The sequence below is a fragment of the Streptomyces sp. XH2 genome, from assembly GCF_049725035.1.
Taxonomy (GTDB): domain Bacteria; phylum Actinomycetota; class Actinomycetes; order Streptomycetales; family Streptomycetaceae; genus Streptomyces; species Streptomyces roseoverticillatus.
This window is the reverse complement of record NZ_JBMMMZ010000014.1, coordinates 113,881-222,491: the sequence shown is the minus strand read 5'-3', so window position 1 is coordinate 222,491 and position 108,611 is coordinate 113,881. Positions and strand designations below refer to the sequence as shown.

The 108,611-nt window shown below is 71.6% G+C and carries 110 protein-coding genes, 4 tRNA genes and 1 riboswitch (2 of these 115 only partly in view); of the genes, 59 read left to right on the top strand and 55 right to left on the bottom strand.

Annotated elements, in window-relative coordinates; all coding sequences use genetic code 11:
• The 7 genes in view from ACOTKD_RS28180 to ACOTKD_RS28150 are tightly spaced (at most 9 nt apart) and all read left to right on the top strand, a layout consistent with a single transcriptional unit that may run on beyond the window.
• On the top strand, positions 1–4,020 hold the 3' portion of the coding sequence (locus tag ACOTKD_RS28180; protein ID WP_424891784.1) for a phage tail tape measure protein. 21 nt of this gene lie to the left of the window's left edge; only the last 4,020 of its 4,041 coding nucleotides appear in the window; the start codon falls outside the window, past its left edge; its stop codon occupies positions 4,018–4,020.
• Between the two features lie 9 nt (positions 4,021–4,029).
• Positions 4,030–4,536 (top strand): hypothetical protein, encoded by a 507-nt coding sequence (locus ACOTKD_RS28175; RefSeq protein WP_424891783.1) that lies wholly within the window; start codon positions 4,030–4,032, stop codon positions 4,534–4,536.
• Positions 4,537–4,538: 2 nt separating this feature from the next.
• A complete protein-coding gene (locus ACOTKD_RS28170; RefSeq protein ID WP_424891782.1) occupies positions 4,539–6,767 on the top strand; it encodes a hypothetical protein in 2,229 nt (742 codons plus the stop codon).
• A gap of 9 nt (positions 6,768–6,776) precedes the next feature.
• Positions 6,777–7,295, top strand: coding sequence for a hypothetical protein (locus ACOTKD_RS28165; RefSeq protein WP_424891781.1), 519 nt, complete (start codon positions 6,777–6,779; stop codon positions 7,293–7,295).
• Positions 7,296–7,303: 8 nt separating this feature from the next.
• On the top strand, positions 7,304–8,335 hold the full coding sequence (locus ACOTKD_RS28160) for a peptidoglycan recognition protein family protein (RefSeq protein WP_424891780.1): 1,032 nt from the start codon (positions 7,304–7,306) through the stop codon (positions 8,333–8,335).
• 5 nt (positions 8,336–8,340) lie between these two features.
• Entirely contained in the window at positions 8,341–8,571 is a 231-nt protein-coding gene (locus ACOTKD_RS28155) for a holin (RefSeq protein ID WP_424891779.1), read from the top strand.
• Complete coding sequence (locus ACOTKD_RS28150; RefSeq protein ID WP_424891778.1) at positions 8,568–8,819, top strand: hypothetical protein; 252 nt, start codon at positions 8,568–8,570, stop codon at positions 8,817–8,819. Before ACOTKD_RS28155 ends, ACOTKD_RS28150 begins: the two co-directional genes overlap by 4 nt.
• Positions 8,820–8,862: 43 nt before the next feature.
• Here ACOTKD_RS28150 and ACOTKD_RS28145 read toward each other — a convergent pair whose 3' ends face one another.
• A complete protein-coding gene (locus ACOTKD_RS28145; protein WP_424891777.1) occupies positions 8,863–9,078 on the bottom strand; it encodes a hypothetical protein in 216 nt (71 codons plus the stop codon).
• Positions 9,079–9,214: 136 nt separating this feature from the next.
• On the opposite strand from ACOTKD_RS28145, the gene ACOTKD_RS28140 reads away from it, so the two are divergent.
• The 4 genes from ACOTKD_RS28140 (at position 9,215) to ACOTKD_RS28125 (ending at position 12,566) form a co-directional block, all read left to right on the top strand.
• Positions 9,215–9,763, top strand: coding sequence for a hypothetical protein (locus ACOTKD_RS28140; protein ID WP_424891776.1), 549 nt, complete (start codon positions 9,215–9,217; stop codon positions 9,761–9,763).
• A gap of 83 nt (positions 9,764–9,846) precedes the next feature.
• The gene (locus ACOTKD_RS28135) at positions 9,847–11,076 is read left to right on the top strand and encodes a helix-turn-helix domain-containing protein (RefSeq protein WP_424891775.1); all 1,230 of its coding nucleotides are present in this window, start codon (positions 9,847–9,849) and stop codon (positions 11,074–11,076) included.
• Between the two features lie 118 nt (positions 11,077–11,194).
• A complete protein-coding gene (locus ACOTKD_RS28130) occupies positions 11,195–11,599 on the top strand; it encodes a hypothetical protein (RefSeq protein ID WP_424891774.1) in 405 nt (134 codons plus the stop codon).
• A 160-nt stretch (positions 11,600–11,759) separates the two neighbouring features.
• Entirely contained in the window at positions 11,760–12,566 is an 807-nt protein-coding gene (locus ACOTKD_RS28125) for a hypothetical protein (protein ID WP_424891773.1), read from the top strand.
• 467 nt (positions 12,567–13,033) lie between these two features.
• Here the strand turns inward: ACOTKD_RS28125 and ACOTKD_RS28120 are convergent, their stop codons facing one another.
• Positions 13,034–14,353, bottom strand: coding sequence for a tetratricopeptide repeat protein (locus tag ACOTKD_RS28120; protein ID WP_424891772.1), 1,320 nt, complete (start codon positions 14,351–14,353; stop codon positions 13,034–13,036).
• 221 nt (positions 14,354–14,574) lie between these two features.
• Between ACOTKD_RS28120 and ACOTKD_RS28115 the strand changes: the two genes are divergently transcribed.
• Together ACOTKD_RS28115 and ACOTKD_RS28110 are read left to right on the top strand one after the other, a co-directional pair.
• Complete coding sequence (locus ACOTKD_RS28115; protein WP_424891771.1) at positions 14,575–15,021, top strand: hypothetical protein; 447 nt, start codon at positions 14,575–14,577, stop codon at positions 15,019–15,021.
• Between the two features lie 30 nt (positions 15,022–15,051).
• Entirely contained in the window at positions 15,052–15,921 is an 870-nt protein-coding gene (locus tag ACOTKD_RS28110) for a spermidine synthase (protein ID WP_424891770.1), read from the top strand.
• Positions 15,922–15,931: 10 nt separating this feature from the next.
• Here ACOTKD_RS28110 and ACOTKD_RS28105 read toward each other — a convergent pair whose 3' ends face one another.
• The 5 genes from ACOTKD_RS28105 to ACOTKD_RS28085 form a co-directional block, all read right to left on the bottom strand.
• On the bottom strand, positions 15,932–17,320 hold the full coding sequence (locus tag ACOTKD_RS28105) for a GH1 family beta-glucosidase (RefSeq protein ID WP_424891769.1): 1,389 nt from the start codon (positions 17,318–17,320) through the stop codon (positions 15,932–15,934).
• A 57-nt stretch (positions 17,321–17,377) separates the two neighbouring features.
• Entirely contained in the window at positions 17,378–18,190 is an 813-nt protein-coding gene (locus ACOTKD_RS28100) for a carbohydrate ABC transporter permease (RefSeq protein WP_424891919.1), read from the bottom strand.
• A 186-nt stretch (positions 18,191–18,376) separates the two neighbouring features.
• Complete coding sequence (locus ACOTKD_RS28095) at positions 18,377–19,366, bottom strand: carbohydrate ABC transporter permease (protein ID WP_424891768.1); 990 nt, start codon at positions 19,364–19,366, stop codon at positions 18,377–18,379.
• Entirely contained in the window at positions 19,363–20,679 is a 1,317-nt protein-coding gene (locus ACOTKD_RS28090; protein ID WP_424891918.1) for an ABC transporter substrate-binding protein, read from the bottom strand. Before ACOTKD_RS28090 ends, ACOTKD_RS28095 begins: the two co-directional genes overlap by 4 nt.
• Positions 20,680–20,897: 218 nt before the next feature.
• Complete coding sequence (locus ACOTKD_RS28085; protein WP_424891767.1) at positions 20,898–21,491, bottom strand: histidine phosphatase family protein; 594 nt, start codon at positions 21,489–21,491, stop codon at positions 20,898–20,900.
• A gap of 339 nt (positions 21,492–21,830) precedes the next feature.
• On the opposite strand from ACOTKD_RS28085, the gene ACOTKD_RS28080 reads away from it, so the two are divergent.
• The 7 genes from ACOTKD_RS28080 (at position 21,831) to ACOTKD_RS28050 (ending at position 28,842) form a co-directional block, all read left to right on the top strand.
• Positions 21,831–22,820, top strand: a complete 990-nt coding sequence (locus ACOTKD_RS28080) for a phosphatase PAP2 family protein (protein WP_424891766.1) — start codon at positions 21,831–21,833, stop codon at positions 22,818–22,820.
• A complete protein-coding gene (locus tag ACOTKD_RS28075) occupies positions 22,735–23,964 on the top strand; it encodes a hypothetical protein (protein WP_424891765.1) in 1,230 nt (409 codons plus the stop codon). The genes ACOTKD_RS28080 and ACOTKD_RS28075 overlap by 86 nt, the downstream gene beginning before the upstream one ends.
• Positions 23,955–25,496, top strand: a complete 1,542-nt coding sequence (locus ACOTKD_RS28070) for a hypothetical protein (RefSeq protein ID WP_424891764.1) — start codon at positions 23,955–23,957, stop codon at positions 25,494–25,496. The genes ACOTKD_RS28075 and ACOTKD_RS28070 overlap by 10 nt, the downstream gene beginning before the upstream one ends.
• 56 nt (positions 25,497–25,552) lie before the next feature.
• A complete protein-coding gene (locus tag ACOTKD_RS28065; protein WP_424891917.1) occupies positions 25,553–26,908 on the top strand; it encodes an AAA domain-containing protein in 1,356 nt (451 codons plus the stop codon).
• Between the two features lie 478 nt (positions 26,909–27,386).
• Positions 27,387–27,755: a hypothetical protein gene (locus ACOTKD_RS28060; RefSeq protein WP_424891763.1), complete on the top strand. Its 369-nt coding sequence runs from the start codon at positions 27,387–27,389 to the stop codon at positions 27,753–27,755.
• A gap of 188 nt (positions 27,756–27,943) precedes the next feature.
• Complete coding sequence (locus ACOTKD_RS28055; RefSeq protein ID WP_424891762.1) at positions 27,944–28,606, top strand: bifunctional DNA primase/polymerase; 663 nt, start codon at positions 27,944–27,946, stop codon at positions 28,604–28,606.
• Between the two features lie 162 nt (positions 28,607–28,768).
• Positions 28,769–28,842, top strand: a tRNA-Lys gene (locus tag ACOTKD_RS28050).
• Between the two features lie 95 nt (positions 28,843–28,937).
• On the opposite strand, the gene ACOTKD_RS28045 is transcribed toward ACOTKD_RS28050, so the two are convergent.
• Positions 28,938–30,161 carry a M6 family metalloprotease domain-containing protein gene (locus ACOTKD_RS28045; protein ID WP_424891916.1) on the bottom strand — a complete coding sequence of 408 codons (1,224 nt, stop codon included), beginning with the start codon at positions 30,159–30,161 and terminating at the stop codon, positions 28,938–28,940.
• 407 nt (positions 30,162–30,568) lie between these two features.
• Here ACOTKD_RS28045 and ACOTKD_RS28040 point away from each other — a divergent pair, with 407 nt between their 5' ends.
• The gene (locus ACOTKD_RS28040) at positions 30,569–32,326 is read left to right on the top strand and encodes a putative bifunctional diguanylate cyclase/phosphodiesterase (RefSeq protein WP_424891761.1); all 1,758 of its coding nucleotides are present in this window, start codon (positions 30,569–30,571) and stop codon (positions 32,324–32,326) included.
• Positions 32,327–32,458: 132 nt separating this feature from the next.
• Here the strand turns inward: ACOTKD_RS28040 and ACOTKD_RS28035 are convergent, their stop codons facing one another.
• Positions 32,459–33,550: an LLM class flavin-dependent oxidoreductase gene (locus ACOTKD_RS28035; RefSeq protein WP_424891760.1), complete on the bottom strand. Its 1,092-nt coding sequence runs from the start codon at positions 33,548–33,550 to the stop codon at positions 32,459–32,461.
• A 227-nt stretch (positions 33,551–33,777) separates the two neighbouring features.
• On the opposite strand from ACOTKD_RS28035, the gene ACOTKD_RS28030 reads away from it, so the two are divergent.
• The 6 genes from ACOTKD_RS28030 to ACOTKD_RS28005 all read left to right on the top strand — a co-directional run bounded on the left by ACOTKD_RS28030 (position 33,778) and on the right by ACOTKD_RS28005 (position 37,569).
• Positions 33,778–34,536: an IclR family transcriptional regulator gene (locus ACOTKD_RS28030; protein WP_424891759.1), complete on the top strand. Its 759-nt coding sequence runs from the start codon at positions 33,778–33,780 to the stop codon at positions 34,534–34,536.
• A gap of 85 nt (positions 34,537–34,621) precedes the next feature.
• Positions 34,622–34,695, top strand: a tRNA-Lys gene (locus ACOTKD_RS28025).
• A gap of 138 nt (positions 34,696–34,833) precedes the next feature.
• Positions 34,834–35,292, top strand: coding sequence for a hypothetical protein (locus tag ACOTKD_RS28020; RefSeq protein WP_424891758.1), 459 nt, complete (start codon positions 34,834–34,836; stop codon positions 35,290–35,292).
• A 134-nt stretch (positions 35,293–35,426) separates the two neighbouring features.
• The gene (locus tag ACOTKD_RS28015; RefSeq protein ID WP_424891757.1) at positions 35,427–35,819 is read left to right on the top strand and encodes a hypothetical protein; all 393 of its coding nucleotides are present in this window, start codon (positions 35,427–35,429) and stop codon (positions 35,817–35,819) included.
• Between the two features lie 76 nt (positions 35,820–35,895).
• Positions 35,896–36,723 carry a DsbA family protein gene (locus tag ACOTKD_RS28010; RefSeq protein WP_424891756.1) on the top strand — a complete coding sequence of 276 codons (828 nt, stop codon included), beginning with the start codon at positions 35,896–35,898 and terminating at the stop codon, positions 36,721–36,723.
• Between the two features lie 9 nt (positions 36,724–36,732).
• A complete protein-coding gene (locus ACOTKD_RS28005) occupies positions 36,733–37,569 on the top strand; it encodes a cytochrome c biogenesis CcdA family protein (protein WP_424891755.1) in 837 nt (278 codons plus the stop codon).
• A gap of 440 nt (positions 37,570–38,009) precedes the next feature.
• Here the strand turns inward: ACOTKD_RS28005 and ACOTKD_RS28000 are convergent, their stop codons facing one another.
• Positions 38,010–38,600 (bottom strand): lytic polysaccharide monooxygenase auxiliary activity family 9 protein, encoded by a 591-nt coding sequence (locus ACOTKD_RS28000; protein ID WP_424891754.1) that lies wholly within the window; start codon positions 38,598–38,600, stop codon positions 38,010–38,012.
• A 296-nt stretch (positions 38,601–38,896) separates the two neighbouring features.
• Positions 38,897–39,406, bottom strand: coding sequence for a C40 family peptidase (locus tag ACOTKD_RS27995; protein ID WP_424891753.1), 510 nt, complete (start codon positions 39,404–39,406; stop codon positions 38,897–38,899).
• Between the two features lie 166 nt (positions 39,407–39,572).
• On the opposite strand from ACOTKD_RS27995, the gene ACOTKD_RS27990 reads away from it, so the two are divergent.
• The 3 genes from ACOTKD_RS27990 (at position 39,573) to ACOTKD_RS27980 (ending at position 43,742) form a co-directional block, all read left to right on the top strand.
• A tRNA-Lys gene (locus ACOTKD_RS27990) sits at positions 39,573–39,646 on the top strand.
• A 305-nt stretch (positions 39,647–39,951) separates the two neighbouring features.
• Positions 39,952–41,790, top strand: coding sequence for a glycosyltransferase family 2 protein (locus ACOTKD_RS27985; RefSeq protein WP_424891752.1), 1,839 nt, complete (start codon positions 39,952–39,954; stop codon positions 41,788–41,790).
• The gene (locus ACOTKD_RS27980; protein ID WP_424891751.1) at positions 41,787–43,742 is read left to right on the top strand and encodes a galactose oxidase-like domain-containing protein; all 1,956 of its coding nucleotides are present in this window, start codon (positions 41,787–41,789) and stop codon (positions 43,740–43,742) included. Before ACOTKD_RS27985 ends, ACOTKD_RS27980 begins: the two co-directional genes overlap by 4 nt.
• Before the next feature lie 47 nt (positions 43,743–43,789).
• Here ACOTKD_RS27980 and ACOTKD_RS27975 read toward each other — a convergent pair whose 3' ends face one another.
• The 5 genes from ACOTKD_RS27975 to ACOTKD_RS27955 all read right to left on the bottom strand — a co-directional run bounded on the left by ACOTKD_RS27975 (position 43,790) and on the right by ACOTKD_RS27955 (position 48,306).
• Positions 43,790–44,839, bottom strand: coding sequence for a glycoside hydrolase family 6 protein (locus tag ACOTKD_RS27975; protein ID WP_424891750.1), 1,050 nt, complete (start codon positions 44,837–44,839; stop codon positions 43,790–43,792).
• A gap of 151 nt (positions 44,840–44,990) precedes the next feature.
• Positions 44,991–45,740 (bottom strand): class F sortase, encoded by a 750-nt coding sequence (locus ACOTKD_RS27970; RefSeq protein ID WP_424891749.1) that lies wholly within the window; start codon positions 45,738–45,740, stop codon positions 44,991–44,993.
• A gap of 19 nt (positions 45,741–45,759) precedes the next feature.
• Entirely contained in the window at positions 45,760–46,413 is a 654-nt protein-coding gene (locus ACOTKD_RS27965; protein WP_424891748.1) for a hypothetical protein, read from the bottom strand.
• Between the two features lie 186 nt (positions 46,414–46,599).
• Positions 46,600–47,379: an HAD-IIA family hydrolase gene (locus ACOTKD_RS27960; protein WP_424891747.1), complete on the bottom strand. Its 780-nt coding sequence runs from the start codon at positions 47,377–47,379 to the stop codon at positions 46,600–46,602.
• 129 nt (positions 47,380–47,508) lie between these two features.
• Positions 47,509–48,306: a hypothetical protein gene (locus ACOTKD_RS27955; RefSeq protein WP_424891746.1), complete on the bottom strand. Its 798-nt coding sequence runs from the start codon at positions 48,304–48,306 to the stop codon at positions 47,509–47,511.
• A 203-nt stretch (positions 48,307–48,509) separates the two neighbouring features.
• On the opposite strand from ACOTKD_RS27955, the gene ACOTKD_RS27950 reads away from it, so the two are divergent.
• A complete protein-coding gene (locus ACOTKD_RS27950; RefSeq protein ID WP_424891745.1) occupies positions 48,510–48,722 on the top strand; it encodes a DUF5988 family protein in 213 nt (70 codons plus the stop codon).
• Between the two features lie 2 nt (positions 48,723–48,724).
• Positions 48,725–49,165, top strand: a complete 441-nt coding sequence (locus ACOTKD_RS27945) for a hypothetical protein (protein WP_424891744.1) — start codon at positions 48,725–48,727, stop codon at positions 49,163–49,165.
• Here the strand turns inward: ACOTKD_RS27945 and ACOTKD_RS27940 are convergent.
• Positions 49,131–50,264 (bottom strand): ROK family protein, encoded by a 1,134-nt coding sequence (locus tag ACOTKD_RS27940; RefSeq protein WP_424891743.1) that lies wholly within the window; start codon positions 50,262–50,264, stop codon positions 49,131–49,133. The genes ACOTKD_RS27945 and ACOTKD_RS27940 overlap by 35 nt on opposite strands.
• Positions 50,265–50,350: 86 nt before the next feature.
• Here ACOTKD_RS27940 and ACOTKD_RS27935 point away from each other — a divergent pair, with 86 nt between their 5' ends.
• From ACOTKD_RS27935 to ACOTKD_RS27925, 3 genes are all read left to right on the top strand, one after another.
• Entirely contained in the window at positions 50,351–51,469 is a 1,119-nt protein-coding gene (locus tag ACOTKD_RS27935) for a Gfo/Idh/MocA family oxidoreductase (protein ID WP_424891915.1), read from the top strand.
• Entirely contained in the window at positions 51,466–51,930 is a 465-nt protein-coding gene (locus tag ACOTKD_RS27930; protein ID WP_424891742.1) for a heme-degrading domain-containing protein, read from the top strand. Before ACOTKD_RS27935 ends, ACOTKD_RS27930 begins: the two co-directional genes overlap by 4 nt.
• A gap of 93 nt (positions 51,931–52,023) precedes the next feature.
• Positions 52,024–52,638, top strand: a complete 615-nt coding sequence (locus ACOTKD_RS27925) for a hypothetical protein (protein WP_424891741.1) — start codon at positions 52,024–52,026, stop codon at positions 52,636–52,638.
• Between the two features lie 104 nt (positions 52,639–52,742).
• Here ACOTKD_RS27925 and ACOTKD_RS27920 read toward each other — a convergent pair whose 3' ends face one another.
• From ACOTKD_RS27920 to ACOTKD_RS27910, 3 genes are all read right to left on the bottom strand, one after another.
• Positions 52,743–53,906, bottom strand: a complete 1,164-nt coding sequence (locus ACOTKD_RS27920; protein WP_424891740.1) for an AAA family ATPase — start codon at positions 53,904–53,906, stop codon at positions 52,743–52,745.
• Between the two features lie 144 nt (positions 53,907–54,050).
• Entirely contained in the window at positions 54,051–55,562 is a 1,512-nt protein-coding gene (locus tag ACOTKD_RS27915) for a serine hydrolase domain-containing protein (protein ID WP_424891739.1), read from the bottom strand.
• A 136-nt stretch (positions 55,563–55,698) separates the two neighbouring features.
• The gene (locus ACOTKD_RS27910) at positions 55,699–56,427 is read right to left on the bottom strand and encodes a hypothetical protein (protein ID WP_424891914.1); all 729 of its coding nucleotides are present in this window, start codon (positions 56,425–56,427) and stop codon (positions 55,699–55,701) included.
• 105 nt (positions 56,428–56,532) lie between these two features.
• Here ACOTKD_RS27910 and ACOTKD_RS27905 point away from each other — a divergent pair, with 105 nt between their 5' ends.
• The gene (locus tag ACOTKD_RS27905; protein ID WP_424891738.1) at positions 56,533–57,168 is read left to right on the top strand and encodes a TetR/AcrR family transcriptional regulator; all 636 of its coding nucleotides are present in this window, start codon (positions 56,533–56,535) and stop codon (positions 57,166–57,168) included.
• Here the strand turns inward: ACOTKD_RS27905 and ACOTKD_RS27900 are convergent, their stop codons facing one another.
• The 3 genes from ACOTKD_RS27900 to ACOTKD_RS27890 form a co-directional block, all read right to left on the bottom strand.
• Positions 57,169–57,600 carry a hypothetical protein gene (locus ACOTKD_RS27900; protein ID WP_424891737.1) on the bottom strand — a complete coding sequence of 144 codons (432 nt, stop codon included), beginning with the start codon at positions 57,598–57,600 and terminating at the stop codon, positions 57,169–57,171.
• Between the two features lie 137 nt (positions 57,601–57,737).
• Positions 57,738–57,896 (bottom strand): hypothetical protein, encoded by a 159-nt coding sequence (locus tag ACOTKD_RS27895; protein ID WP_424891736.1) that lies wholly within the window; start codon positions 57,894–57,896, stop codon positions 57,738–57,740.
• Between the two features lie 47 nt (positions 57,897–57,943).
• On the bottom strand, positions 57,944–58,768 hold the full coding sequence (locus ACOTKD_RS27890) for a hypothetical protein (RefSeq protein WP_424891735.1): 825 nt from the start codon (positions 58,766–58,768) through the stop codon (positions 57,944–57,946).
• Between the two features lie 206 nt (positions 58,769–58,974).
• Here ACOTKD_RS27890 and ACOTKD_RS27885 point away from each other — a divergent pair, with 206 nt between their 5' ends.
• On the top strand, positions 58,975–59,286 hold the full coding sequence (locus ACOTKD_RS27885; protein WP_424891734.1) for a hypothetical protein: 312 nt from the start codon (positions 58,975–58,977) through the stop codon (positions 59,284–59,286).
• A gap of 324 nt (positions 59,287–59,610) precedes the next feature.
• Here the strand turns inward: ACOTKD_RS27885 and ACOTKD_RS27880 are convergent, their stop codons facing one another.
• Entirely contained in the window at positions 59,611–59,847 is a 237-nt protein-coding gene (locus tag ACOTKD_RS27880) for a DUF6255 family natural product biosynthesis protein (RefSeq protein ID WP_424891733.1), read from the bottom strand.
• Positions 59,844–60,071 carry a hypothetical protein gene (locus ACOTKD_RS27875; RefSeq protein WP_424891732.1) on the bottom strand — a complete coding sequence of 76 codons (228 nt, stop codon included), beginning with the start codon at positions 60,069–60,071 and terminating at the stop codon, positions 59,844–59,846. Before ACOTKD_RS27875 ends, ACOTKD_RS27880 begins: the two co-directional genes overlap by 4 nt.
• Before the next feature lie 246 nt (positions 60,072–60,317).
• Between ACOTKD_RS27875 and ACOTKD_RS27870 the strand changes: the two genes are divergently transcribed.
• Both ACOTKD_RS27870 and ACOTKD_RS27865 read left to right on the top strand, forming a co-directional pair.
• The gene (locus ACOTKD_RS27870; protein WP_424891731.1) at positions 60,318–61,181 is read left to right on the top strand and encodes a helix-turn-helix domain-containing protein; all 864 of its coding nucleotides are present in this window, start codon (positions 60,318–60,320) and stop codon (positions 61,179–61,181) included.
• Positions 61,162–61,410: a DUF397 domain-containing protein gene (locus ACOTKD_RS27865; protein WP_424891730.1), complete on the top strand. Its 249-nt coding sequence runs from the start codon at positions 61,162–61,164 to the stop codon at positions 61,408–61,410. The genes ACOTKD_RS27870 and ACOTKD_RS27865 overlap by 20 nt, the downstream gene beginning before the upstream one ends.
• Here ACOTKD_RS27865 and ACOTKD_RS27860 read toward each other — a convergent pair.
• The 5 genes from ACOTKD_RS27860 to ACOTKD_RS27840 form a co-directional block, all read right to left on the bottom strand.
• A complete protein-coding gene (locus ACOTKD_RS27860) occupies positions 61,395–61,658 on the bottom strand; it encodes a hypothetical protein (RefSeq protein ID WP_424891729.1) in 264 nt (87 codons plus the stop codon). The two genes, ACOTKD_RS27865 and ACOTKD_RS27860, sit on opposite strands and share 16 nt — an antisense overlap.
• A gap of 68 nt (positions 61,659–61,726) precedes the next feature.
• The gene (locus ACOTKD_RS27855) at positions 61,727–62,584 is read right to left on the bottom strand and encodes a fumarylacetoacetate hydrolase family protein (protein WP_424891728.1); all 858 of its coding nucleotides are present in this window, start codon (positions 62,582–62,584) and stop codon (positions 61,727–61,729) included.
• A 111-nt stretch (positions 62,585–62,695) separates the two neighbouring features.
• Positions 62,696–63,847: an amidase domain-containing protein gene (locus tag ACOTKD_RS27850; protein WP_424891727.1), complete on the bottom strand. Its 1,152-nt coding sequence runs from the start codon at positions 63,845–63,847 to the stop codon at positions 62,696–62,698.
• Positions 63,848–64,095: 248 nt separating this feature from the next.
• A complete protein-coding gene (locus tag ACOTKD_RS27845) occupies positions 64,096–65,586 on the bottom strand; it encodes a sodium:solute symporter family protein (protein WP_424891913.1) in 1,491 nt (496 codons plus the stop codon).
• Positions 65,587–65,627: 41 nt separating this feature from the next.
• On the bottom strand, positions 65,628–65,825 hold the full coding sequence (locus tag ACOTKD_RS27840) for a DUF3311 domain-containing protein (RefSeq protein WP_424891726.1): 198 nt from the start codon (positions 65,823–65,825) through the stop codon (positions 65,628–65,630).
• A gap of 156 nt (positions 65,826–65,981) precedes the next feature.
• Here ACOTKD_RS27840 and ACOTKD_RS27835 point away from each other — a divergent pair, with 156 nt between their 5' ends.
• Complete coding sequence (locus ACOTKD_RS27835; RefSeq protein WP_424891725.1) at positions 65,982–66,554, top strand: hypothetical protein; 573 nt, start codon at positions 65,982–65,984, stop codon at positions 66,552–66,554.
• A 20-nt stretch (positions 66,555–66,574) separates the two neighbouring features.
• Here the strand turns inward: ACOTKD_RS27835 and ACOTKD_RS27830 are convergent, their stop codons facing one another.
• Entirely contained in the window at positions 66,575–67,294 is a 720-nt protein-coding gene (locus ACOTKD_RS27830; protein ID WP_424891724.1) for an SDR family oxidoreductase, read from the bottom strand.
• Between the two features lie 155 nt (positions 67,295–67,449).
• Between ACOTKD_RS27830 and ACOTKD_RS27825 the strand changes: the two genes are divergently transcribed.
• Entirely contained in the window at positions 67,450–68,313 is an 864-nt protein-coding gene (locus tag ACOTKD_RS27825; RefSeq protein WP_424891723.1) for a LysR family transcriptional regulator, read from the top strand.
• 94 nt (positions 68,314–68,407) lie between these two features.
• On the opposite strand, the gene ACOTKD_RS27820 is transcribed toward ACOTKD_RS27825, so the two are convergent.
• The gene (locus tag ACOTKD_RS27820; protein ID WP_424891722.1) at positions 68,408–69,688 is read right to left on the bottom strand and encodes a DUF445 domain-containing protein; all 1,281 of its coding nucleotides are present in this window, start codon (positions 69,686–69,688) and stop codon (positions 68,408–68,410) included.
• A gap of 378 nt (positions 69,689–70,066) precedes the next feature.
• Here ACOTKD_RS27820 and ACOTKD_RS27815 point away from each other — a divergent pair, with 378 nt between their 5' ends.
• Positions 70,067–71,392, top strand: a complete 1,326-nt coding sequence (locus tag ACOTKD_RS27815; protein ID WP_424891721.1) for an SGNH/GDSL hydrolase family protein — start codon at positions 70,067–70,069, stop codon at positions 71,390–71,392.
• 332 nt (positions 71,393–71,724) lie between these two features.
• On the opposite strand, the gene ACOTKD_RS27810 is transcribed toward ACOTKD_RS27815, so the two are convergent.
• Positions 71,725–72,396: a DUF1707 SHOCT-like domain-containing protein gene (locus tag ACOTKD_RS27810; protein WP_424891720.1), complete on the bottom strand. Its 672-nt coding sequence runs from the start codon at positions 72,394–72,396 to the stop codon at positions 71,725–71,727.
• Positions 72,397–72,771: 375 nt separating this feature from the next.
• Between ACOTKD_RS27810 and ACOTKD_RS27805 the strand changes: the two genes are divergently transcribed.
• Positions 72,772–75,138: a transglycosylase domain-containing protein gene (locus tag ACOTKD_RS27805; RefSeq protein WP_424891719.1), complete on the top strand. Its 2,367-nt coding sequence runs from the start codon at positions 72,772–72,774 to the stop codon at positions 75,136–75,138.
• Between the two features lie 135 nt (positions 75,139–75,273).
• On the opposite strand, the gene ACOTKD_RS27800 is transcribed toward ACOTKD_RS27805, so the two are convergent.
• The 3 genes from ACOTKD_RS27800 to ACOTKD_RS27790 all read right to left on the bottom strand — a co-directional run bounded on the left by ACOTKD_RS27800 (position 75,274) and on the right by ACOTKD_RS27790 (position 76,431).
• Positions 75,274–75,594, bottom strand: coding sequence for a DMT family transporter (locus ACOTKD_RS27800; protein ID WP_058044297.1), 321 nt, complete (start codon positions 75,592–75,594; stop codon positions 75,274–75,276).
• Positions 75,595–75,625: 31 nt separating this feature from the next.
• Positions 75,626–75,690, bottom strand: a riboswitch (guanidine-III (ykkC-III) riboswitch).
• Positions 75,691–75,704: 14 nt separating this feature from the next.
• Positions 75,705–76,007, bottom strand: coding sequence for a GroES family chaperonin (locus ACOTKD_RS27795; RefSeq protein WP_058046871.1), 303 nt, complete (start codon positions 76,005–76,007; stop codon positions 75,705–75,707).
• A 103-nt stretch (positions 76,008–76,110) separates the two neighbouring features.
• Complete coding sequence (locus tag ACOTKD_RS27790) at positions 76,111–76,431, bottom strand: DUF3618 domain-containing protein (protein ID WP_424891718.1); 321 nt, start codon at positions 76,429–76,431, stop codon at positions 76,111–76,113.
• A gap of 141 nt (positions 76,432–76,572) precedes the next feature.
• On the opposite strand from ACOTKD_RS27790, the gene bcp reads away from it, so the two are divergent.
• Positions 76,573–77,040 (top strand): thioredoxin-dependent thiol peroxidase, encoded by a 468-nt coding sequence (gene bcp / locus ACOTKD_RS27785; protein WP_424891717.1) that lies wholly within the window; start codon positions 76,573–76,575, stop codon positions 77,038–77,040.
• A 112-nt stretch (positions 77,041–77,152) separates the two neighbouring features.
• Here the strand turns inward: bcp and ACOTKD_RS27780 are convergent, their stop codons facing one another.
• A complete protein-coding gene (locus tag ACOTKD_RS27780) occupies positions 77,153–78,400 on the bottom strand; it encodes a sensor histidine kinase (protein ID WP_424891716.1) in 1,248 nt (415 codons plus the stop codon).
• Positions 78,400–78,933, bottom strand: coding sequence for a hypothetical protein (locus tag ACOTKD_RS27775; RefSeq protein ID WP_424891715.1), 534 nt, complete (start codon positions 78,931–78,933; stop codon positions 78,400–78,402). Before ACOTKD_RS27775 ends, ACOTKD_RS27780 begins: the two co-directional genes overlap by 1 nt.
• Before the next feature lie 248 nt (positions 78,934–79,181).
• On the opposite strand from ACOTKD_RS27775, the gene ACOTKD_RS27770 reads away from it, so the two are divergent.
• The 4 genes from ACOTKD_RS27770 (at position 79,182) to ACOTKD_RS27755 (ending at position 82,133) form a co-directional block, all read left to right on the top strand.
• Entirely contained in the window at positions 79,182–80,699 is a 1,518-nt protein-coding gene (locus ACOTKD_RS27770) for an MFS transporter (protein ID WP_424891714.1), read from the top strand.
• 165 nt (positions 80,700–80,864) lie between these two features.
• Positions 80,865–81,011 (top strand): hypothetical protein, encoded by a 147-nt coding sequence (locus tag ACOTKD_RS27765; protein WP_424891713.1) that lies wholly within the window; start codon positions 80,865–80,867, stop codon positions 81,009–81,011.
• A complete protein-coding gene (locus tag ACOTKD_RS27760) occupies positions 81,004–81,999 on the top strand; it encodes an HNH endonuclease signature motif containing protein (RefSeq protein WP_424891712.1) in 996 nt (331 codons plus the stop codon). Before ACOTKD_RS27765 ends, ACOTKD_RS27760 begins: the two co-directional genes overlap by 8 nt.
• A gap of 50 nt (positions 82,000–82,049) precedes the next feature.
• Positions 82,050–82,133, top strand: a tRNA-Leu gene (locus ACOTKD_RS27755).
• 45 nt (positions 82,134–82,178) lie between these two features.
• On the opposite strand, the gene rdgB is transcribed toward ACOTKD_RS27755, so the two are convergent.
• The 4 genes from rdgB to ACOTKD_RS27735 form a co-directional block, all read right to left on the bottom strand.
• Positions 82,179–82,781 (bottom strand): RdgB/HAM1 family non-canonical purine NTP pyrophosphatase, encoded by a 603-nt coding sequence (gene rdgB / locus ACOTKD_RS27750; RefSeq protein ID WP_424891711.1) that lies wholly within the window; start codon positions 82,779–82,781, stop codon positions 82,179–82,181.
• A gap of 27 nt (positions 82,782–82,808) precedes the next feature.
• Complete coding sequence (locus tag ACOTKD_RS27745; RefSeq protein ID WP_424891710.1) at positions 82,809–83,198, bottom strand: hypothetical protein; 390 nt, start codon at positions 83,196–83,198, stop codon at positions 82,809–82,811.
• 96 nt (positions 83,199–83,294) lie between these two features.
• A complete protein-coding gene (rph, locus tag ACOTKD_RS27740; RefSeq protein WP_030369452.1) occupies positions 83,295–84,026 on the bottom strand; it encodes a ribonuclease PH in 732 nt (243 codons plus the stop codon).
• A gap of 120 nt (positions 84,027–84,146) precedes the next feature.
• A complete protein-coding gene (locus ACOTKD_RS27735) occupies positions 84,147–84,380 on the bottom strand; it encodes a glucose PTS transporter subunit EIIB (RefSeq protein ID WP_106679865.1) in 234 nt (77 codons plus the stop codon).
• A 205-nt stretch (positions 84,381–84,585) separates the two neighbouring features.
• On the opposite strand from ACOTKD_RS27735, the gene ACOTKD_RS27730 reads away from it, so the two are divergent.
• A complete protein-coding gene (locus ACOTKD_RS27730; RefSeq protein ID WP_424891709.1) occupies positions 84,586–85,911 on the top strand; it encodes a PTS transporter subunit EIIC in 1,326 nt (441 codons plus the stop codon).
• Positions 85,912–86,301: 390 nt separating this feature from the next.
• The gene (locus ACOTKD_RS27725; protein WP_424891912.1) at positions 86,302–87,513 is read left to right on the top strand and encodes a PTS transporter subunit EIIC; all 1,212 of its coding nucleotides are present in this window, start codon (positions 86,302–86,304) and stop codon (positions 87,511–87,513) included.
• A 96-nt stretch (positions 87,514–87,609) separates the two neighbouring features.
• Here ACOTKD_RS27725 and ACOTKD_RS27720 read toward each other — a convergent pair whose 3' ends face one another.
• The 7 genes from ACOTKD_RS27720 to clpS all read right to left on the bottom strand — a co-directional run bounded on the left by ACOTKD_RS27720 (position 87,610) and on the right by clpS (position 93,197).
• Positions 87,610–88,362 carry an MBL fold metallo-hydrolase gene (locus ACOTKD_RS27720; protein WP_424891708.1) on the bottom strand — a complete coding sequence of 251 codons (753 nt, stop codon included), beginning with the start codon at positions 88,360–88,362 and terminating at the stop codon, positions 87,610–87,612.
• Between the two features lie 216 nt (positions 88,363–88,578).
• Positions 88,579–89,529, bottom strand: a complete 951-nt coding sequence (locus tag ACOTKD_RS27715) for a PLP-dependent cysteine synthase family protein (protein WP_424891707.1) — start codon at positions 89,527–89,529, stop codon at positions 88,579–88,581.
• A 15-nt stretch (positions 89,530–89,544) separates the two neighbouring features.
• Positions 89,545–89,826 (bottom strand): MoaD/ThiS family protein, encoded by a 282-nt coding sequence (locus ACOTKD_RS27710; RefSeq protein WP_424891706.1) that lies wholly within the window; start codon positions 89,824–89,826, stop codon positions 89,545–89,547.
• A 120-nt stretch (positions 89,827–89,946) separates the two neighbouring features.
• Positions 89,947–90,369 (bottom strand): Mov34/MPN/PAD-1 family protein, encoded by a 423-nt coding sequence (locus ACOTKD_RS27705; protein WP_424891705.1) that lies wholly within the window; start codon positions 90,367–90,369, stop codon positions 89,947–89,949.
• A 106-nt stretch (positions 90,370–90,475) separates the two neighbouring features.
• Complete coding sequence (locus tag ACOTKD_RS27700; RefSeq protein WP_424891704.1) at positions 90,476–91,966, bottom strand: amino acid permease; 1,491 nt, start codon at positions 91,964–91,966, stop codon at positions 90,476–90,478.
• A 317-nt stretch (positions 91,967–92,283) separates the two neighbouring features.
• Positions 92,284–92,886 (bottom strand): DUF2017 domain-containing protein, encoded by a 603-nt coding sequence (locus ACOTKD_RS27695; protein ID WP_424891703.1) that lies wholly within the window; start codon positions 92,884–92,886, stop codon positions 92,284–92,286.
• On the bottom strand, positions 92,886–93,197 hold the full coding sequence (gene clpS / locus ACOTKD_RS27690; protein ID WP_235485935.1) for an ATP-dependent Clp protease adapter ClpS: 312 nt from the start codon (positions 93,195–93,197) through the stop codon (positions 92,886–92,888). Before clpS ends, ACOTKD_RS27695 begins: the two co-directional genes overlap by 1 nt.
• A gap of 144 nt (positions 93,198–93,341) precedes the next feature.
• Between clpS and ACOTKD_RS27685 the strand changes: the two genes are divergently transcribed.
• Together ACOTKD_RS27685 and ACOTKD_RS27680 are read left to right on the top strand one after the other, a co-directional pair.
• The gene (locus ACOTKD_RS27685) at positions 93,342–94,670 is read left to right on the top strand and encodes a nicotinate phosphoribosyltransferase (protein WP_424891702.1); all 1,329 of its coding nucleotides are present in this window, start codon (positions 93,342–93,344) and stop codon (positions 94,668–94,670) included.
• 148 nt (positions 94,671–94,818) lie between these two features.
• Positions 94,819–95,412 carry an isochorismatase family protein gene (locus ACOTKD_RS27680; protein ID WP_424891701.1) on the top strand — a complete coding sequence of 198 codons (594 nt, stop codon included), beginning with the start codon at positions 94,819–94,821 and terminating at the stop codon, positions 95,410–95,412.
• A 195-nt stretch (positions 95,413–95,607) separates the two neighbouring features.
• Here ACOTKD_RS27680 and ACOTKD_RS27675 read toward each other — a convergent pair whose 3' ends face one another.
• Both ACOTKD_RS27675 and ACOTKD_RS27670 read right to left on the bottom strand, forming a co-directional pair.
• On the bottom strand, positions 95,608–95,931 hold the full coding sequence (locus tag ACOTKD_RS27675) for a hypothetical protein (RefSeq protein ID WP_424891700.1): 324 nt from the start codon (positions 95,929–95,931) through the stop codon (positions 95,608–95,610).
• A gap of 135 nt (positions 95,932–96,066) precedes the next feature.
• Positions 96,067–98,478, bottom strand: coding sequence for an immune inhibitor A domain-containing protein (locus ACOTKD_RS27670; RefSeq protein WP_424891699.1), 2,412 nt, complete (start codon positions 98,476–98,478; stop codon positions 96,067–96,069).
• A gap of 338 nt (positions 98,479–98,816) precedes the next feature.
• Between ACOTKD_RS27670 and ACOTKD_RS27665 the strand changes: the two genes are divergently transcribed.
• On the top strand, positions 98,817–99,071 hold the full coding sequence (locus tag ACOTKD_RS27665; RefSeq protein ID WP_424891698.1) for a hypothetical protein: 255 nt from the start codon (positions 98,817–98,819) through the stop codon (positions 99,069–99,071).
• Between the two features lie 13 nt (positions 99,072–99,084).
• Here ACOTKD_RS27665 and ACOTKD_RS27660 read toward each other — a convergent pair whose 3' ends face one another.
• Together ACOTKD_RS27660 and ACOTKD_RS27655 are read right to left on the bottom strand one after the other, a co-directional pair.
• Positions 99,085–99,780 carry an RDD family protein gene (locus ACOTKD_RS27660; RefSeq protein ID WP_424891697.1) on the bottom strand — a complete coding sequence of 232 codons (696 nt, stop codon included), beginning with the start codon at positions 99,778–99,780 and terminating at the stop codon, positions 99,085–99,087.
• Positions 99,781–99,835: 55 nt separating this feature from the next.
• A complete protein-coding gene (locus ACOTKD_RS27655) occupies positions 99,836–101,269 on the bottom strand; it encodes an RDD family protein (RefSeq protein WP_424891696.1) in 1,434 nt (477 codons plus the stop codon).
• Between the two features lie 342 nt (positions 101,270–101,611).
• Between ACOTKD_RS27655 and ACOTKD_RS27650 the strand changes: the two genes are divergently transcribed.
• Positions 101,612–102,022, top strand: a complete 411-nt coding sequence (locus ACOTKD_RS27650; protein WP_424891695.1) for an SsgA family sporulation/cell division regulator — start codon at positions 101,612–101,614, stop codon at positions 102,020–102,022.
• Positions 102,023–102,051: 29 nt separating this feature from the next.
• On the opposite strand, the gene ACOTKD_RS27645 is transcribed toward ACOTKD_RS27650, so the two are convergent.
• Both ACOTKD_RS27645 and hppD read right to left on the bottom strand, forming a co-directional pair.
• The gene (locus ACOTKD_RS27645; protein ID WP_424891694.1) at positions 102,052–103,425 is read right to left on the bottom strand and encodes an FAD-binding oxidoreductase; all 1,374 of its coding nucleotides are present in this window, start codon (positions 103,423–103,425) and stop codon (positions 102,052–102,054) included.
• A 56-nt stretch (positions 103,426–103,481) separates the two neighbouring features.
• A complete protein-coding gene (gene hppD / locus ACOTKD_RS27640) occupies positions 103,482–104,624 on the bottom strand; it encodes a 4-hydroxyphenylpyruvate dioxygenase (RefSeq protein ID WP_424891693.1) in 1,143 nt (380 codons plus the stop codon).
• A gap of 121 nt (positions 104,625–104,745) precedes the next feature.
• Between hppD and ACOTKD_RS27635 the strand changes: the two genes are divergently transcribed.
• The 5 genes in view from ACOTKD_RS27635 to ACOTKD_RS27615 are tightly spaced (at most 36 nt apart) and all read left to right on the top strand, a layout consistent with a single transcriptional unit that may run on beyond the window.
• Positions 104,746–105,225 carry an Lrp/AsnC family transcriptional regulator gene (locus ACOTKD_RS27635; protein ID WP_424891692.1) on the top strand — a complete coding sequence of 160 codons (480 nt, stop codon included), beginning with the start codon at positions 104,746–104,748 and terminating at the stop codon, positions 105,223–105,225.
• Positions 105,226–105,261: 36 nt separating this feature from the next.
• A complete protein-coding gene (locus ACOTKD_RS27630; RefSeq protein WP_424891691.1) occupies positions 105,262–105,909 on the top strand; it encodes an ABC transporter permease in 648 nt (215 codons plus the stop codon).
• Positions 105,902–107,173, top strand: coding sequence for a betaine/proline/choline family ABC transporter ATP-binding protein (locus ACOTKD_RS27625; protein ID WP_424891690.1), 1,272 nt, complete (start codon positions 105,902–105,904; stop codon positions 107,171–107,173). The genes ACOTKD_RS27630 and ACOTKD_RS27625 overlap by 8 nt, the downstream gene beginning before the upstream one ends.
• On the top strand, positions 107,170–108,129 hold the full coding sequence (locus tag ACOTKD_RS27620; protein WP_424891689.1) for an ABC transporter permease: 960 nt from the start codon (positions 107,170–107,172) through the stop codon (positions 108,127–108,129). The genes ACOTKD_RS27625 and ACOTKD_RS27620 overlap by 4 nt, the downstream gene beginning before the upstream one ends.
• A gap of 1 nt (position 108,130) precedes the next feature.
• Positions 108,131–108,611: the beginning of a glycine betaine ABC transporter substrate-binding protein gene (locus tag ACOTKD_RS27615; protein ID WP_424891688.1), read on the top strand. It continues 503 nt past the right edge of the window; the window shows 481 of its 984 coding nt (coding positions 1–481); it begins with the start codon at positions 108,131–108,133; its stop codon lies off the right edge, out of view.

Sequence of the window (108,611 nt, the reverse complement as noted above, 5' to 3'; positions counted from 1 at the left end):
ATCACGGCTAAGAACCTGACAGGTCCCGCCATGGCCGACTCCGTGAAAAGCCTCTCGGCCGTCGACAACGCGATGAAGAAGCTCCACCAGACCTCTGCCCTCGCCGTCACAGGCCTGGCCCTCATCGGCGCCGAGAGCGTCAAAATGGCCGCCACCTTTGATTCCAAGATGGCCCTCCTTAACACGCAGGCGGGGGTGGCGAAGGACAAGATCTCAGGCTTGTCCAAGGGCGTGCTCGACCTCGCGGGGAAGGTCGGCCAGGACCCCAACTCGCTGGCGGAGTCGCTGTTTCACGTCGAATCGAACTTCGAGTCGATGGGCATCAGCAGCAAAAAGGCCCTGGAAATGGTCGAAGTCGCGGCCAAGGGAGCCACCGCCGGCCACGCGAACCTCGTCGACGTCACGAACGCCCTGACCGCCGCGGTCGCCTCCAACATCCCGGGCGTGCAGAACATGGACCAGGCCATGGGCGTGCTGAACGCCACGGTCGGTGTCGGCGACATGAAGATGCAGGATCTCGCGTCCGCCTTCGGTTCCGGCATGGTCGCCACCGTCAAGGGCTTCGGCCTCAACATCGCCGACGTCGGCGCCGCCCTCGCGGTCTTCGGTGACAACAACATCCGCGGCGCGTTGGCCGGCAACCAGCTGCGCATGTCGGTCATGGCCCTGGCCAACCCGGTCAAGGGCTCCGGCGACGCTCTCACCAAGCTTGGCCTGGCTCAGGACACTCTGGCCAAGGACATGCAGCGCGGCGGCCTGAAACTCGCCCTGGAAGACCTCGTCGAGCGGATGCACAAGGCTGGCATCTCCTCCAAGGAGCAGGGCCAGATCATCACCGACGCCTTCGGCCGCAAGGCCGGTGCCGGCCTGAACGTCCTCGTCTCCCAGATGGACCGTCTCGAGTCGAAGTACCCGGCCCTGGAGAAGGGCGCGAAGGGCTTCGGGAAGTCCTGGGAGGAGACCCAGAAGACTTTCGCTTTCCAGGCCAAGCAGCTGCAGACCAGCTTCGATGCTCTGATGATCAGCATGGGCGAGAAGATCATCCCCGTCCTGCAGCGCATCATCAGCTTCCTGCTCAAGCACAGGGACGCGGTCCTCGTTGTCGCCGGCGCCATGGCTGGCCTGCTGGCCATCACCTTGGCGGTATCGGCCGCGATGAAGGGTGCGGCCATCGCCACGTGGCTCTTTCGCGATTCGCAGATCGCCGCCGAGGCCGGTCTTGCCGTCTCCCGGGCGGGCGCCGCGGCCATGGTGGTGCAGCTCCTGGCCGTCAAGGCTGCCCAGGTCACCGCAGCCGCAGCCACGGCCGTGTGGTCCGGCACTCAGGTCGCGGCCGGCGCCGCCCTGGCGGCCATCCGCAACCCTGCCGCTGCTGCCCAAGCGGTCGTGGCGGCTGTCGGCGCGCGGTTCGCGGCCTTGCAGGCGGCCTCGGTGGCCGCTGGCGGGGGGCTGGCGGGCCTGAAGGCAGCGTTCCTGTCGCTGGGCGCGGCTGCTCGGGCCGGCATCGTCGTGGCAGGTATCGCCGCGCTTGTCGTTGCTCTGACATCGTTGTCGAACATCGGCAAGAAGGCCCCGCCGGACGCGGACCGGATGGCCACGGCCATCACCAACCTGGGCCGCAGTGGTCGCGTCTCGGGTGAGGCGCTGCGGGTCTACGGCAAGGATCTCGGCGGCCTCGCCGACTCGCTGCGCACCCTGTCCCGTCCGAGCGGGCTGGATAAGACGCAGCAGTTCCTCACCAGCTTGGTCGGTATGGACTCCACGCCGATCAAGAACGCCAAGCAGAACCTTGACGCGCTCGACAAGAGCCTCGCCGGGCTGGTCAAGAGTGGTCGGCAGGACCTGGCGGCCGCGGCGTTTAAGGACATCGCGAAGGCGATGGAGAAGCAGGGGCTGAGCGGTAAAGAGCTTAAGAGCAAGCTCACCGAGTACAAGGACGCCCTCGCCAGCAGCGACGCCCAGCAAAAGCTCGCGGCGGAGTCCATGGGGCGCTTCGGCGCCGAGGCGATCACGACCCAGCAGGCCCTGGAGGCACAGAAGTCGTCGGCGGAAGGGCTGAGGCAGAGCATCCAGGCGCTCAATGACGTGAACCGCAAGGGCCTCGACGGGATGATCCAGTTCGAGCAGTCCATTGCCGATGCCGCGGCGTCCGCGAAGACGAACGCTGGCGCGCTGAGCATGAGCCACGGCGAGCTGAAGCTCACCAGCCAGAGGGCCCGGGATGCGGCGACCGCCCTGGAAAATCTTGGGGCGCGTACGGACGCGGCGACGTCGGCGGCGCTGGATCAGGGCAAGTCCTGGGACACGGTGAACGCCATCTACGCGCGCGGTCACAGTCAGCTGGTTTCCGCCGCGCGGGCGATGGGGCTGACCGAGTCGCAGGCCAAGTCCCTTGCGGACAGCCTCCTGCAAATCCCCCCGGTCAAAACCACGACAGTCAAGGGCAACGTCTCCGACGTCCAGTCGAAGCTCAACGCCGCCAAGGCGCTGCTGAAGAATCTGCCTGACAGCCGGAAAGCGAACGTGCGGGGCACGCTCGCCGACATCCAGGCCAAGTTGGACTCGGCGAAGGCGCAGCTGAAGAACGTGCCGGACAGTCGGCGGGCGGCGCTGCGGGCGCAGATCAGCCAGTTGGAATCCGCGGTGTCGCAGGCCAAGGCCGAGCTCGCCTCGGTGCACGATAAGACGGTCACGATCACCACGTACCGCAACTATGTGGAGATCCCGCAGACGCCCTGGTGGCAGTCCGGGCACTTCGCAACCGGCGGCCTCATCCGGGGCCCCGGGACGGGGACGTCGGATGATGTGCCCCTGATGGGGTCCAACGGCGAGTACGTGCTGCGTGCGGCGGCGGTGAAGAAGTACGGGACCCGTTTCCTCGACCGCCTGAACGCCGGCACTCTGCAGGCTTTCGCCAGCGGCGGCCAGATCAGTGATGAGATGAAGCAGGCCCGCTCCCAGATGGGCAGCGACCTCACGGTCTCCTACTTCGGGCAGATGGCCGGCTGGAAGCGGTCGGAGTTCGCTGCGGCCATGGACAACCCGAACTCCCTCGGGGACCTGGCGGATTCTCTCAATCACTGGCGCGGGCTGATCAACGAGTCTTTCACTGGCGCGACCGCGAAGAACCTGCAGTCCGCTCTCTCCCGCACGGGCGTGCAGCTGATCAAGCAGGAGCAGGCGCTGACCAAGGTCAACACTGCCCTGGACTCCGCCCGGGACAAGCTCACCAGCCTCAACGACAAGTTCGCCCAGGCCAAGGACCAGGTGTCGTCGGGCATCATGTCGGCCGCGAGCATCACCGGCGCCGTGCAGAGCGGCAAGCGGACCTCGCTCGGCGACATCATGAACGACCTCGTCGGCAACCGCGACAAGGCCGTCAGCCTCGACAGCGCGCTCAAGACCCTCAAGACCCGCGGGCTGAACGCAAGCTCGCTGCAGGAGATCGCGCAAGGCGGCCTCGACAGCGGGCTGAAGACGGCCGAGGCGCTCATGGGCGCCTCAAAGTCGGATCTGAAGCGCATCAACCAGTTGCGGACGCAGATCGGCTCGGCTGCTTCCTCGGCCGGCCAGACGACTGCAGATGCCCTCTACGGGGCGGAGATCAAAGCGACGCAGAAGCTCGTCAGCAGCCTGGAGAAGACCCACGACAAGCTCCGCGCGGCCATGGAGCGCGTCGCAGCCGCCATGGAGCGGACGCTGGAGAAGACGCTGGGCATCAAGGGGAAGGCGACCGGCGGTGTCATTGGGGCCGCGGGCGGCGGTCCGCGCAGCGCCTGGACGCTGGTGGGCGAGCAGGGCCCGGAGATCGCGGAGCTTCCCGCGGGAACGATGGTGCGCACGGCCGGCTACACGCGCCGGGCCCTGGCCGCGGCGTCCGGTGGCGGGGGCGGGACGGTCGTCCTGGAGATCAATTCGGGCGGGTCGCGGATGGATGACCTGCTGGTGGAGCTGCTGCGCGGGGCGATCCGTGTGCGTGGCGGCAATGTCCAGGCCGTGCTCGGCCGGGCTGGCGCGTAAGGAGCGGGGATGCACAGGTACAAGACGTGGAATGGCGCGATGCCGACGACGGCGGCGCAGGTCAAGGTGACTACGGGCACGGCGATCAAGACGATGCTTCAGCTCGCGACGCCGTCCACGCGGCAGATCCAGCTGATCAGCTGGGGGTTCTCTCTCGACGTGGCGCCGGGCGCGGCCTCGGTGGTCGAGCTTCTGCAGACGGACGTCGCCGCCACGGTCACGGCGCACGTGGCGGCCGGCGTCCAGCCGCTCGACCCCAATGCCCCGGCCAGCCTGCTGACGCTCGGGACCAGCGCGACCGGCTACACCGCCACCGCCGAGGGCACCACGACCGCGGCGAGGGTCTTCGACGTCAAAGAGATCCCCCTGGCCGCCGGCGCGACGGACCTCACGTACTTCTACCAGTGGATGCCGGACGAGCGCCCGATCGTGGCGGTGTCGAAGTTCCTGAGGGTTCGGGCGACCTTCGCGACGTCGGCTTCCAACATGGTCTGCTGGGTCTGCTGGGACGAATAGTCATGGCGGGATTGGCGGCACGGGTTGCCGCGTGGCAGCGGCGGATGGGCGGCACGCCCGGCCCGTTCGGCGGCTCGGGCGAGGCGGCGAGCGGACAGCCGGTCGTCGTCGAGCTGTTCCTCGACGGCGGCTGGGTGGACATCACCAGCCTGGTGATGACTCGCAGCGGTTCGGAGAAGATCAGCATCACCCGCGGACAAGGCGACGAGGCCGGTAGTACGGAGCGTTCCGTGTGCCGGTTCCAGCTCAACAACCGTGATGGCCGCTTCAGCCCTCGCAACCCCATGTCCCCGTACTACGGGCAGCTCGGCCGCAACACTCCGCTCCGCGTGCACGTGCCCGACCCCAGCACAGGCGGGAAGCTGTACCGATTCTGGGGCGAGATATCCAACTGGCCTACGAAATGGGATATCTCCGGCTCCGATGTCTGGGTGGAGGTCGATGCGGCCGGCATCCTGCGGCGCCTCGCCCAGGGCGCCGCGCCGACCCACTCGGTCCTCTACAACGCAATCACTGACCCCGGCTTCGGGTCGCTGCTGGCGTACTGGCCGTGCGAGGACATCAGCGATTCCATCTCGATCGCCTCCGCGCTCACCAACGGCTCCACGATGACGATCAGCGGCAATCCGACGCTCTCCTACTACAACGACTTCGGCAGCAGCGATCTCCTGCCCGACATGACCGACGCCACCTTCTCCGGCGGCGTCCAGGGATACCTGACCACGTCACCGGCCCAGTGCCGGTTCGTGCTGAGCATCCCGCCGGACGGCCTGACCACCGGCAAGGTCATCTGCGCCCTGCTGATGAAGTCCTCCGCGGTCGCCACGTGGGAGCTCGTCTACGGCACCGGCGGCACGCTGACGCTGCGGGTCCTCGACAGCGCTGGCGTCACGGTCTCCGGCGGCGTCAGCGCCTTCGGAGACGTGCGCGGCAAGCGCCTGCGGGTGAGCATCGAACTCCAGCAGAACGGGGCGGACATCTCCTGCGCCGTCCGGTACCTGGAAGTCACCTCCACCGACGCCATCAGCGCCACAGGCACCGTGACCGGCAAGACCATGGCCCGCATCACGGACATCCAGATGGCGCCCGCCCCGGTGAGCGGCGGCGTCAGTCGCGGCCTGGACTACTCCACCCTCGGCCACGTCACCCTCCAGAACGCCATCACGCCGATCACAGACCTCGGCGAGCGCCTCGACCCCTCCGGAGAGACGGCCGGCGCACGCATCCAACGGATCTGCGCCGAGGAGGGCATCCCCTTCGACGGACTCGGGAACCTGAGCGACACCGTGCGGATGGGGCCGCAGGCGAAGAAGAAGCCAGTCGAGCTGATCACCGAGGCCACCGAGGCCGACCTGGGCGTGCTGTCCGAGAACCTGGCGGTCTTCGGTCTCGGCTACCGGGCGAGGACGGACCTGTACAACCAAGATCCGGCCCTGACCCTGTCGTATGCGGCGAACCAGCTCGCGGAGAACTTCACACCGGTCGACGACGACCAGTTCACCCACAATGACGTCACGATCACGAGGCAGGACGGCGGCACGGCGCACTCCGCCCTGACCACCGGCCCGATGGGCACCGCCGACCCGCCCACGGGGATCGGCGTCTACGGCGAATCGCTCACGCTCAACGTCGAAGCGGACACCACTCTTGCCGATCAGGCCTCGTGGCGTCTGCACATGGGCACCGTGGACGAGGCGAGGTTCCCGCAGGTCAGTGTGAACCTCGCTCACTCGACCTTCACCGCGGACCCCGCCCTGAAGACGGCCGTCCTGCGGCTGCGCCAGGGCGACCGGGTCGTCGTGACGGATCCGCCTGCGTGGCTGCCGCCGGACGACATCAGCCTGATCGTCCTCGGCCTGTCGGAGACGATCGACCACTTCGAGCACCGCATCACCCTCAACTGCGCCCCCGCATCGCCGTACGAGGTGGGTGTCCTGGACAGCGTGGACCACGGGCGGCTCGACACCGCGGGTGCCGAGCTGGACGCCGCGGTCGACTCCTCGTCGACGAGCATCACCGTGGCCACAACCTCGGGCCCGGCGTGGACGACCGACAGCGCCGACATGCCCTTCGACGTCCGCGTCGGCGGTGAGGTCATGCGCGTCACCGCGGTCTCAGGGGGTTCGAGTCCCCAGACCTTCACGGTCACGCGCAGCGTGAACGGCATCGTCAAGAGCCACGCTGCCGGCACTGACCTGAGCCTTGCCAACCCCACCGTTATTGCCCTGTGAGAGGTCGTCGTGGCTGAGTCCTACCCCACCTTCCTAGCTGGTCAGAAGATCACTGCTGCCCTGCTGGCGTCCGCTCAGCCTCAGGTCGCGCGCAAGACCGCGGACACCTCACGGGCGTCCACGACAACCTTCGCCGCCGACCCGCACCTCACCTTCAGCGTCGAAGCGAATGCTGTCTACATCTGGCACGGATGGATCAAGTACTTCGCCGACCCCACCCCGGACCTGCAGGTGAACTTCACCGCTCCCACGGGAGCGCTCGGCGAATGGCATCAGGTCGCCGCCGGCAGCGGCGCTACGACCAGCAACACGACCGGCCAGTCCGTCCGGTTGGAGTCCAACGACATCGTGTCCGGCCGCAACTGGTACGGGGTATCGGACTGGGACTTGGGGGCGGTCATACACGGCACCCTGCGCGTCGCCTCGACCGCCGGGACCTTCGCCCTGCAGTGGGCCCAGGCTTCGTCCAGCGCCACCGCCACGATCCTCTACACCGACTCGTGGATCTCCATGCAGCGCATCGCCTAGGAGGCACCATGGCAACACCACTCACCGCCGACGACTTCCTCGCCGCGCTGCATGCCGAAGGCGTGCACGTCGTCGAGTACGGCTCGTGGCGCACCCACAACCGCAACGCGAAAGGCCCTTGGGGCCCGGTCAACGGGGTCGTGATCCACCACACCGTGACCTCCGGGACGGACTCTTCCGTCGAGCTCTGCTACGACGGCTATGACGAGCTCCCCGGCCCGCTGTGCCACGGCGTCATCGACAAGGCCGGCACCGTGCACCTCGTCGGGTACGGACGCACCAACCACGCCGGCGGCGGCGACCCGATCGTGCTGGAGCACGTGATCGCCGAAGACTACGACGTCCGCCCGCCCGCTCCCACCAAGGGCAACAGCGACGGGATCGACGGCAACCGGCACTTCTACGGCTTCGAGTGCATCAACCTCGGCGACGGGGTGGACCCCTGGCCGGACGCCCAGCTCGACGCGATCGAGCGCGTCTCGGCGGCCCTGTGCCGGGCGCACGGCTGGTCGGCGAAGTCCGTGATCGGACACCTCGAATGGTCCAACGACAAGCAAGATCCCCGCGGCTTCATGATGCCGGACATGCGGTCCCGGATCGCCCGACGCCTGTCCGGACAGCCCGGACAGCCCACCTCTACGCCCTCGGAGAGCACCGTGCCGTACACCCTCGGCGAGTACAGCGACGCGCAGGTCAGCCTGCGTCCGGACACCTGGACCACGATCCGGATCGGCAGGGACAGCCTCATTTCGGGGGCGCAGGCTTACGTCGCCGGCGCCTACCTCCGAGTCACCGCCCCGCCCGGGTCGGTCCTGCAGGGCCGCTTCATCCACCTCGGCCCGGACGGCTCACGGTGGACAAGCCCCATCGTCGAGCGCATCGCAACGGCCGGCTCGTCCTTCGTCGACTTCCCGCACGCCGGCTCGATCCTCCCCGGCGAGCAGTTGCGCTTTGAGGTCACGTACGGCCCGGCGACCGCCGGGGACACCGCTCCTGCCACCCTCACGTCCGCGTCCGCGCGCGGCATCTACTGGAGGTAATGACCATGACCACTGCTGCCTTCTGGGCTGCGACGTTCGAGCGCGTCGTCCGCACCTTCGCCCAGTCCCTGCTCGCCGTCCTCGGCGCCTCCGCGACTGGGGTCCTCGATGCGGACTGGGTGGGCGCCCTGTCGGCTGCCGGCCTCGCTGCGGTCCTTGCTCTGCTCACCGCGATAGCCACATCCGGCGGTCCGGAGGGCCCCGGGCTCACGGAGACTGTGAGAGGCCGCGAGTGACCATTCCCGAACCGTCGGTCGCGGTCGAGCTGGAGCGCCTGCGCGGCAGCGTGGACACCGGCTTCGCCCGCCTGGAGGGGCGCCTGGACGTACTCCTCCAGCGCACCACCGCGGCCGAGACCGACATCGCCGCGATGGAGGCCCGCATCGCGGCGCTGGAGAAAGCCCGGTGGCCGCTGCCCTCTCTGGCCGCCATTGTGGGCGTGGCGGCGCTGCTGCTGTCGCTGTACGGGACGATCGCCCGCTGAGGGGAGGCCGCGCTGTCGGCGCGGCCTCCCTTGGACTACTCGGTCACGGGGGCGCCCAGTCATCGGGCCCGCCGCCCCGCCACTCGATCAGCCGGTCGTCGTCGATGGCAAAGAGGTGCTCGTCCAGGCCGGCACGTCGGGCGAATTCGATGACGTCAGCTGGCCTGTAGGCGATGCCGAGGATCTCGCCGCCCACGCGTACCCGCCGGCCGCCGGAGGCGTCGGGCGGGGACACGATGATGCGGGGCTGACCGGCCATGCATCCACAGTGTCGGTGGACAGGGCTTATAGCACTTGCAGGTACTCCAAGCAGGCGGTTTCCCGGATCCTCTCCCTGATAGGTGCCAGTGTGGCTACCGTGCGGTCGTCAAGATCTCGCACTACGAGGTGGCCCTGTGCTCCTGTCCGACCGCCCCAGACTCGATCGCGAGGACGCGCGACGCTTCCTTGCCCTTGCCGCGGCCACCGGCGACCCGGTTGACCACGCGACCGTCATGCTGTGGCTCCTGGTCGGCATGCACCCGCTGGACGTAGAGCGACTGCAGCCAGCCGACTGGCCGGCGGAGGGCGAGCACCGTCGGCTCCGGGCGGGACCGTTGGAGAATCCACGCGTGATCACGATTGCGCCGACTGTTGCTGCGGCCCTCGATGTGCTCGCGAGCCTCGGTGGGACGGCGTCGTCCTTGGTGCCTGGGATGTCGGTGATTCGTCAGGCTGTGCTGATGCAGGAGCTCGCCGAGGGGTTCAGCTGGAGAGTGTCGGCCTTGGATCTTCGCCGTGCGGCGATCGATGAGGTGCTGGCGGACGGTACGCCTGTCGCCCACGCTGTCCGGTACTTCGGTACCAGCAAGGCCAAGGCCCGCGGCTTGCCGATGCCGCCCCCGGGGTACGACCTCGCGATCGCGCAGGTGCTGCAGAGGGCTTTCGTCTCGGCCCCGGGGTGATCGATCGGAGCAGGGATTTCATCCCTTCCGGAGGCCGCTTACGCCGTTCTACGCTGGCGGTCCGTACACCACCGAGGGGCGGCATGAGTACCACATCGCACATCGGCGAGCGCATCCGCGAATTGCGCAAGGTTCGCCAGCTCACGGTTCGGCAGCTCGCCAGCAGGGTCAAGATCTCACCAAGCCTCCTTCAGAAGTTCGAGTCCGGTGACCGGAACCCGGCCCCCGGACTGATCGCACAGCTCGCCCGTGCGCTCGGCGTCGGCCCGGACCGGCTCACGGGGCAGCCGTACATCAACGGAGCCGAGACCGAAGAGCAGGTCCAAGCCGTCATCCCGGAGCTCCGGCGCGTTCTGCTTACCTACGACAATCCCGACGACCCCATCACCGCACCACGGCCGTTGCCCGTACTCGCCGCCGAGATGACCCACGTCGCCCAGATGCGACAGGACGGCCAATACGTCCGCATGGGCCCCCTCCTCCCGGGGCTGCTGTCCGAACTCACCCATGTAGCGCTCGGCAGCACGGGGCGAGATCAGCAGCAGGCTTTCGGCTGGTTGGCTCGCGGCTACCGCGCGACCAACAGCCTCGCCCACAAGCTGGGCTACCACGACCTGAGCCTCACCGCGATCGAGCGCGTCCGGTGGGCTGCGGGTCAGTCTGGCGATCCCCTCATGCAGGTCACTGCCGCCTACCTCAAAGCCGGCGCTATGGTCCGCATGGGTACGTACTTGCCCGCCCGACGCGTGCTTGAGGGACTCCTGGAGGAGATCGATCGCCTAGCTCCCGAGCAGTGCCTCGCTGACGCCCACGTGGCACTGCAGGGGGCAGTTCTGCTCAAGCTGGCCATCCTCGAAGCGCGGGATGGCGAGCCTGATCGAGCCCGTTCTCGGCTGGACGAAGCCCGGTGGAACGCTCAGACCCTTGGGCGGGACACCGATCACTACGAGATGTCCTTCGGGCCCACCAACCTCAAGATTCACGAGGTCGCTGCCCTGATCGACTCCGGCGACACCGAGCAGGCGCTTGCCCGCTTGCGTGAGTGGGGGGCCGAGCAGGACCAGGCCGAGTGGGAGGTCCCCGACTCCCTCGCGGGTGAGCGGGCCAGTCACCACTACATCGACGTGGCCGCAGCCCGGCTTACAGAGGGAGACCGGGACGGGGCGTACCGTGATCTGTTGCGGGCCCGCGCCACGTCCCCCAGCCATGCGCGATTCCATCCGACCCTGCGCTCAACGGCCGCGACGCTAGTTCGTCTAGACCGCCAGCAGGATGACTCCATTGCGGGGCTCGCTCGCTGGGCCGGCGTGTAACGCTGTCAAGCGGTTCGCTGGAAAACCATCCCCACACTTTGTGGGCGAGGACCCCTGTTGCAAGCGGGACGATCCCTTCAACCACCCGGACTGGGTGTGTCGTTGAAGGGATCGTTCTGTGTCCATCGCTGCGACCAATGCCGCTCGTGACTGGCTCTCAGAGTCCGACCCGGACCCTGACCATGCCGACCTCTGGCTGACGAGCGCACATGTCCTTGTGCTCCCCTTGGGCTTCAAGTGGTGCGTCGTCAAAGTGCCGGCTGACCTCGGGACAGCCGCCGTCGACGGCGGCCTCCGTGGGCCGGCCATTCTGGAGCCGGGGCGCTATGTCTACTTCGCCGTCCCTAACAGCACCATCGAATCGTGGGACGTGCCGGACACAGAGTGCCTTGGCGAAGGAGTCTGGCTCGGCGTGCCGGGCCCCAAAGTAGTCGCGCCGCCTGGTCTCCATTGGCTCACGCTGCCTGACGGCACGCTCGTCGATCCTGACGCACTGAGAGCCGCGCTGAAGCCGTGCCAGTAGTCCGCCCTACCAGACCGCACCTGGCCGAGTCCTGTCGAACAGGGCAGCACGCCACATGCCCGGGGGCCACGAGCATCCGCCGGATCAGTGCCGGGCCCAAGCCACGACAAGCTGAAACGTTGCCATGCGCATGCACCTGCCATCAGACGCCGGAGGGGCGATGACGCTCTCTACCCCGTGGGGCCTCGGGGGGATGGACCGAGCGTTGATCGAATCGGATATCGATCAAGGGCTCAAGATCCTGGAGACCCACGAGGTCGACGACTCGCTGCTCGACCTGGCGACGCGCCTGCGCATGCACATCAACCGCCTCAGCCTCCTAGCCCGAGCGCACGCCTTGCGCGTGAAGCGGGGGCTTGCCAAAGGGGTCTGGGTCGGGCCGCAGAACCATGCTCGGAAGTCCCTGGAACTGCTCGCCGTGCAGATCGAGGCTGCCATGTCCGTCGAGGCAGCGGAGCAGTACGTGCACGACCTCGCGCAGAATGCTCAGGACCTCCTCGACAGCCTTCCCGGAGGCTCTGATGCTCACGCTGCAGCTGTCGAATGGCTCTCAGCGGCTCTGGCGCCCCACGGCCGGAACGAATGGCTCCGAGATCAGCCGGCCCACTGCATGACCGGGGTGCGCTTCGACGCGATCCAGATCCCCCAGGAGCTCCTGTCGGCGACGGCCAGTGCGGATGGCCGGCGTGAGGTTGAGGCGCGCTACAAGGAAGTCGGGATCGACAGCGCCGTCATCTCTGACCCCCTTCACCGCTACCACTACGTCCTCGTGCCCCCGGGATCCGCGTGTGCGTGGCATCACGCCGCCTTTCCATGTTTCGGCCCGTCTCACAGCATCGCCGTGCCGGCGCCTCATCGAGGGGAACCGCCGGGCGTGCACTGGCTGCTGAATCCACCGGACGGACCGGGCGCGCTCTGCGAGGTGGAGCGGGTCCTGGAACTCCTCGCGCACGTAAACGGCATCTGAGGGGCGCCCCCGTCTGGGGGTGGCGCCATATATGTGAAAGGCATATTCATAACCTGCTCCTCCCAAGAGCGGCCCCTGCGGTAGCCCTGCCCCCCAGGCGGCTCCGCAGGCGGCACTGCCGGGCCCTGGACCTTCCGGTCTGGGGCCCGGCCTCTTTGTTGCTGATCACGGTCAGGGGCTTGGTTACTCACATGCGGGGAACCCTGGGCGGACCTCGTGAGGCCGTGTTCCCGTGGGAACCCGCTTGGGCTGTTGGCGGCATCCAGCGACATCGAGCGACATCGAACTACATGGGAATGTCCCAGTTTTCGACATCGTCGCAGGTCACAATATGTTCAAGGATTAGGTTCGAGTCCCGTTACTCACCCTGGCGAAGGGCCCCGGTCCGCGGAAGCGGACCGGGGCCCTTGTCGTTCTCGTGCGGCTCCCGTTCCCCCGGGCGCGGGCCGGGCGTACGCCGTTCGGCGTCACTCCGCGGCGTGTCGCTCCAGGAAGGGCGCCACCGACGGCTCGCCGCCGTACCGGCCGCCGAGCAGCCGGGCCGTGGCGGCGAGCATGGACCGGATCCGCGCCGAGCGGACCTCGGCCAGCAGGTCCAGCGCGCGCTCCCCGGCGGCCGCCGCCGCGTCCGGCGCACCGGCCCGGGCCAGGTCGCCCGCGAGCTGCGCGGTGAAGAGGGCGATGTTGCGGGCGAAGTGGGAGTCCTGGAGGTCGACGGCGCGCTGCGCGTGGACGGCCGCCCGCCGCCAGTCGCCGAGCGCCGACCGGCACTGCGCCTCCAGCCCCTCCAGCTCGGCCTCGCCGAAGAAGCTCATCCACTCGGGGTCCGCGTCACCCGGGCCGCGGCCGAAGAGCGTCCGCGCCCGCAGCAGGGCGGCCTCGCAGGCGGTCCGGTCGCCGAGCCCGGCCCAGCCGCCCGCCTCCCGCAGGGCCAGCAGGGACATCAGCCGCGCCGAGGACAGCGCCCTGGCCGCGCCCTGGGCGGCCTGCGCCGCGCGCACCGCCTCCCGCGGGCGGCCCGCGTCGCGCGCGAGGAAGGCGGTGTTGCAGAAGGCGTGGGCCTCCAGGGCCGCGTCCCCTGCGACCCGGGCCGTGGCGAGCGCCTCGGCGTAGTGCGAGCGGGCGTCGGCGAAGCGGCCCGAGTCGTGGGCCAGCCAGCCCACGGAGAGCGAGAGTTCGCCCGCGCCCGACTGCAGCCGGTCGGCCACGGACTGGCGGCGGGCGCCGGCGTCGAGGAGCTCGTAGGCGAGCTGCAGCGGCCGCGTGGCGCGGCGGTAGAGGCCGTCGGCGCCGTGCCGGTCGTCCAGCAGCCGGATGCGGCGGACGGCCTGCTCGACGGCGGACGCCTCGGCCTCGCCGGCGCGGCGCGGGAGGCGCACCGCGGAGGCGGCCGGGGCGGCGGCCCCCAGGGACGCCGCGGCCACCGCGGCCGCCGTACTGCCGGTCATGAACGCGCGCCGCAACACGTCGCTCTCCTTGGGCTGGTCGGTGCAATCGGAGGGAGCGCTCCCCTGGCCGCGCGCCCCCCGCCCGCGGACCACCTCGCGCGGGACGAAGCCCATGTCCTCCGGCTCGCAGCCGGGGAACATGTGCCGGAACACCCGTTCGTAGGCGTAGTTGGGGCAGCGGATCTCCCCGGACTCGACGCGGCCGATGTAGCGCGCGTCGCACGAGACCTGCTCGCCGATCTCGCGGGCCGCCCGCCGTACGGCCGCCGCGAACTCGGCCGCCGAACGGGCGCCCCGCAGCTGCCGGAACGCCGTGTTCGGCGCGTGGGGCGACACCATGGGCGCGACCGTACCGGCAATCGGTGGCCCATTCCCCCCGTTCGGCCCCTCGTTTCGCTACAAACCGGATATCCCACCCGCGATCCGCCATGAAGTGCCATCCTTTGTGACGGCATGCGCCCGTTGCCGTTGACGCCCCTCGCGCGTTGAACCCTTCGAGCACGCTCGACGCGGAGCGTAGTGGCACGTCGGAGGAGGGGTTTCCCTTGGTGGAGGCCGGAGTGGACAGCAGCAGCTCGTGGACGACGGCCCTGCACCAGCCGCGTCAGGACCGCAGCCCTTCTCCCTGCGCATCCCGGGCGGCGGGCCTCGCCCCCGACGCCGGGCCGTGCGACCTGGTCACCGTCCCCGCCCGGCAGGGCCTGGAGGCGGTCGACATCCTCCGGCTGCGCGACGGCGTCGGCCCCGTCCTGCACGACGACGAGTGCGACACCCTCGGCTTCCTGGTGCCCCCCGGCACCGCCGACGCCTGGGACGTGCCGGGCAGCGCCTGCACCCAGACCCACGGCCGAGGGCTCCGCGCGGTCCCGGAAGGGCCGCTCCTCACCGGCGCCGGCTGGCTCGTCGCCCCGGAGGCCGCCTTCTCCTCCGCCACGGACCCGGCGGTGCTGCGCGACGCCCTGGGCGAGGCCGCGCGGACGATCGCGGCGGTCGACCGCTGCCGCTAGCCGCCCCGCCCCCTGGGCGATACTTGCCGGGTGGGCAAGGTCAAGAAGAAGCAAGGGCGCGGCCGCGCCGCCGAACCGGTCGCGGAGCAGGTCGCCGGCGGGCTCGCCGAGCTCGTGCCCGACCGTGACCGCCCCCGGGGCTTCACCCTCCTGATCGACGGCGCGCCCCAGTCCCACGTGGATCTCGACGACCCCTCGTACCTGGACTTCGCCTACCAGCGCCGGCTCGGCCACATCGCCGACCTCGTGGCGCCGCCCGGCAAGCCGGTCCAGGCGCTCCACCTCGGCGGCGGCGCCTTCACCCTCGCCCGGTACGTCGCCGCGACGCGGCCCCGCTCGACCCAGCAGATCGTGGAGATCGACGCGCCGCTCGTGCAGTTCGTACGGCGGGAGCTGCCGCTGGACGGCGGCTGGCGGATCCGGGTGCGGGGCTGCGACGCCCGGGAGGGGCTGGCCAAGGTGCCGGACGGCTGGGCCGACCTGATCATCGCCGACGTCTTCAGCGGCGCCCGCACGCCGGCGCACCTGACCAGCACCGAGTTCGCCGCCGAGGTGCGGCGGGCGCTGCGGCCGGGCGGCTTCTACGCGGCGAACCTCGCGGACGGCCCGCCGCTGGCCTACGTGAAGTCCCAGATCGCGACGGTCGGCACCGTCTTCCCCGAGCTCTGCCTGACCGCCGACCCGGCGGTGCTGCGCGGGCGCCGCTTCGGCAACGCCGTGCTGCTCGCCTCCGACCACCCCCTGCCCGTCGCCGAGCTGACCCGCAGGGCCGCGTCCGACCCGCACCAGGGGCGGGTCGAACACGGCCGGGCGCTGGCGGACTTCACGGGCGGCGCGGCGCCGGTCACGGACGCGAGCGCCCGGCCGTCGCCGGAGCCGCCGCCGTCGGTCTTCGAGTGACCCCGGGCCGCTAGTAGGGCGGCAGCTGGCCCGTCCGGGCGACCTGGGAGTACCAGCGGGCGCTGGACTTGGGGGTGCGGGTCTGGGTGGCGTAGTCGACGTGGACCGCGCCGAAGCGCTTGCTGTAGCCGTGGGCCCATTCGAAGTTGTCGAGCAGCGACCAGAGGAAGTAGCCGCGGACGTCGGCGCCGTCGGCGATGGCCCGCCGGACGGCGTCCAGGTGGGCGTGCAGGTAGGCGATGCGCTCGGGGTCGTGCACCGTCCCGTCGCCGTCGGGCTTGTCGTCGTACGCGGCACCGTTCTCGGTGATCACCAGGGGCAGGCCGGGGACCTCCTCGGCGAAGCGGACCAGCAGGTCGTACAGGCCGGTGGGGTCGACGGACCAGTCCATGGCGGTCCGCTTGCCGGGCGGGCGGTGGAAGGCGACGCCGGCGGCGCCCGGCCAGGGCGAGGGCTCCGGGGCCTCTCCGGGAAGGCCGTTGTCAGTGGCGGCTGCTACCACTGTGGGGGTGTAGTAGTTGATGCCCAGCGAGTCGAGGGGGTGCTTGATGACGCCCGGGTCGCCGTCGTGCACGAACGCCCAGTCCGTGATGCCCGCCGTGTCGGCGAGCAGGTCCTCCGGGTACGAGCCGTGCAGCATGGGCCCCGTGAAGATACGGGTGGCGAGGGCGTCGATGCGCCGCTGGGCGTCGAGGTCCGCGGGGGCGTCGGTGAAGGCCCGGACGACGCCGGGGTTGAGGGTGACCGACACCTGCCCGTGGGAGGGCAGGGCCGCGCGCAGGGCCTGGGCGCCCAGGCCGTGGGCGAGGTTGAGGTGGTGGGCGGCGCGCAGGGCGGCCAGGTCGTCGGCGCGGCCGGGGGCGTGCACGCCGGAGCCGTAGCCGAGGAAGGCGCTGCACCAGGGCTCGTTGAGGGTGGTCCACATGTCGACGCGGTCGCCGAGGGCCTCGGCGACGAGGAGGGCGTAGTCGGCGAAGCGGTGGGCGGTGCCGCGCTCGGGCCAGCCGCCCGCCGTCTCCAGCTCCTGCGGCAGGTCCCAGTGGTAGAGGGTCAGGACGGGGCAGATGCCGTGTTCGAGGAGGTCGTCGACGAGGGCGCGGTAGAAGTCCAGGCCCGGCTGGTTGGGGTGGCCGCGGCCGGCGGGCTGGACGCGCGGCCAGGAGACGGAGAAGCGGTAGGCGCCGATGCCGAGGTCCGCCATCAGGCGGACGTCGTCGCGGCGGCGGTGGTAGTGGTCGGTGGCCGTGTCGCCGGTGTCGCCGCCGAGGGTCCTGCCGGGGGTGTGGGAGAAGGTGTCCCAGATGGAGGGGGTGCGGCCGTCCGCGTGGGGTGCGCCCTCGATCTGGTAGGCGGCGGTGGCGGTGCCCCAGAGGAAGCCTGGCGGGAAGTTCACGGTCATGAGGTCTCCCGGGAGAAGGAGGGCGGGGTGGGCGGAGGGGAGGGAGCGGCGCGGGGGTCAGCCCTTGACGGCGCCCCGCATGATGCCGCCGACGATCTGTTTGCCGAAGAGGGTGAAGGCGAGCAGCAGCGGCAGAGTGCCCAGCAGCGCCCCGGCCATGATCACGGCCTGGTCGGGGACGTAGCCGCGGCCGAGGCCCGTGAGGGCCACCTGCACGGTCGGGTTCTCCTGGGTGAGGGCGATGATCGGCCAGAAGAAGTCGTTCCAGGCCTGGACGAAGGAGAGCATGGCGAGCACGGCCATCGCGGGCCGGGCGACGGGGAAGACGACGTGCCAGATGATGCGCAGGCTGCTGGCGCCGTCGACGCGGGCGGCCTCGACGAGCTCGCCCGGGAGCGCCTCCAGCAGGTACTGGCGCATGAAGAAGACGCCGAAGGCACTGACGAGGGTGGGCAGGACCACCGACTGCAGCTGGTTGGTCCACTTGAGCTCGGCGATGACCATGAACAGGGGGACGACGCTGAGCTGCGGCGGGACCATCATGGTGCCGATCGTCAGGAGCAGCAGCGCGCCGCTGAAGCGGAACTTCAGCTTGGCGAAGGCGAATCCCGCGACGGTGCAGAAGAGCACCGTGCCGAGGGCGACGGTGCCGGCGACGAGCAGGGTGTTGAGGAGGGCGAGGCCCATGTTGGCCTCGGTCCAGGCGGTGCCGGTGTTCTCGGCGAGCCGGGTGCCGAACCAGAAGGGCGGCGGGGTCTTCGCGAGGCGCATGTTGTCGCGGGAGGCGGCGACGGCCGTCCAGACGAGGGGGAAGAGCGAGCCGGCGGTGAAGAGGGCGAGCACGGCGTAGGTGAGGGGGCCGCCGTGCAGCTGGCGGCCGGCGCGGGTGCGGGCGGTGGCGGGGGTGGGCGCGGGCCCGCTCCGGCGGCGGGGGCGGAGGCGGCCGAGGCGGCGGATCCTGCGGAGGGCGGCCGTGCGGGTCCGGGGCCGCCGCTGGGGGCCGGGGCCTTCGCGTCGCGGTCGTCCGGTCGTCGTGAGCGTCACGGCAGCAGCCCCTCAGTGGCTCTTCCTCAGCCGCCGCGCGATCAGCATGTTGGCCGCGGCGATCAGCAACAGGATCAGGAACATCGTCCAGGCGACGGCGGAGGCGCGCCCGAGGTGGAAGTTGAACCAGCCCTGTTCGTAGAGGTAGAGGCCGAGGGTCTGGAACTGGTGCGAGGCGCCGCCCTTCTGGCCGCCCGCCCCGCCGAAGAGCAGGGGCTCGCCGAAGAGCTGGGTGGCGCCGATGGTGGAGACGACGATGGTGAAGAGGATCGTGGGGCGCAGGGCGGGCACCGTCACGTAGCGGAACTGCTGCCGGCGGGAGGCGCCGTCCAGGGCGGCGGACTCGTACAGCTCGTCGGGCACGGCCTGCATGGCGGCCAGGTAGATCAGGGCGTTGTAGCCCGTCCACCGCCAGATGACGATCGAGGAGACCGCGATCTGGGAGGACCAGGTGCCGTTCTGCCAGTCGACGGGGCCGATGCCGAGGGCGCCGAGGGCCCAGTTGACCATGCCGTAGTCGCGGCCGTAGAGGAGGACGAAGACGAGCGTGGCGGCGGCGACGGAGGTGGCGTACGGGGTGAGGAGAGCGACGCGCCAGAAGGTGGCGGCGCGCAGCCGGTAGTGCAGGAGGTGGGCGAGCCAGAGCGCCATCAGCAGCTGGGGGACGGTGGAGAGGACGCCGATGGTGAGGGTGTTGTGCAGGGCGTTCCAGAAGAAGGCGTCGTCCAGCAGCCGGACGTAGTTGTGCAGGCCCACCCACTCCATGTGGTCCGGTGAGGCCAGCTCCACCCGGTGCAGCGAGGCCCAGCCGGTGTAGACGAGGGGGAAGAGGCCGAAGGCGCCGAAGAAGAGGAAGAAGGGGGCGATGAAGACGTAGGGGCTGTAGCGCACGTCCCAGCGGTAGAGGCGGCGGCGCCACGGGCCCGGGGCGGCCCTGCCCCGCGTACGGGGCGGGCGGGGCACGGGCGTTCCGGCCGCGGCCGGCCGGGCCGTGGTCGTCATGCGTCCACCACGCTGTCGATCTCCCGCTGTGCCGCCTTCCAGCCGGCCTGGGGGGACTTGCCCTGCTGCTCGACCTGGGGGATGCCGACGTCGGTGAAGGCGGTGCCGATCTGCTGCTCCTTCGGGCCGATGACGAGGGTGGGGATGGCGCGGGCGGCGTCGGAGAAGATCCGGCCGGTGGGGGCGCCGCAGAAGTAGGGGTTGCGGGCGTCCCGGACGAGGGGCATGGCGTAGGAGGCGGGGGTGGAGGGGATGCTGGCCTGCCGGCCGAACAGCTTGGCCTGCTGTTCGGGTGCGGTGAGCCAGGCGGCGAGGGCGGTGGCCGCGGTGCGGTGCCGGGCGGCCTTGGGGACGGTGATGAAGGAGCCGCCCCAGTTGGCGGGGCGGGGGGCGGCGGCCACGTCCCACTTGTCCTTGCCCTCGGCGCCGGCCTTCTCCTTGATGTAGCCGAGCATCCAGGGCGGGCAGGCGACGGAGGCGAAGCGGCCGTTGGCGTAGGCCTGGTCCCAGGGCTTCTCGAACTGCTTGAGGCGGGCGGTCAGGCCGCCCCGGGCGGCCTGCATGGCCAGGTCCCAGGACTCCTTGACGGCGCGGCTGGTGCGGTAGACGGGGCGGCCGCGGTGGTCGTAGTAGCGCTCGGCGTGGGCGTGGACGGAGGCGTTGTAGATGCCGGCGGCCGAGTCGGTGAAGACGGTGCCGGCGGGGGCCCTGGCCATGTACCGCTTGCCGGTGTCGATGTACTTCTGCCAGTCGCCGGCCCAGAGGCGGCCCACGCTCTCGCGGTCGGTGGGCAGCCCGGCCTTGGCGAAGAGGTCCTTGCGGTAGCAGACGGCGATGGGGCCGATGTCCGTGCCGAGGCCGATCGTGCGGCCGTCCCGCGTGGTGGCCTGGGCCCACTTCCAGGGCAGCCAGTCGCCGCGGCGGACGCCCTCGGCGCGGGAGAGGTCGACGAAACGGTCGGCCTGGGTGGTGACGACCTCGTTGATGTTGCCCGTCTCGACGGCCTGGATGTCGGCGAGGCCGCCGCCGGCGGCGAGGTGGGTGAGGAGCTGCGGGTAGTAGGCGTCGTTCCGCTCGATCACGCTCTCTTTGATCGTGATGTCGGGGTGCAGCCGTTCGTACTCGGCGTAGAGACCGGCCTGTTTGTAGCCGAAGACGCCGAAGGTGCCGACGGTGACCGTGGTGCTGCGGCCGGCGCCGCTGCCGCCGTCCGCGCCCGTGCGGGCGTCCTCGGCGCAGGCGGCGAAGAGGACCGCGGCGAGCGTGGCGGCGATCCCCAGGGCCGCCTCGCGGCGCCGTGAGGCACGGCTCACGGCGCCGGGGTGTGCCTGCGGGGGCCCGTTTCCGTCGCGCTGCCAGGTGCCATCGCTCACGCCCTTTCCTTTGGGGCGCGGCGTCGCGGATCCGAGCCGCGCCGCGCCCAGTCCCGGCATCCGATCATTCCCTCGGACGAGGCGATCATCGCCCCGGCCGCTCCCTCCTCACCCGTAGGAGGGAGCTCGCACGGGGGCGCCCGGGCGGGGCGGGGGCGTCAGGCGAGGTGGCCGGTGTCGTTCCAGCGTTCGAGCGCCGGGGCACCGTAGGCCCAGCCGAGGATGGACAGCGAGGTGGGGTCGAGGCGGATGCGGGAGCCGAAGAAGATGTCCTCTCCCAGCCAGCGGGCCGCGATGGTGCGCAGGATGTGGCCGTGGGCGAAGACCAGCACGTCGCGGTCGGCGGAGCGGGCCCACTCGACCACCTCGTCGGCGCGGGCGCTGACCTCGGCGGTGCTCTCGCCCTCGGGGACGCCGTCGCGCCAGATCAGCCAGCCGGGGCGCTGCGCCTTGATCTCGGCGGGGGTCATGCCCTCGTAGGCGCCGTAGTCCCACTCCATGAGGGCGTCCCAGGTGGTGGCCCGGTCGCCGAAGCCGGCCAGGTCACAGGTCTCGTGGGCGCGCAGGAGGGGGCTGGTGCGGACCTCGGTGCCAGGGAGACCGTCCCAGGGGGCGCGGTGCAGCCGCTCGCCCAGGAGCTTGGCGCCGCGCCGGCCCTCGTCGAGGAGCGGGATGTCCGTGCGGCCGGTGTGCTTGCCGGACAGCGACCACTCGGTCTGTCCGTGCCGGGCCAGCAGGATCCGCGGTGCCATGACGCGCCCCTTCACAGTCTTCGGTGATTTTTCCAACAGAACTGAACGCAGAGCGCCGCACCGCACTAAGGAATTCAAAAGAACGGCGACAGAAACGATCTGCTCGCCCTCCATCATCGCTCACCCGCCGAGCGGCCCCGCTTGCAGTTCCTCACACCCGTCACAGGCAACCTCGGCCCGAATCGAGGCGTCTCCCTCCCCGCACCCGTCCGAGCCGCCGGAACAGCGGGCGAACTCGGCGTTTCCGGGAAGTCGCGGGGCGGTGTGCGACTGATGCGACGTACACCGTACGGTTGCATGCGCGCTTGTTGGCCGTCGGATCAAATGGAGAGCGTACGGATGTACCGCACCGCACCGCCTGGGAAGCGGCCACGCTGGTGGACCGAGCTGCCGCTGATCGCCGTGGTGTACGCGCTGTACTCCGCCGGCCGGCTGCTGGTCCGGGGCGACGTGCAGACCGCCGTCGATCACGGACTGGCGATTCTCGATCTTGAGAAATCGTTCCGGATAAACTTCGAGCACCCGCTCAACCGGCTGTTCACCGACCACGCGGCCCTCGGCATACCCGCCGACTTCGCCTACGCGTCGCTGCACTATCTGCTCACGCCCGCGCTCCTCGTCTGGCTCTTCCGGCGCCGCCCGGCCGAATACCGCCTCCAGCGCAGCTGGCTGATGATCTCCACCCTCATCGGCCTCATCGGTTTCACCCTGCTGCCCACCTGTCCGCCCCGGCTCCTCGACCCGGGCGAGGGCTTCGTCGACACGATGGCCCAGTACAGCTCCTACGGCTGGTGGGGCGGCGACGCGAGCGCCCCCCGCGGCCTCGGCGGGATGACCAACCAGTACGCCGCGATGCCGAGCCTCCACGTCGGCTGGGCCCTGTGGTGCGGCGTCGTCCTCTGGCGCCAGGGGCGCACCGCCTGGGCCAAGGCCGCCGGCGTCGTCTACCCGCTCGCCATCACCCTCGTCGTGATGGGCACCGCCAACCACTACTTCCTCGACGCCCTCGCGGGCGCCGCCGTCATGGTCGCGGGCCTGCTGCTGGCCAAGCCCGCGCTGCGCCTCGCCGACCTGGCCAAGAGCCGCCTGACCGGCGCGGGACGCGGGGAAACGGCCGGGACACCCGCGAATGTCAGTGGCGGGTGCGAGACTTCGGCGGGTACAGCGCTTTCCCGGGCGGCGGCCTCCGGCCCCGCCGCCGGAGACGGCCGTCCGGGAGCGCCGCAGCGACCCTTCGAGGCGGATGCCCGTGACCAGATCCCCCGACAGCCGGCCCACGGCACGGCCGGCGACGCCCGCACCGGCGACACTGCGGCAGCGGCTCGCTGAGCTGCGCGGGCCGGGCAGCGCACAGCGCCCGCTCGACGCCCGCGCCCTCGCGGCCCTCGCCGCCAACCCCGGCTGCCGCCGCCGGGTCCTGCTGGACGGCGCCGGAGTCGACAAGTCCGCCCTGGCCCGGGCCCTCGGGGCGCCGGCCGCCTTCGGGCAGTCGCAGTTCGCGATCACGCGCGGCCACTCCTTCGAGGCCCGCGCCAAGGCCGACGGCGGCACGGAGCTCGTCCGGCTGCTCCACGAGCAGCTGCGCGACGGCACCCCGGCCCCCGCGCCCGGCTCCGTCGACGTCCCCGACCTCACCGCCGGCGGCCCCGAGGGCCGCACCGCCCGGACGGCGCTCGCCCTGCGCGAGGCCACGGCCGCCGGCCGCTGGGCGCTCCTCGACCACCCGCTGCTCGCCCTCCCCGTGGCGGGCGCGCCCGCCTTCCTCGAACCCGACGCCGTGGTCGTCCACCCCGACGGGACGTGGACGGTCGTGGAGATCAAGTCCTTCCCCGTGATCGACGGCGCGGCCGACCCCGGCAAGGTGGGCGCCGCCGCCCGGCAGGCCGCCGTCTACGTCCTGGCGCTGGAGGAGCTCGCGGCCCGGACCGGCGACGGCGACCCCGCGCGCGTGCGCCACGAGATCCTGCTCGTCTGCCCGAAGGACTTCGCCAACGTCCCGGCGGCCGGGCTCGTCGACGTCCGCAAGCCGCGCGCCACCACCCGCCGCCAGCTCGCCCGGCTCGCCCGCGTCGAGGACATCGCCGCGGAGCTGCCCGCCGGCACCACCTTCGACCTGTGCCTCGCCGACGACGGCAGGACGGCGGGCCGCCCCGCCGAAGAGCTCGCCGCCGCCGTCGAAGCCGTCGACGCCGCCTACGCCCCGGAGTGCCTGGCCGCCTGCGAGCTGGCCTTCCACTGCCGCGCCCGGGCCCGCGCCGAAGGGTCCGTGGCCGCCCTCGGCCGGGGGCTGCGCGGGGAGCTGGGCGGGCTGACGACCGTCGAGTCCGTGCTCGCCGCCGCGCTCGGCCCGGCGCCCGCCGGGGAGGAGGCCGGCGTGCCCGACCCCACCGTCGTCGCGCTGCGCCGCGCCGCGGCCCTCCGCGCGGAGGCTTCGGCCCCGCCGCTCATGGGAATCGAGGCCGCATGTCGCTGATCACGACGCTCGCCCGGATGGAAGCCGTACGGGACGGGCGCGCGCAGCCCCTGACGACCGTGCGCCACCGGCATCTGGCCGAGCGGCCGCTGGTGTTCGTCCCGCTGACCACGGCCGGCGAGGCCGGCGCCCCGCTCGGCGCGCTCGTCGGCACCGAGCGCGAGCGGCCCCGGCTGCTGGTCGTGCCGCAGCCGCGCGACCGGGACCTGCGCTCCGCTTTCCTCGCCGAGCTGGCCGAGGAGATGCTGCCCTACGTCGAGGGGTTCGCCGGGGACGTCACCCTGGAGGAGCGCAAGGAGACCGACCCGGAGACCGGCAAGAAGGTCACCGTCCAGGTCGAGCTGTGCGCCGGGGCGCCGCAGCTGCTGGTGCCGAGTGCGGCGGGCGTCTCCTACGTCCGGCTGCTCGGGCGCTCCATGCGGTTCCGCCGCACCGCGGAACAGGACCCCGACACGCCCCATCCGGCTCCCCCGCGCGTGCCGCTCCTCGGCCGCTGGCTGACGCACTTCGGCGAGCGCGCCCGGGTGCCCGGCTCGTCGCTGCTGCTGTCGATGACGGAGCTCCTCGGCCGCCACTGGGCCACCGGCCAGAGCAATCTGGAGGACCAGCACCTGGGGGCGCTGCTCGCCTGGATCGACCCGCCGGAGGGGCTGACGGGCGCGGAGGCGGCGCTGCGCGCGGAGCTCGCGCGCGATGCGGCCGGGCAGCTGCTCCACCCGCCCGCGGGCCCGGCCACCGACCCCGCCTTCGACAACAAGCTCCTGGCCCCGGCCGTCGCGCGCCACGACGCCGGGCTGCCCGGAGCCGCGGAGGAGCTCCGCTCCCTCCTGGAGACGCAGCTGCGCCCCACGTGGGAGGCGGTCTGGCGCGGCGTCGACCTGCTGCGGGCGCTGCCCGAGGGGGAGCGGGCCGGCGAGCGCTGGAAGCGGGACCGCTGGTCGTACACCGCGCACCGCGACCGCGTCCGGGCCGGCGAGCCGCCGCAGCCCCGGCGGGACGATGCGGTGACGGCCGCCCGCAAGCTCGCGGCGCGGGAGACGGCCCAGGCGCAGCTGGAGGCCCAGGAGGCGCTGGACGATCCGCTGGTGATGGCCGGGCGGCGGCTGGCGGGCGAGGCGTTCGCGGGGGAGGTCACCGAAGTGGTGATGGAGTACACGGAGGCGAAGGTGCCGCGGCCCAGGCCGCTGGTCACCGTGCGCACGGACGACGGCCCGTATCTGGCCGAGGGGGCGAAGGTGCACCGCGCCCTGCCGGACGGCAAGGCGCAGCCCGCCGAGTTCGTGGGCCACGTGCCCGGGGATCCGGGAGCCCTGACGGTGCGTCTGACGGGCGGCATGGGACGGGGCAGGGTGCCCGAGCCCGGTTCGGTGCCGGAGAAGGGGGACCGCGTGTGCTGGACGCTCTTCGAGCACGCCCCGCGCGGCGGCCCGGAGCTGCCGGACCCCGAGCGGACGCCGTGGACGCACGGCGGGCCGCCCGGCGAACCGGCGGCGGAGCTGCCCGATCCGGTGAGCGCGGAGGATCTGCTGTGAGGACGCCCACGGTGTTTGCGGAGAACGCGGAGAACACGGAGAACGCTGCGGAGGCCGTGCCCCCGCAGCGCGGGAGTGCCTGGGACCCGGGCGCGGCCGCCGAGGACGTCACGCGCAGGATCCTGCACGACACCCTGCACAGTCCCGAGCGCGGCGTCGTCGTCGACTCGCCGCCGGGCGCGGGCAAGTCGACGCTCGTCGTCCGGGCCGCGCGGGAGCTGGCCGCGGCGGGCCGCCCGCTGATGGTCGTGGCGCAGACCAACGCCCAGGTGGACGACCTGGTGCTGCGGCTCGCCGCGAAGGACCCCGAGCTGCCGGTCGGGCGGCTGCACAGCAGCGACACCAACCCGTACGACCGGGCGCTCGACGCCCTGCCGTCGGTGGTGACGTCCGCGAAGGCGGCGGAGCTGGCGGGCCTTCCGGTCGTGGTGTCCACGGCCGCGAAGTGGGCGCACACGAAGGTCGCCGAGCCGTGGGGCCACGCGATCGTGGACGAGGCCTACCAGATGCGGTCGGACGCCCTGCTCGCCGTGGCCGGGCTGTTCGAGCGGGCGCTGTTCGTGGGCGACCCCGGGCAGCTGGACCCCTTCAGCGTGGTGGGGGCGGACGGCGTCGCGCAGTGGGCCGGGCTGTCGTACGACCCGTCGGCGAGCGCCGTGAGCACGCTGCTCGCCCACAACCCGCGGCTGCCGCAGCACCGGCTGCCGGTTTCCTGGCGGCTGCCCGCGTCCGCCGCGCCGCTGGTGTCGGCCGCCTTCTATCCGTACACGCCCTTCCGCAGCGGCACGGACCACGGCGACCGGCGGCTGTCCTTCGGCGTCACGTCGGACGGCTCGGGCCCGGACCGGGTGCTGGACGAGGCGGCCGTCTCGGGCTGGGGCCTGCTGGAGCTCCCCGCCCGGCACACGCCGCGCACGGACCCGGAGGCGGTCGGCGCGGTCGCGCGCGTCGTGCGGCGGCTGCTGGACCGGGGCGGGGTGGCCGTCAGCGAGGCGGCGCCCGATCCGGTGCCGCTCACGGCCGCCCGGATCGCGGTCGGCACGGCCCACCGCGACCAGGCCGCGGCGGTCCGCGCGGCGCTGGCCGGCCTGGGCGTGCAGGGCGTCACGGTCGACACGGCGAACCGGCTGCAGGGCCGGGAGTTCGACGTGACGGTCGTCCTCCACCCCCTGTCGGGCCGCCCCGACGCGACGGCCTTCCACCTGGAGACCGGCCGCCTGTGCGTGCTCGCCTCGCGGCACCGGCACGCGTGCATCGTCGTGTGCCGGGCGGGCGTGGACCGCCTCCTGGACGAGCACCCGTCGACGGAGCCGGTGCAGCTGGGGGTGACGGTGAAGTTCCCGGACGGCTGGGAGGCGAATCATGCGGTGCTGGCGCATCTGGCCGAGCACCGGGTGCGGTGGCGCCCGTGAGGGCGGTACGGCCGGAGGGCGCCGGGCGGGCACGAGGCGGAGTGCCCCGCACCCTCCCCTCCGCCGCCGCGGCGCCCGGCCGAAACGTGCCTGCCCGGCGGTGCCGGACCGGCCCCAGGCCGTAGGGCACCGCCGGGCACCCCGCCGGGGGCTGATCACCGCTGCGGCGGAAGGGGGAGTGCGCCGGGCACAGGACAAAGGCCCGCACCCTCCGACCGGCCCCAGGCCGTACGGCGCCGCCGGACACTCCGGCGGGGGCTGATCGCCGTCGCGGCGGAAGGGGGAGTGCGCCGGGCACAGGACAAAGGCTCGCACCCTCCGACCGGCCCCAGGCCGTACGGCACCGCCGGACACCCCGGTGGGAGCTGATCGCCGTGGCGGCGGAAAGGGGTCCGGCCGGAGTCACAGGCGCCCGGAGGGCGCCCTTGCGGTGCGCAGGACAATGGATGGCGGTGCAGACGATCCTGGAGGTATGTACATGTCCGAGCCGCAGTCGGCTCCCGACGCGGGCCCGAGCGACCGGCCGCGTCGTCTGAAGCCCGCGCAGCTGCTCTTCGAGCCCCCGGAGGCGGTCGCCGACCCGGAGCACTTCTTCGATCTGGAGTCGATCGAGGACCCCCGTGAGCTGCTGGCCCGTTCCACGGAGCTCGCGCTGGCCTTCCGTGCCGCGGCCGACCGGGCGACCGAGTTCCAGGCCGTGGCGGCGGCCCAGCTCGCCGACCCCCGGCGCTTCGACCGGCTGTCCACGGCCGTGATCGCCGAGCGCGCCGAGTGGAGCGAGGACTACGCGAAGAAGATGGTCGAGTTCGGCCGTGACCTGCTGCGCGGCGACAGGACCGGCGAGTGACCGGCGCCCCGTGAGGCGCGCCGCCCCCGGTCCCGGGGGTCCCTCACACTCCGGACGGCCCGTGGTCGCCACGACGACCATGGGCCGTTGGCATATGCGGCGCGAAAAATAGCGCACCGCACCCCGCGCTGTCCCGACTTCCGCAACTACCCGGATCCACGGCGGCCGCACCGCTGAGCATGGGCGCCATGACCTCTCGGCAGCACGACCCGCGCGATCCGCTGATCCGGCCGTTCCCCCGGCACACCGACGCCCCGGGCGTCCCCGGCGTCCCCGGCGTCCCCTCCCGGCTCCCCCTCGCCGCCGCCTACGTGACGCTCGCCGGGGCCGACTGGCTCGCCTCGGCCAGCCCCTTCCCCCGGAGCGTGCACGCGCTGTGGATCGACTGCCCGGCCCATCCGGTGGTGCTGCCGTGCGGAGTCGCGTTCGACGTGGTCAGCCTGCCCGATCTGTTCGGCCGCCGGGTGCTGGAACGGTTATGGGAGAAGGGACCGGGCTCGGGCCCGGTCGCCGCCCAGCGCGGCCGGCTGCAGCTGTTCGCGGCCCCCGGCACGGCCCAGCGCCTGCCCGCGCTGCTCGGCTGGGAGGAGTGGTCGCGCGCGATGCCCCCGCTGCTGTGCCACGGCACGGGGGACACCGTGACCCTCCCCCCGCTCTACCCGCCGGGCGCGGACGAGCCCGTGCCGCCCCCCTCCCGCTGGGTGGTCGCCCCGGAGGTGCGGTACCCGTGGCTGCCGGATGCGGAGGCGCTGCTGTGGGCGTGCGTGCGGGTGGCGCGCGCGGAGGCCGGCTCGCCGCTGGCGGAGCTCCCCCGCCGGGCGGCGGACCGGGCGCCCGAGCCCGCGCTGTGAGCTGCCGGGCACCCCGCCGCGCTGCCCCCGCGCGACCTCCCGCGCACCCTCCCATGTGACCCGGCCCACCCCGCTGACCTGCACCGTCCCGCCCGTCGCCCGCTGAAACATCCGGATTTTCGTTCCACCCGATCAGGGTGCTAGAGTCTTCTCTGTCAGCAGGCGCCGCTAGCTCAGTTGGTTAGAGCAGCTGACTCTTAATCAGCGGGTCCGGGGTTCGAGTCCCTGGCGGCGCACAGACAGACGAAGGCCCTCACCGCAAGGTGAGGGCCTTCGTCGTGTGCACGGGACCGGACTGCCGCACCGGACCGGGCCGCCGCACCGCAACGGACTACGCCCGGCTCACCCCGACCGTCCAGGACCCGCCGGCCGTCCGCCCCCGTACGGTCACCCGGACCCCGTCCGCCTCCGAGCTGAGCGACTCCCCCACCCCCAGCGGCGCATCGGCCAGCGGCGGGTAGACGGACTCGCCCCAGCAGGCCTGGTGGCCCGGATGCCCGTCGAGGACCTGCACCGGCCCGCCGCCCGAGGCCGTGTCGCTGTGCACGCGGTAGACGAGGACGCCTTCGGTGCAGGCGCCGCTGTCGTTGCCGTAGGCGGAGCGCGCCTCCAGGGCGAGGGCGGTGGTGGCGCCCGTGCGGATGACGACGAGGCGGGTGCGGTTGTCGCCGCCCGGCTGCATCGGCGTCTCCAGCGGCTGGAGGGTGTAGAGGGCGCGGCTGGGGCCGCGGGCGCAGGCGACCTGCGCGGGGGTGAGCCAGCCGAGTTTCCACTTGTGCCAGGCGAAGGGGTCGGAGGCGAGCCCGAACTGGCTGCCCATGAGGTCCCAGTCGCCGACGTGGGTGTCCCAGTCGCCCTTGCCGTCGGTGGGCCGGTGGTAGAGGTCGGGCAGGTCCAGCACGTGCCCGGTCTCGTGGGCGAGGACGTTGCGGTCGGGCGGGTGGTGTTCGAAGACGGTGACGATCCGGCGCAGCGGCGTGCCGTCGGCCTGCAGCGGCCGGTCGAGGTTGACGACCTTGGTCGCGTCGGAGTCGACGCCGGGGGCGTCGGGGTCGGCGACGAGGTAGACGAGGTCGTAGCGGCTGAAGTCCACGCCGGGGTCGGCCGCGGCGACGGCGTCGCGCAGGTAGTCGGAGCGCCGGTCGCCGTCCCAGTCGCGCTGTATCCGGTACGAGGTGGCGGACCGCGGCATCCTGAACCACCGCTTCACGGGGTGGGCGCGCAGCGAGAACCGCCCGTAGGACGCCCGTTCGAAGAAGCGGGAGGTGGCGGGGAAGTGGTCGGCCGCGAGCTTCCCCGGGGTCACCTGCGGCTTGGAGTCCGGGAAGGACAGGAAGATCATGACGGCGTCGAGCCGGCCCACTGGCCGTGGGTAGGCGGGGTTCCAGCTGTCGAGCCCTTCGGAGTGGTGGGCCTGGCTGCGCGGGAGCGCGCAGGGCCCGCCGGGCCCCACGGCCTGCGCCGGGACGGCGACCAGCGTGGTCGCCGCGATCGCGCACAGGACGGTGAGGACGGCCCCGACGCGGCGCAGCGGCCGCGGCCGGTCCACTCCCATGGGTGTCTGCGGACGCACCACGTCGACCTCCCGGGACGGATTCGGGACACCTCATCCACCCTCAGTGGATTTGTGGTGTTATGCCCTATTCCGCTGCTCCGGTCGAGTGACTAGGCCGACTTCTGGGTACATCACACTCAGTCACTGACGGTCAATCGAGATGGTGTGGCACTACAGGCTCAGGCACGAGCGCGCACGGTCGTGCAGAAGTGGACAACCCGGGGTCGGCGGCCCGGCCTCACCTGTGAGGGCCGCTGGAACGGTCCTCTCGTGAGCCCTATGATCGCCACATTTCCAGCACGGATACCCCGGGCGGACGGCCTCCCGCCGCCTGTTCGGACACGCGTACGAGATCCATGAGACCCATACGAAACCAGTGCGGAACGAATGCCATGCGGGAGCGAGCGGTGAGCGGAACCCTCGACGGGCAGGGCGGCGCGCCCGGCCCTACGCCTACAGTCGTCACGCAACGTAATGAATCCAGTGATTTTCGTGCCGCGTTCAATGCCGCGCAGCTCGCCATGGCCGTGGTGGGCCGTGACGGCCTGGTGCGCACCGCCAACCACGCCCTCGGTGCGCTGCTCGGGACCGATCCGGCCCGGCTCGCCGACGCCCCGGCCGCCGAGTTCACCGGCCTGCGCGAGGACTCGCGCACCTGGAGCGCGTACCGCGAGGTGCTGCTCGGCCGCCGCGAGCGGCTGCACTGCACCCGGCGGCTGAAGCACACCGGCGGCCAGGGGGTGTGGGCCGAGGTGATCGTCACGCCGCTGCCCGACAGCTGCGACACCCTCCTCTCCGTCGCCGACATCAGCGACCGGCGCGACCTGCGGGCCCGTCTGCGGCACCTGCGGATGCACGACCCGGTCACCCGGCTGCCCAACCGCAGCCTGTTCTTCGAGCGGCTGACCACCGCGCTCGCCACGGCCTCCGCCACGGACGGCGGCACCGGCCGGATCGGGGTCTGCTATCTGGACCTCGACGGCTTCAAGGCCATCAACGACACCCTCGGCCACCGGGCCGGCGACAGACTCCTGAGCGCGGTCGCGCGCCGGCTGAGCGAGTGCGCGGCGCCCGGCGGCCACCTCGTCGCCCGCCTCGGCGGCGACGAATTCGCCCTGCTGGTCGAGGAGTCGGCGGGCACCGAGCAGCTCGTGGAGCTCGCCGCCTGCGTCCAGGACCGGCTCCAGCGGCCGTTCGAGGTGGCCGGGCAGCGGCTGTCGGTCTCGGCGAGCATCGGCGTCGTGGAGCGCCCCGCGGCCGGCACCCACGCCACCGAGCTGATGCAGGCCGCCGACACCACGCTGTACTGGGCGAAGGCCGACGGCAAGGCCCGCTGGACGCTCTTCGACCCCGAGCGCAACGCCCACCGGATGACCCGTCAGGCCCTGTCCAGCACGCTGCGGCCCGCGGTCGAGCGGGGCGAGTTCGTGCTCCAGTACCAGCCGCTGGTGGGCCTGGTCGACGGGGTCGTCCGCGGCGTGGAGGCGCTGGTGCGCTGGCGCCACCCGCAGTTCGGGATGCTTCCGCCGAATCGGTTCATCGGCCTCGCCGAGGAGACCGGGGCCATCGTCCCGCTCGGCCGCTGGGTGCTCGGAACGGCCTGCCGTCAGGCCAGGCGCTGGCAGCTCGCACACCCCGCGGAGCCGATCGTCGTCAGCGTCAACGTCGCGGTGCGGCAGGTGTGGGACTCCGACCTCGTCTCCGACGTGGCGGCCATCCTCGCCGAGACGGGCCTGCCGCCGCGGCTGCTGCAGCTGGAGCTCACCGAGTCGGCCGTGATGGGCTCGGCCGGCCGGCCCCTGCAACAGCTGCGCCAGCTCAGCGACATGGGCGTGGCCATCGCCATCGACGACTTCGGCACGGGCTACTCCAACCTCGCCTACCTCAGCCGCCTACCGGTCTCCACGCTCAAGCTCGACGGCTCCTTCGTCCGCGGCTTCCGCGCCGAGGAGCCGCCGAACCCGGCGGACGAGACCATCGTCGAGGCCCTCGTCCAGCTCGCGCACCGGCTGGGGATCACGGTGACGGCCGAGTGCGTGGAGAGTGCGGAGCAGGCGGAGCGGCTGGGGCGGATCGGCTGCGACACGGGGCAGGGCTGGTTCTACTCCCGGCCCGTGCCGGCGGATTCGATCTCGTCGCTGCTGATGACGGGGGTGAGGCCGTAGGCCCGCTCTCGCCGCGGCAGCGGGCGGGGCTTCCTCTCCGCCGCGACGGCGACCGGCCATGCCGCCGCCACGACGGCGCCGTTGCGGCGGGGCCCGGCCGCATCAGGCCGGCCGGGCACCGCCGTCGAACCGCTAGCTCAGCCCGTACACGTCCGCGATCAGCTCGTAGCTCCGCAGCCGCGCGTCCGCACCGTGCACGCTCGTCGTGATCATCAGCTCGTCGACGCCGGTCGTCTTCACGAGGTGGTTCAGACCCTCCTTGACCGCCTCGGGAGTTCCGTGCACCGCGCTCGCCAGCCGGTTCTCCACGAACTCCCGTTCCGCCGGGCTGTAGTCGTACGACTCGGCCTCCTCCGGCGTCGGCACCAGTCCGGGCCGCCCCGTGCGCAGCCGCAGCATCGACAGCGCCCCGGTGAGCAGCTGGCGCCGGGCCTGCGCCGGGTCCTCCGCCGCGAAGGCCTGCACACCGATCTTGGCGTACGGGCGGTCGAGGACCTCGGACGGCCGGAAGCACTGCCGGTACAGCTCCAGCGCGGCGACCGTGTTGCCGGAAGAGAAGTGGTGGGCGAAGGAGAACGGCAGGCCCAGCGCCCCCGCGAGCCGCGCGCTGAAGCCGGAGGAGCCGAGCAGCCACACCGAGGGCCGGTCCGCGCGCTGCACGCCGCCGGGGACCCGGCCCTGGACCGGGCCGGGCACGGCGTGGATCCCGGCGTAGCGGTGCCCGTCGGGGAAGTCGTCGTCCAGGAAGCGGATCAGCTCCGCGAGCTGCTGCGGGAACTCGTCCGCGCCCTCGCTGAGCCGGTCCGCGCGGCGCAGCGCGGCCGCCGTCGCACCGTCCGTCCCGGGGGCGCGCCCGAGGCCCAGGTCCACGCGTCCGGGCGCGAACGCCTCCAGCGTGCCGAACTGCTCGGCTATGACCAGCGGCGCGTGGTTGGGCAGCATCACGCCGCCGGAGCCGAGGCGGATGCGCCGGGTGTGGGCGGCGAGGTGGGCGAGCACGACGGCCGGGGAGGAGCTGGCGATCCCCGGCATCGAGTGGTGCTCGGCGACCCAGAAGCGGTGGTAGCCGCGGCGCTCGGCCAGCCGGGCCAGCTCGACGGTGGTGGCGAGGGCCTGGGCGGCGGTCCGGCCCGCGCCGACGGTCGCCAGGTCCAGTACGGACAGGGGTACGGGGGCGCTGCCCAGGGCCTGTCCCCGGATGAAGTCGTCCTGCGCGTCGGGCACGGTGGTCCGCCTTCCTCTTCCTGATCGGCTCGCGAGTCTGTTCCTGATCGGTTCCCGGTCCGCTGTAGCCGGAGACTCTCTCCGGTTATTCCCGGACCCGCCCCGCGGCCGCACCCCGGTCGGCATGGCAACGGCATATGCCGTACTGCCAACACCCTCTTCCTGCCATGCGTTTCACGGTTATCGTGGTCGGCGGGAGACTCGCCGGAAGCCCGTAGGGGGAGACCGTGGCGCTCAAGCCCGACCCGACCGCGCCGTTCCACTCGGTGCAGTACGCCCTGCGGGTGCTGGAGGCCGTCGCCCGGTACTCCGGCGGCGTCACCGAGGCCCAGATCTCCCGCGAGACCGGCCTGCCGGCCGCCCATCTGGCGCACCTCCTGCCGATGCTCCGCCACGAGGAGTACGTCCGGCGGACCGGCGACGGCGGCTACGTCACGGGCGACGCCCTCGCCCTGCTCGGCTCCGGCGGCGACCGCAGCGCCGCCCTGCACCACAAGCTCCAGCAGTCGCTGTACGAGCTGCGCGACTCGCTGGGCGCGGCCGTCTATCTGAGCCGCTACGTCGACGGCGAGGTCCGCATCACCCAGTGCGCGGACGCACCGCACATGCCCCGGGTCAACGAGTGGGTCGACTTCCGCTCCGCCGCCCACGCCAGCGCGATCGGGAAGTGCCTGCTCACCCAGCTCGACCACGACGACCGCCGCGACCACCTCGCGCGCCACCGGACGGCCCGGCTCACGTCGCGGACGATCACCAGCGAGAAGGTGCTGCTCAGCGCGCTCGACCGGCAGCCCGCGACCGTCCCCGTCCTCGATCTCCAGGAGTACGCCCTCGGCACGGTCTGCGCCGCCGTGCCGGTCACCGCGGGGAGCTCGGTCGGCTGCGTCGCCCTCTCCCTGCCCCTGGCCCACGCCCACCGGCTGCGGCAGGCCGCCGAGACGCTGAACCGGCGGGCCGCTCCGCTGATGCTGTCGATGGCCCTCTAGCCCCCACCCCCGCTCCGCGCGGGGCCCGGAGCGGGGGTGGTCGGGAGCACCCCTCCGGACCAGGTATATTTATCTCTGTCAGCAGGCGCCGCTAGCTCAGTTGGTTAGAGCAGCTGACTCTTAATCAGCGGGTCCGGGGTTCGAGTCCCTGGCGGCGCACAGACAGGCGAAGGCCCTCACCGCAAGGTGGGGGCCTTTGTCGTGCTTCCTCCGGCGCTCCCCCGATGACTTATGTCATCGGCGACCCGTGATCGGTGGATCTGCCCACCGGAACGCCCGGACGACAGAGTTATGGGCATGGACACGATGACGCTCGCCCCCGCCGCCCCCGCCTCCGCCGAGACCGCTGCGACCGCCGCGAACGCCTCCACCGAGGAGATCAAGCCGCTGCCGGTCTGGTTCTTCGTCTTCGAGGGCGTGGCGTCCGCCGCCTACGACCTCTTCCAGGCCGACCACCGGTTCCTGTGGGCGCTGGGCGCCCTGCTCGTGGTCAACCTCGTCGTGTCCCTGACGGTCCTGCGCTCGCGGCTGCGCCTGGCCAAGCGCATGTGGCGCGGCAAGAGCACCCGCAAGGTGGCCATCGGCCTGCTCGCCCTGCGGCTCGGCTCCCACCTGCTCCTCACCCTCGCCGGCTGCACCGTGGTCTCGGCCGCCGGCCACCTCGCCTTCGCCCTCGTGATGTCCGCCACCACCGTCTCCCTGCTCTGGTACGCCCAGCGGGTCTCGCTGCGCGCGCTCGCGGCGGAAGGCGTCTGAGCGGGGTCCGTACGGACAGGGCCCGCACGGACAGGGCCCGCACGAGCAGGGCTCGTATAAGAAGGGCCCGCGTGAACAGGCCCCGTAGCATGGAGGCCGTCCGTCCGTTCGCCGCGCACCGGGAGAGGAGAACCGTGACCAGCACGACCAGGAGTCACCGGTCGGCGGCCGCGGCCGCGCTCCTGCTCCTCCTCGCGGTCCTCTTCGGACCGGTCCCGGGCGGCGCGCAGCCGTACGCCGCGGTCACGGCCGCCCCGTCCGCACGTCACGCGGCACCGGCGTCCGCGCCCGCCGCGAAACCCGTACGGGCCGAGGCTCCGGACACCGGCCCCAGCTGCCGGCAGCAGGACGTGCCGCTGAAGGACGCCGAGACCGCCGTCGCCGCGGGGCACGCCGACCCCGTCACCGCGCCGGGCACCGCCCGCGCCCCGCTCCCCCAGGCCACCGCGCCCCGGGCGACCGCGCCGCGCGCGCCGCCCGCCCCCGTCGCGGGCTGCGCCGAGCTGCTCCCCGTCCTACGGATCTAGATCCGCTCCCCACGGCCCCGCCGGGCCGTGCTTCGGCATATCCGGATTCCGTACGTTCCAGGGAGCTTTCTCCTTTATGTCTTCCAGTTCCTCGAAGGCCAAGACCCCGCCCAAGGCCCCGTCCAAGGCCTCCTCCAAGGGCAAGAGCAAGACCAAGGCCAAGGCCTCCGTCCCCCTCCCCCGCCGCATCGCCGCCCTCGGCGCGATCCTCGCGCTCGTCGTCGCCGTCGTCGCCGTCGGCATGGCCATGGGCAAGAGCGGCAGCGGCTCCGGCAAGCGCGGGCCGTCCGCCTCCGGCGACCCCTCCGCCGACCCGATGCAGGGCGCGTACGAGCGCGCCGAGCAGGCCACCAGCCGCCGCAAGGACGGCGACCCGCTCGCGCTCGGCCGGAAGGACGCGCCGGTCGTGCTCGTGGAGTACGCCGACTACCAGTGCTCGTACTGCGGCAAGTTCACCCGCGACAGCCAGCCGGAGCTGATCAAGAAGTACGTGGACCAGGGCGTGCTCCGGATCGAGTTCCGCAACTTCCCGATCTTCGGCAAGGACTCCGAGCGCGCCGCCCGCGCCTCCTGGGCGGCCGGGCAGCAGGGGAAGTTCTGGCAGTTCCACGACGAGGTCTACGCCAAGCTGCGCAAGGGTGACGCGCTCGCCGAGGACAAGCTCGCCGAACTGGCCGGCAAGGCCGGCGTGACCGACATCGACCGCTTCCGCTCGGACCTGAACGGGTCGGCTTCCGAGGAAGCCGTCAAGAAGGACCAGGAGGAGGGGTACGGCCTCGGCGTGTCCTCCACCCCGTCCTTCCTCGTCGGCGGCCGCCCCATCGCCGGCGCCCAGCCGATGGCCGCCTTCGACGAGGCCATCGCGCAGGCCCGGGCCGCCGCCGCGAAGAAGAGCGAGAAGTAAGGGGCCGGCGTGACCGACATCGGCTACCTCGCCGCGTTCCTCGGCGGCGCCCTCGCCCTGGTCAGCCCGTGCAGCGCACTGCTGCTGCCGGCCTTCTTCGCGTACTCCCTCGCGAGCCCCGGCCGGCTGCTCGCCCGCACCGGAGTCTTCTACGTGGGCCTCGCGACCACGCTCGTCCCGCTCGGCGTGGCCTCCACCGCGGCCAGCCGGCTCTTCAACGGCCACCGCGAGCTGCTGGTGACCGCCGGCGGCTGGATCGTGATCGCCATGGGCGCCGCCCAGATCCTGGGCCTCGGCTTCGCCTCGAAGAAGGCCCAGGCGGCCGCCGGGCGGATCACGCCGCGCTCGGCCGCGTCGACGTTCCTGCTGGGCTGCGTGTACGGGCTGGCCGGGTTCTGCGCCGGGCCGATCCTCGGAGCGGTCCTCACCGTGACGGCCGTCAACGGCAACCCCGTCTACGGCGGCTCCATGCTCGCCGTCTACGCCCTCGGCATGGCGCTGCCGCTGTTCGTCCTCGCGGTCTTCTGGGACCGCTTCGAGCTCGGCGGCCGGCGGTGGCTGCGCGGCCGGGAGCTGCGGCTCGGCCGCCTGCGGCTGCACACGACGTCCCTGGTCTCGGGGCTGTTCTTCATCGGCATCGGGGTGCTCTTCCTCGCCTACGACGGGACCACGGGGCTGCCCGGGCTCCTGGACGCCGACCAGGAGTTCCGCCTGGAGGAACTGGCCTCCCGGCTGGGCAACGCCGTCCCGGACTACGCCCTGCTGGCAGGGCTGGCGCTGGTGGTAGCGGGGGTCCTGGCACGGTTCGCCCTCCGGGCGGGGAAGAACGACTCCGGGGAGGAGTGAACCGCGGGGCAGGGGGTGGGCTCGGCACCGCCGGTCACCTCCGGTGGGGGCTGATCACCGCCGCGGCGGAAGGAGAGGCCCCGGCCCCGCCCTCTCACCGTTTCTCCCTGGGGGAGGCGACTTCCCTGGCGGAGCCGGAGCGGCCCGTGGGCCCATGGGCCCATGGGCCCGTGGGCCCGTGGGCCCGTGGGCCCGTGGGCCCGTGGGCCCGTGGGCCCGTGGGCCCGTGGGCCCGTGGGCCGTGGATCGTGGCGCAGCCACGGAATTCTTCCGCCGCGACGGCGGGCAACCCCCACCGGAGGTGACCGGCGGTGCCGGGCCGGCCCGAGCCGCCACGGCCGGAAAAGTGGCCGTAGGCCGAAAGGGTGGCGCCTCCCCGGGGTGGGGCCGGGGAGGCGCCGGGAGGCTCCGGCGTCCGGGGCGGCCTTCGGGCGAGGCCGTCAGAACTGGACGTCGGAGCAGGCGTAGAACGCGTTGCCCGTGTCCGCGATGGTCCACACCGCGAGGACGAGCTGCTTGCCGGTCCGCCCGGAGGGAAGCGTGCCCTGGTGGGAGACGGTGGCGTCGGGCACGCGGCCGCCGTAGGGCACGGTCAGGAACGGCTGGAGGTCGAGGTCGGCCCGGGTGAGCGGCCGGCTCGGGTCGTAGGTGGGCTTGGTGAGGTAGTAGCGGAAGTCGGTCGTGGCGTGGCGCGCGGTGAGCCGCCAGCGGAACGTGTAGCTCTGGCCCGAGCTGACGTTCGTGCGGGGCCACTGCCCGCCCCGCGGATCGTCGAGCTCCGCGAAGCGGCTGTTGCCGCCGGCACAGATCGTGCCGTCGGCGGGCCCGCGGGCCGGGAAGCCCTTGGAGCCCTCGACGCTCTGCGGCTCCCACTGGATCTCGCCGCAGTCCTGGACCGCGCCGTTGGCGCAGTACACCTGCCGGCTGGTGGGGGTGTCGGTGTAGCCGTGGCTGCTCGCGCTGCCGGTGGCGAACAGGGACGTGCCGGCGATGCCGAGGCCGATGATCGCCGCACTGATCTTTCTGCGCATGCCTTTGCTCCTCGGAGAACGTGGGGGGTTCTGTGAGCCGAGTGAAATGCGGTCTAGACCAAGGCGGAGGCTAGTACCGGCCGTTTGGCATGTCTAGGCCAATGGACGCAACGATCCGGTCGCATCCCGTACGGGACGGCTTCACCTTCGCTCCACCGGGACCGCCGCTGCCCTGCGCACATGCCCTCGCGGAGGCCGCGTCCCGGCCTCCGGTCATTTGCCGTTCAAGGAGGCACTCTTGACGCAGTTCGTCAGGTGCCGCCGGGGGATCCCGGCGGCCCGCGACCGCCGGGGGCTCAGCGCACGCGCCCGTAGAGGTTCGGCCGGTAGCGGGAGAAGGTCGAGACGCGGACCTCGGAGCCGGGGCGCGGCGCCTCGACGTAGCGTTCGCCGCCCAGGTAGACCGCCACGTGGTGGACGCCGGAGGCCCGCCCGTTGCGGGACCAGAAGACGAGGTCGCCGCGGCGCAGCGAGCGCCGCCCGATGCGTTTCGTCGCGCGGTACTGGTCGGCGGCGATGCGCGGGAGTCGTACGCCCGCGCGACGGTAGGCCTGCTGGACGAGCCCGGAGCAGTCCCAGCGGCGGGGGCCGTCGCCGCCCATGGCGAAGGGGTCGCCCAGATGGGCCATGGCGTAGCGGATGGCCGGTTCCAGGCGGTCGCCGAGGGGCCGGGCCGCCGGGAGGACCGTCCGCGGACCCCCGCGGCCGGGCGCCGGAGCGGGTGCGGCCGCCGCCGGGCCCGCTCCGGGCCCGGCCAGCACGGCCGCCCACACGGCCGCCACGACCGCGCCGCGTATGTGCACCACGCCCGCTGCACCTTTCCCCGGGCCCCCGGACCCGGCGTCCTGCCAGTACTCGGGCACAGCCTCCCAGCGGTCCGGAAGGACCGCACGCCGGGACGTCCGGGCAGGTGACGGGGGCGGGTGGTCGGAAGCACCCCTTCGGATCAGGTAGAGTTTTCTCTGTCAGCAGGCGCCGCTAGCTCAGTTGGTTAGAGCAGCTGACTCTTAATCAGCGGGTCCGGGGTTCGAGTCCCTGGCGGCGCACGCGAGTCTCAAGGCTCCTCACCATCGGTGAGGAGCCTTGAGTCATTTTCCGGTCAATGACATGCCTCATCACGGCAGGTCGCACCACTTTGCCCGGTAAACACCTTGTTTCACCCTTGCGATCATGACCCGGCGTCCGAGATCCTGAACGGACAGCGATGACCCAACATCACTGAGTGACCATTGAGTTGAGTTGGGTGGCGCCGGGGGGGCCGGTGCTCTTGGGGTCCGTGCGGCCGTGGGGGGCCGGACGAGACCCGCGATCTGACACACGCAGTCAGCATGCGTGCGGGGGGAAATGACACATGACGTCCACTCCTGCCGACGCCCGGCGGCAGCTTCACGACCCGAGGGCGGCGGCCAGACCACGCCCGTCCGTCCATAAGGCAACGATCCCACTGCAACCGGGCGGGCCCGCCCCGGCCCCGCCCTCGCGCCCGCCGAGAGCCCGGCCCCGGTTCGACTACGAGCACTACAGCCGGCTGGCCGGCCCGCTCACCCAGCCCGACCCGGACCGCCCGTACCGGGTGCGCTACCGCAGCCTGCTCGCCGAGGAGACGCACCGCGTCCTCGGCGCGGCCCTCCTCGGCGCCGCCCCCGTCGTCTCGGTCGGCCTGCTGATCTGGCTGATGCAGCCCGCGCACTGGACGCAGCGCGACCACGCCACCCCGCTGATGCGGGCGCTGGATGCGGTGATGCTGGTGTCCATCGGCCTCATCGAGCTCTTCCGCACGATGAACGTCGCGTCGAACGCCCATGCCACCCTCGTCGCGCGCGACCCCGTCCCGGTCGTGCCCGAGACCGGCACCAAGGTCGCCTTCCTCACCTCGTTCGTGCCCGGCAAGGAGCCGCTCGAGATGGTCACGCGGACGCTGGAGGCGGCGGTCCGGCTGCGCCACCGCGGCCCGCTCGACGTCTGGCTGCTCGACGAGGGCGACGACCCCGCCGTCAAGGCCGTCTGCCGGCGGCTCGGCGTGCGCCACTTCTCCCGCAAGGGCGTCGAGAAGTGGAATCAGCCGAAGGGCGCGTTCCGCGCGAAGACGAAGCACGGGAACTACAACTCCTGGCTGGACGCCCACGGCGATGCGTACGACTTCTTCGCCTCGGTCGACACCGATCACGTCCCCCTGCCCAACTTCCTGGAACGCATGCTCGGGTACTTCCGGGACCCCGATATCGCGTTTGTCGTTGGTCCTCAGGTCTACGGGAACTACGATGCGGCCGTGACCAAGGCCGCAGAAAGCCAGCAGTTCCTTTTCCACGCCCTGATCCAACGCGCCGGCAACCGCTACGGCGCACCCATGTTCGTCGGCACCAACAATGCCGTCCGGATCAGCGCGCTGAAGGGAATCGGCGGCCTCTACGACTCGATCACGGAGGACATGGCCACCGGCTTCGAACTGCACCGTCACCGCAACCCCGCGACCGGCCGCAAGTGGCGCTCGGTCTACACCCCGGACGTCCTCGCGGTCGGCGAGGGCCCCAATGCCTGGACGGACTTCTTCACCCAGCAGCTGCGCTGGTCCCGCGGCACCTACGAGACCATTCTCAAGCAGTTCTGGAAAGGCCCCTGGTCACTCTCCCCGGGGAAATTCCTCAATTACAGCCTGCTGGTCATCTATTATCCGATGACCGCACTCAACTGGATGCTCGGCGCGCTCAGCTGCGCCCTCTTCCTCGGGCTCGGCGCCTCCGGAATCCAGATCAATTCCGAGATCTGGATGATGCTCTACAGCGATGCGGCCGCCCTCCAGATCGGGCTCTACATCTGGAACCGCCGGCACAATGTCTCGCCGCACGAGCCCGAGGGCTCGGGCGGGCTGGCCGGCATGGTGATGTCCGCGCTCTCCGCACCGGTCTACGCCCGCTCGCTGATGGACGCCGTGCTGCGCCGCAAGAGCCGCTTCGTGGTCACCCCCAAAGGCGATTCCGCCAGCCCCGACACCCTCTTCGGCACGTTCCGCATCCACCTGTTCTTCCTGGCGGTCTTCGGCGGCTCGCTCGTGGCCTCCTTCTGGCTCGGCCACACGCACGTCGCGATGCGCACGTGGGCGACGCTGGCCCTCGCGATCACCGTCGCGCCGATCGCCGCGTGGTGGTGGACCGCGCATCGCGCCAAGAGAGCCGTGGAGGCCACCCGATGAACTTCCGGCGTTACCGTGTCAGCCGCCGCACCCGCCGCTTCGCGGTGGGGTCGGCGGTGGTGCTCGCCCTGGCGGGCATGAACGGGCCGGCCATCTGGGGCTACGCCTCCCACCAGTACCACGACTACAAGATCAACCAGCCGGAGTACAAGGGCCGCAACGGCCACTGGACGGTGGTCGACGTCCCCGAGCGGTACCGGATCAATACGATCCACGCGGCCCTGCTGCACACCGGGAAGGTGCTCCTCGTCGCCGGCTCCGGCAACAACGCCGCCAATTTCCGCGCGAAGACCTTCCGCACGGTCCTGTGGGATCCCGTGGAGAACACCTACAAGGACATCCCCACCCCGAAGGACCTCTTCTGCGCGGGTCACACCCAACTGCCCGACGGCCGCCTCCTGGTGGCCGGCGGCACCCAGCGGTACGAGAAGCTGGACGGCGACGTCACCAAGGCCGGCGGCCTGATGGTGGTGCACAACGAGGACCCGGACAAGCCGATGACGCTGCCCGCGGGCACCCGCTTCACCGGCCGCAAGAACGGCAAGACCTTCGAGGCGAAGGACGCGGTGCTCGTCCCCCGCGCCAAGAAGGAGCAGAACAAGGAGACCCGCAAAGTCACCGTCACGGTCTCCACCGCCCGCGTCTACGTGGAGGCGCTGCAGAAGGGGCACGAATTCGAGACCGGCCTCACCGACAACTACCGGGTCGAGGGCCTCTCCGGCAAGGACGCCCAGAACATCTACGGCATCGCCAACAAACTCTCCTTCGACAAGAAGGACTTCCAGGGCATCAAGGACTCCTTCGAGTTCGACCCGGTCGCCGAGCGCTACGTCACGGTCGACCCGATGAACGAGGCCCGCTGGTATCCGACCCTGACCACCCTGCAGGACGGCAGGGTCCTCTCGGTCTCCGGCCTGGACGAGATCGGCCAGGTCGTCCCGGGGAAGAACGAGATCTACGACCCGAAGACCAAGAAGTGGACCTACCTGCCCAAGGAGCGCTTCTTCCCGACGTATCCCGCCCTCTTCCTCACCGACAAGGGCCGGATCTTCTACACCGGCTCGAACGCGGGCTACGGCCCGGCGGACAAGGGCCGCGTGCCCGGCTTGTGGGACCTGTCGAGCAACGAGTTCACCGAAGTGCCCGGCATGAGCGACCCGGACGTCCTGGAGACCTCGATGTCCGTCCTGCTGCCCCCCGCCCAGGACCAGCGGTACATGGTCCTCGGGGGCGGCGGGGTCGGCGAGGACGAGAAGGCGACGGCCAAGACACGCATCGTCGACCTGCACGCCGACCGGCCGCGCTTCCGCGACGGGCCCGACCTCTACGCCAAGGCCCGCTATCCCAGCAGCGTCATCCTCCCTGACGACACGGTGCTGACCACCAACGGCTCGGGCGACTACCGCGGGCGCAGCGACTCCAACGTCCTCAAGGCCGAGATCTACGACCCGGCGGACAACAGCCGGCGCGCGGTGGCCGATCCGCTGGTGGGGCGCAACTACCACTCGGGGGCGCTGCTGCTGCCCGACGGCCGGGTGATGACCTTCGGCTCCGACTCGCTCTTCGGCGACAGGGCCAACACCAAGCCGGGCGTCTTCCAGCAGCAGATCGACCTCTACACGCCGCCGTACCTCTACCAGAAGGGGCGGCCCGAGCTGAAGGACGGCGCTCCCCGGACGGTGGCACTGGGCGGCTCGGCCACGTACCGCACGGACCGCCCGCAGGACATCACCAAGGCGCGCCTCATCAGGCCGGGGTCGTTCACGCACGTCACCAACGTGGAACAGCGGTCGATCGCCCTGGAGTTCAGCCGCACGGCGGACGGGCTCACGGTCACGCTGCCGAAGGACCCGTCGCTGGTGCCCCCCGGGTGGTACATGCTCAACGTCATCGACGGCCGGGGCGTGCCCTCCCCTGCGGTGTGGGTGAAGGTGCCCGTGGCGAATCCGTAGTCAGCGCCTGCCGGCGGGCACGGGGCCGGCCTCCTGCGGGGGCCGGCTCAGCGGGCGTTCCGCGCCAGGTCCAGCGCGTAGGTCTCCCACCACTTGCCGGCGCCCGGGCCGCCCTTGCACGTGCCGTCGGACTCACCAGGGCGCTTGACCCACAGGTACGCGTCGACCTTGGAGTCGCCGGTGCGGGTGGTGGGCGGGGCGCCGAGGGCGCGGCCCGAAGGGTTGCACCACGCCTTCTCGTGGCTGGGGGCGTTCAGCGGGCCGTTGCCGTTGCGGCTCGTGTCGATGACGAAGTGCTTGCCGCCCAGCAGGCCGGACAGCCGGTGCCCGTAGTCCTTGTTGGCCTTGGTCGTCTGGAAGTTGGAGACGTTCAGCGCGAAGCCGTCGGCCTGGTCGATGCCGGCCCGGCGCAGCGGATCGGCCATCCGGTCGGGCGGATTGACCCAGCTGGGGTTGCCCGCGTCGAGGTAGACCTTGGTGTGCGGGAGGGCCTTGAGGCGGCCCACGGCCTCCTTGAGGAGCGCGAACCGCTCCTCGTGGTACTGCTGGGGAGTGCATCCGTCGGAGACGTGGGGCACGGCGTCGGGCTCCAGGATCACCGTCGCGCCGCGGTTGCCGATGCCCCGGACGGCGCCGTCCAGCCAGCCGCGGTAGGCGTTGCCGTCGGAGGCGCCGCCCTGCGAGTACTGGCCGCAGTCGCGGTGGGGGATGTTGTAGAGCACGAGGACGGCGATGCGGTCGGCCTTGGCGGCGGCCTCGGTGAAGCCCCGGGTCTGCCCCTCGGGGTCGTCGGGGCCGATCCACTCGGCGACGGGCTGTGCCGCGATCTTGCTGAGGAGCTGGGCCTGGCTGCTCCGGCCGCCCTTGCGGAGCTCGGAGGCGCGCTTGGCCGCGGTGGACTCGGGGTTGACCCAGAAGGGCACCCGTGCCTTGGGCTGCTGGGCGGGGGCCTGCGGCGGCGGGGCTTCCTTGGGGGATGTCGCGGAGGACGAGGGGGAGGAACAACCGGAGAGCAGCATCAGCGCTCCGACGGCGGCCCCGGCGGTACTCAGAGCCACGCGCGCCCTGCGGGCACGCCCGGTGCGACTGCCGTACATCCATTCCCCCTCGGGTGCATTCCTGTAGGGGTGTCCCCACGCCCCCACGGGACATGACCGGTCCCTGCAATGCTGGCACACCTGAGGGCAGGACCGTGTGTGATCTGTGGATGACGGGGAGTCAATTCGCTCGGCTGGAGCACTCATACGCTCATCTCCGCCCGGATCCGGTCGGCCTGGACGGCTCGTCCGGCCCGCTCGGCCCGGTCGCTCCGGTCGCTCCGGTCAGGTAGGCGGAGACGACGACGTTCGCGCTGTACGAGCGCCGGGCGCGGTCGAAGTCGCCGCCGCAGGTGATCAGGCGCAGCTCCGCGCGTTTTCCGTCGCGCGGCCCGTAGGCCTTGGTGGCGTCGAAGCGTTCCTTCGTGAAGACGGAGACGTCCTCGACGGTGAACTCGGCGGTGGTGCCGTCCGCTCGGCCGACGGCGACGGTGTCGCCGGGCTTGAGGCTGCCGAGGTCGTAGAAGACGGCGGGCGCGTTGTCGGTGTCGACGTGGCCGACGAGGACGGCGGCGCCGGGGGCGCCGGGCTGCGGCCCGCGGCGGTACCAGCCGACGGTGCCGGCGCGGTCGTACGGGGGCGGGTCGACGGCGCCCGCCGGGTTCAGGCCCCTGGCCTCGACGGGGGCGTCCACGCCCAGGGCCTTGACGGTGAGGGAGCGGGGCGGGGCCGGGGGGAGGGGCGGGCGGGCCGGGGGCAGCGGGTCGGCGAGCGGGCGGCCGGCCGCGGCGACGTCCCCGGCGGTGGGGGTGACGGAGGGCCCGTGCCCTTCGGTGATCTCGCGTCCCCACAGCCACAGGCCGACCAGCAGGGCGACCCACACCACGCCCGTCAGGAGCCGGCCGCGGCCGCCGGTGCGGGAGTGCGGTCCGGGTGAGGGGGGTGGGTCGGGCTCGGACATGGTCTGGAGTCGCTTTCCCTCACTGCTGCCCGGAGGACTGCTGGGCCGCCTCGGTCCGGCGCCGGTGCCAGATCAGGCCGGTGGCGATGAGCGCCGTGACGCCCGCCAGGACGAGGCCGGGGGTGCCGGGGGCGTTCTCGGCCGCGGTGCCGCCACCGCCCGCGGGGACGGGTGCCACGGGGTCCGGCGGCTCGTGCGGCGCCCGGGGCGGCTGGGGGTGGACGGCGGGCCTGCTGTCCATCGCGCGCTCGCGGTCGTGCCGCGGCGACGAGGAGGGCGGCGGCGCCTGCTCGTTGCCGTGCGTGGACGGCAGGGGCTTGCCGTGCGGGACGACGGTCAGCTTGCCCTCGGCCACCGCGTCCTCGCCGTCGCACGCGACCCGTACGGGATAGACGCCGGGGTCCACGGACGAACGGACGGCCGCCGCGGCGAACAGGCCGGCCGAGTCCCTGGTGAGCCGGGCGTCGGCCACGAACGCCTCGGAGGCGGCGGTGGCCCTGTCGCCCGCGCAGCCGGCGACGCGGAGCTGCACCTGGCCGCCGGGGTGGGCGCTGACGGGGGTGAGTTCGATCGTTCCGGACATGGTGGCGGGCTCGTCGTCGGCGTGCGCGAGGGGCGCGCAGACGGCGACGGCCGCGAGAGCACCGCACAGGGCGAGACGGACAGAGACCATGGTGAACCTCCTGACAGTCAGAGATTCACCTGCCGCTCCCGGCGGGCGCATCCGCTCCGTGGGCGGGTTGCTCCGTTCGGTGCCGGACGGGGCCCGTTCAGATCAGGGCCCGCACCGGGCGGCCGGGCGGTGCGGCCGGGCCGGGCGGCCGGACCCGGCGATCCGGTCCCGCGATCCGACCCGGCGTCAGACGAGGTCGACCAGGTCCGCGATCGAGTCGGCGACGCGGGAGGGCCGGAAGGGGTGGCGGTCGATGTCCTCGGGCCGGGTCAGCCCGGTCAGGACGAGGAAGGTCTGCATGCCCGCCTCCAGGCCGGCGAGGATGTCGGTGTCCATCCGGTCGCCGATCATGGCGCTGCCCTCGGAGTGGGCGCCGATGGCGTTGAGACCGGCCCGCATCATCAGGGGGTTGGGCTTGCCGACGAAGTACGGCTCGCGGCCGGTCGCCTTGGTGATCAGGGCGGCCACGGAGCCGGTGGCGGGCAGGGCGCCCTCCGCGGACGGGCCGGTCTCGTCGGGGTTGGTCGCGATGAAGCGCGCACCGGCGTTGATGAGCCGGATCGCCTTGGTGAGCGCCTCGAAGGAGTAGGTCCGGGTCTCGCCCAGAACCACGTAGTCGGGCTCGGCGTCGGTGAGGACGTAGCCGATGTCGTGCAGGGCGGTGGTCAGGCCCGCCTCGCCGATGACGTACGCGGTGCCGCCGGGCCGCTGGTCGTCCAGGAACTGGGCGGTGGCCAGCGCGGACGTCCAGATGTTCGCCACCGGCACGTCAAGGCCGATGCGGGCGAGGCGGGCGTGCAGGTCGCGCGGGGTGTAGATGGAGTTGTTGGTCAGGACGAGGAAGGGCTTGCCGGATTCTCTGAGCCGCTTGATGAAGGCGTCGGCACCGGGGACGGGAATGCCCTCGTGCATCAGGACACCGTCCATGTCGGTCAGCCAGGACTCGATCGGCTTGCGCTCTGCCATACGGGGACTCCTGCCGTACGCGCCCGCTTGACGGGGCTCGGGGACGCCGGGTCGCACCTCTTCGTGCCACGGCCTGCCCCTCCAGCGTAAACAGGTCACGGTGGAGTCCTTGACCGCCTGTGGACAACCTCAGCGGCCCGAGCGCCGGGCGCCCACGATCAGGGACGCCCCCGCGAGGAGCAGCGCGCCGGCCGCCGCCGCGATGGCGAGGAGGGGGCGCTGGGATCCCGTGTCGGCCAGCAGGGGCTGTTCGCCGTCGTCGGCGCCGCGTTTGCCGGGGGCGCCCGCGCGGTCCGGGGTCCTGCCGATGCCGAACGCGTAGTCGTTGGACTCCCCCACCCACTCGCCGTCGTCGCCGCGCCGCTGCACGGCGGTGATGTTGGCGGTCACGGGCCCTTCCGGGGCGCCCTTGGCGAAGGCCAGGCGGACGCGCACGGGCACGCTGCCGTGCGCGGGGACGGAGAATCCGCCGAACCCGGGGGCGGCCGCGGCGCGTGCGGCGCGGTCCGCGCGGCCGGCGGCCGGGGCCGTGCCGTCGAAGACGCCGACGTTCTCGGCCTCGTCGGTCCGCTCGAAGCGGACGGGGCGCCAGCGGGCGGCCCCGGCGTCGTAGAAGTCGAGGCGGATGTCGCCCGGCCGCAGCGCGCGGCCGCGGTCGGCGAGGACCGCGACGGGGTGCACGGCGCGGCACTCGGCGGCGGAGTCGTTGCGCAGTTCCAGCCGCCAGGTGCGGGGGGCGGCGCCGCGCTCGTACGTCTCGGGGCCGCCGCTCAGCTTCGCGGCGATGGGGAAGTCGGGGGTGCCGGGGGCGGCGCAGCGGGGGCGGACGGGCTCCGGGCCTGCCGCCTGGTGCGCGGGGGCGGGGGCCGCCGTCGAGAAGATCGCGAGCGCGGTGGCGCCGAGGACGAGCGCACGGGGCTTGGGCATCGCGGGACCTTTGCGGTGGGGGGCGGTGGGGTCCGGTTGCTGCCTCGAACCTCCCACCGCCCGCCCGCGGGTCCCGGCCCGGCGCGGTCGCGTACCCCCGACCAGCCGTCACATACCGCCCGATGAGCCTATTTTCGTGTCATCCGAGTGGAGCCGGTGCGCCTGGCCGTGCCGGCCGGGCGCCGCTCGGTCAGGATCGGGGCATGGCCACTGCTGATGCTGAGAAGTGCTTCCTCCAGGGCGGGCCGGAGGGCCTCCCGGAGCACGTCGTCGCGGCCCCGGCGCCGGGCGAGGAAGTGAAGGTGCCCTTCCGGGGCGGTTACGAACATTTCCGGGCCACCTCACGGCAGTGGGACACGCCCGGGGGCCGGCTGCCGGTCTACGAGTGGTCGGGCCGCACGGAGGTGGCGGAGTAGCGGTGACGGAGGAGCGCGGCGGGCGCGGGGTGCAGGCCCCGCGGAGCGGGGACGACGCCGAGACGTACCGGAGGAACCCTCTCAAGGGCCTCGCGGGCCTGCCCCTGATCGGGAACCTGCTGGAGCCCTTCCTGGGGCACTACCCCGGCAAGGACCTGCCCGCGGTCTTCTCGGCGCCGCACTTCCGCGGGCGGTGGGAGGAGCTCGGCCCCGGCACGTACGACCGCGGCGGGCCCGTGCGGTCGGTGCTGGTGCCCTCGCGGCGCGGCCGGCCGGGCGAGGGGCCGCAGCCGCGGTGGGTGGTCACGCTGTACACCGGGCCGGGCGGGACGGGGACGAGCATGCGGTTCGAGGAGGGCGACGACGCCTCGGAGCTGGCGGAGTCGTTCGCCGCGCGGGTCGCGTCGGTCAGGGTCGAGAGGTTCCTGGGGACGGGTGCGTGAGGCCGGCCCGGCTTTCCCGGCCGAACAGCGACGCCAGGACGAGCTCCGCGGCCCCTTCGACGACGGTGCGGTCCCCGGCCGGGGTGACGGCCACGGGGACACCACCGCCCGTGTCTTCGAGCACGTCCCGCACGCCGCCCGCGTAGGCGGCCGCGTCCCGCAGGAGCGTGCCGCCGCCGAGCAGCACGAGGTCGATGTCCAGGAGGCGTACGAGGTTGGCGGCGCCGGTGCCGAGCAGGCGGGCCGCCTCCGCGACGTCGCCGCGGGCGACGGCGTCCAGGCACAGGACCTCGATGCAGCCGCGGTTGCCGCAGGGGCACGGCGGGCCGTCCAGCCGGAGCACCTGGTGGCCGAACTCCCCCGCGCCGGTCCGCGCGCCCCGGTGCACCGCGCCGCCCAGCACGAGGCCGGCGCCCAGGCCCGTGCCGAGGTGGAGGTACGCGAAGGAGCCGACCGGGCCGGCGCAGCCGCGGAGCACGAGGCCGAGGGCGGCGGCGTTGGTGTCCTTGTCGACGACGACGGGCAGGCCGAGCCGCCCGGCGAGGGCGTCGCGCAGCGGGAAGCCGTCCCACTGGGGGAAGCCGGTGACGCGGTGCAGGACGCCGGTGCGGTGGTCGAGGGGCCCGGGGAGGGCGACGCCCGCGCCGAGGAGGGCGCCGCCCGCCGCGGCGCGCACCTGCGCGACCTGTGCCGTCACCGCGTCCAGGACCGTCTCCGCGCCCGCCCCGAGGTCGAGGGGGGACGTGCGGGTCGCGGCCTCGGCGCCGGAGAGGTCGACGAGCGTGACCGTCAGGGCGTCGCGGTCGAGGTGCACGCCGACGGCGTGCGCGGCGTCCGCAACGAGGCGCAGGACGGTGGGCGGCTTGCCGCCCGTCGACGCCCGGCGGCCCGCCTCGGCGGCCAGGCCGGCGGCCCTCAGCCGCGCGGTGATCTTGCTGACGGCCTGCGGGGTGAGCCCGGTGCGGCCGGCCAGCTCGGCCCGGCTCGCGCCCTCCGGCCCGGCGTCGCGCAGCAGGCCGAGGACGAGGGCGGTGTTGTGGTCGCGGAGGGCGGCGAGGTTGGCGCCGGGGGTGCGGGTGGCGGGCGACGTGCGGTTCACCGGTCCATTGTCGCTGCCGCTTGCGGTTTCGCAACAGCGTTGCCAAAGTGGAGGGCATGGACGGCATGAACGAGGACACGGACGGCATGAACAGTGACGGCGGGGCCGGCGGGACCGCCCGGCACGACGGCTTCCGGGTGGGCCTGATCGGCTACGGGCTGGCGGGCTCCGTCTTCCACGCCCCGCTCATCGCCGCCACGGACGGCCTCGTCCTGGACACCGTCGTCACCGGCGACCCGGACCGGCAGCAGCAGGCCGCGGCCGAGCACCCCGGGGTGCGGACGGTCGCCGGCAGCGACGCGCTCTTCGAGCGCGCCGGAGAGCTCGACCTGATCGTCATCGCCTCCCCCAACCGGACCCACGTGCCGCTGGCCTACGCCGCCCTCGAAGCGGGCGTCCCCGTCGTCGTCGACAAGCCGCTCGCCGCGACGGCCGCCGAGGCGGAGGCGCTGGCCGGCCTCGCGGAGGAGCGCGGCCTGCTGCTGAGCCCCTTCCAAAACCGCCGCTGGGACAACGACTTCCGCACCGTGCAGCGGCTCCTGGCCGACGGCGCGCTCGGCAGCGTCCTGCGCTTCGAGTCCCGCTTCGAGCGGTGGCGCCCGCAGCCGAAGGGCGGCTGGCGCGAGTCCGGCGACCCGGCGGAGATCGGCGGCCTCCTCTACGACCTGGGCAGCCACGTCGTGGACCAGGCCCTCGCGCTCTTCGGCCCCGCCGCGGCCGTCTACGCCGAGGCGGACGTGCGCCGCCCGGGCGCGGAGGCCGACGACGACACGTTCATCGCCGTGACGCACGAGAACGGCGTCCGCTCCCACCTGTGGGTCAGCGCCACCACCGCCCAGCTCGGCCCCCGCTTCCGGGTGCTGGGCAGCGCGGCGGGCTACGTGAAGTACGGCCTGGACCCGCAGGAGGCCGCCCTCCGCGAGGGCCTGCGCCCCGGCGCCGACCGGTCCGGCTGGGGCGTCGAGCCCGAGTCCCTCTGGGGCCGCCTCGGCGCGGGCGAGTCCCCCCAGACGGGCGGCGGCGACCCCGTGCCCACGCTCCCGGGCGACTACCCCGCCTACTACGCGGCGATCGAGACGTCCCTGCGCACGGGCTCCGAACCGCCGGTGACGGCGCGGGAAGCGGTGGCCGCGCTGCGGGTGCTGGAGGCCGCGAAGGTGTCGGCGGACGAGGGCCGCACGGTGCGGATCGGGGAGCCCCGGTGAGCTCCGAGGTGGCGGCGCTGGAAGAGGCCGAGCGCCGCCTGACCCTGGACCGCTTCGGCAACGACGACGCCTGGCGGCTGGGCAGCCTGCTCGTCGGCCTGGCCCGGGAGCGGGACGCGGCGGTCACGATCGGCATCCGCCGGGGCGCGCAGCGGCTCTTCCACTGCGCGCTCCCCGGCACGTCCGCGGACAACGACGCGTGGATCGCGCGCAAGTGCCGGGTGGTGGAGCGGTACGGGGAGTCGTCGTTCCTGGTCGGGGCCCGCTTCCGCGCCAAGGGCCGCACGTTCGAGGACTCCTCCCGGCTGGACCCGGACCGCTACGCGGCCCACGGCGGCGCCTTCCCGCTGCGGGTGCGGGGCACGGGCGTGGTGGGCGCGGTCGCCGTCTCGGGCCTGCCTCAGGCGGAGGACCACGCGCTGGTGGTGGAGGGCCTGGAGCGGTTCCTGGCGGAGTCCTGAGTGCGCGAGGGCTCGTACCCCCAAGGGTTCCCTCAGGGGGGCGTCGGGGTGATCACCGATGATCCCCGCCGTCCCGCGGAGCAGGCTCGGAGCATGACCCATCATGCGCCGGGACGCCCCGCGCTCACCCCGCTGTCCCGCTTCTGCCTCGTCGCCGGCCCGGCGCTCATCGCCGTCTACGGAATCATCCGGCTGCTGTCCGACTCCGGTGTGCCCGGCCCGGGTTGGACGGCGGGTCACCTGGCCCTCTTCTGCGGCCTGGCCCTCTTCGGACCGGTCTTCCTCGGGCTGCGCCGCCTCGCGCCGGCCGGCTCCCCGGTGCGGCGCCGCGTGGCCGCCGTGAGCACCGTCGTCGCGCTCGCGGGCCTCGCCGCCTCGCTCGCGCAGGCGGCGATCGATCTCGTCGTGGGCTTCCGGGCCGCGGACGGCGCGGAGATGAGCAACCTCTTCGAGCAGGTCCAGTCGCACGCCGCCGTCCACCTCGTCGTCTACTCCGCCGGGCCCCTCCTCTTCTACGCGGGTCTGGTCGCCCTCGTCGGGTCGCTCGTCTCCCGCCGGGGTCCCGTCACCGGCTGGACGCTGGCCGCGATACTGCTCGGCATCGTCGTCATGGGCATAAGCCTCGACCTGATGCCCGCCGGAGGCGTGCTCTTCCTGCAGGCGCTCGCCTTCGTGGGAAGGGCCGACCGCGAGCTCGCCGCCCCGTGACGACTGCACCGGGCCCTGACGGCCGCACCTGCTGCCGGCGGCAGCACCGGCTCCCGGCGGCCCGAATCGCTTCGCGGCGCGGCTCGTAGCGGCGGCGCCGGCGGTCAGCGTTTGGGCCAGTGCCAGAGGGGCTCGTCCAGCATGCTCTCGCGGCCCGCGACCTCCGTCTCCCCCAGGGCGTTCTTGACCAGGGCGACGGAGTTGACGTCGATGCGGTGGCGGCCGGCGCCGCGGCCGAGGGCCTCGGCCAGGCCGGGGGCGTGCGTCACCACCACGATCTGGGTGTCCCGCGCCGCCGTCAGGATCAGGTCGGCCAGCGGGGCGAGCAGGTCCGGGTGCAGGCTGGACTCCGGCTCGTTGAGGACGAGCAGCGCGGGCGGGCGCGGGGTGAGCAGCGCCGCCGTCCACAGCAGATAGCGCAGGGTGCCGTCGGAGAGCTCGGCCGCGCCCAGCGGGCGCAGCAGCCCGCGCTGGTGCAGCTTGAGCTCGAAGCGGCCGCCCTCGCTGACGATCTGCACCTCGCTGCCGGGGAACGCCGCGTCCACGGCTGCGTCCAGCGCCTCCCGGTCGCCGATCTCGCGGATCGTCTGCAGCGCAGCCGCCACGTCGGCGCCGTCGTGGCCGAGGACCGGGGTGCGGGTGCCGGTCTGCGCGCTGCGGGCGGGCGCGTGGGCGTCCGTCCGCACGTGGTCGTAGAACCGCCAGGACCGCATGTGTTCGCGCAGCCGCAGCAGGTCGGGGGCGAGCTGCGGGTCGGCGAGCTCGCTGAGCATGCTGTCGTAGGGGCGGACGGTGTTCACCGAGCTGTGCCACGTGCCCTGCGCGGTGCGGGTGCGGACGGCGGGGCCGGAGCGGTCCGAGAGCAGCGCGGCGGGGCGCAGCACGGGCCCGGCCCAGGTGCACTCCCGCTTGATCTCGGGGTCCTGGTTGAACATGGACGGCTCCCCCCTGCCGCCCGACGTGGGTATCGGGTGCCCGAAGTCGACCGCGTACCCGAACTCGTCCCCCGCGAAGCCGAGCCGCAGGCTCGCCGCCGGGGAGCGGCCCGAGCCCTTCCGCTCCCCGGCCCACAGCGTGGACGCCAGCCCGCCCTCCCGCGCCAGCGCCGCCACCGCACCGCCGCGCGCCGAGTCGGCCAGCAGCCGCAGGGACCGGTAGAGGCTGGACTTCCCGGTGGCGTTGGCCCCGGTGATCACGTTCAGCCGCCCCAGGGGGACGATCAGGCGGCGCAGGGAGCGGTAGTTCTCGACGGCGACGGTGGTGAGCATGGAACCTCTCGGGGCGTAGCGGCGCATAGCGGTACCTAGCGGTGCATCGTTCCCGCCAGTGTGCCAAGAGGCACTGACAACACCGCGTGTCCGCCGTCAGCGCATGTCCGAGTCCGGGGAGGCACCGGCCGGCCGCGTCCGCCGTCAGGCCGTGGACTTCGCCGTGGCGCGTACGCCGAAGTGGACGTAGCGGCTGCCGTCGGCCAGCGCGTAGAAGACCACCGGGATCCAGCCGTCCTTCTCGTTGCGGCGTCCGGCGAAGACCGTTCTCGCCGGGGTGTCCGAGACCGGGGTCAGATTCCAGACGAGGGGGTCGAAGGTGCCCGCCAGGCCGTCGGCGCCCTCGTACGTCAGCTGGAGGACGCCTTCGCCGGAGGGACGGTCGGTGATGGTCATGAGGAAGCCCTCGCGCTTGTACGTGCCGGTGAACGGGGCCGTGTCCACCGCCGGAGGCTCCTCGGGCGGCCCGAACGCCGGCATGGAGATCCCGGCGAGCGCGGCGGTCAGTTCGCGGCAGAGCGTCTCGTAGACCTTGGGCGCGGCGCCGCCGCCGTTGGTCAGGAGGGCGATGGCGAGGCCCTTCCCGGGGATGGCGCGCAGGTAGGCGAGCTGTCCGAACGTGCTGCCGTCGTGGCCGAATCCGCGCGCGCCGTCCCACTCGAACAGGCCCCAGCCCAGGCCCCAGTGAGCTCCGAGGAACCACTCGTCGGGCATCGCGACCTCGCGGTTCAGCATGGCCTCCACGGCGGCGGGCGAGAGCACCCGGGTCCCGTCCGGCGCCGTGCCGCCGTCGATGAACAGCCGGGCGAACCGCACCACGTCGGCGGCGGTCGCGCTGATCCCGCCGTAGGGGCCGGCGGAGCGGGGCAGCATGTTCCACAGCGGGGTGGGGACCGGGTCCTCGCCGGGTTCGCCCATGTGCCCCATCGCCGCACGGAAGCGCAGCACTTCCTCGGGAAGGGTCATCGTGTGACCGAGGCCGAGCGGGGCGAAGAGCAGTTCCTTGAGTGCCTCGTCCCAGGTCTTGCCGGTGATGACCTCGGCGATCCGGCCGAGGACGTTGTAGGCGGTGCCGGAGTACGACATGGTGGCGCCGGGCGGGTTGGTCATGCCGACGTTCCGTGCGGCTTCGACGTAGCGGGCCAGGCAGTCGTCGCCGCGGCCGGTGTCGTTGACGTAGTCGCCCTCGATGCCGCTGGTGTGGTTGAGCAGCTGGCGCGGCGTGATCGTGCGGGACGCCTCCGCGTCGGCGACGGCGAAGTCCGGCAGGACGTCCACGACGGGCGCGTCCAGGTCGAGCTTCCCGGCGTCGGCGAGCAGCACGGCGAGCGCGGCCGTGTAGCCCTTGCTGATCGAGCCGATCTGGAAGACCGAGTCCGTGGTCACCTCGACGCCGGTGCGGGTGTGCAGGATGCCGCTCGCCAGCTCGTGGATCTCCCCGTCGGCGAGCACGGCCAGGACGGCGCCGGGGACGTGGTGGGCGGCCAGGAGCTCGTCGAGCCGGGCCTGCCAGTGGGCGGTGTCGAAGCCGTCCCGGGCGTCCGTGCCCATGGCGCGGCGCACGACCCGGTCCACTTCCCGGTTGGTCCGGTCCACGAACTTCGCCACCTCCTCGTCCACGAGCTTCGACACTTCCCGGTACACGTTCTCGGACATGCGGCCTTCCCCCTTGGTGATGTGCAAGTGATGTGGCGCGGTGACGAATGCGGCGATGAGGTCCGTGACCGGATGACGTCCGTGTCCGGATGAGGTCCGTGACCAGATGAGGTCCGTGACCAGATGAGGTCCGTGACTAGTCGGCCTGCCGCGGCCGCCTGCCGACGAGCCCGGCCAGCGAGGCCATGGTCGTCCGCGGGGGCTGCCGGAGGTCGCGGTCGGGGTGGATCAGGCGGCCGCCCAGGGCCCGGACCAGGAGGCCGAGGACGAAGCCGTACACCGTCACCGTGCCGTGCCCGTTGGACTGGGCGAGCCACATGGCCAGGCCGAGCACGGGCGCGGCGACCGCGAGGAGCACGTCCTTGCGCTCACGGCCGCGCAGCAGGAGAGCGGCGGCCAGGGTCGCGGCGAGGAAGTACGTCGCTCCCGAACTCCCCGCGAAGTTCCGGGGGTCGGTGCCGCCACCGGTCTGCCCGAAGAGCGCGTCGATGTGCTCCGGCAGCAGGATGCCCGCGGCGAACAGGCCCACCATCAGGGGCCCGCCCCAGAACCACTCCGCGAGGGCGGCGATGACGGCGAGGGTGGCGATGTTCCACGCCCCGCCGAGGAACCCGCCGTTCTGCATGAAGACCGAGGTGACCACGCGCCACCAACCCGGCTTGCTCGGGTCGCTGTCGAAGGCGTCCATCGCTCCCGACCAGCAGAGCTGTGTCACGACCCCGGCGAGCGCGACCGCGGTCAGGGCGACCGCGGCCCAGGGGATCCGGCGCCGGCCCACGGTGTCCTGCCCGACGAGGGCCAGGCCTCCGTTGAGCATCAGAACCATCAGTGCCGCAGTGGTCGCGTTGAAGAGCACCGCACCCATCGCCACCAGCCCCCCTCGTACGCCGTTCGCTTGTGCTGGACACGACAGTAATCGAGGAGCGGGCCAGTTTCAAACACCGTTTGAAAATTGGCTAGGGTGATCCCCATGAAGCTGACCGCAGACCGGATCATCGACGCGGGCATGGCCGTCTTCGCCGAGTCCGGCTACCACGGGTTGTCCATGCGACGAGTGGCGGAGCGCCTCGGCGCGCACGCCGGAAGCCTCTACTACCACGTGCCCAGCAAGAGCGCGCTGCTCCAGCTGATGGCCGACCGGGTCGCCCGGCAGGCGTACGACGCGGGCAGCGCCGCACTGGCCGCACTGCCCGAGGGGGCGGACTGGAAGGCCCGGATCGAGGCCCAGGTCGTGACGCTGCGGCGGAGCATCCGGCAGCACACGGGCGGCGCGATCATGTTCGCCGACAGCCCGAAGGTGCTCAGCACCGGAGCGTTGTCGCTGATGGAGCGGCTGCTGCGCACCTTGAGCGACGCCGGCGTGCCCGACGAGCACCTCATCGTCGCCGCCGACACCCTGCTCAGCCACGTCACCGGCTACGTGCTCCAGGAGCAGAGCGAGCCGCCCGCCCTTCCCGTCACCGAAGCGGACGTCGCCGACCTCCCCGCGCACTTTCCCCTGACCCTGGCCGCCGCGGCCGCCTACGACCAGGAGGAGAAGTTCCTCCGGAGCGTACGGATGCTCTGTGCCGGGATCGGGACACTGATCGAGCCGGCCGGCGCCTAGCTAGTAGGCGAGCACCGGGCTCTTCACGAACTCGGCGAACTCGTAGTTCTTCCCGTTGGGAAGGATCTGCAGTTCGGCCCGGTACCGGTGCCCGGCCGTCGGGTTGGGCAGGGTGTAGTGGTAGTCCAGCGGCCGGTCGCAGCGGCGCAGCTCGCGCTCCCACTGCCACCCGGTGGTGTCGTCGAAGGCCACCAGCCGCATGCGGCAGTCGCCACCGGCACCGGGCCAGTCGCTGCGGGCCTCAAAGAGGATGTCGCCGCCGCGGCCGCCGTCGTCTATGAGGGTGACGCAGGCCTGCTTCGTCGCGGGGCCGGTGCAGCCCCCGCCCGTGGCCGCCGCCGCGGTTCCGGCGGTGCCGGCCAGCGCCGCACCCACGATCGACGTGGCGGCCAGAGCCCGGGCCGCGGCACGCGGTAATGCGCGAGAAAACATCGTTCCACCTCATATATCGCGAATATCCGGAAGACCACCGGAATGGAGTGCGCCGAGCATATGAGGGCGGAGAGGTTTCACGCCGTTGATTTTTGACGCGGAGTCAGGGGCCGGACGGCGGCCCCGCTCGGGCGCGCCTAGTCGCCGCCTCCGTCGTCACCACCGCCGCCGTCACCGGAACGTCCACCCCGCCCGCCGGACTTCAGCAGGCCGAGCAGCACGTCGGCGGTCACCGACACCACTCGCATCCAACGGGGTACGTCGACGTCGTCGGTGGGTTCGTCCGGATCGGTCATCACGTTTCGCCTCCGTAGTGCAGCAGGGACGCGGCCTTGGAGTGGTGTCAGTGGCCCAGAGCGCGGCGCAGCGTGATCGCGTGATGGACGCGCAGGCGCCGCACCTCCCATACCGAGAGCGCGGTCACCGACAGCGGGCCGCCGAGCATGAACGTGTACAGCACCTCCGGAGGCGCGGCGACGTCGGGACCGTTGAACAGCTGGAACGCGAAGAGCGACCAGACCAGCAGCGGCGAGATGAGCGCCGGGAGCAGCTGGTGCACGTCCCTGGCCATGAAACACGTGAAGACGCAGAAGTAGGTCGCCAGAAGCGTGTAGACGCTCGAACCGAGCAGCACGGCCAGAGCAGCCAGCCAGCCGATGGCCAGGGCGAAGAAGGACAGTACGAAGCAGATGATCTCGGGGAGGCCCAAACCGGAGAAGAAGTCCTTCAGGTCCTTGTCGCTGATGAGGTTGCCCTTGAGCGTCTCGACGGACAGCCAGATGCCGAGGGGGCCCGCGGCCAGCAGAAGAGCGGCCGAGACCGGCCTGCGCAGCCGCCCGGCGAAGTCACGGCGCCTGTCCGGGGTGCTCGCGATGAGGAAAGCGGCTATGCCGACGATGCTTCCCACCGCCAGGATGCCGCAGGAGAAGGCCAGTTCGAGGAGCTTGCCGAGGATGAACTTCTGCCCGCCGCCGCTCAGCGGATAGGCCGCGACCAGCCAGACGGCGGCGGCCAGGCCGAGTATCGTCCGCGCAAGCTGCATTCCGAAGATGAGGTTGTCCTCTACGGACTCGGCCTCGGAAGCGTCCCCTGTCCAGGAGCGGAAGAACGCCCTCAGCGCGCCGCCCGGGGCCGCACGGTTGCCGAATCTCGCACTGGACCCGCTCACTTACTGTCTCCCCGTAACGCGTGCGCTCCTGCGTTCCGTGGGTCACGCGTGCACCACCACGAACATCGAACACTTTATCGGGCAGCGGTCGGGGCTCTGCGCCGTCCGGCTCCGGCGCGAGGGCCTCCGGGCGGCCCGCCCACCGCGCCGCCCCCTCATATACTCCGGTCGATCTTTACCCTGCGTGAAAGGCCCGCATCAGCTCCATGGACAGCTCAGCGATCGAGCACGCGCAACGGGTGGCGGCGCGGGTCACGGCCGAGGCCGCGGGCGAGGAGTGGAAGCGTCACCACATGACCTTGACCTTCTTCCTGGCCGGCGCCCGGTCGTCGCACGAGGAGGAACACCACGCCTACAAGTTGGACGACTGGAGGAAGCGGCTCGTCGACTGCGTCGAGGCGGACGCCTACGCCAAGGTCGCCGAACTGCGGAGGGAGCTCCGGGGCTGGCTCCTGGAGGAGCTCGAATACCGTGACAACGCCCTGGCTTCCCTCCTGAAGGCGTACCCCCGGCCCTGAGCCGCGGCGCGCCGGCCCGGGAGCAACTGCGTCTTGACCCGGCCCGTCGCCGTCGGCGCCAGCCCTGGACGGTGGCAGGTGCTCTTCGAGACCCAGGACGAGTCGGAATGACACGCTCACATCCGCCGTCTCCGTGCGTCGGACCCGCAGATCGACTGGACGGCGGTGCGGATGGACACGCTCTGCGGGCGCTTGGTGCAGCCGACCACCTACCGGCTGAGCCTCTTCGTGCCGAAGACGGTGGGCTGACCACCGCGGCCCCGCGCTCCCGGCACACTTGTACGCCGCGGGCCCGGCCGTACCGGCTGCCCATGGAGCTCGCGCCTACGCCGCGGATCCCAGCCCCCACCACGCCCTCCTGCGGGGCACGTTCGCGATCCGCGTCGCCGCGGCGCGGTCCGCCCCGTGGGCGTCCCTCGGCTTCGGGGTGAGCGCGTGCGGCAGGCCCGGCGGGCGCAGAGCGCCGTAATCCGTGAAGCGGACGGTTCCGCAGGTCCTGCAGCGGGCCTCCCCTGGTGCGGGGTGGTTCCAGCCCTCGCTGTGGTTGCAGCGGATCCTCATGCGGACGCCCCTCCCACCACGTGCGACCGCCAGTGCCGCCGTACGGCGACGAGGGCCTCCCCCGCCTTGACCTTGTCCCCGGCGGACTCCGCCTCCCACCAGGTCGCCTTGAGCGCCGGGCACTCCGGGCAATCCGCGATCCGGGGGCGCGGGCCCGATTCCGGGTTCCGCCGTACCTCGGCGCGCTCTTCGCCGCTCGCCAATCGCAGCGCGACGAACGGCACTTCCCATTCCGTACCTCCACCGGGTGGACGTACGCGAACCCGCCCGCCCGTTTCCCCGATGACCTGTACGATCCGGCCATCCCGGGTGTCCACGACGAACGCCCCGTTCCTGTATGTCATCCCCCAACGCTCCTTCGCGAGTTCCGGACGCCCGACCAACAATGCACCCATTTCCAGAGCAGTTTCAAACCCCAATTTGTAGAGCTACAAATTTCAGCTCTACAAATTGCAGGTCAGGAGGTCAGGTTGGGACAGCAGGCACAGCGCACCGCGAGGCGCAGGAAGCTGGGCGCGGCCCTCAAGGAAGTTCGGGAGGCGGCGGGTATCACCGTTGCCCAGGCTGCGGCGGCAGTGACTGGCGACAACTCCAAGGTCAGCCGCATCGAGACAGGACGACACCGCATCACTCCAGCGGAACTGGCGGCATTGCTGGACCTCTACCGGGTCGGCGAGAAAAGGACTCGTGACTGGTTAATCGCGCTGGCATCGGAGGCGCGGAAGAACACATGGTGGCGCCATTACGGACAGCTATCGCCAGGGTTCAGCGAGGCCCTGACGCTCGAATCCGAGGCGGAGAACATTTCCGTCTTCCAGGCTCAGCTGGTTCCCGGCCTTCTGCAGACACCAGACTACGCCCGCGTAGTCCTGGCCGGAGCTCCGGAGCCCCGAACAGAAGAAGCGCTGGACTTGTACGTCGACATCCGCATGCAACGCCAACGGCTCCTGCAACGCGAGCAACCTCCGCAGTATCACTGCGTCATGCTGGAAGGCGTGGTCCGTCAACACCTCGGCGGCCCCAGGACCATGGCATCGCAACTTCGGAGCCTGGCGGCTATGAGCCAGCTCCCGCATGTGACGATCCAGGTCATCCCCTTCAGCCAAAGCATGCACGCAAGCACCAGCGGGTCGTTCAACCTGTACTCGTACCCCTCCCCGATGGACTTCCACGTCGTCCAAATCTCCTACCTCGACGGCGAACTGTTCCTGGAGGAAGATGAAACGACGAGGAAGTGCCAGCGGCTATTCCGAGCTCTCCAAGCCCTGGCATTGTCGGCCGAACAGTCCACCAGTCTGATGATGTCGATCGCCGATGAGCTCGAACGGGAGTGAAGTACACGTGATACGCCATGACCTGCCCCCACACGCGTGGCGCAAGTCCTCCTTCAGCGACGACACCGATCCGAACTGCATCGAGATGCAGCCCACCGAAGACAGACTCATAGCCATAGGCGACAGCAAAGACCGTCCCCGCGGCGCGTTCACCCTGTCACCGCACGCGTGGGCGACCTTCGTGCACTCCATACGTCGCAGCCAGGGCAGTTATCAACCGCTTGCCTGACCGGGCCGGTTGCGTACCAGTACCCACAGCCCCAGCGCCGCGCCCCCGGCAACCATCGCCGCCCCCGCCAGCAGCGTCTCGCCGCCCGGGGGCGTGCCGTCGTGCATCAGCGCGCGGCCGTCGGGCGCGGTCCGCCCCTCCCGGGGCGCCGGCCCGTGACGCGACCCCGGCAGGGTGAACGCGCACACCAGCACCACACCCACCGTCACCACGAGCACAGCGAGCACCGCCGCCTTCATCCTGCGCATATCTAAAAATATGCCCGCAACCGGGGCGAAAACCTCGCCGTACACGCCGAGGCCGTCGAAGGACGCAACTAAGCGTCCTTGAACACCTGCCGTTGCCGCCCCAGGCCCTCGATCTCCAGCTCCACCACGTCCCCCGCCCGCAGGTACGGCTTCGGCTCCGGGCGGCTGAGGGCCACGCCCGCCGGGGTCCCCGTGAGGATCACGTCCCCCGGGTACAGGGTCATGAAGGAGCTGACGTACCGGATCAGCTCCGCCACCGGGAAGATCTGATCGGCCGTCGTCTCGTCCTGCTGCAGGACTCCGTTCACCCACAGCCGTAGCCGCAGGTCCTGCGGGTCGGAGACCTCGTCCGCCGTGGCCAGCCACGGGCCCAGCGGGGTGAACGTCTCGTAGTTCTTGCCCTTGACCCACGCGCCGCCGCGGTCGAACTGGTACTCGCGTTCGGAGACGTCGTGGGCGAGCACGTATCCCCCGACGGCACTCATCGCCGCCTTCTCCGATTCCAGGCGGCGCGCCGTGCGGCCGATGACCACGCCCAGCTCGACCTCCCAGTCGGTCTTCTCGCTCCCCCAGGGGATGAGCACCGAGTCGTCCGGGCCGGCGACCGTATCCGCGGCCTTCAAGAACAGCACGGGCTCGGACGGAACGACCGATCGCGTCTCGGCCGCGAGGCCTCGGTAGTTCAGGCCCACGCCGACGATCTTGCCGATCCGGTTGACCGGCGGCCCGCACCGCAGTCCCGTGGTGTCGAGCGCGGGGAGGATGCGCGCGCCGACCGCGGCGCGGATCCGTGCCAGGGCGGCTCCGTCGGCCAGCAGGGCGCCGTCGATGTCCGGCACCAGCGCCGACAGGTCGCGGAGTGTGCCGTCCTCGTCCAGCAGCGCCGGGCGTTCGCCCCCCGCGGGCCCCACACGCAGCAGTTTCATCGCTTGATCGTCCAAGAGCGGAGGTGCTCTCCGCAAGGGACGTTTCGGACTGCGAACAGCGAATTGTGGGCCGCGCCCCGGAGGAAGCTCCGGGGCGCGGCCCACGCCGCGTCACGTGCGGTAGGCGTAGTAGACCGCACCCGGGTAGGACGCGATGATGCTCGCGACCGACTTCCGGTAGGTGTTGGTCGAGTGGTACGTCACGTACGGGACGCCCATCCGGCTCCGGTACGTGGTGATCATGGAGTGGTCCTTGGACCCGTCACCGTCGAAGTCCATCTGCAGGATGTCGCCGACGTCCATCTGGTAGACGTTCGACAGGTTGGCGGCACGCTTGGTGGACAGCGTGTGCCACGCCCACTCGTTGGCGCCGACCCAGGAGTCGGACTGGTTCGACTTGTTGTACCACCACTTGTGGTAGTCGGAGGTGTCCGAACCCGGCACGTCCTTCCATCCGCCGGCCTTCAGGGACTGGCTGATGAAGTTGGTGCAGTCGCCGCCCGCGACGTTGAAGCTGCGGTAGGCGGGGTTGTAGTTGCGCCAGTACTTCTCGGCGTAGGCGGCCATCGCCTTGTAGTCCAGACCGCCCTGGGTGGGGGTCAGGTTCTTCGGCTTGGAGTTCCGGCTGCCGGGGTACCGGGTCGAGGCCGGGCTGCCGTTGAGGTCGATGCTGCCGGTCGCGGCCACCGCGGTGCGGGGCTCGTTGATGGCGCCGGGGCCGTCGTCCTGCGGGCGGATGCCCGTGAGCTCCCAGTTCCCGCTCTTGCCGAGGGAGAAGCTGAGCTCGTGGTGAGCGGTGAAGCCGGTGGTCGACGGCTCGTCACCGCGGATCTTCTTGTACGTGAGCTCCGTGGTCTCGGTGACCCGGACGGTCGCGCGGTTGCCCTTGACGGTGGTCTTGTCGACCGACGTCTTGGTCTCCGCGGCCGTGTACGCCTCGCCGAGGGCGGCGAGCCACGCCTTGCGCGTCTTCAGCGAGGACAGTCCGGTGTCCTCGGCCCGCGAAAGGCCGGAGGAGAGACGGACCTTCCCGTCGAGCCTGGTCGCCTTGCGGTCGGCCGTCGAGCGGGTGTCCAGCAGGACGGAGGTGCGGTCCTTCAGGATGGCGTCGGCTATTCGGCCGAAGGCTTCGACCGTGGCGCTGTCCGCCGTGCGGGAGTCCGGCTTGCCCGCCGCGAACGCGGCCGACGTGGGCAGGAGAGCGGCCGTGGCGGCCACCGTCACAGCCGCCCCAACAGCGGCTCTGAATCTCGTTATGTGCACGATGTTTCCCCTTGTCGCCCGGCCCGATCGGACCGGGGACGGAATCTTCGCACAAACCTCGGATTACCGGTGGTACGGGTGATCATTGCATGGATCTGCGCCGTCTCCCGAACACGTACGGTCAAAATTGGTCTAGGCCGACGAGTCGGGTTCGTCGGCCTGGTCGCAATTCGTCAGCCCTGCTCACACCATTCGCTTTTGCTCATAGCAAGCGCCTTAACCGGCCGGGCAATCGATCCATTCGCCCCTTATGCCGGAACCGAGCCCTCCGCTCGTGTATCCGCCGCTCGCGCATCCGCCGGCCGTGGATCCGTCGCCAGCACCTCCTCGTCCGGACGGTCGTCAACCGGCCGCGGTCCGAGCCACGAGACCGCGAGCGCCACCACGAGGTTCACGCCCAGCGCGAGCGCTCCCGCGTTCACGCCCCACAGCGGGTCGTGCTCGGTGAAGACCAGGGCGCACACGAGCGTTGCGCCCGCAACGAGCCCGCTCACGGCGCCCCACAGCGTCAGCCGACGCCACATCAGCCCCAGCAGGACCATGGGCACGAGCTGGGCCATCCCCTCGTACGAGATGAGGGAGAGACGTACCAGCGTGTTCGGCGTCAGGTACGTCAGGACGAGCGCGAGGCCGCCCGCCGCGACCACCACGATCTGCCCCGCGAGCCGCTGCCGCCGTGGCCGGCCGGCGAGGGCGGGCACCGTCCCGAGGACGCTCTTCCCCCACATCGTGCCGATGACCAGCATGAAGACGGCCATGGGAACGATGGAGGAGAGGGCCGCCGCGACGCCGGTGATCCCGACCGCCCACGCGGGCAGCGAGTCCACGACGAGCTTGAACATCGCGAGGTTCGACCCGGCACCCGTCAGGCCCGGCACCACGAACAGGGCCGCCATCCCCAGCAGCATCGGCACGAACAGCAGCACGTTGTAGAACGGCAGGAGCATCGCGTTGCGGCGCAAGGCATCAGCGCTGCGCGCACCCAGATAGCCCGCCACAGTGGTCGGGAAGATGACGACCGTCAGCGAGTTGAGCAAGCTCGTGGTCGCGAACCAGGTCGCGTCGAGGCCGCTGCCGCCATGACCGGAGAGCGTCAGCCACGCGGGCTTCTCCGCGACCAGGCGGTCCAGGAAGGGCCCGTAGCCGTCGAAGTAGTGGTTCGGAACGTAAAAGGCCAGGAAACCCAGCGTGGCGATGACGAGTACGTCCTTGAGCACCGACACCCAGGCGCTCCCCCGCAGTCCGCTCACCACCACGAATCCGGTCGTCACGGCGAAGGCGATGAAGTAGGCCCAGTTCAGGCTGATGGCGCCGTACGAGATCGTCGAGACGACGACGCCCATGCCCGTGATCTGGAGCTGGATGTACGGCAGCAGGCACACCGTCGCCAGGATCGCCACGGCCGTGCCGAGCCAGGGGCGGCCGTAGCGGTGGGCGACCATGTCGGTGATGGTGACGAGGCCGTGGCGGCGGGCGTACGACCAGAGCGTCGGGCCGACGACGTAGCCGATCGCGTAGCCGCAGGACATGTAGGCGATGACGTAGAGAACGGGCGCGCCGTGGTTGTACCCCCACCCGGCGGCACCCAGATAACTGAAGCTCGTGTAGCCCTCACCGGCCATCAGCACCCAGATGAAGACCGTGCCGAGGCTGCGGCCGCCCACGGACCACTCGGCGATGCCGGTCGTGCGGCCCCGGCCGCGCACGGCGAGGAGGCCGAGGGCCACGGTGAGCACCATGAAGACGCCGAAGACGGTCGTCGCGACCGCCGCGTTGCCGTTCACACGCGCCCTCGCTTGCGGTCGCCCCGCCAGGCGAGGAAGACGGCGGCGGGGGTGAGGAGGGTGGCGGCGAGAAGCCAGAAGAAGAGGAAGGGCAGGCCCATGACGGTCGGCCGCACGCGGTCGACGAGAGGCAGGACGCCGAGGAAGAGGACGTACGGGGCGAGCAACCACAGCAAGTTGGGACGTTTCAACACGGGGTGACCCTAACCGGGCCGGGGTCCGCGACGCGCCGTCATCCGATCGAGGCAGCGACCGGACGAACGTTCCCGGTCACACCTCACGCCTCGCAGTCCATACGCTTATCACGCCAAGTCCGGCATTCCGCCTGGATCTCCGCACGGGAGGCATCTATGTACGTTTCCCGCACCCTCGGCGCCCTCGGCACCTTCGCCATCCTCGGCACCGCGGCCGCGCTCGTCCTCGTCGCCGCCGGGGCCTCGCCGGCCGGGCCCGACGACCGGTCCCCGCACGCGACCGCCTTCGCGCAACTCTCCTCCGCCGTCGACCAGGTGCAGGACGGCACCGTGAAGACGGTGCGGTTCGAGCTGGACGACGGGCACAGCGGCATCGGCGTCGGCAAGGACTCCGTCACCGTGCAGCACGACGGCACGTACCTGGTCGTCATCGCGCCGCAGGTGACGACGGACCAGGGCGGCGTACAGCAGGGCAAGGACCCCACGGAGGGCTGTGTGGACACCTGGTCCGCTGTCAACGGCAAGGCCGTCGCCGACAGCAGCGTCCGGCTGTGCCAGGCGGCGACGCACAGCACGCACGTGGTGGTCTCGCAGTTCGCGGCACGGTTCAAGAAGGGGGACGTGCTGCAGGCGAAGACGAAGGGAGAGGCCGTACGGCTCGACGCGACCCGGCCGGCGGACGGGCCGCTGATTCCGAGCGTGATCCTGACCGTGATGGAAGTGGCCTGAGGGCCGCGGCGGCGGGCCTGTCACGCGGCCTGTCCGGTCGCGGCCAGTACCAGTTCGCGGACGGTGATCCGCTGCGGTTGCTCGTAGACCCAGCGGACCGCCTCCGCGACCTCATCGGCCGTCGGCAGTTCCACCGCATCCTTGAACGCCTGGTAATCGGCCTTGGCGGCCTCGTCGGTGGTGTGCGACAGCAGGTCCGTACGGACCGCGCCCGGGGCGATGGTCACCACCCGCACTCCGTGCGCGGCGACCTCCTCGCGCAAGCTCTCCGAGATCGCGTGCACCGCGGCTTTGGTGCCGCTGTAGACGGTGTGCTTCGGGTAGCTCTTGAGACCTGCCACCGAGCCGATGTTGATCACCGTGCCGGTTCCGCGGTCGACCATGCCGGGCAGTACCGCGGCGATGCCGTTGAGCAGGCCGCGCACGTTCACGTCCACCATCCGGTCCCATTCCCGCGCCGGCTGCTCGGCGACCTCGCCGAGCAGCATCGTCCCGGCGTTGTTCACGATCGCATCAGCGGGACCGAAGGCGGCCTCGGCCTCGGCGACCGCAGCGGCCACCGCGGCGCGGTCGGTGACGTCCACCGCCCGCGCCAGCGCGTGGGGCAGGCCCAGGCCGGTGAGCCGGTCGAGGCGACGGCCGAGCAGCAGGAGCGGGTGGCCGCGGTCGGCGAAGGCGCGTGCGACAGCCGCGCCGATACCCGAACCGGCGCCGGTGATGACGATGAGCGGCTGTGCCACGGCGTGCTCCATTCTCATGACTTCTCTCATGACTTCTCTCATGACTTCCGGATACGGCCTCGGAGCGGGACCTCCGGAGGCGACGTCATCAACCCTGCTCGCACGGCGACATGCGAACAATGCCGAACCTCGCAACGATCGATAACCTGAGGGTTATGGAAAGCCGTGAGATCGAGATCTTCCTGACGCTCGCCGGGGAACTGCACTTCGCGCGCACCGCCGAGCGGCTGCTCGTCTCGCAGGCCCGGGTCAGCCAGACCATCAAGAAGCTGGAGCGCCGGTTCGGCACCGCGCTGTTCGAGCGGACCAGCCGCAGGGTCGCCCTCACCCCGGTAGGCCGTCGCCTCCGGGACGACATCGGCCCGGCGTTCGCGCGCATCCAAGAAGGCATCGCGCGTGCGACCGAGGCCGGCCAGGGTACTGCCGGACCGCTGCACGTGGGCTTCTCCGGGGCGCTCCAGGGTGACCTGGTGCTCTCCGTCCAGGCCGCCTTGCGCGCCGGCAACCCCGAGTGCGAAGTGCGGCTCCGCGAGGTCCCCGAAAGCGATCCGTACGGCCTCCTCCGGTCCGGCGAGGCCGACCTGGCAATCGTCCGGTTCCCCGTCAGCGAACCGGACCTGACGGCCGGTCCGGTGCTGATATCCGACGCCGTGATGCTCGCCGTTCCCGCCCGCCACCGGCTGGCCCGCCGCGACGCGGTCAGCGCAGGCGATCTCACCGACGAGAGCGTGCTGCCGGCCGGCTCGCTCCAGGAGACGCTGGCCCGGGTCGGCGCCGGCCATGGCGTCCATCCCGTTCCGAGCCAGACTGCGGTGTACCAGACCCGCCCGACGATCGCCTTCGTCCCCTATCCGGACGCGCCACCTGCCGAGTTCGGTGCGGTATGGCGGACAGCGGCGGACAACGCCCGGATCCGTGCCTTCGTCGCCGCCGCCGCTGCCCTGGTGCGTACGGAAGGCGGCCCCGCGCAGGTCTGCGGAGCCTGCCGGGCCGACGCCACGAGCCCCGCGCCCCGGTGAACGCGTGGCGGACCGTCCGGCGTCCACGGAAACGGGGTCAAGACACCCCCTCGCGCCCGGCCCCGGCCCGATCGCCGGCCCGGCCCCGGCGGCCCTAGCCCCCCAGCCCCCTCGTCAGCCCGTAGATGCACAACCCCGCCAGCGCACCCACCACCGTGCCGTTGATGCGGATGAACTGCAGGTCCCGGCCGATGTGGGCCTCGATCTTGCGGGACGTGTGCTCCGCGTCCCAGCTCGCGATCGTGTCCGTGATGAGGGACGTGATCTCGTCGCGGTAGGTCGTGACGACGTACACCGCCGCGTCCTCCAGCCAGCCGTCGACCTTCTGCCGCAGCCGGTCGTCGCCCGCCATCCGCGAGCCGAGCGACAGGATCCCCGCGCGCACGCGCAGCCGCAGCTCGCTCCGCTCGTCCTCCGCCGCCGCGACGATCATGGCGCGAACCGACGCCCACACGGAGGCGATGACGTCCTGGACCTCGCCCCGGCCGAGTATCTCGGACTTCAGCCGCTCGACCCGGGCCCGGGTGTCCGTGTCGGACTGCAGGTCGCGGGCGAAGTCCGCGAGGAAGCGGTCGACGGCGCCCCGCGCCGGGTGGTCGGGCATGTCGCGCATCTCGGCGGCGAAGCGCAGGAGTTCCTTGTAGACCCGCTCCCCGACCTTGCGGTCGACGAACCGCGGCGTCCACCCGGGCGCGCCCCCGGTGACGGCTTCCATCACGGAGTCGCCGTGCGCGACGAGCCAGTCGTGGGCGCGGACGCACACGAGGTCGACGACGCGCCGGTGCCCGCCGTCCGCGACGACCTTCTCCAGCGTGGCACCGATCCCGGGCGCGATCTCGGCGGCGTCGGCGCGCCGGGTGATGGCCTCGCCGACGACGGCCTGGACGTCGGAGTCCCGCAGGACGGTGAGGGCGCCGCGCACCGCCGTGGCCAGTTCGGCGGTGACGCGGTCGGCGTGCTCGGGGCGGGACAGCCAGGTGCCGAGGCGGGAGGCGATGCCGACGGTGCGCAGCCGGAGGCGGACGACGTCGCCGGAGAGGAAGTTCTCGCCGACGAAATCGCCGAGGCTGCGGCCGAGCTGGTCCTTCTTGGTGGGGATGATGGCGGTGTGCGGGATGGGGAGGCCCATGGGGCGCCGGAAGAGGGCGGTGACGGCGAACCAGTCGGCGAGGGCGCCGACCATGCCGGCCTCGGCCGCGGCGGCCACGTAGCCGGCCCAGGCCCCCGCGCCCGCCGACTGACCCCACTTCGCCAATCCGTACACCAGTGCGACCGCGAGCAGGAGGCCCGTGGCCAGCGCCTTCATCCGGCGGACGCCGCGGCGCTTCTCCTCGTCGGCGGCGCTGTAGGTGAGACCGCCCGGCGGAGCGGGCATCACCCGTTCGGCGGTATCCGTTCCGCCGCCCCTTCGCGCGTCCCCCCGAACGTCCCTCCCGCCGTCCGGCCCCTCGCCGCGTTCGCCATCAGGCGACCGATTCATCCGCACCACCCGTTCCAGCCGACTTCCGTGCATTGTCCTTACCCGGCCTACTCCTGGAACGGACCGGGAGTTCCCCGCGTCTGACAAGTCGCATGTGACACGTTGCCTGACCCCCCGGACCGACGGGCGCTCCCCACGGGCGCACCCCGAGACCACCGTGGGATCATGGAACGGCGATCGGACCGCGAGGGCGCTGTTGCTGATCAGTCGCTGTTTCCGTCCCCGGTTCCGCACCCGGAGCTGCCCGCTCCGCCTCTTCCAGGAGACACCCGCATGAACAGGCCACCCCTGCCCCGCGGTACGGCCTACGCCGTACTCGCCGCGCTGGCGGCCGTCGTGATCATCATCTCGACCGCGATATTCCTCGGGGCCGGCGGCCGGGACGGGCGGGCCGCGACCGGCTCGCACGAGAACCGCGGCTCCGCCGAGCCCGCCGCCTCCGGGCAGTGGGTGGGCTCCTGGGCCACCGCCCCGGCGGCCGCCGAGCCGAACACCGCCAACGGCTTCGCGGGCATGTCCATCCGCAACGTGCTCCACACCAGCATCGGCGGCACGGGCGCCCGCATCCAGCTCTCCAACCTGTACGGCACCGTGCCGCTCTCCGTCACCCACGCCTCGCTCGCCGTCGCTGCGGCCCCCGGCTCCCCCGCCGCCGCGCCCGGCAGCATGCAGCGGCTGACCTTCGCCGGGCAGCCCACGGTCACCGTCCCGGCGGGCGGCTCCCTGCTCAGCGACCCGGTCCGGCTGGTCGTCCCGGCCGCGTCCGACCTGCTCGTCACCACGTACTCGCCGACCCCGTCCGGGCCGGTCACCTACCACCCGCAGGCCCGGCAGAACTCCTTCGTCGCCCGCGGCGACCACACCGAGGAGCCGCTCGGCACGGCGTACACCACGAAGACGCCGTACTGGCGCTACGTGTCGGCCGTCGACGTGTGGACGCAGGAGGCGCACGGCGCCGTCGTCGCGATCGGCGACTCCATCACCGACGGCGTGACCTCCACCGTCGGCGGCAACCGCCGCTGGACGGACTTCCTGGCCGCCCGGCTGCGCACGGAGCCGGGCGCTCCGCGCTACGGCGTCCTCAACGAGGGCATCAGCGGCAACCGCATACTCCTCAGCAACTCTCCCTCGCCCACGGCGAACAACCTCAGCGGCCTCTCGCGCTTCGAGCGGGACGTGCTCGGCCGTACGGGGGCCCGCGTCGTCGTCATCGCCCTCGGCGTCAACGACATCCTGCGCAAGCCGCAGGTCGACAATCCGCAGCAGATCATCGACGGGCTGCGCTCAATGGTGCAGCGCGCGCACGAGCGCGGACTGCGCGTGGTCGGCTCCACGCTGATGCCGTTCAAGGGGCACAAGGGCGTGGTGGAGCGGCAGGAGGTCACCCGGCAGGGGGTCAACCAGATCATCCGCTCGGGCAGCGTCTTCGACTCCGTCGTGGACTTCGACCGGACCCTGCGCGACCCCGCCGTCCCGGAGCGGCTGCTCCCCGCGTACGACTCGGGGGACCACCTGCACCCGAGCGACGCGGGGTACGAGGCGATGGCGCGGGCGCTGGACCTGGAGACGCTGAAGGGCGAGGCGGCCGCCGCGCTCTGACGTTCGGGGCACGTGTGGGTTCCGGTGCCCGGCTGTTCCGCCGGACCCACGCCGTAGGGGTTGCTCACCGTGGCGGCGGACATTTTCCGCCCGGGCCGGCCGCGCCGGGCGCTGCGGCAGCCCGGAGCCATGCCGGTGGCGCCCCATTCCGCCGGGCCCACGCCGTAGGGGTTGCTCACCGTGGCGGCGGAGCTTTTTCAGCGGGCTTCGCCGCTGAAAGGCCAACCGTGCCGCAGGCGCTCCCGTGCCGCAGGCGCACTCCCCCGCCGCAGCGGTGAGCAACCACCCGCCACCTGTCCGGCGGTGCCGGACCGCACCGGCCGGCGTACGGCCTACTCCAGTTCCCGGCGACGGGCCTCGCGGAGGCGGGCCCGTTCCGCCTTCGTGACCTTGCGGTCCACGCCCACCCCGCCCCAGAAGGCGAAGCCGGTGATGCGGACGCGCGGGGAGCCCGGGGTGCCCGCGCCGGAGGCCTTGTCGTCGAAGCCGCCCATGATGCCGACGCCACCGACGTGGACGTCGAGGTCCGGCGGCACGGTGACCTGCATGCCGCCCATGATCGCGATGCAGCGGATGACGACCTCGCCGTCCTCGAAGCGCGCGTCGCGCAGGTCGATCTCGCCGCCGCCCCAGAAGACGAAGGCGGTGAACCGGCGCGGCACCGTCCACGTGCCCTTGCGCTGGAAGCCGCCCATGACGCCGATGGCGACCGGGCCGCTCACGGGGCCGCCGCCGATGCGCCCGGCCCAGTCCCGCGCGGCCGGCGCGGCCGCGGCACCCGAGGACTTGGTGAGGGAGACGGCGGCACCGCCGCCGCCCGGCGCCGGCAGGTCCCGCACGAGCGGCTCCAGCTCGCCGTGCGTCTTCGCCTTGTACGCCGCTTCCAGGCGCTCCTCGAACTCCTCCATCGTCAGCCGGCCCTCGGCGACGGCCTCGCGCAGGGCTTCGGCGATGCGCTCCCGCTCCGCGTCCGAGGCGCGCATTTCTGGAAGTTCGCTCATCATACGAACAGCGTAGCGAGCGGAATTATCGATTCTGGCCCCTCACGCGGAAGGACACGGAAGGACACGGAAAGGAGACCGATAGGGGACATTCACCGCAACGGCCCCGCACGGGCGCATCTCGTACCGCATCCCGTCGTTGAACCGGAAAAGCGGCGGCCACGGCGGCCACGGGTTTGTCACCCGCCGGAGTGGGCGGCCTGCCCCCGGACGGCCGAGCCGGGCAGGCCCATTGCGGTACGCACCATTGGCGCGGAACGCATGATGCGACAGTGTTCGACGGGGTGCACGACGTGTACGAAGCACAGCGGACCGCCCGACACGAGACCGCGCCGCCGTGACCGAACCAACGGCGGCGGCCGAGGAGTCCCTACAGACATGAGCGACGAGCACGCACAGCGGGCCGCCGGGGGCGGCCGGGGCGCACCGGCGGGCTGGGCGCCGAGGGCCGGCGAAGGCCCGGGTCGCGGCGGGAACAGCGGCAGGCCGGGCGAGCCGGGACGGCCGCGCCGCCCCGGCGGTGACGGCGGAGACGGCAACGGCGCACCCGGCGGCAACGGCAACGGCCGCCCCCGCCGCACCGGCTGGCGCCGGCTCCTGCCCACCTGGCGCATGGTCGTCGGCGCCGTCCTGTTCGTCGTCCTGCTCATCGCCGCCGGCCTCATCGCCGGCTACATGCTCGTGCAGATCCCCGCCGCCAACCAGGCCGCGGTCGCCGAGAGCAACGTCTACCTCTACGCCGACGGCAGCCAGCTGGCCCGCGACGGCGAGGTCAACCGCGAGAGCGTGCCGCTCAGCAAGGTGCCCCGGGACGTGCAGCACGCCGTGCTCGCCGCCGAGGACCGCGACTTCTACTCCGAGTCCGCCGTGAACCCCGAGGCGATGCTGCGCGCCGCCTGGAACACCGTCACCGGCAAGGGCAAGCAGTCCGGCTCCACCATCACCCAGCAGTACGTCAAGAACTACTACCTGGGCCAGGAGCAGACGATCAGCCGCAAGGTGAAGGAGTTCTTCATCGCCATCAAGCTGGACCGCGAGGAGAGCAAGGACGACATCCTCGAAGGCTATTTGAACACCAGCTACTTCGGCCGCAACGCCTACGGGATCCAGGCCGCCTCGCAGGCCTACTACGGCAAGGACTCCGACAAGCTGAACACCGCCGAGGGCGCCTACCTGGCCACGCTCCTCAACGCCCCCAGCCTCTACGACGTCGGCGCCCACCCCGAGAACCAGGCGCGCGCCACCGCCCGCTGGAACTACGTCCTCGACGGCATGGTCAAGAAGAAGTGGCTCACCCAGGCCGAGCGCAGCGCCATGAAGTTCCCCGCGCCCGGCAAGGCGAGGGCCCGGCTCGGCATGTCGGGCCAGCGCGGCTATCTGGTCGAAGCGGTCAAGGACTACCTCACCAGCAACAAGATCGTCGACGAGCAGACGCTCGCCCGCGGCGGCTACCGCATCACGACCACCGTCGAGAAGAAGAAGCAGGACGCCTTCGTCAGCGCCGTGCAGAAACAGCTGATGGACGAGCTCAGCGACGACCGCGCCGTCGACCGGTACGTACGCGCCGGCGGGGCCTCCATCGACCCGCGGACGGGCCGCGTCGTCGCCCTCTACGGCGGCATCGACTACACCAAGCAGTTCGTCAACAACGCCACGCGCCGCGACTTCCAGGTCGGCTCCACCTTCAAGCCGTTCGTCTTCACCTCGGCCGTCGCCAACGACGCGTCCACCCAGGACGGGCGCACCATCACCCCCTTCACGATCTACGACGGCACGAACAAGCGCCCCGTGCAGGGGCCGAACGGGCCCGTCGGCTACGCCCCCGCCAACGAGGACGACATCTCGTACGGGCCGATCACCGTCACCAAGGCCACCGACCTGTCCGTCAACGCCGTCTACGCGCAGATGGCCCAGGACGTCGGCCCCGCCAAGGTCAAGGACACGGCCGTCGCCCTCGGCATCCCCGAGAACACCCCCGACCTCAACGCCAACCCCTCCATCGCCCTCGGCGTCGCCAACGCCAGCGTCCTGGACATGACCCAGGCGTACGCGACGCTCGCCAACCACGGGCGGCACGGCGCGTTCACCCTCGTCGACAAGGTCACCAAGGGCGCCGAGGTCGTCCCGCTGCCGAGCCAGGACGTCAAGCAGGCCGTCACGCGCACCGCCGCCGACACCACCACCTCCATCCTGGAGAGCGTCGTCGACAACGGCACCGGGCGGGGCGCGCAGGCCGCGGGGCGGCCCGCGGCCGGCAAGACGGGCACCGCGGAGGACGACAAGGCGGCCTGGTTCGCGGGCTACACCCCCGACCTCGCGACCGTCGTCGCCGTGATGGGCCAGGACTCCGAGACCGGCGAGCACAAGTCGCTCTACGGCGCGGCCGGACAGGCCCGGATCAACGGCGGTGGGTTCCCCGCCGACATCTGGGCCGCGTACACGGCGGCCGCGCTCTCCGGCACCTCCGTCAAGGACTTCGACCTGGAGCTGCAGAGCGGGGCCCGGATGCCCACCATGGAGCCGACGATCCCGGCGCCGCCGACGACCTCCGCGCCGCCGTCGATCCCGGCACCGCCGACGCCGCCCACGCCGTCGTTCCCGCCGCTGCCGCCGACCGGGCCGCCCACGGGCTTCCCGACCCGGCCGCCGACGGGACCGCCCTCGATCCCGGGGCTGCCCACGTTCATCCCGAACGAGCCGAAGGGCGGGGGCGGGCTGGACGGCGGGCTGCTGGGCGACTACTGACGGGCCCCGGGCGGGCTCAGTGGCCCGAGGCCCTTGCGGGCTCAGTGGCCCGAAGTCGCCTTCAAGCCCACCACAGCCACCAGCAACAGCACGATGCTGCATCTCCCGGGGACAACCCCCGGCCCCCCGGCCGGCTCAGTGGCCCGAAGTCGCCTTCAAACCCACCACAGCCACCAGCAACAGCACGATGAAGAAGATCCGCGCCGCCGTCGCCGGCTCGCCCAGGACCAGCATGCCCAGGACCGCCGCGCCGGCCGCGCCGATGCCCACCCACACGCCGTAGGCCGTACCGATGGGCAAGGATTTCGCCGCCTGTGACAGCAGCAGCATGCTGGCGGCGATACCCGCGATGGTGAACACGCTCGGCCACAGCCGCGTGAACCCTTCGGTGAACTTCATGCCGATCGACCAGCCGACCTCGAGCAGACCGGCGACGGCGAGCAGGACCCATGCCATGACGGCACCTCCGTGGAGAAGAGCTTCCAGGGGTGCGTCGTCTTGTCCTGACCCGGTACGGCGCGTCTCGTCGGGTACCTACGACCGTAGCAAACCCGGAGAAGACGAGCTCAGAGGTACAGACCTGTGGAGTCCTCGGACCCCTCCAGCCGCTCCGCCGCCACCGCGTGCAGGTCGCGCTCCCGCATCAGCACGTACGCCACGCCCCGGACCTCCACCTCCGCGCGGTCCTCGGGGTCGTACAGCACCCGGTCGCCCGGCTCCACCGTCCGTACGCTCTGCCCGACCGCCACGACCTCGGCCCAGGCCAGCCGGCGGCCCACCGCCGCCGTCGCGGGGATGACGATGCCACCGGAGGACCGGCGCTCGCCCTCCGGGATGTCGGTCCGGACCAGCACACGGTCGTGCAGCATCCGGATGGGCAGCTTGTCGTGGGTGGTGTTCGTACTCACGCAGACGACCGTACCTGCCCGCACGCGGCCCCGCGGCCACCGATCGCGGATCCGCGGATGTGACCTACGCCCCGCGGCGCCGCGAGGAGACCGCGATCAGGCCGATCACACCCACCGCGACCATCGCCACCGGCACGATCCGCTCCAGCCGCGGCGCGCCGTCCTCCGTCGTCAGGCGCGCCTTCACGTCCGAGACCAGCCGGTGTGCCGTGGCGCAGGCGCGGCCCGCGGTGTGGTCCACCTTCGCGGCGACCTTCGCCTTCGCGTCGCCCATGATCGTGGCCGGGTGCATGCGCACGCCGATCTCGTCGAGCGTCACGGCGAGCTCGCTCCGCCTGCGGGCGATGTCCGCCTCGATCTGCGCAGGGGTCCTGGCATCCGACACCGCGCTGCCTCCGTCGTCTCGATAAGAGTGATGATGAGTGATGACGACAGTCTGTCAGCTCACCGGACCCCGTGCCCCGCGGCACCCCCGATCGGGCCGGTGGCTACGCTCGGGACGCAGGCCCACGACCCGAGGAGAGCCATGAGCGAGCGACTGCAGCCCGGCGACACCGCCCCCGCCTTCACCCTTCCCGACGCCGACGGCAACCCGGTCTCGCTCGCGGACCGCAAGGGCCGCAAGGTGATCGTCTACTTCTACCCCGCCGCGCTCACCCCCGGCTGCACCAAGCAGGCCTGCGACTTCACCGACAACCTCGACTTCCTCGCCGGCCACGGCTACGACGTGATCGGCGTCTCCCCCGACAAGCCGGAGAAGCTCGCGAAGTTCCGCGAGAAGGAGGACCTCAAGGTCACGCTCGTCGGCGACCCCGAGAAGAAGGTGCTGGAGGCGTACGGGGCGTTCGGCGAGAAGAAGCTGTACGGGAAGGTCGTGACCGGGGTGATCCGGTCGACGGTGATCGTCGACGAGGACGGCAAGGTCGAGCGGGCGCTGTACAACGTGAAGGCCACGGGGCACGTCGCCAAGATCATCAAGGACCTCGGTCTGTAGGAGCCTGCAGGAGCCTGCAGGCCACCGACTCGGGGCTCCGCCCCGGACCCCGGTCCTCGATCGCCGGACGGCTCTGAAGACCAGAGCCCTCCGGCGTCAGGGGCGCACGCCGCTACTCGCCCTCCGCCGGAGACTGCGCCTCCGCCTCCGGCAGATCGAGAACCGCCCGCGCCCCGCCGCCCTCCGCCGTGCCGAACTCCAGCCGCGCCCCCAGCACCACCGCCTGGCCGACGGCGATCGTCAGCCCCAGGCCGTGCCCCGTGCCCCGCTCCGGCGCCGCGGTGCGGAAGCGGCGCGGGCCCTGGTCCACCAGGTCCGGCGGATAGCCGTCACCGTGATCGCGCACGACGATCCGCGTGCCCTCCACCGTGACCTCGATCGGCGGCTTCCCGTGCTTGGCCGCGTTGGCCAGGATGTTCACGAGGATGCGCTCCACCCGGCGGGCGTCCGTCGCCACGATCCGGCCCTCGCCGACCACCTCGACCGCCACGTCGTCCACGCCGCGCTGCCCCCGCGCCCGCTTGACGATCCCCCGCACCAGCGACGGCAGCTCCACCGCGTCCAGCTGGGCACGCTCCCGGCCGGCGTCCAGCCGGGACACCTCCAGCAGGTCCTCCACCAGCACCCGCATCGTCTGCGCGCGCTCGCGCACCATCTCCACGGCGCGCGGGTGCGGCAGCAGCTCCGCCGAGGCCACGAGCCCGGCCACCGGGGTGCGCAGCTCGTGCGCCACGTCGGCCGTGAACTCGCGCTCCGCCTCCACGCGCGCCGCCAGCGACGTCGCCATGTGGTGCACCGAGCGGCCCAGCTCCGCGACCTCGTCCCGGCCGCCAGCCGCCAGCGCCTCCGCGTCCGGCGGCTCGCCCGCCGCGATCCGCCGGGCCGCGGCCGCACTGTGCCGCAGCCGCCGCGACAGGCTCTGCGCCACGAACCACGCGACCACCGCCATCAGCGCCACCGTCGCCGCGCCCGCCACCAGCAGCGCCTTGTCCAGCGCCGTCATCAGGGGATCGCGGTCCGGGTACGGCGCCGACACCGACAGCACCTTGTCGCCGCCGACGGCCGTGGCCGCCCACACCCGCGGGTCCTCACCGCCGCTGATGTACGTGCCCGAGCGGCCCCGCGCCACGGCCTTGGCCAGCGGGAACGGCAGTGCGGCGTCGTCCAGTTGGGCGCCGAGGGCGAGCGTGCTGTCGCGCTGGTAGATCTGCAGGGCCGAACTCAGCAGGTCGTCCTGGTAGGCCTGGGCCTGCCGGTCGCGCTCCGCCGCGGAGATGTGGTGCACGGCCAGTCCCAGCACCACGACGGCGAGCGCGGTGACGAAGGAGATCGCGAGGGCGATCCGGCCACGGATACCCATCACGCGATCGTGTACACCTCTTTCGCCTTCGCATGGGGGGTGGCGCCCGTGTAGCTGACCTCGATTCCCGTGAAGGCCATCATGCCGTCGACCTTCGTGACGTCGTAGAGCCGCAGCCGCGCGGGGAAGGAGGCCGGCGAGCCGTTGCCGGTCGCGCCCGAGACCAGCACGACGCCGGAGCCGGCCGCGCCGTCGGCGCCGAACGAGTCCCACTTGATGTCGCTCGCCACGACGCCCGCGTTGGAGCAGTTCAGCGTGATGATCTTCGGCTCGACGACCGGCTTGCCGACCCCGCACTCGCGCACGCCCGGCAGCTCCTGCGGCGCCGGCGTGTCCTCGGCCGTCGCCGCCTCCGGACCGCGCGGCGGGTGCGACTTCTGCGCCGCCGCCGTCTTGGGCGCGTCCGCCACCGCGTCCGACCGGTCCCCGGCCGCGCTCACCCACAGACCGCCGATGGCCGGCACCGTCACCACCGCGAAGATCGCCAGGGCGGTGCGCATGCCGGGCCGGCGGAGCGCCACACGGTCGGCCATCGGCCTCTCTCTCTGGTGTCTTGCGGGTCTTCCGGGGTCCGGCTGTGCGTCCCCGCTGTGAGGGACGGTGAAATCGGGCCGCGCGTTCCCTTCATGCCTATATCAGCTTCCGCCGCCCCCTGCCCGGCGGGCCGCCCGCCGGGCGTGACCTATGTCCCTCTCCGGGGGTGCACCGGTTTGAGCGGCGGCGCAGCGCGCAGACGCAGGCGCGTACGTACGTCACCGCCGAAGCGTGAGGGGGCCGAGCCGTGCCCAACGGCAGCAGCACGGAAGCCGAGACCGGAAACGGGAACGGCAACGGGCATACGAACGGACATGGCAACGGCCACGACCCCGCCGCGGTCAGACGCCACCCGGCCCTCTTCCGGGCCGTCGCCCGCCGCCGCAACCCCCGGCTGCGGCGCACGGACATCACCGTCACGGACGAACGGACCGTGAGACGGGCCGTCAAGGCGGCCGCCCTCGGCAACGCCATGGAGTGGTTCGACTTCGGCATCTACAGCTACCTCGCCGTCACCCTCGGGGACGTCTTCTTCCCGTCGGGCGACGACACGGTGCGCCTGCTGTCGTCCCTCGCGACGTTCGCCGTGGCGTTCCTCGTCCGGCCGCTGGGCGGGATGTTCTTCGGGCCGCTCGGCGACCGGGTGGGGCGCAAGCGCGTCCTGGCCCTGACGATGGTGCTGATGGCCTCCGGCACCTTCGCCATCGGCCTGATCCCCTCGTACGCGGCGATCGGCTTCTGGTCGCCGGTGCTGCTGATCTGCTTCCGGATGCTGCAGGGCTTCTCGACGGGCGGCGAGTACGGGGGCGCGGCGACGTTCATCGCCGAGTACGCGCCCGACAAGCGCCGCGGCTACTTCGGCAGCTTCCTCGAATGCGGCACCCTCGCGGGCTACATCGGCGCGGCGGGCCTCGTCACGGCCATGACGTCGGCGCTCGGCGGCGCGGCGATGACGGACTGGGGCTGGCGGATCCCCTTCCTCGTCGCCGGGCCGCTCGGGCTCGTGGGCCTGTACCTGCGGCTGCGGCTGGAGGACACCCCGGCGTTCCAGAAGCTGGCGGAGGAGGAGCCGGGAGGCGGCGGCACCGAGCTGAAGCAGATCTTCACCACCCAGTGGGCGCGGCTGCTGCTGTGCGTGGTCCTGGCCGGGGCGTACGGCATCACGGACTACATGCTGCTGTCGTACATGCCGACGTACCTGACCGACCAGCTCGGCTACGACGACACGCACGGCCTGCTGATCCTCATCGCGACGATGGCCCTGCTGATGACGGTCATCACGTGCGTGGGGCGCCTGAGCGACCGCGTCGGCCGCAAGCCGCTGCTGATGGCCGGCATGGGCGGCTTCGTGGTCCTCTCGGCCCCTGCCTTCCTGCTGCTGAAACAGGGCGGCCTGGCCGCGGTCCTCGGCGGCATGCTGATGCTGGGCCTCCCCCTGGTGTGCCTCCTGGGCACCATGTCCGCCGCCCTCCCCGCCCTCTTCCCCACCCCGGTCCGCTACGGCTCCCTCGCCATCGGCTACAACCTCTCCACCTCCCTCTTCGGCGGCACGACCCCGCTGGTGATCACGGCCCTGATCCACGCCACGGGCAGCGACATGACGCCCGCGGTCTACACGGCGGGCGCGGCCCTCGTCGGCATGGTCGCCGTCGCCTTCATGCGCGAGACGGCCCGCCGGCCGCTGGAGGGGTCACCGCCGGCGGTCGCGACGCGGGAGGAAGCGGAGGAGATCGTGACGTCCCAGTCACCCGACCCGAAGTTCTGATGGTTCGCACCCCCGAACGGCGTAACCGCCCAAGCCCTCGCTCGTTAACAGGTTCGAGGTCGCGCAACGCGTGCGGCCGCACCCAGGACTCTGCAGCCATTACCGGTGAGTGAGGGGTTCCGGGCGTGGCTGCACCCCGGGCCCCTCCACCAGGGAGGGGAAAGCATGCCGGTCAAGTACACCTACAAGCTGCTCGTCGAAGCAGCACGCGCTTCGGCGTCGTACGACGAAACCGTACTCAGGCGCAACGCGACGCCTGCGGCAGAAACGCAGCGGCGAGGGCGCACAGCTGAGGGGCGGATCCATGCCTGACCCCTACTGCCGTGAATCGCTGACCCTTGCAGTCGCGCAGTCGGCAAGCTGGGCGGACCTGATGCGCAGGCTGGGTGTCAAAGCCAGTGGCGGCAGACGCCGGGTACTCCAGGAGAAGGCCGCCGCTCACGGCATCGACACCAGCCACTTCAAGCAGAAAAGCCCTTGGCGCAAGTACCCCGATGAAGCCATAGCCGCCGCCGTCGCCACGTCCACAACGCTGCGTGAGGTCGTACAGAAGCTGGGGGCACCACCAGCCACGGGAACGCTCTCGCATATCCGGCGCCGGATCGACGCCGCAGGTATCGACGTGAGCCACTTTCCGGACTTGAATCGTCCTCAACTCGATCTGCCGTTCCCGGCCCACGAGCTCAGGACCGCCGCCGCCTCGGCAAGGAGCATCCGCGACATGGCCCGGAGCCTCGGCATCCCGGACGACGGAGGCTCTCGCGCAGCGCTCAGGCGGATACTCAGCAAACTGGATGTCGACACCAGCCACTTCCGTAACAGCCGACTTGCGCTGCCGGACGATCGCATGCGAGACGCGGTTGCCGAGGCAAGCAGCTTCGCCGACGTGATGCGCGCTCTCGGACTGCCAGTGAACGATACGAACCATCGCAGGATCCGGCGGCGGGCAGCGCAAATCGGACTGGACACTTCCCACTTCACTAGACGGACGTGGGGAGCGGTCCGCGTCGTTGGGCGGAAACGCATCGCCGACGAGGTGCTGCGCGTACGTCCGCAAGGATCACCGCGAGAGAATCGTCAGCGACTTCACCGCGCGCTGGTCGAGATCGGCGTCGCGTACCGCTGCGTCTCCTGCGGCAACGAAGGCGAGTGGCTCGGAAGACCGATCACACTCCAGATCGACCACATCAACGGCGACTGGCTCGACAACCGCCTGGAGAACCTTCGCTACCTGTGCCCCAATTGCCATGCACTGACGGACACCTGGTGCCGCAGGAGAGGATCGTCAGCCCGGAAGTGACGGCCCGAGTGCCAGGTGCAGCCGCCAGCCGATAGCATGGCTGGCGGCTAGCGGCGGTGGCGCAACGGCGACGCAGCAGACTTAGGATCTGTGGCCCTTGATCGGGCTTGAGGGTTCGAATCCCTTCCGCCGCACACCAGTGACCTGCACATCGAAGGTTCGATGTGCAGGTCATTTCCTTATCCCAGCAGCTCCCTGACCACCGGCACCAGCGCCCGGAACGCCTTCCCCCGGTGGCTGATGGCGTTCTTCTCGTCCGCCGTCAGTTCCGCGCACGTGCGGGTCTCGCCCAGCGGCTGCAGGACCGGGTCGTAGCCGAAGCCGCCGCCGCCCGCGGGCTCGTGGCGCAGGGTGCCCTCCAGGCGGCCCTCGACGACGCGCTCCGTGCCGTCCGGGAGGGCCAGGGCCGCGGCGCAGGCGAAGTGGGCGCCGCGGTGCTCGTCGGCGATGTCGCCGAGCTGGGCCAGGAGGAGGTCCAGGTTGGCCTTGTCGTTGCCGTGGGCGCCGGCCCAGCGGGCGGAGAAGATGCCCGGGGCGCCGCCGAGGACGTCGACGCACAGGCCGGAGTCGTCGGCGACGGCCGGGTGGCCGGTGGCGCGGGCGAGGGCGTGGGCCTTGAGGAGGGCGTTCTCGGCGAAGGTGACGCCGGTCTCCTTGACGTCCGGGACCTCGGGGTAGGCGTCGGCGCCGACCAGCTCGACGTCGAGGCCGGCCGCCTCCAGGATGGCGCGGAGCTCGGTGACCTTGTTGGCGTTGCGGGTGGCGAGGATCAGGCGCTTCATGGGGCGATTATCCCGGCCCGCTCCGGCCTATTTCGACGTGCACACCTTCGAGAGCTCTCCGGCCGCGTCCGTCACCGGCGTCAGGTCCGGGGTCTTGTCGTTCCGCAGGGCGTCGCGGACGTTCCCGATGGCCTTCTCCAGGTGGTCGAGGGCCTTGCCGACGTCGACGTTGCTGCTCTTGTCCTTGAGCTTCTTGGTGTCCTTCTCGAGGTTGTCGAGGATCCTGCCCGCGTTGCCGGTGTCGGTCGCGGTGTCGGTGACGCTGCGCTGGAGGTCGTCGACGTCGTTCGATATCTCGATGCCGAGGCGGGCGCAGTCCACGGCCTTCTGGGCGGTGGAGCAGCCGGCCGCGAGCGGTACGGCGAGCGCGGCGGCGGCGAGCGCGAGAGACGTCCTGCGGGCGGATATGACGGACATGTGGATTCCCTCCCCTTGAAGCGGCTGCGGGCGTACGGGCGGGGTGATCCCGTCCGTACGCCCGTAGGAACGCTTGTGATCCCTCCGACGGTTGCTTTACAGCGTCGCCGCGAGCGCCTCGCGCTGTGCCGCGTCGAGCGCGGTGCAGCCGGTGACGGCGAGGTCGAGGAGGGCGTTGAGCTCGTCGCGGGCGAAGGGCTCGGCCTCGGCGGTGCCCTGGACCTCGACGAAGCGGCCGTCGCCGGTGCAGACGACGTTCATGTCGGTCTCGGCGCGGACGTCCTCCTCGTAGCAGAGGTCGAGGAGCGGGACGCCGTCGACGATGCCGACGCTGACGGCGGAGACGGTGCCGGTGAGCGGCTGACGGCCGTGCTTGATCAGCTTCTTGCCCTGGGCCCAGGTGATGGCGTCGGCGAGGGCGACGTAGGCGCCGGTGATGGCGGCGGTGCGGGTGCCGCCGTCGGCCTGGAGGACGTCGCAGTCGAGGACGATGGTGTTCTCGCCGAGGGCCTTGAAGTCGATCACGGCGCGCAGGGAGCGGCCGATGAGGCGGGAGATCTCGTGGGTGCGGCCGCCGATCTTGCCGCGGACGGACTCGCGGTCGCCGCGGGTGTTGGTGGAGCGGGGCAGCATCGAGTACTCGGCGGTGACCCAGCCCTCGCCGCTGCCCTTGCGCCAGCGCGGGACGCCCTCGGTGACGCTGGCGGTGCAGAAGACCTTGGTGTCGCCGAAGGAGATGAGGACGGAGCCCTCGGCGTGCTTGCTCCAGCCGCGCTGGATGGTCACGGGGCGGAGCTGGTCGGGCGTGCGGCCGTCGATGCGAGACATGGTGATGAGCCTACTGGCATCGGGGTAAGGCGAAGGGCCCCGTTCCGGATCGCGGTGCGTATGTCACGTATGCACGCGTTCCGGGCGGGGCCCCGGCCGTGAGCCTCAGCGGCTCACGGCTCACATCATGTCTTCGATCTCCGCGGCGATCGGGTCGGCGTCGGTGCCGATGACGACCTGGATGGCGGTGCCCATCTTGACGACGCCGTGGGCGCCGGCGGCCTTGAGGGCGGCCTCGTCGACGAGCTCGGGGTCGTTCACCTCGGTGCGGAGCCGGGTGATGCAGCCCTCGATCTCCTCGATGTTGTCGATGCCGCCGAGGCCGGCGACGATCTTCTCAGCCTTGCTGGCCATGTGCACTCCTGGTTGTCTTCGGCCCTTCGGCGGTACCACCGAGCGGCTTCCCCACGGTAAACCACGTTCAGCCCAACTATGTGGGCATATGTCCGCCGTCTGGCAAATGATGGCGACACCCACAAGCGCGCGCATAAGTGGTCTACACCAGTATGCGGCAAGCACCGAGTGGACCGTCGCCGGGGCGGCGGCCGGGAGGACGCAGATGAGCACGGACGCCGCGGCCGCGCCGCGTCAGAGCCGGTGGCGGGAGCGCTGGCAGACCCTCTTCTCGAACCTGCAGAAGATGGGCCGCAGCCTCCAGCTCCCCATCGCGGTGCTTCCGGCCGCGGGCATCCTGAACCGGCTCGGCCAGCCGGACGTCTTCGGCAAGGACGGGCTGGGCTGGACGGACGTGGCGAAGGTCTTCGCGGGCGCGGGCGGCGCCCTGCTGGACTCGGGGCTCGGCCTGCCGATGCTGTTCTGCGTGGGCGTGGCCATCGGGATGGCCAAGAAGGCGGACGGCTCGACGGCGCTGGCGGCCGTGGTGGCCTTCCTCGTCTACTTCTCCGTGCTGCACCAGTTCCCGCAGGACTGCCCGCCCGAGACGACGTTCACCGGGGCGGGGCTGTGGAGCGGGGTGTGCGTCTCCATGGGCGGGCAGCTGTCCCCGGCGAGCTTCCAGAACCCCGGGGTCTTCGGCGGCATCGTGATCGGCCTGCTGAGCGCGTGGTTCTGGGTGCGCTTCCACCGGGTGCGGCTGGTGGACTGGCTGGGCTTCTTCAACGGGCGCCGGCTCGTGCCGATCCTGATGTCGTTCGTCGCGCTGGGCTTCGCGGTGATCTGCCTGTTCGTCTGGCCGCCGGTCGGCGACGCGCTGACGAGCTTCAGCAAGTGGCTCTCGGACCTGGGGTCGGGAGGGTCGGGCGTCTTCGGCGTGGCGAACCGGGCGCTGCTGGTGGTGGGGCTCCACCAGTTCCTCAACACCTTCATGTGGTTCCAGTTCGGCGACTACACCAAGCCGGACGGCACGGTGGTGCACGGCGACATCAACCGCTTCCTGGCCGGTGACCCGCACGCGGGCCAGTTCACGACGGGCTTCTTCCCCATCATGATGTTCGCGCTGCCCGCCGCGGCGCTGGCCATCGCGCACTGCGCGAAGCCGCACCGGCGCAAGGCGGTCGCGGGGATGATGCTCTCGGTGGGCCTGACCTCCTTCGTCACGGGGATCACCGAGCCCATCGAGTACTCGTTCCTCTTCATCGCGCCGGCGCTGTACGTGGTGCACGCGCTGCTCACGGGCGTGTCGATGGCGGTGAGCTGGGGCCTGGGGGTGCACGACGGCTTCAGCTTCTCGGCCGGCCTGATCGACTACGTGATCAACTGGGGGCTGGCGACCAGGCCGTGGCTGATCATTCCGATCGGGCTGTGCTTCGCGGTCGTCTACTACGCGATTTTCCGGTTCGCGATTACGAAGTTCGACCTGCCGACTCCGGGGCGTGAACCGGAAGAGCTCGCGGAGGAGATCGAGCGCGGCAACGTGAAGGACTAGCGGCAACGTGAAGGGGTAATCGCTCCCTGTCACGAGCCCCCGCCGGGCACCGGCGGGGGCTTTCCGCTGTGTCGGAAGCCACCGGGAAGCACGGATTCCTTTATCCCGGACTCACGTGCTACAACATGGTCTAAACCACTCAGTGGTGTAGACCAAAAGCGGGCCCACCCCCTTCCCCCGAGCGCCCGCCTCACCTGGAGGAATCCGATGAGTAAGAGCGCCAAGGCGGCAAAGGCGGCGCCTGACGACGCCGCTTCGCCGGAGAAGAAGCCCGCGGAGAAGCCTGCGGAGAAGTCCGCGGACAAGGCTACGGACAAGGCCGCGGACAAGAAGCCCGCGAAGAAGAAGGACGCGGCCGAGGCTCCGAAGAAGAAGTTCGGCGCCGGCGCCATGGCGGTCGCCCAGCGCATCGGCCGCAGCCTGATGCTGCCCGTCGCCGTGCTCCCCGCCGCGGCGCTGATGGTCCGCCTCGGCCAGGGCGACATGCTGGGCAAGGAATCCCTGCCGGCCTTCCTCAACAAGATCGCCGAGTTTATGTCCGCCGGCGGCGGCGCGATCCTCGACAACATGGCGCTGCTGTTCGCCGTGGGTGTCGCGATCGGCTTCGCCAAGAAGTCGGACGGCTCCACGGCCCTGGCCGCCGTGGCCGGCTACCTCGTCTTCTCCAAGGTGCTCGGCACCTTCACCGACGGCAGCCTCCCGAAGAAGGAGGCCGTGGTCGACCACAAGGTCGCCATGGTGGAGCAGGCCGTCGACGCCAAGGTCCTCGGCGGCGTCGTGATGGGCCTCGTGGTCGCCCTCATATACCAGCGCTTCTACCGCACCAAGCTGCCGGACTGGGCGGGCTTCTTCGGCGGCCGCCGCCTGGTGCCGATCCTCTCCTCCTTCGCGGGTCTGCTCATCGGCGTCGTCTTCGGCTACATCTGGCCGGTGCTCGGCACGGGCCTGCACAACTTCGGTGAGTGGCTGGTCGGCTCGGGCGCGGTCGGCGCGGGCATCTTCGGCGTCGCCAACCGCGGTCTGATCCCGGTCGGCATGCACCACCTGCTGAACTCCTTCCCGTGGTTCCAGGCCGGCTCGTACGACGGCCCCAAGGGCACCGTCAACGGCGACATCGCCCGCTTCCTCGCCGGCGACCCGAACGCCGGCCAGTTCATGACCGGCTTCTTCCCGATCATGATGTTCGCGCTGCCGGCCGCCTGCCTCGCGATCGTGCACTGCGCCCGCCCCGAGAACCGCAAGGTCGTCGGCGGCATGATGTTCTCCCTCGCGCTCACCGCGTTCGTCACCGGTGTGACCGAGCCGATCGAGTTCACGTTCATGTTCGTCGCGCCGGTGCTGTACGCGATCCACGCGCTGCTGACCGGTGTCTCGATGGCCCTGACCTGGGCGCTCGGCATGAAGGACGGCTTCGGCTTCTCGGCCGGCGTCATCGACTTCCTGCTGAACCTGGGCATCGCCTCGAAGCCGTGGCTGCTGGTCCTCGTGGGCCTGTGCTTCGCCGCGATCTACTATGTGGTCTTCCGCTTCGCCATCGTGAAGTTCGACCTGAAGACGCCCGGCCGTGAATCCGAGGAGGAGTCGGCCGAATTGAAGGCCTGACGCCTCACCTGAACACCGCAGGTAAATGCCCCCGAAATCCCATGGATTTCGGGGGCATTTGCGTAAGCATTTCTGAAAACCAAAAGAACGGGACGGTCAGACCTCGTACACCGCGCCCGCGCGGGCGAGTTCGACCGGGCCGTCGTAGACGGCGCGCGCGTCGCGGAGGTTGGTCAGCGGGTCCGTCCACGGCGGGATGTGGGTGAGGACCAGCCGGCCCGCGCCGGCCCGCGCCGCGTGCTCGCCGGCCTCGCGGCCGTTGAGGTGGAGGTCCGGGATGTCCTCCTTGCCGTGGGTGAACGACGCCTCGCAGAGCAGCAGGTCGGCGCCGGCGGCCAGCTCGTGCAGCTCCTCGCAGGGGCCGGTGTCGCCGGAGTAGACGAGGGCGCTGCCGTCGTGCTCGACGCGGAAGGCGAAGGCCTCCACGGGGTGGCGCACCCGGTCCGTGCGGACGGTGAGCGGGCCCACGGAGAAGGTGCCCGGGGCGAGGGTGCGGAAGTCGAACACCTCGCGCATGCAGGACTCGTCGGGCACGTCCCCGTACGCGGTGGCCAGCCGGTGCTCGGTGTCGCTCGGCCCGTAGACGGGGATGGCCTCGGCCCGGCCGCCCTCGTGCCGGTAGTAGCGGGCCACGAAGTAGCCGCACATGTCGATGCAGTGGTCGGGGTGCAGGTGCGAGAGCAGGATGGCGTCGAGGTCGTAGAGACCGATGTGGCGCTGCAGCTCGCCGAGGGCTCCGTTGCCCATGTCGAGGAGCAGCCGGAAGCCGTCGGCCTCGACGAGGTAGCTCGAACAGGCCGATTCCGTGGACGGGAACGACCCCGAGCATCCGACGACGGTGAGCTTCATGCGGGCCTGAACCTCCGTTGACTCGTGACGGGGGGCCATGCGGTCCGTCGAGCGTAAGGCGCGAAGGGGACGCCCGCTCCTCCGCGAGGTGGGGTTGTGGCTGAAGTCACCGGTACGGACCCTTCTGGGCGGGCGCCGCAAGGGGGGTTCCGGGCGGGTGCCGGCCCCGCGGCGGCGAACGCGCCGCGGGGCCGGCCGGGCCTCACCGGGTGGGCGCTACGCCCAGAGCTGGCCCTGCAGCGCCTCGACGGCCGCTTCCGTCGTGGGGGCCGTGTAGATGCCCGTCGAGAGGTATTTCCAGCCGCCGTCCGCCACGACGAAGGCGATGTCGGCGCTCTCCCCCGCCCGTTCGGCCTTGCGGGCCACGCCCAGGGCGGCGTGGAGGACGGCGCCGGTGGAGACGCCCGCGAAGATGCCCTCCTCGCTCAGCAGCTCGCGGGTGCGGCGGACCGCGTCCTGTGAGCCGACGGAGAAGCGGGTGGTCAGGACGGAGGCGTCGTACAGCTCGGGGACGAAGCCCTCGTCGAGGTTGCGCAGGCCGTAGACGAGGTCGTCGTAGCGCGGCTCGGCGGCGACGATGCTCACGCCGGGCTTGTGCTCGCGCAGGTAGCGGCCGACGCCCATGAGCGTGCCGGTGGTGCCCAGGCCGGCGACGAAGTGGGTGATCTCGGGGAGGTCGGCGAGGATCTCCGGGCCGGTGGTGGCGTAGTGCGCGCCGGCGTTGTCGGGGTTGCCGTACTGGTAGAGCATCACCCAGTCGGCGTGCTCGGCGGCGAGCTCCTTGGCGACGCGGACGGCGGTGTTGGAGCCGCCCGCCGCGGGCGAGGAGATGATCTCCGCGCCCCACATGGCGAGCAGCTGCCGCCGCTCCTCGCTGGTGTTCTCGGGCATGACGCACACGATGCGGTAGCCCTTGAGGCGGGCGGCCATGGCGAGCGAGATGCCGGTGTTGCCGGAGGTGGGCTCCAGGATGGTGCAGCCCGGGGTCAGCCGCCCGGCCCGCTCCGCCTGCTCGATCATGTGCAGGGCGGGGCGGTCCTTGACCGAGCCGGTGGGGTTGCGGTCCTCCAGCTTGGCCCAGATCCGGACCGACCCGGACGGGGAGAGCCTGGGCAGCCGCACCAGCGGGGTGTTGCCGACCGAGGCCAGGTGGCTGTCGTAGCGCATGCTCTACGCCGCGCCTCAGACCATTCCGCCGGCGACCGCCGGGAGGATGGTGACGCTGTCGCCGTCGCCGAGCTCGGTGCCGATGCCGGCGAGGAAGCGGACGTCCTCGTCGTTGAGGTAGACGTTGACGAAGCGGCGCAGCTCGCCGGACTCGTCGACGAGGCGCTCGCGGATGCCCGCGTGGCGGGTGTCGAGGTCCTTGAAGAGCTCGTCGATGGTGGCGCCGTTGCCTTCGACGGCCTTCTGCCCGTCGGTGTAGGTGCGGAGGATGGTCGGAATGCGGACCTCGATGGCCATGATGCGGCTCCTGTCGGCGTGCGGGTGGGGCACCTGGGGCAGATCGTATCGATTCCATGTGCGGCTGCCGGACGTTCGTACCGGCATGCGGACAGCCGCGGCCCGCCGGAGGGCCGGAGCTCAGTAGGCGGGCACTACGGTGACGTCCTCTTCGGTCACCTGGCCGTCCACTATGCGGAACGAGCGGAACTGGAAGGGGCCCTCGCCGTCGGTGTCGGCGGTGGACACGAGCACGTAGTGGGCGCCGGGCTCGCCCGCGTACGAGATGTCCGTGCGGGACGGGTAGGCCTCGGTGGCCGTGTGCGAGTGGTAGATGACCACGGGCTCCTCGTCGCGGTCGTCCAGCTCGCGGTAGAGCTTCAGCAGGTCCGCGGAGTCGAACTCGTAGAACGTGGGCGACCGGGCGGCGTTGAGCATGGGGACGAACCGCTCGGGGCGGTCGCTGCCGGCCGGTCCGGCGACCACGCCGCAGGCCTCGTCGGGGTGGTCCGCGCGGGCGTGCGCGACGATCCGGTCGTACAGGTCCTGCGTGATGGTCAGCATGCGCCCCAGGATAGGCACGCGGACAAGGCGAAGGGCCCGCCCGTACCAGTCGGTGGTACGGGCGGGCCCGGATGCCGGACGGCCTTAGGAGGCCTTCCGTCAGGCCTTACGCGGCCTGGTCGACCTTGACGGCCTCGACGGCGGCCTGCGAGTAGTCCTTGCGCTCGAAGGCCTGCGGGTTGCGGCGCTTCAGCACGAGGTAGGACACCCACATGATCGCGGCCCAGACCGGGGCGCAGTACAGCGAGACCCGAGCGTCCGCGTCGATGCCCATCATCACGATCACCATGAAGATGAAGGCGAGCGCGAAGAGGCTGGTCCACGGGGCGCCGGGGGCACGGAACGCGGACTGCGGGAGCTCGCCGCGGTCCGCCTTGCGGCGGTAGCGCAGCTGGGCGACGAGGATCACGATCCACGCCCACATGCCGGAGATGGTCGCGAAGGAGACGACGTAGTCGAACGCCTTGCCCGGCCACTGGTAGTTGATCCAGACGCCGACGAGCATCAGCGCGGCGGAGAAGGTGGTGCCGCGCAGCGGCAGGCCGCGCTTGGTCAGCTCGCCGAAGAACTTCGGGCCCTGGCCGTTGAGCGACAGGTCGCGCAGCATGCGGCCGGTGGAGTACATGCCCGAGTTGCAGGACGACAGCGCCGCGGTGAGGACGACGAAGTTGACGATGCCCGCACCGGCCGGCAGGCCGATCTTCTGGAAGGCGGCGACGAACGGGCTCACGCCCGGCATGAACTCGCCCCACGGGACGACGGCCAGGATGATGATCAGCGCGCCGATGTAGAAGACGGCGATGCGCCACGGCACGGTGTTGATCGCCTTGGGGAGCGTCTTCTCCGGGTCCTTGGCCTCGCCCGCGGTGACGCCGACCAGCTCGACGGCGAGGAAGGCGAACATCACGATCTGCAGGGTCATCAGGGTGTTGCCGATGCCGTGCGGGAAGAAGCCGCCGTCGTTCCAGAGGTTGGAGACGGTGGCGGTGTCACCGGCGTCGGAGAAGCCGATGGTCAGCACGCCGATACCGATCAGGATCATGCCGATGATGGCGGTGACCTTGACCATGGAGAACCAGAACTCCAGCTCACCGAAGAGCTTCACGGAGATCAGGTTGGCGAAGTACAGGAGGATGGTGAAGCCCAGCGCGGCGACCCATTGTGGAATGGAATGGGTCCAGTACTGCACGTAGGAGGCCGCGGCGGTCACCTCGACGATTCCGGTGACGACCCAGAAGAGCCAGTACGTCCATCCGGTCACATAGCCCCAGAAGGGACCGAGGAACTCCCGGGCGTAGTCCGAGAAGGAGCCCGACACCGGGCGGTACATGAGCAGCTCACCGAGCGCTCGCATGATGAAGAAGATGACCAGACCGGCTATGGCATAAGCCAGGATCAGGCTGGGTCCGGCCTTGGAAATGGCCTTCCCCGCGCCGAGGAAGAGGCCGGTGCCGATGGCGCCACCAATGGCGATCATCTGAATCTGGCGGTTACCGAGTCCCCGCTCGTAACCCTCGGAAGCCGACTTGCCGCTTCCCTTGTGGCCCGTTTCCGCGACTGCGTCCGCGGTACGTGCCGCGACCTGCTCAGAGGTCATGGTGGTGCGCCTTTCTCCATACCGATCCGGATGCTCCGGATCGGGTTCCGATCCCCCCGGATGGAGTCCTGCGAGTGCCGACGGTCGGCCGGCTCAGCGCTCCCGCCGTGAACATGGGTGGCGTCACGGAGGCAGGTCGCAAAGATGTACCACGAGTGGCCGGTAGATCGTCTGAATGCCGATCATGGACCAGTGACGCAGACCACAAAGAAATGCGGACAATAAGGAAAAGGAGTGTTAACAGGCACCGTTACGGTGATCCGATCGTTATCCGGACTTGATTGTTCCCTGAGCGGACGCCCGGACGCTTTGATCGATCATCCCATCAGTGCATCTACCAGCGTTTCCTGCAGTCCGCCGAGCCAGAGATGGGCCATCACCATCGGCTTGCGCGCATCGTCGTCCGGCAGCCGGAGCAGCGCCTCGCTGTCGTCCTCATGGGTGATTTCCAGCCGCGCCCCGATGGTCAGCCGGAGGTCGTTGAGGGTGCCCAGCCAGCGGCGGCACTCCTCGGGTGTGAGGCGCAGGACGGCCACGTCGTTTCCGGCGTCTCCGGCCACCGCGAGGGCGTCCAGCGAGCGGACGACCGCGAGGGCGTCCTCGCGCTTGCGGTCGCGCAGGTCGTTCTCGGTGTAGCGGCGGAATTCGGCGGCGTACGCGCGCTGCTGCGGGTCCTGCCCGGCGCCCGGGTCGCCGTAGGCGTCGGGGAAGAGCCGGGCGAGGGCGGGATCGGCCGGCGGCTCGCTGGGGCCCTCGGCGAAGAGCCGCGCGAGCGGGTCGGCGCCCTCGGGGCCCTCGGTGTCGCCCGGGCCGATCAGCTCCAGCAGCTGGACCGCGAGGCTGCGCAGGATGGAGACCTCGACCTCGTCCAGGGCCACGGCGGCCCCGCCGCCGGACAGCGGCTCGAAGTGGCCGGCCATCAACGGTCCTGCGACAGCGTCGCCCACAGCCCGTAGCCGTGCATCGCCTGCACGTCGCGCTCCATCTCCTCGCGGCTGCCGCTGGAAACGGTGGCGCGCCCCTTGTGGTGGACGTCGAGCATCAGCTTGTGGGCCTTGTCCTTGGAGTAGCCGAAGTACGCCTGGAAGACATACGTCACATAACTCATGAGGTTGATGGGGTCGTTGTGAACCAGCGTGACCCAGGGAACGTCGGGCTCGGCCACCGCGTACGGGGACTCGCTCGACTCGGTGCGTTCGATCTCGACCGGTGCAACACTCACGTTTCCCATGCTGCCACTCGGGGGCTTGCGATGCACAAAGGGGGGTGCCCCCGGGCCGCGCGTCGGGCGGGTGCCGGGCGGGTGCCGGGCCTCACAGGCTTCCCTGCGTAGAAATCGTCAGACTGACGAGTATTGGGGGTAGCATCTGGTTCCATGAACGCTGCGGACTTGAGGCTGCCGGTGGACGTTCCGTCGACGGCCCTCTTCACCGACCGGTACGAACTCACGATGCTGCAGGCCGCGCTGCGGTCCGGCACCGCCGACCGCCGCTCGGTCTTCGAGGTCTTCACCCGCCGGCTGCCCGAGGGGCGCCGCTACGGCGTCGTGGCGGGCACCGGCCGCGTCCTGGACGCCGTGGAGAACTTCCGCTTCGACAGCGGCGTCCTGGACTTCCTCGCCGCCCAGCGGATCGTCGACGAGCCGACGCTCGCCTGGCTCGCCGACTACCGTTTCCGCGGCGACATCTGGGGCTACCCCGAGGGCGAGGTCTACTTCCCCGGCTCGCCGGTCCTGCGCGTCGAGGGCACCTTCGCCGAGGCGGTGCTGCTGGAGACCGTGATCCTGTCGATCCTCAACCACGACTCGGCCGTCGCCGCCGCGGCGTCCCGGATGGCCGTGGCCGCCGGCGACCGCCCGCTGATCGAGATGGGCGCCCGGCGCACCCACGAGCTCGCGGCCGTCGCCGCCTCCCGCGCCGCCTACGTGGGCGGCTTCACCTCCACCTCCGACCTCGCGGCCGGCTTCCGCTACAGCATTCCGACCGTCGGCACCAGTGCGCACGCCTTCACGCTCCTGCACGACAGCGAGCGCGACGCCTTCACGGCCCAGGTCGACTCGCTCGGCGGGGGCACGACCCTCCTCGTCGACACCTACGACGTGGCCGAGGCCGTCCGCACGGCCGTGGAGATCGCGGGCCCGGAGCTCGGCGCCGTCCGCATCGACTCCGGCGACCTGCTGCTGCTCGCGCACCGGGTCCGGCAGCAGCTGGACGACCTGGGCGCCGCCAAGACGAAGATCGTCGTCACCAGCGACCTCGACGAGTACGCCATCGCCTCGCTCGCCGCGGCCCCCGTCGACGCGTACGGGGTCGGCACCCAGCTCGTCACCGGCAGCGGGCACCCCACCTGCTCGATGGTCTACAAGCTCGTGGCCCGCGCGGACGAGCCCGGCCCCAACGCCCCGCTGCGGCCCGTCGCCAAGAAGTCCATGGGCGGCAAGGCCTCCATCGGGGGCCGCAAGTGGGCCGCGCGCCGGCCCGACGCGGCCGGGGTCGCCGAGGCCGAGGTCGTCGGCACCGGGCCGGTGCCGCCGGAGCTCGCGGACCACCAGCTGATCGTGGAGCTCGTCCGCGGCGGCGAGGTCGTCGCCCGCGAGCCGCTGGACACCGTGCGGGAACGGCACGCCGCCGCCCGGGCCGGGCTCCCGCTCTCCGCGACCCAGCTCTCGCGCGGTGAGCCGGTACTGCCCACCGAGTACCTCTGACGCTCCCCGTGCGCCCGGTGGGCCTCCCCCGCTCCGGGTCCCTCTCCCATTGCGCAACGGAAGTCACTACCCTCGGTCACAGAGAGGCGATCCGTACAGTCGTGATCCGCACTGTCGGCCGAGGGCCCTTCCACAAAGGATCCGCACTATGCAGCGTGCACTGATCATCGTCGACGTGCAGAACGACTTCTGCGAGGGCGGCAGCCTCGCGGTCGCGGGCGGGGCGGACGTGGCCGCGGCCATCACCGACCTCGTCGGCGAGGCCACCGCCGGGTACCGGCACATCGTCGCCACGCGCGACCACCACATAGACCCCGGCACGCACTTCTCCGCCGAGCCGGACTACGAGACCACCTGGCCGCCGCACTGCGTCGCCGGCACGGAGGGGTCCGGGTTCCACCCGAACTTCGCTCCCGTCATCGCCTCCGGGGCGATAGACGCCGTCTTCGACAAGGGGGCGTACGCGGCCGCGTACAGCGGGTTCGAGGGCACCGACGAGAACGGGGTGTCCTTGGCGGACTGGCTGCGGGAGCGGGGGGTGACCGAGGTCGACGTCGTCGGGATCGCCACGGACCACTGCGTCCGCGCCACCGCGCTGGACGCGGCGCGGGAGGGGTTCTCGACCCAGGTGCTGCTCGACCTCACGGCGGGGGTCGCCCCCGGGACGACCGAGCGGGCGCTCGGCGAGCTCCGTGAGGCGGGCGTCGAACTGTCCGGCAAGCCAGTGGTTGCGACCGGGTGACGTACGGCCCGGGCGGGCTCGGCACCGCCGGCCACGTGCGCGGTGGCTGATCTCCGCCGCGGCGGAGATTTTCCGGGGCTTCGCCCCGGCTCCTCCGGAGGAAACGGCGAAAGGGCGGGACCGGGGCACTCCACCCGCCGCAGCGGCGCGCAACCAGCGTCGGCGCATCCGGCGGTGCCGATCCGTGCGCACTCCCTACGCAGCAGGGCTGCGCAACAGCGTCCGTATCCCGTGCCACGACTCCGTGTCGTCGTCCGGCGCCGCGCGCCAGACCAGCCCGTCCGGATGGTGGAGGACCGCCGTTATCTCGTCCGGCGTCGGCGGCTCCGTGTTGCCGCGCAGGTAGACCGCCCGCAGGCCCAGGTTCCGCAGGCGCGTGAGCGCGCGCGCCCGGTTCGCGGCGTGCACCAGCACCCGCACCCGGGCTCCGGGCGACGCGCCCCCGCCGGGCGGCCCGGGAAGGTACAGGGCCACGACCACACTGCCGCCCGGCAGCTTGCAGAAACCACCGCCTGCCATGCCCGCGTCACCTCTCCCCGGGCCGGGGTGTCAATAACAGCGTCACGCCAGTCATCTAAACGCGATCGGCCGCCGCCCGCTAGAGGGCGACGGCCGACACCGCTCTGACCTGCGCAAAGGCCGATCCTGAGGGGATTACTTGCCCGACGGGCTCACCTGGACGGTCATCGAGGAACCGCTCGGCGCCTGCCAGAGGATCTTGATCCGGGTGTTGGTGTCAGTAACCTGCACACCGCCGGTCGGGTTGTCCTTGCTCCAGTACGTGCCCTTGCGGTCGTCGAAGACCGGCGCGCCGAGCTTGGCCTTCACGCGGGCCGCGACGCCGTCCTGGTGGACGGTGTAGCCGTCGCTCGGGAACCAGCTGAAGGGCGAGTCGTACGCCTGGAAGCGGTTGCGCATGACCGAACCGTCGGCCCACTTCTCGATCTGCGGGTGCGCGTCGACCGGCAGGATGCGGCCGGTACCGGGGTGCACGCCGACGTTGTTGTCGGCCTGCGAGGTGTCCCACTTCCAGATCAGGAGACCGTTCTGGTACGGGTAGTGCTCGACCCAGCCCGGACGGTCCTTCTTCCAGCCGAAGTTGTACGGGCCGGTCTTGAGGGTCGTGTCGTACGAGACGTACTGCCGGTTCTCGGCGATGTAGTACTGCGCGTACTCCTTGGTGAAGGACTCGCCGATGCGCGAGAAGCCCTTCGCCGTCCAGCCGTTGTCGTCGCCCTCGGCGCCGTCGGTGAAGAGGGTCGCGCCGTCGGCGGTGAGGCTGATGGCGTCGGCGGTGAAGCCCTTGCCGGTGGTGCCGCCGTCCGTGGAGTAGCGGAAGCGCAGGTCGATCTTCTTGCCGGCGTACGCGTCGAGCGGGTACGACAGCTTCTTGTACGCGCCGGACTGGCCGGTCAGGGCGGGCTTGTCGCCGCCGTCGCGCGGGACGGACTTGCCGTCGGCCGTGCCGTCGACCGGGGTCCAGTTCTTCCCGCCGTCCGTGGAGACCTCGACGTAGGCGTAGTCGTAGTTGGCCTCGATGTCCCACCAGCCCGAGAAGTCCAGGCTCGCCTTGGACTTGCCGGTGAGGTCGACCGGGCGGGAGAGGGTGTTCTTCAGGTCGTCGGCCTGACCGCCCCACCACTGCTTGGAGCCTTCGGCAGGGCGGACGACGTCGGTCTTGACCGCCTTGTTGGGCAGGTCGACGACGACCGCCTGCTTGTCCTTGGTGTTGTACTCGGCCACGCCCAGCTTGTGCGTCGACTTCGTCGCCGCCTTCGCCTTGTCGTAGTTGAGCCAGCCGAGCTGCAGCTTGTCCCAGGCGCTCATGTCGCCGGGCAGGTCACCGATGGTGTCCTTGCCGCGGCCCAGCCAGGAACCGGAGGACATCAGCGACCAGTAGGCGACGGAGGACTCACCGGTGCCGGTGGTGTCGTACTCGTCGGGCAGGCCCAGGTCGTGGCCGTACTCGTGGGCGAAGACGCCGAGGCCGCCGTTCTCGGGCTGCATCGTGTAGTCGCCGACCCAGATGCCGGTGTCACCGATCTGCGTGCCGCCGGCCTTGTTGTTCCCGGGGCCGGTCTTGCCGGCGTCCGAGCCGTAGGCGTACCAGCGGTGGGCCCAGATGGCGTCGGTCTTCTGCGCGCCGCCGCCGGCGGACTCGTCCTCGCCGGCGTGCACGATCTGGAAGTGGTCGATGTAGCCGTCGGGCTCGTTGAAGTTGCCGTTGCCGTTGTAGTCGTTGCGGTCCCACTGGTCGTAGGTGGCCAGCTGCGCCTTGATGTCGGCATCGCTGCGGCCGGCCGCCTTCTGGTCCTTCACCCACTGGTTGACGCCGTCGCGCACCAGGTCCCAGGCGGAGGGGCAGTTGGTGGAGCCGCAGTAGTTGGAGCCGTAGCGGGCCTCGTTCCAGGGGACCCGGACCCAGTCGGTGACCGTGCCGTCGACCGTGTAACGCCCCGAGGACTGCTTCTCGTAGTACTTCGCCAGGGACTCCTTGTCCTTGTCGTGCGAGAAGTAGAGGTCCTGGAAGTGCTCCCGGTTGTAGTCCTTCTGCCAGGCCGTGCTGTTGTCGTTCTTGCGGTCCGGCTGCTTGATCTGGTTGTGCGCCGGACCCGGCTGGCCGCCGTACTTCTTCACGGGCGGCTTGGGCCCGTCCGGCCCGTCCGGGTCGTACATCGTGGTGTCGTCGACCTTGTCGCCGAAGTCCACGAGGATCGTGAAGATCCGGTCGGTCTTCTCCCGGGCGAGCTCGACGTACTTCCCCTTGCCGAGCTGGACGACCTTCGACGCGCCGCGCTGCTCCACGCGGGCGTCGCCGGATATGACCTTGTCGAGGGCAGCCTTGCGCTGCGCCTCCCGCTTCTTCGCGTACGGGCCCTTGAGGTCGTGCTCGACGCCCTTCCCGGCCTGCTCCGGGTCGTGGCGCTCGATGCTCGACGGCGTGCCGGCAGTGGTGGCCGCCTGTGCGATCCCGGCCGTGGTCCCCGTCGCCAGGGCCGTCGCGGCGAGCGCGACGGTCGTGGCCACGGCGGCGGATCTGGCGAGCCTCCGTTGGCTGCTCTTCACTTGTGAATGTCCTCCCCAGTGACAACTGTGGAGGTATTTGACCGGAGTGACGCCGGAAAAGACAGACCTTGACTACAAGCGAGAGAGCAAGTACGTTATCCGACCTTTATGTTGCGGATTTCGGACACCAACGGGCGCGCTCGCCCGACCCCTTGAACCGGCGGATGACTCCGTGCGCCCCCCGTGCTCCGGCACCGTGTGTTAGGTCACGCTTACCGGCAGTTCCGCTAGGGCAGACAGGACCGTAGAGTCGTTTTGGTGTACACCATTGCTGTACGCACGCTCTTCGCACCAGCCGGCTCCGCACCCACACCTTTGCTCCGAGGACGGATCCCGCCATGCCGCGTCCGACCCCCGCACAGATAACCTACGGATCGGCCACCGTCGTCTTCTCGACCCTCGCCATGCTGCTGCTCTCGCAGACGAGTTCGGGGTTCGGGATCGCGGTCATCGCCGTCGCAGCGCTCGCGCTCGGCCTGTTCGTCGCCGTCGCCTTCCCGATGCCACGCGCCGGCTCCCGCAGGCCCCGGGTGCCCCGGCAGCGCGCTCCCCTGCCCACCGAGTCGAGACTGAGCGAGCACTCACTGCACTGACCGCACTGAGCACTCACTGCACGGTTGAGACCACCACCGTTTTGGCCGCCTTGTCGTGGATGCACTGGTGGTACGGCATGTCCCACGTACACCAGAGCACATTGACCAGCCAGAAGAGGAAGCCGCAGCAGGGCACCACCTGCGGCAGGTTGTACACGGCGGCGCGCGTCCAGCCCGGACTCCCCTGGGGGATCGCGCCGTTCTCCAGCATCGCCACCCGGATGCTCATCACCATCTTGCCGACGGTCTGCCCCCGCTTGGTGAGCATCAGCCCCTCGTAGACGAAGTAGACGACGGCGATGATGATGCCGAGGCTCGTGGACCGGCCGTCGTTCCAGTTCGCCGGATCCCAGTCCCACATCGCGGCCTTGAAGACCGCGGTGACCGGGATCGACACGAGCAGCGCGTCGATGATGCGGGCGACGAGCCGCTTGAACCGGTTCGCGAGCGGGGGCATGCCCGCGAGCGGGTCGGCGGCGCCGAACGGAGCGCCGTAGGGGTTGCCGGGGCCGCCGCCCGGGCCGGGCGGCGGGGTGCCGTACGGGCCACCGCCGGGGGGCACCTCCGAGCCGGGCGGCCGGCCGCCGCCGGCGTACGCGCCGCCCTCCGGTGGCGGAGTGCCCGGCGGGGGCGACCCGTACGGCGGCAGGGGCGGCTCCGTCGGCCGTTTCTTGAACGGGTCGTCCTCGGGCGGCGGCTCGGTGCTCATGGCCCGAGTAGAACCCGGGGTGCGGCATCGCGCATCCGGCGCTGCGCCGTCCGGGTCAGCGCTTGCCCGCCGCCACGAACGTACGGCCCGCCTTGTCGTGCCAGCACTGCCGCCACGGGCGGTCGAACACGCACCACAGGGCGCCGATCACACCGATCCCCAGCGCGCCGAGCCCCCCGTACACCAGCCAGCGGCGCAGCGCCGCCCCGAAGCGCGGGGTGTCGTGCGACTCGATGTCCAGGACGCGCGTGCCGCACAGCCGCTTGCCCAGGGTGCGGCCCCACTTGGCGGTGGGCAGCGCCTCCAGGAGCACGCCGGCGACGAGCAGGACACCCAGCACGACGGCCAGATACGCGCCGGTCGTGCCGTCGAGCAGCCAGACCGTGACCGTCTCGCCGGACTGCTTGGCCTGCGCGACCTTGTCGTCGATATGGGCGACGGCCTTGGCCCACAGCGGCACGGCCACGGCGCCGACGACGGCGCCCAGCACGACGGAGTCGATCAGGCGGGCGGCGAGGCGCCGGCCCAGCGACGCGGGGCGGCCCTGCTCCTGCGCGGCCCGCAGGAAGGGGTCGTCCTTCGGGGGCTTCCACGGCGCGGCCGCCTCGGAGGAGGAGGCGGCGGCCGGCGGCTGCTGCTGGGCCAGCTGCTGCACCTGCTGGGCCCAGCCGCCGGCCGCGGGCCGGGCCTGCTCCGCGGTGCGGGGGCGGGGCTGCTCCTGCGGGCGGGGCTCGGGCAGGGCGGCGGGCGCGGACCGCGCGGGAGCGGGCAGCGCGGCCGCCGGGGCCACGGCGGGCAGTGCCCGGCGCTCGGGCGGCACGGTCTGCGGCCCGGCGGGCGGCTGGGCCTGCGCCTCCTCCACCCGGGCATCCGGCCGGCCCGGGGCGCCGGCGGGCGGAACGGGCTTGCCGGAGGTGCGCAGCTGCATCGTGCCGCCGGGCCGGACGGCGGGGACGCCGCTCTCCGCCCGGGCCGCGGGCTCTTCGGCGCGCTGCGGCTCGGGGCCGCGCGGCTCGGAGCGGGCCGGGCCGGCGGCGGGAGAGGCGACGCGCGGGTCGCGGGGCCCGGGCAGCCCGGCGCCGGAGCCCTCGCCCCAGGAGACGCGCCGGTCCTGGTCGCCGCCGAAGCCTTCCTGCCGGGCGGGCTCCGCCCGCCAGGCGGGGGCCGGCTCCGAACGGGCCTCGCGCAGGGCCGGCTCCTCGTCGAGGAACATCGGCCCCGTCTCGTCGGGCTGCTGGGCGACCGGCTGCCGGTCGGGGCCGGAGCGGCGCGGTGTCGGCGGCACGGGCGAGGCGAGCGCGGGCGCCGCGGGCTTGGCGAGACCGGCGGGCGGCGCGGGCATCGGCTCGCCCTCGGCGGGCGCCGGCCGGCTGGTACCGGGCACCCAGGCGGTGCCGCTCCAGTAACGGATATAGCCAGGAATGGAAGGGTCCGGATAAAACCCTTCCACGGGGCTGTTGTCGGCGGATCCTGAGGAAGGGGCGCTCATGGTCTCCGATGTCCCGTATCTGCTCGGCCGTACTGCGGTGTCGGTGCTCGGTGGGGCGGGCGACGACAAGCAGTCTGCCGCACTCGAGCGACGTGGGGCGCGCTGCTCCCCTGCCTCCATGACCTCTATGCACAAAAGGCAACCGGGCGCGCTGCACACAGGTCTACCAGACGGCTCTCCACTCTGCGGCCGTCCCGCGGGCGGGACCACTCACACGTGCGACCGGCGCACCGGTTCGGCGAAGTCGCGTAATGGTGTGGGGGTCGTTGCGCTCTCTGTCGGTGCGGGCCCGTTCGCGAGGGGCCACGGACCGAGAGAAGCAGAGCAGAGAGGGCGCACTTCATGCACACCGTGGTGGAAAGAGAGCTGGAGATCGACCTGGTGCTGTCGCCCGAGCGCAGCATCCCCGTGCCGTCGCGGCTGAGCTACCGGACGGCCGACCCGTACGCGGTGCACATCGCCTTCCACGTCACCTCGGAGGCCCCGGTGCACTGGACGTTCGCGCGCGAGCTGCTGGTCGAGGGGGTGTTCCGGCCGTGCGGCAGCGGGGACGTACGGGTGTGGCCGACGCGCACGGACGGGCGCAGCGTGGTGCGCATGGCGCTGTCCTCGCCGGACGGCGCCGCGCTGCTGGAGGCCCCGGCGCCGGCGGTGTCGGCGTGGCTGGAGCGGACGCTGCGGGTGGTGGCGCCGGGGTCGGAGCGGGAGCGGCTGGAGCTGGACGCGGCGCTGCGGGAGATCCTGGGCGCGTAGCGCTCTTCCCCCGGCCCGCGTCAAGTGCCTTACGCGTCCAGCACTTTGCCCGGGTTCAGGAGGTTAAGCGGGTCGAAGGTCCTTTTGATCCCCCGCTGGATCTCCAGACCCACGGGGCCCAGCTCCCTCGCGAGCCACTCCTTCTTCAGGACGCCCACGCCGTGCTCGCCGGTGATCGTGCCGCCCAGCTCCAGGCCGAGGGCCATGATCGCGTCGAAGGACTCGCGGGCGCGGCGCGACTCGTCGGCGTCGGCGGGGTCGAAGCAGACGACGGGGTGGGTGTTGCCGTCGCCGGCGTGGGCGCACACGCCGATCGTGAGCCCGTACTTGCGGGCGATCTCCGCGGTGCCCTCCAGCATGTCGGCGAGGCGGGAGCGGGGCACGCATACGTCGTCGATCATGGTGGCGGGCCGGAGGGTCTCCAGGGCGGTGAGGGCCATCCGGCGGGCCTGCAGGAGCAGCTCGGACTCGGCGGCGTCCTCGGCGGGGACGACCTGGTCGGCACCGGCGGCCGTGCACAGCCCGGCGACGGCGGCGAGGTCCTGCGCGGGGTCGGGGGTGTCGAAGGCGGCGAGGAGGAGCGCTTCGGTGCTCTCCGGGAGGCCCATCTTCGCCATGGCGTTGACGGCGCGGACGGTCGTGCGGTCCATGAGCTCCAGCAGCGAGGGGGCGTGGCCGCGGGCCATGATCTGCCGGACGGCCTCGCCGGCCGCGGCGACCGAGGGGAACTCGGCGGCGAGCGCGAGCTGTTGGGGCGGTGCGGGCCGCAGCGCGAGGACGGCCCGGACGACGACGCCGAGGCTGCCCTCGGAGCCGGTGAACAGGCGGGTGAGGTCGTAGCCCGCGACGCCCTTGGCGGTGCGGCGGCCCGTCCTGAGCAGCCGGCCGTCGGCGAGGACGACGTCGAGGCCGAGGACGTACTCGGCGGTGACGCCGTACTTCACGCAGCACAGGCCGCCGGAGGCGGTGCCGATGTTGCCGCCGATGGTGCACTGTTCCCAGCTGGACGGGTCGGGCGGGTAGTAGAGGCCCTGTTCGGCGACGGCGCGGGAGAGGACGGCGTTGACGACGCCCGGTTCGACGACGGCGACGCGGTCGACGGGGTCGATCTCCAGGATGCGGTCCATCTTGACGAGGGACAGCACGATGCAGCCGTCGGCGGCGTTGGCCGCGCCGGACAGGCCGGTGCGGGCGCCCTGCGGGACGACGGGGACCCGCAGGGCGGTGGCCGTGCGCATGATGTGCTGCACCTGCTCCACGGTGCGGGGGAGCGTGACGACCGCCGGCTGGCCCGCGGTGCAGAAGCCCGCCATGTCGTTGGCGTACGACGCGGTGACGTCGGGGTCGGTGAGGACAGCCTCTTCGGGTAGGCCTTCGCGCAGGTGCTCGATCAGTTCGCCCATGCGGGGGTCCTTCCCCTGCCCGCCCCCTCCCGAACCGGGGTTGCGCCCCGGGACCGTCAGAGATTGCCCCGCTTCTCCTGCTCCCGCTCGATCGCCTCGAAGAGCGCCTTGAAGTTGCCCTTGCCGAAGCCCATCGACCCGTGCCGCTCGATCATCTCGAAGAAGACGGTGGGCCTGTCCTGCACCGGCTTGGTGAAGATCTGGAGCAGGTAGCCGTCCTCGTCGCGGTCGGCGAGGATCTTCAGTTCGCGCAGGGTGTCGACGGGGACGCGGGTCTCGCCGACCCACTCCCCCAGCGTGTCGTAGTACGAGTCGGGGGTGTCGAGGAACTGCACGCCCGCGGCCCGCATGGCGCGCACGGTCGCGACGATGTCGTTCGTGGCGAGGGCGATGTGCTGGACGCCGGGGCCGTTGTAGAACTCCAGGTACTCGTCGATCTGCGACTTCTTCTTGGCGATGGCCGGCTCGTTGAGCGGGAACTTCACCTTGCGGGTGCCGTCCGCGACGACCTTCGACATGAGGGCGGAGTATTCGGTGGCGATGTCGTCGCCCACGAACTCCTTCATGTTCGTGAAGTGCATGACGTTGTTGTAGAACGCCACCCACTCGTTCATCTTGCCGAGTTCGACGTTGCCGACGCAGTGGTCGATGGCCTGGAAGCGGCGCTCACCGGGCTCGACGAGCGGCTTGGCGGCGACGTAGCCGGGCAGGTACGGGCCGGTGTACGCGGACCGGTCGACGAGGGTGTGGCGGGTCTTGCCGTACGTGGCGATGGAGGCGAGGACGACGGTGCCGTGCTCGTCCGTGACCTCGTGCGGGGCCTCCAGGCCGGTCGCGCCGTGCTCGACGGCGTAGGCGTAGGCGGCGCGGGCGTCCGGCACCTCGATGGCGAGGTCGACGACGCCGTCGCCGTGCTCGGCGACGTGCTCGGCGAGGAAGCGGCCGTGGTCGGTGGCGGCCTTGATGACCGTGGTGAGGACGAAGCGCGCGCCGCCGGACTCCAGGACGTAGGAGGCGGTCTCGCGGCTGCCGTTCTCGGGGCCGCGGTAGGCGACGAGCTTCATGCCGAAGGCGGTGGAGTAGTAGTGGGCGGCCTGCTTGGCGTTGCCGACGGCGAAGACGACCGCGTCCATCCCCTTGACCGGGAAGGGGTCTGCCTGCCGTGCGGTGTGCGGGGTGTGATCGGTGGTCTGTGTCATGGCCGCAGCGTCCCGCCGATCCACAAGGTGCGCAATAGTTTGCGTATTCACTGGGCATATTGCAAAGCAGACCGCGGGTAACACCGGTCGTTCTGTACATGCTGACCACTGGGAGGACCGGATGGCGATCGATCGTTTGGACGGCCGGCTGATCGAGCTGCTGGCCGAGGAGCCGCGGATCGGCGTGCTGGAGGCCTCGCGCCGGCTGGGCGTGGCGCGCGGGACCGTGCAGGCGCGGCTGGACCGGCTGCAGGCGCAGGGCGTCATCCGGGGCTTCGGCCCGGACGTGGACCCCGCGGCGCTGGGCTATCCGGTGACGGCCTTCGCGACGCTGGAGATCAAGCAGGGGCAGGGCGGTGACGTCCGGGCGCACCTCGCGACCGTGCCCGAGGTGCTGGAGCTGCACACCACGACCGGGCGCGGCGACATGCTCTGCCGTCTGGTCGCACGCTCGAACGCCGACCTCCAGCGTGTGATCGACCGCGTTGTGGGTTTTGATGGCATCGTGCGGGCCTCCACGGCGATCGTCATGGAGAACGCCGTGCCGCTGCGGATCATCCCGCTGGTGCAGCAGGCGTCGCAGGACCCGCACCGGCCCTGACCGTGGCGGCGCCCAGGCGCGGAGGGAGGCGAGCGGGTGAGCTTCTGGCAGTACGTGGCCGGCCGCCGCGCCCAGCTGCTGGCGGACGCCTGGCAGCACGCGAGCGCCGTCTTCCAGTGCATGGTGATCGCCACCCTCGTGGGCGTGGTGATCGGCGTCCTCACGTACCGCAGCGAGTGGGCCGGGAACCTGGCGGTGACCACGACGGCGACCCTGCTGACCGTCCCCTCGCTGGCCCTGCTCGGCCTGCTCGTGCCGCTCACCGGCCTGGGCGTGGCGCCGACGGTCACGGCGCTCGTGCTCTACGGGCTGCTGCCGATCGTCCGCAACGCGGTGGTGGGGCTGCGGGGCGTGGACCCCTCGCTCGTGGACGCGGCGACGGGGATCGGGATGTCCCGGGCGGCCCGGCTGCTGCGCGTCGAGCTGCCGCTGGCCTGGCCGCCGATCCTCACCGGGATCCGGGTGGCCACCCAGATGATCATGGGAATCGCGGCGGTCGCCGCGTACGCCTCCGGGCCCGGCCTCGGCAACGAGATCTTCCGCGGCGTCTCGTCGCTGGGCAGCGCCAACGCCCTCAACCAGGTGCTCGCCGGGACGCTCGGGATCATCGTGCTCGCCCTGCTCTTCGACGCGGCGTACGTGCTGGTCGGGCGGCTGACGATCCCGGGCGGGATCCGTGGCTGAGGCCGCTGCGCGCCCCCCGGAGGAGCGGGCGCGGACCTCCGGCGCCACCATCTCCCTGGAGAACCTCACCAAGCGCTACCCCGGCAATCCCACCCCCGCCGTGGACTGCGTGAACATGGACATCAAGGCCGGGGAGCTGGTGGTCTTCGTCGGCCCGTCCGGCTGCGGCAAGACCACCACCATGAAGATGATCAACCGGCTGATCGAGCCGACGTCGGGCCGGATCCGCATCGACGGCGAGGACGTCACCGGCATCGACCCGGTCCGGCTGCGCCGCAAGATCGGCTACGCGATCCAGGCCTCCGGGCTGTTCCCCCACATGACCGTCGCGCAGAACATCTCCCTCGTGCCGCGCATGACCGGCTGGTCCAAGCGGCGGATCGGCGAGCGGGTGGAGGAGATGCTGGACCTGGTGGGGCTCGACCCCGGCGAGTTCCAGGGCCGCTATCCGCGCCAGCTCTCCGGCGGGCAGCAGCAGCGCGTCGGGGTGGCCCGCGCCCTGGCCGCCGACCCGCCGGTGCTGCTGATGGACGAGCCGTTCGGCGCGGTCGACCCGATCACCCGCGACCACCTGCAGGACGAGCTGATCCGGCTGCAGCACGAGCTGCACAAGACGATCGTCTTCGTCACCCACGACTTCGACGAGGCCATCAAGCTCGGGGACCGGATCGCGGTGCTCCGCGAGCGCTCGCACATCGCCCAGTTCGATACCCCGGAGGCCATCCTCACCAACCCCGCCGACGACTTCGTCTCCGGCTTCGTGGGCGCGGGCGCGGCCCTCAAACGGCTCAACCTCACGCGCGTACGGGACGTGGGCGTCGTCGACTTCCCCACCGCCACCATCGACGACCCCCTGCAGACGATCTTCGACCGGCTGCGCGCGGGCACCGCCAACGAGGTGCTGCTGCTGGACCGGCACCACCGCCCGTACAAATGGCTGCGGCGCGGCGACCTGATGCGGGCCAAGGGCTCCCTCGTCCGCGCCGGCACCCTCGTGCACGACACCGTCACCCGCGACGCGACGCTGCGCGACGCGCTGGAGGCCGTCCTCATCGACAACGCGGGCCGGGTGCCGGTCACCGGGCGGCGCGGCCGCTACGAGGGCGTCGTCGACATGGAGACGCTGATGAACTCCGTGCACGAACTGCTGGAGGAGGACCGGCTGGACGCCGTCGAGCACCAGCACCTGCTGGAGGAGCAGCGGGCCCAGCAGGTGCTGGAGGAGCAGGAGGGCACGACGGACGCACCGGAGGAGCTGGCGTGAACGGGCAGCCGGGCGGGCGGGCCCGCCGGCCGGACGGCCTGCACGACGACACGGGGTACGCGGCCTTCCGCGCCGTAGTGCGCCCGGAGGATGCCGGGACGGTCGGCGGCGCGGCGGCGGACGGCGCGGCATCCGGCACGGACGACGCCCCGGGACGGGCAGGCCCGCCCGGGCCCCCGCCCGGCTCTCCCCCGCCCGGCTCTCCCCCGCGGGCCGCGCCCCGCCGCGTCACCTGGCAGAAGCTCACGATCCTGCCCGCCTTCCTGCTGGCCCTGCTGCTGGCGACCTGGCTGTGGTTCCGCGGCGCCGACCTCGACTCCATCGCCCGGAACTCCATCGCCGACGGCAACGTCTGGCTGCGCCTGCGGCAGCACGTCGTCCTCACCGTCGTCTCCACCTTCTTCGTCCTGGTCATCGCCATCCCGCTGGGCATCCTGCTCACCCGCCGCCGGCTGCGCCCCGCCGCACCCCCCGTCGTCGCCGTCGCGAACGTCGGCCAGGCCACGCCCGCGATCGGCCTGCTGGCGCTGCTGGTGATCTGGCTGGGCATCGGCATGCGGGCCGCGCTCGTCGGCATGGTCGTCTACGCGGTGCTGCCCGTGCTCGCCAACACGATCGCGGGGCTGCGCGCCATCGACCCGACGCTCGTGGAGGCCGCGCGCGGCATCGGCATGTCGGCCATGGGGGTGCTGCGCCGGGTCGAACTGCCCCTGGCCGTACCGCTGATCCTCGCGGGCGTGCGGACGGCCCTCGTCCTCAACGTGGGCACGGCGACGCTCGCCTACTTCGGCGGGGGCGGCGGGCTCGGCGACCTGATCGCGTCGGGCATCACCAACCAGCGGATGCCGGTGCTGGTGCTGGGGTCGGTCCTGACCGTGGCGCTCGCCCTGCTGGTGGACTGGATGGCGTCCCTGGCCGAGCTGCTGCTGCGGCCGCGCGGGCTGGGGGCGTCCTGACATGGGCGGCCGAAGAGCGCGCCGGGCGGCGCCGGTCCTGGCGCTGGCGCTGCTCGCCGCCACGTCCGCCGGCTGCGGCCTGACCAGCGGCTCCCCCCTGGCCGACGGCGTCCGGCCCGGCTCGGTCGGCCAGGGCCTGCCGCTCAAGGGCGCCTCCCTGACCGTCACCTCCAAGAGCTTCAGCGAGAACATCGTGCTCGGCCAGATCATGGGCCTCGCCTTCAAGGCCGCCGGCGCGAGCGTGCTGGACCGCACCAACATCCAGGGCTCGGTCGGGGCGCGCGAGGCGGTCCGGTCCGGCGGCGCGGACGCCATGTACGAGTACACGGGCACCGCCTGGATCACCTACCTCGGCCACGACGAGCCGATCCCCGACCCGCAGCGGCAGTGGCGGGCCGTCCGCGACGCCGACGCCCGCAACGGCCTCACCTGGCTCGCGCCCTCCGCGCTCGACAACACCTACGCCCTGGCCATGAGCCGCG

Excerpts from the sequence above, each read along its gene's own strand:
- ACOTKD_RS28175 (WP_424891783.1), top strand. The coding sequence starts at position 4,030 with ATGCACAGGTACAAGACGTGGAATGGCGCGATGCCGACGACGGCGGCG.
- ACOTKD_RS28170 (WP_424891782.1), top strand. The coding sequence starts at position 4,539 with ATGGCGGGATTGGCGGCACGGGTTGCCGCGTGGCAGCGGCGGATGGGC.
- ACOTKD_RS28160 (WP_424891780.1), top strand. The coding sequence starts at position 7,304 with ATGGCAACACCACTCACCGCCGACGACTTCCTCGCCGCGCTGCATGCC.
- ACOTKD_RS28155 (WP_424891779.1), top strand. The coding sequence starts at position 8,341 with ATGACCACTGCTGCCTTCTGGGCTGCGACGTTCGAGCGCGTCGTCCGC.
- ACOTKD_RS28145 (WP_424891777.1), bottom strand. The coding sequence starts at position 9,078 with ATGGCCGGTCAGCCCCGCATCATCGTGTCCCCGCCCGACGCCTCCGGC.
- ACOTKD_RS28135 (WP_424891775.1), top strand. The coding sequence starts at position 9,847 with ATGAGTACCACATCGCACATCGGCGAGCGCATCCGCGAATTGCGCAAG.
- ACOTKD_RS28125 (WP_424891773.1), top strand. The coding sequence starts at position 11,760 with ATGACGCTCTCTACCCCGTGGGGCCTCGGGGGGATGGACCGAGCGTTG.
- ACOTKD_RS28120 (WP_424891772.1), bottom strand. The coding sequence starts at position 14,353 with ATGGTGTCGCCCCACGCGCCGAACACGGCGTTCCGGCAGCTGCGGGGC.
- ACOTKD_RS28105 (WP_424891769.1), bottom strand. The coding sequence starts at position 17,320 with ATGACCGTGAACTTCCCGCCAGGCTTCCTCTGGGGCACCGCCACCGCC.
- ACOTKD_RS28095 (WP_424891768.1), bottom strand. The coding sequence starts at position 19,366 with ATGACGACCACGGCCCGGCCGGCCGCGGCCGGAACGCCCGTGCCCCGC.
- ACOTKD_RS28085 (WP_424891767.1), bottom strand. The coding sequence starts at position 21,491 with ATGGCACCGCGGATCCTGCTGGCCCGGCACGGACAGACCGAGTGGTCG.
- ACOTKD_RS28080 (WP_424891766.1), top strand. The coding sequence starts at position 21,831 with ATGTACCGCACCGCACCGCCTGGGAAGCGGCCACGCTGGTGGACCGAG.
- ACOTKD_RS28075 (WP_424891765.1), top strand. The coding sequence starts at position 22,735 with ATGCCCGTGACCAGATCCCCCGACAGCCGGCCCACGGCACGGCCGGCG.
- ACOTKD_RS28070 (WP_424891764.1), top strand. The coding sequence starts at position 23,955 with ATGTCGCTGATCACGACGCTCGCCCGGATGGAAGCCGTACGGGACGGG.
- ACOTKD_RS28060 (WP_424891763.1), top strand. The coding sequence starts at position 27,387 with ATGTCCGAGCCGCAGTCGGCTCCCGACGCGGGCCCGAGCGACCGGCCG.
- ACOTKD_RS28055 (WP_424891762.1), top strand. The coding sequence starts at position 27,944 with ATGACCTCTCGGCAGCACGACCCGCGCGATCCGCTGATCCGGCCGTTC.
- ACOTKD_RS28045 (WP_424891916.1), bottom strand. The coding sequence starts at position 30,161 with ATGGGAGTGGACCGGCCGCGGCCGCTGCGCCGCGTCGGGGCCGTCCTC.
- ACOTKD_RS28020 (WP_424891758.1), top strand. The coding sequence starts at position 34,834 with ATGGACACGATGACGCTCGCCCCCGCCGCCCCCGCCTCCGCCGAGACC.
- ACOTKD_RS28010 (WP_424891756.1), top strand. The coding sequence starts at position 35,896 with ATGTCTTCCAGTTCCTCGAAGGCCAAGACCCCGCCCAAGGCCCCGTCC.
- ACOTKD_RS28000 (WP_424891754.1), bottom strand. The coding sequence starts at position 38,600 with ATGCGCAGAAAGATCAGTGCGGCGATCATCGGCCTCGGCATCGCCGGC.
- ACOTKD_RS27985 (WP_424891752.1), top strand. The coding sequence starts at position 39,952 with ATGACGTCCACTCCTGCCGACGCCCGGCGGCAGCTTCACGACCCGAGG.
- ACOTKD_RS27980 (WP_424891751.1), top strand. The coding sequence starts at position 41,787 with ATGAACTTCCGGCGTTACCGTGTCAGCCGCCGCACCCGCCGCTTCGCG.
- ACOTKD_RS27975 (WP_424891750.1), bottom strand. The coding sequence starts at position 44,839 with ATGTACGGCAGTCGCACCGGGCGTGCCCGCAGGGCGCGCGTGGCTCTG.
- ACOTKD_RS27970 (WP_424891749.1), bottom strand. The coding sequence starts at position 45,740 with ATGTCCGAGCCCGACCCACCCCCCTCACCCGGACCGCACTCCCGCACC.
- ACOTKD_RS27965 (WP_424891748.1), bottom strand. The coding sequence starts at position 46,413 with ATGGTCTCTGTCCGTCTCGCCCTGTGCGGTGCTCTCGCGGCCGTCGCC.
- ACOTKD_RS27960 (WP_424891747.1), bottom strand. The coding sequence starts at position 47,379 with ATGGCAGAGCGCAAGCCGATCGAGTCCTGGCTGACCGACATGGACGGT.
- ACOTKD_RS27955 (WP_424891746.1), bottom strand. The coding sequence starts at position 48,306 with ATGCCCAAGCCCCGTGCGCTCGTCCTCGGCGCCACCGCGCTCGCGATC.
- ACOTKD_RS27950 (WP_424891745.1), top strand. The coding sequence starts at position 48,510 with ATGGCCACTGCTGATGCTGAGAAGTGCTTCCTCCAGGGCGGGCCGGAG.
- ACOTKD_RS27935 (WP_424891915.1), top strand. The coding sequence starts at position 50,351 with ATGAACAGTGACGGCGGGGCCGGCGGGACCGCCCGGCACGACGGCTTC.
- ACOTKD_RS27925 (WP_424891741.1), top strand. The coding sequence starts at position 52,024 with ATGACCCATCATGCGCCGGGACGCCCCGCGCTCACCCCGCTGTCCCGC.
- ACOTKD_RS27920 (WP_424891740.1), bottom strand. The coding sequence starts at position 53,906 with ATGCTCACCACCGTCGCCGTCGAGAACTACCGCTCCCTGCGCCGCCTG.
- ACOTKD_RS27915 (WP_424891739.1), bottom strand. The coding sequence starts at position 55,562 with ATGTCCGAGAACGTGTACCGGGAAGTGTCGAAGCTCGTGGACGAGGAG.
- ACOTKD_RS27910 (WP_424891914.1), bottom strand. The coding sequence starts at position 56,427 with ATGGGTGCGGTGCTCTTCAACGCGACCACTGCGGCACTGATGGTTCTG.
- ACOTKD_RS27905 (WP_424891738.1), top strand. The coding sequence starts at position 56,533 with ATGAAGCTGACCGCAGACCGGATCATCGACGCGGGCATGGCCGTCTTC.
- ACOTKD_RS27900 (WP_424891737.1), bottom strand. The coding sequence starts at position 57,600 with ATGTTTTCTCGCGCATTACCGCGTGCCGCGGCCCGGGCTCTGGCCGCC.
- ACOTKD_RS27895 (WP_424891736.1), bottom strand. The coding sequence starts at position 57,896 with ATGACCGATCCGGACGAACCCACCGACGACGTCGACGTACCCCGTTGG.
- ACOTKD_RS27885 (WP_424891734.1), top strand. The coding sequence starts at position 58,975 with ATGGACAGCTCAGCGATCGAGCACGCGCAACGGGTGGCGGCGCGGGTC.
- ACOTKD_RS27880 (WP_424891733.1), bottom strand. The coding sequence starts at position 59,847 with ATGAGGATCCGCTGCAACCACAGCGAGGGCTGGAACCACCCCGCACCA.
- ACOTKD_RS27865 (WP_424891730.1), top strand. The coding sequence starts at position 61,162 with ATGAGCTCGAACGGGAGTGAAGTACACGTGATACGCCATGACCTGCCC.
- ACOTKD_RS27860 (WP_424891729.1), bottom strand. The coding sequence starts at position 61,658 with ATGCGCAGGATGAAGGCGGCGGTGCTCGCTGTGCTCGTGGTGACGGTG.
- ACOTKD_RS27855 (WP_424891728.1), bottom strand. The coding sequence starts at position 62,584 with ATGAAACTGCTGCGTGTGGGGCCCGCGGGGGGCGAACGCCCGGCGCTG.
- ACOTKD_RS27845 (WP_424891913.1), bottom strand. The coding sequence starts at position 65,586 with ATGGTGCTCACCGTGGCCCTCGGCCTCCTCGCCGTGCGCGGCCGGGGC.
- ACOTKD_RS27835 (WP_424891725.1), top strand. The coding sequence starts at position 65,982 with ATGTACGTTTCCCGCACCCTCGGCGCCCTCGGCACCTTCGCCATCCTC.
- ACOTKD_RS27825 (WP_424891723.1), top strand. The coding sequence starts at position 67,450 with ATGGAAAGCCGTGAGATCGAGATCTTCCTGACGCTCGCCGGGGAACTG.
- ACOTKD_RS27820 (WP_424891722.1), bottom strand. The coding sequence starts at position 69,688 with ATGCCCGCTCCGCCGGGCGGTCTCACCTACAGCGCCGCCGACGAGGAG.
- ACOTKD_RS27815 (WP_424891721.1), top strand. The coding sequence starts at position 70,067 with ATGAACAGGCCACCCCTGCCCCGCGGTACGGCCTACGCCGTACTCGCC.
- ACOTKD_RS27810 (WP_424891720.1), bottom strand. The coding sequence starts at position 72,396 with ATGATGAGCGAACTTCCAGAAATGCGCGCCTCGGACGCGGAGCGGGAG.
- ACOTKD_RS27805 (WP_424891719.1), top strand. The coding sequence starts at position 72,772 with ATGAGCGACGAGCACGCACAGCGGGCCGCCGGGGGCGGCCGGGGCGCA.
- ACOTKD_RS27800 (WP_058044297.1), bottom strand. The coding sequence starts at position 75,594 with ATGGCATGGGTCCTGCTCGCCGTCGCCGGTCTGCTCGAGGTCGGCTGG.
- ACOTKD_RS27795 (WP_058046871.1), bottom strand. The coding sequence starts at position 76,007 with ATGCTGCACGACCGTGTGCTGGTCCGGACCGACATCCCGGAGGGCGAG.
- bcp (WP_424891717.1), top strand. The coding sequence starts at position 76,573 with ATGAGCGAGCGACTGCAGCCCGGCGACACCGCCCCCGCCTTCACCCTT.
- ACOTKD_RS27780 (WP_424891716.1), bottom strand. The coding sequence starts at position 78,400 with ATGGGTATCCGTGGCCGGATCGCCCTCGCGATCTCCTTCGTCACCGCG.
- ACOTKD_RS27775 (WP_424891715.1), bottom strand. The coding sequence starts at position 78,933 with ATGGCCGACCGTGTGGCGCTCCGCCGGCCCGGCATGCGCACCGCCCTG.
- ACOTKD_RS27765 (WP_424891713.1), top strand. The coding sequence starts at position 80,865 with ATGCCGGTCAAGTACACCTACAAGCTGCTCGTCGAAGCAGCACGCGCT.
- ACOTKD_RS27760 (WP_424891712.1), top strand. The coding sequence starts at position 81,004 with ATGCCTGACCCCTACTGCCGTGAATCGCTGACCCTTGCAGTCGCGCAG.
- rdgB (WP_424891711.1), bottom strand. The coding sequence starts at position 82,781 with ATGAAGCGCCTGATCCTCGCCACCCGCAACGCCAACAAGGTCACCGAG.
- ACOTKD_RS27745 (WP_424891710.1), bottom strand. The coding sequence starts at position 83,198 with ATGTCCGTCATATCCGCCCGCAGGACGTCTCTCGCGCTCGCCGCCGCC.
- rph (WP_030369452.1), bottom strand. The coding sequence starts at position 84,026 with ATGTCTCGCATCGACGGCCGCACGCCCGACCAGCTCCGCCCCGTGACC.
- ACOTKD_RS27735 (WP_106679865.1), bottom strand. The coding sequence starts at position 84,380 with ATGGCCAGCAAGGCTGAGAAGATCGTCGCCGGCCTCGGCGGCATCGAC.
- ACOTKD_RS27730 (WP_424891709.1), top strand. The coding sequence starts at position 84,586 with ATGAGCACGGACGCCGCGGCCGCGCCGCGTCAGAGCCGGTGGCGGGAG.
- ACOTKD_RS27725 (WP_424891912.1), top strand. The coding sequence starts at position 86,302 with ATGGCGGTCGCCCAGCGCATCGGCCGCAGCCTGATGCTGCCCGTCGCC.
- ACOTKD_RS27720 (WP_424891708.1), bottom strand. The coding sequence starts at position 88,362 with ATGAAGCTCACCGTCGTCGGATGCTCGGGGTCGTTCCCGTCCACGGAA.
- ACOTKD_RS27715 (WP_424891707.1), bottom strand. The coding sequence starts at position 89,529 with ATGCGCTACGACAGCCACCTGGCCTCGGTCGGCAACACCCCGCTGGTG.
- ACOTKD_RS27710 (WP_424891706.1), bottom strand. The coding sequence starts at position 89,826 with ATGGCCATCGAGGTCCGCATTCCGACCATCCTCCGCACCTACACCGAC.
- ACOTKD_RS27705 (WP_424891705.1), bottom strand. The coding sequence starts at position 90,369 with ATGCTGACCATCACGCAGGACCTGTACGACCGGATCGTCGCGCACGCC.
- ACOTKD_RS27700 (WP_424891704.1), bottom strand. The coding sequence starts at position 91,966 with ATGACCTCTGAGCAGGTCGCGGCACGTACCGCGGACGCAGTCGCGGAA.
- ACOTKD_RS27695 (WP_424891703.1), bottom strand. The coding sequence starts at position 92,886 with ATGGCCGGCCACTTCGAGCCGCTGTCCGGCGGCGGGGCCGCCGTGGCC.
- clpS (WP_235485935.1), bottom strand. The coding sequence starts at position 93,197 with ATGGGAAACGTGAGTGTTGCACCGGTCGAGATCGAACGCACCGAGTCG.
- ACOTKD_RS27685 (WP_424891702.1), top strand. The coding sequence starts at position 93,342 with ATGAACGCTGCGGACTTGAGGCTGCCGGTGGACGTTCCGTCGACGGCC.
- ACOTKD_RS27680 (WP_424891701.1), top strand. The coding sequence starts at position 94,819 with ATGCAGCGTGCACTGATCATCGTCGACGTGCAGAACGACTTCTGCGAG.
- ACOTKD_RS27675 (WP_424891700.1), bottom strand. The coding sequence starts at position 95,931 with ATGGCAGGCGGTGGTTTCTGCAAGCTGCCGGGCGGCAGTGTGGTCGTG.
- ACOTKD_RS27665 (WP_424891698.1), top strand. The coding sequence starts at position 98,817 with ATGCCGCGTCCGACCCCCGCACAGATAACCTACGGATCGGCCACCGTC.
- ACOTKD_RS27660 (WP_424891697.1), bottom strand. The coding sequence starts at position 99,780 with ATGAGCACCGAGCCGCCGCCCGAGGACGACCCGTTCAAGAAACGGCCG.
- ACOTKD_RS27655 (WP_424891696.1), bottom strand. The coding sequence starts at position 101,269 with ATGAGCGCCCCTTCCTCAGGATCCGCCGACAACAGCCCCGTGGAAGGG.
- ACOTKD_RS27650 (WP_424891695.1), top strand. The coding sequence starts at position 101,612 with ATGCACACCGTGGTGGAAAGAGAGCTGGAGATCGACCTGGTGCTGTCG.
- ACOTKD_RS27645 (WP_424891694.1), bottom strand. The coding sequence starts at position 103,425 with ATGGGCGAACTGATCGAGCACCTGCGCGAAGGCCTACCCGAAGAGGCT.
- hppD (WP_424891693.1), bottom strand. The coding sequence starts at position 104,624 with ATGACACAGACCACCGATCACACCCCGCACACCGCACGGCAGGCAGAC.
- ACOTKD_RS27635 (WP_424891692.1), top strand. The coding sequence starts at position 104,746 with ATGGCGATCGATCGTTTGGACGGCCGGCTGATCGAGCTGCTGGCCGAG.